Origin of the sequence: Aeromicrobium panaciterrae (assembly GCF_039537165.1) — a bacterium.
GTDB classification, from domain to species: Bacteria; Actinomycetota; Actinomycetes; order Propionibacteriales; family Nocardioidaceae; genus Aeromicrobium; species Aeromicrobium panaciterrae.
Map to the genome: position 1 here is coordinate 263,236 of NZ_BAAAZZ010000002.1, position 100,253 is coordinate 363,488.

A 100,253-nucleotide genomic window follows, 5' to 3' on the forward strand; every position below is an offset into this window, starting at 1 on the left:
TGGACCGAGTCGCCCGCGAGCGACTCACGCAGCGGACGCACGATCGGGATCGCGCCGGCGACAGCAGCCTCGAAGTAGAGGTCGCGCTCGGCCTTCTCGGCCGCCTCGAAGAGCGTCGCGCCGTCCTCGGCGAGCAGTGCCTTGTTGGCGGTGACGACGGACGCACCGTTCTCCAGCGCTGAGAGCATCAGCTCACGGGCGGGCTCGATGCCGCCGATCACCTCGATCACGACGTCGAGGTCGCCCCGGCTGACGAGTCCGGCGGCGTCGGTGGTGAACAGGTCAGGTGAGATGTCGAGGTCGCGCTCACGGCCGAGCCGGCGTACGGCGATGCCGACCAGCTCGAGCGGTGCCCCGACGCGTTGCGCCAGCTCCTCGGCGTCACGGGTCAGCAGGCGCGCGACCTCGGTGCCCACGACTCCGCACCCCAGCAGGGCAACGCGAAGCGGGCGACCGGAAGACCACGACGAGGCGCTCACCGGTCAAGGGTATCGGCGCGCGCCGCCAGCCGCGGCACTCCCCGGATAGATGGACACCCGACACACGACCGAGGCCGTGTTGGAACCGTCAAGGGCCGTTGGATAGCGTCGTCCCACACCCACGAGGAGGCTCCCAACGATGCGTCGGTCGACCCAACGAAAGCTGAACAACATCGGCCTTGTGGCGATGGTGGTCGGAGCCATCGTGGTCGGCGCGTTCGCACTGAAGCTGCTGCTCGACACGCGACCGGACGCTCCCAAGGCCAGCGAGACGCTGGGCCCCATCGAGTCCGAGGTCCTGCCGACCGACACGGCCGAGCCAGTCATCCCCACGCAGCCGACCTCCACCGCACTGGGCAGTGGCAAGCACGAGGTCAAGATCTCGGTGAAGTCCGACGGCGCCATCCGGATCGGCTACAAGTTCACCGGCGGCAAGGAAGGACTCAAGGACGCGACCAAGTCGTTCTCGGTCACCGACAACGTGCCCGGCTCGGCCGGACTGGCACAGGTCGGCGTCCAGCTCCTCGACGGTGCAACCAACGCGACCTGCACCATCACGGTCGACGGGATCGAGAAGTCCACCGGCAAGACGACCAACCAGGCCTCGGTTGCGGTGTGTGGAATCTGAACGTGTCTCAAATCGCATAACCCCTGACATTGGGGGCTCGTTGAACCGCTGAGGTCGACGCACCACGTCGGCACGCTCCGCGGAAGAGGAAACCATGCGCCGGTCCACCCGACGAAAGCTCGACAAGATCGGTCTGGCGACGATCGCGGTCGGAGTCGTCGTGATGGGCGCGTTCGGGCTCAAGACCCTCATGGACAGCGGCTCCGACCCAGCCGCGGGCACACCCGACGGACAGGCGTTCATCCCGTACGAGACCGATCTCGAACCCGAGACCACCATCACGCCGTCGACACCGGCGACCACCCCGATCCCGCTGACCGGCACCGTCGGCGACGAGGATCCCCTGGCGGGTGTGCGACGTTTCGGCATCGCCGGGGACGACAACACCCCCCACAAGGTCACGATCACCCTGCAGTCGGACGGCAGCATGTACTTCGGCTTCCGCTTCTACAAAGGCGATGAGGGCTACCGCTACGCCAGCCGCAAGATCTCCATCACCAACACCGTCCGCGGGTCCCGCACCCTCGTGCAGGTCGGTGTGAAGTACCAGCAGAACGCGACCTACGCGAAGTGCACGATCTCGGTCGACGGCGTGCCGATCGTGTCCCGCTCCACCAAGGGCACGAAGTACCAGGTCACGGTCTGCGTCGCCTGATCAGCGCGCCTCGAGACGGGTCGACACCACCACGGCAGTCGCCGCGGTGACGGCGGCCAGCACGAACACCAGCACGTAACCCGTCATGGCGTGACTGGTGAGCATGATCGCGAACACCACGCTGCCGATCGCGAGCACCAAGGACTGGACCACGGCGTCGCTGGTCTGCATCGCCGCGGAGTTGACACCCTGCTCCCCCGCCGGCGAGTGGTCGAGAAGCAGCACGCCAAGCGTCGATGCCGCCATGCCCATACCAAGTCCCCCCACGCTCCAGATCACGACGATCGCCACGACCGGGACGGTGTCGATGAGCGTCAGGGCGCCTGCGGTGGTGCCGACCAGCACGCAGAACGCCCCCAGCCGTACGCGGAGCAGCTTGGACTCGAGGGCCTTCAGGTTGGCGGCGATGATCGATCCGAGGGACCAGCTCACCGCGGCACTGGTGAGCAGCAGCCCGGCCTGCGACACGCTGAGGCCACGATGCTGCACGAGGGACAGCGGCACGTAGGTCTCGGCACCGAAGAATCCGGCACTCAGCAGGCTCCGCGTCGCGATGATGCTCGGCAACCCCCGCCGGCCGAGCCAGGTGCCACGGGGCAGCAGCCGCGGTCCGTACACGAACGTCACCGCGATGGCTGCCACGAGCAGCACGGGCCACCACGTCACGCCGCGCTGTCCCGCGACGCTGACACCCAGGATGCCGGCCGCCGTGAACGCCGCCCATCCAACCCGGCGACGGTCGCTCGTCACGTCCGGATCGCCGTCGAGCCGGCTCAGCGCCTGCCAGATCAGGCCTACCGAGGCGATCGCGATCAACGGGACGCCGAGGAACACCCACCGCCAGCCGACCAGGTCGGCGATGAACCCGGCGATGACGGGACCGACCAGGGCCGGGAGGACCCAGGCGCCGGTCATCACGGTCCACACGCGTGCCCGCAGGTGGTCCGGGAAGACCTTGCCGATCACGACGTACAGACCGACACCGATGAACCCGGAGCCGAGTCCCTGGACGCAGCGGCCGACGAGGAAGAGCTCCATGGTCGGCGCGAGACCCGCGATCACCAGGCCGGCCGCGAAGATCGCGACGCCGGCGCGCAGCGCACCGCCGGGACCCTGACGGTCCATCATCGGACCGGCGATCGTCATCGAGATGACGCCGATGGCGGACGTCGCCGCGAACGCGAGTGCGTAGAGGCCCAGTCCGTCGAGGTCGTCGGCGACAGCTGGCATGATCGTCGCCACCGCCATGGCCTCGAACGCGACGAGGAAGGCCAGCGAGAAGATACCGGCGACGACGCGTCCGTACGGTCCCAGCCAGAGGCGTTCGCGCGGCTGGGCGTCGACCGTCACAGCCGGGCGTCCGGTACGAGCACGACCTTGCCGTGAGTCCGGCGCTCGACCAGGTCGAGGTGGGCTGCCGCGGCGTCCGACAGCGCGTACTGCGAGCCGACGAGCGGCACCCGCGATCCGTCGCCCGCCTTGGCCAGCGCCTCCTCCTCGAGGGACCGGATGCCTCCGGGGCGGGCCATCATCTGCGGACCGAGCATCATGCTGACGGTCCGGTCGGGGTCGTCGTACGTGGTGGGCTCCTCGCCGTGCCACCCGTACTGCATCATCCGGCCGCCGGGCGCGAGCAAGCCGAACGCGGCATCGGCGGGAGCCCCACCCACGCCGTCGAACACCAGGGTCGCCAGGTTGCCACCCAGCTTGCGCCGAACGATCTCGTCCCAACCGTCGATGCGGTAGTCGACCGCCATGGCAGCGCCCTGTTCACGGGCGATGGCGACCTTGTCGGCGCCTCCGGCGAGGGCGACCGAGGTCGCACCTGCCTCGTTCACGGCCTGAATCAGCAGGACGCCGATCCCACCGGCGGCCGACGTGATCAGCACGATGTCGTCCGCACGGATCGGCGCCTGGTCGAGGATGCCCGCAGTCGTACGTCCGGTGCCGATCGAGGCCACGGCGGTGGCGTACGACATGCCCTGCGGGATCTCGTGGAGGCTGCCGACCGCGGCGAGTGCCTGCTCGGCATATCCGCCGCTCGCCATGCCGAGGTGGGCCACAACGCGTTCACCCAGCCATGACTCGTCGACACCCTTGCCGACGAAGTCGATGCGGCCGGCCACCTCGCGGCCAGGAGTCATCGGGAGCTCGAGCGGCTTGTGCACCGCACTGGTGAATCCGGCGCGCAGTGACGTGTCGATGAAGTGCACGCCGATCGCGTCCACAGCGATGCGGACCTGTCCCTCACCTGGCTCGAGGTCCTTGACCTCTTCGTAGCGGAGCACCTCGGGTCCGCCGAGCTCGTACTGTCTGATCGCGTGCATGGTTCTCCTCCGTCGTGGTGAGACCACTTGACAACCTCAAGCGCAGTTGAGGTCAAGCCCGGCGCGCAGGGCTCGGTGTGCCGAGTGGCACGCTGGGTCCGTGGCAAGCGCTCCCCTCCCCGATGGCGAAGATCCCCGCGCCGCATTCATGGCCGGCGCGCGAGCTGCCATCCCGTACGCCGCCGTCGGCCTGCTGCTGTCGGCATCGTTCGGCGTCGTCGCCCGTGACGCGGGGTTCCCGATCGTCGCGGCGATCGTCATGTCGGCGATCGTTTTCGCCGGCTCGGCCCAGTTCACGGCGGTCGCGATCCTGGTCGGTGGCGGCACTGCGGGCGCCGCGATCGCTGCGGCCGCCTTGATGAATTCACGCTTCCTGCCCATGGGCATCGCGCTCGGCCCTTCCCTGCCTGGCTCGGCTCCGCTTCGCGCCGCGCAGGGTCAGACCGTCGTCGACGCGTCGTGGGCCATGGCGAACCGAGGCGACGGCACGTTCGATCGCTGGTTCCTGTTCGGCTCGACCGCACCGCAGTACGTCTGCTGGGTGGCCGGCACGACACTCGGCGCGTTCGGCGGCGACCTGCTGGGCGACACGTCGCGGTTCGGTCTGGACGCGATGTACCCGATGTTCTTCCTCGCCCTCCTCATCGCCGAGATCAAGAGCCGGCGCGCAGCCGGAGTGGCGCTGGCCGGATCGGTGCTCGCACTGGCCCTGGTCGAGCTCGTACCCGCCGGAGTACCCGTGCTGGCCGCGAGCCTGGTCGCGCTCTGGGGCCTGCGCCGGCCGAAGCAGGCAGCATGACGAGCACGATCTGGTGGACCATCGTGGGCGCCACGATCGTGACGGCGGTGATCAAGGCGTTCGGCCCGGTCGTCATGGGCGGACGCGAGCTCCCGCCACGCATCAGCGGTGTCATCATGCTGATGGCTCCCGCGCTCCTGGCAGCCCTGGTGGTCACGAGTGTCCTCGCCGACGGCGACGAGCTGCACGTCGGCGCCGACTTCGTGGGCGTTGCCGTCGGAGGGTTGCTGATGGTGTTCGCCCGTGCCGGCATCCTCACGGCGGTCCTCGTCGCGGCCGCCCTCACGGCGGTGCTCCGGCTGATCGGATGACCTCAAGTATCGTTGAGGTATGAGCAACACCGAGATGCGCCACCGGGAGCTCACCCCCGGTGAGACGGCCGAGCGGGCGGGGGTCGCGGTCTCGGCGCTCCACTTCTACGAGCGCCAAGGCTTGATCACGAGCCGTCGCACGGCGGGCAACCAACGCCGCTACCACCGCGACGTGCTGCGCCGCGTCGCCTTCATCCGGGTCTCGCAGAGCCTCGGCATCTCGTTGGCACAGATCGAGGAGGCACTCTCGACCCTGCCGGAGGGTCGGACCCCGACCAAGGCCGACTGGGCCCGCCTGTCGGCCCGCTGGCGTCCCGAGCTCGATGCGCGCATCCAGCAGCTTCAAGGACTGCGCGACCAGCTCGACGGCTGCATCGGCTGCGGCTGCCTGTCACTCAAGAGCTGCTCGCTCTACAACGCCGAGGACGGCCTCAGCTCCAGCGGACCGGGTCCACGACGACTGCCGCACACCTGACGTCAACCCGCCTCAGCCGAGGTCGAGGGCGAGCAGGTCGTCCTCGGTCTCGCGTCGCACGATCACCCGGGCTTCGCCATCGCGTACGGCGACAACGGCGGCGCGTGGCACATGGTTGTAGTTGCTCGCGAGCGAGCGGCAGTAGGCACCCGTCCCGGGCACGGCGAGCAAGTCGCCGGCCTTGACGTCACCGGGCAGGAACTCGTCCTTGACCACGATGTCGCCAGACTCACAGTGCTTGCCGACGACGCGGCTGAGCACGGCGGGCGCGTCGGAGCCACGCGATGCCAGCGTGCAGGAGTAGTCGGCGCTGTAGAGCGCAGGGCGGATGTTGTCACTCATGCCACCGTCGACGGAGACGTACCGGCGTGATGCACCACCATCGAGCGCCACGGTCTTGGTCGTGCCCACCTCGTACAGGGTGAACGTCGAGGGCCCGGCGATGGCGCGGCCCGGCTCGATCGACAGCTGCGGCACCTCGATGCCCATCGCCGCGCACTCGTCGTCGACGATCTTGAGCATGCCGCGAGCGAGGTCCTCCGGCGTCGAGGGATCGTCCTGGGTCGTATAGGCGATGCCGAAACCGCCGCCGAGGTCGAACTCGGGCAGGACCACGCCGAGCTCCTTCTGGATCTGCGCGTGCAGGCGCAGGACGCGGCGGGCAGCGACCTCGAAGCCGTCCGTGACGAAGATCTGCGAGCCGATGTGGGAGTGCAGTCCGAGCAGCTCGAGACCGGGATCGGCGATCACCCGGCGTACGGCATCGAGCGCGTCGCCTCCGGAGATCGAGAAGCCGAACTTCTGGTCCTCGTGCGAGGTCGAGATGTATTCGTGCGTGTGCGCCTCGACTCCGGCCGTCACACGCACCATGACAGGCGCGGTGACCCCGAGCTCGGCAGTCAGCTGGGCGAGCCGCTCGATCTCCTCGACCGAGTCGATGATGATCCGGCCGACACCGACCTCGAGTGCACGGCGCAGCTCGGCGACCGACTTGTTGTTGCCGTGCAGGCCGATGCGCTCGGGCGGGAACTCAGCCTTGATCGCCACGGCGAGCTCACCACCCGTGCAGACATCGAGGTTGAGACCCTCCTCGGCGATCCACCGAGCAGCGGCGACGCAGAGGAACGCCTTGCCGGCGTAGAACACGTCGGCGTCGGGGAACGCCTCCTTGAAGCTGCGCGCACGACGGCGGAAGTCGTCCTCGTCGACGATGTAGACCGGCGTGCCGAACTCGGCGGCCAGCTCGGTCGCCGACTCGCCCGCGACCGTCAGTACGCCGTCGACCTTGGAGACGTTGGACGCCCACAGGTGCGCGACGAGCTCGTTGGGGTCCTCGGGCGTACGCAACCAGGCCGGTCCGCGATCGCCGGACTGACCGTGCAGGGCACCTGCCTCGTGGCTTCGCATCACATGCGCTCCGGGGCCGAGACGCCGAGCAGCCCGAGGCCGTTGGCGATGACCTGACGCGTCGCAGCGACCAGCATCAACCTGGCCGCATGCGATGCGTTGGGTGCCTCGTCAGCTTCGGGAAGAACGCGGAACTGCACACCCTGACGCCCTCGTCCGTCGTTGTAGAACTGATGGAACGCCGCCGCGGTGTCTTCGAGATAGCGCGCGACGCGGTGCGGCTCGCGAAGCTCAGCCGCCTGCGTCACGATCTTCGGGTAGCCAGCCAACGATCGCAGCAGCGCACCTTCATGCTCGGTCGCCAACAGCGCAGGATCGAACGAAGACTCGTCGATCTCCACCCCAAGTTTCGGTGCGTCTCGCAGCATTGCCGACAGCCGCGCGTGGGCGTACTGCACGTAATAGACCGGGTTGTCGCTGTCCTGCTTGGCCCACAGATCGAGGTCGAGGTCGATCGTGGAGTCCATCGAGTAGCGCGCCAGCGCGTAGCGGGCCGCGTCGACGCCGATCGACTCGACGAGGTCCTCCATCGTGATCACGGTGCCGGCGCGCTTGCTCATCCGCAGTGGCTCGCCGTCGCGTACGAGGTTGACCAGCTGGCCGATCAGGAGCTCGAGGTTGACCTTGGGGGTGTCACCGAACGCGGCGCACATCGCGAGCATCCGCGATACGTAGCCGTGGTGGTCGGCGCCGAGCATGATGATGCAACGGTCGAAGCCGCGCTCACGCTTGTTGAGGTAGTAGGCGAGGTCGCCGGAGATGTAGGCCGGCTGGCCGTCGGACTTGATGACGACGCGGTCCTTGTCATCGCCGAAGTCGGACGTGCGCAACCACGTCGCGTCGTCCTGCTCGTACATCATCCCGAGCTCCCGCAGCCGCGTGATCGCACGATCGACGGCACCGGACTCGTGCAGGTCGTTCTCGTGGAAGTAGACGTCGAAGTCGACGCCGAACTGGTGCAGGCTCTTCTTGATCTCGGTGAACATCAGCTCGACGCCCTCGGCGCGGAACGTCTCGAGTGCCTCGGCGTCGGGCAGCGCCGCCGCACCGGGGTGGCTGGCGAGCACGGTGTTGGCGATGTCTGCGATGTACTGCCCGCCGTACCCGTCCTCCGGCGCCTCTTCACCCCGTGCGTCAGCCAGCAGCGACCTGGCGAACCGGTCGATCTGCACGCCGTGGTCGTTGAAGTAGTACTCCCGCGTGACGTGGGCACCGATCGCGGTCAGGATGCGGCCGAGCGAGTCGCCGACCGCGGCCCACCGGACACCGCCGATGTGGATCGGGCCGGTCGGGTTGGCGCTGACGAACTCCAGGTTGACTCTCTGACCTGCGTAGAGGTCGCTCGTGCCGTAGGACGCACCGGCCGCGACGATCTGCGGCGCGAGGGCGCCCTGGGCACCTGCGGCGACGCGGATGTTGAGAAATCCGGGACCGGCGATCTCGGCGCTGGCGATGCCGTCAGCGCTGGCGAGCTCGTCGGCGAGCAGCTGGGCGAACTCACGCGGGTTCATGCCGGCGTTCTTGGCCAGACGGAGCGCGATGTTGGTCGCGTAGTCGCCGTGCTCGCGCACCTTGGGGCGCTCCACGAGGACTTCGCTCGGTACGCCATCGGGCAGCACGATCGTGCCCGCCCCGCTGAGCGAGGAGAGCGCGCCGACGATCACTGCTGAGAGCTGCTCGGGAGTCACCCACCAAGCCTATCGGCCCGGGTCACCGCCCCTGAAACGCGGACGACCCGCAGGGCTGCACTCGCCTCCGTGGAGGTAGGAGTGCGGACCGGGTGGACTACTCGGTCTCCCTGCGGGTCGGGTGGCTGCGGGATTTCGCCCGCCGCCGGCTGCAAGCCCTGCGGCTAGCGGACAGCCACCTCACATGTCCAAGAGCTACTCATTCCTGGGACCACCTCCTCTCCGTGTACGGCAACCGTACGTCGCCGAGGGGCGGTGCTCAAGGACTTACGAGAGTCGTTCCAGGACCGAGCTGACGGTCTCGACCATGTGGTCGGGATCGAACGGTTTGGTGATGTAGGCATCGACACCGGCGTCCATGCCACGCTGGATGTCGGCGGGATGGCCCTGCGTCGAGATCATGATGATCGCGATCTTCTCGGTACGCGGGTCGGCGCGGATCGCAGTGACCGTGGCGACGCCGTCCATCCGCGGCATCATCACGTCGACCGTGATGGCGTCCGGGAGCACCTCCGTACGGCTCAGGACCTCCAGGCAGTCGACGCCGTCGACCGCCTCGTGGACGTCGAATCCGGCGAGCTCGAGATTGGTCCGGATCAGAAAGCGGATCGAGGCGGTGTCATCGACGACGAGCACTCTGGGCACGGGACTCACGGTAGTCCCCGTGCGATAGGCTCACACGGCAGTTGGCCCCACCGACGGCAGTCGGTTTCTTGACTGTCTGGCGGGCCCCCGTAGCTCAGGGGATAGAGCGCCGCCCTCCGGAGGCGGAAGCGCAGGTTCGAATCCTGCCGGGGGCACAGGCGAGTTTGGCAAGACCTTGCAGCGTCGGCGCCTGATCAACCAGCGTTCACACGGTTGAAAGCACGCCGCCCGCCATTCCTTCGTCACCGAGCAGCGGACCCTGTCGAAACACCAACGGCAGGCCCCTCATGAGCCAGCTCGACCTGGGCGTCATCGCCCACACCTCCAAGGAGAACGAACGGCGTCTGCCGTTGCATCCTCGCCATCTCGAACGCCTCACCCAGGCGGCTCGGCCACACGTGTTCCTCGAAGAGGGGTACGGCGACAACTTCGGCTTCTCCGACGACGAGCTCCGGCCGTGGGTCGGCGGGGTCCTGTCCAGGAGCGAGCTGGTCGAGCGCTGCGACGTCATCCTGCTGACCAAGCCGCAGCCCTCCGACCTGCTCGGGCTGCGAGAGGGTCAGACGCTGTGGGGCTGGCCGCACTGCGTCCAGGACACCGAGCTCACCCAGGCCGCGATCGACCGCAAGCTGACCCTCATCGCGTGGGAGGCCATGAACCACTGGAGCGGCGACGGCAGCTTCCTGCTGCACGTGTTCCACAAGAACAACGAGCTGGCCGGATACGGCTCGGTGCTGCACGCGATGGAGATCGCGGGGCTGACGGGCAACTACGGCCGCCGGCTGAGCGCCGCCGTCATCGGGTTCGGCGCGACCGCACGTGGCGCCGTCACCGCACTCAGCGCCCACGGCATCCACGACGTCGACATCTTCACGCAACGCGGGGTTGCCGCGGTCAGCGCGCCGATCCACTCGGCGCGGATCGTGCACTTCGACCCGGCCGACTCACCGGCCGAGAGCCGCGCGTTCATCGACCAGAACTGGGTGCCGATGCCGGCGCTGCTCGCCGAGCACGACGTCATCGTCAACTGCGTGCTGCAGGATCCCAACTCACCCATGTCGTTCCTGATGAATGTCGACCTGCCGACCCTGGCCTCGGGCACGATCATCGTCGACGTCTCGTGTGACGAGGGCATGGGCTTTGAGTGGGCGAAGCCGACGACCTTTGACGAGCAGACGTTCACGGTCGGCAACGGAGTGACCTACTACGCGGTCGACCACAGCCCGTCGTACCTCTGGAACTCCGCGACCTGGGAGATCAGCCAGGCGCTGCTCCCGTACGTTCCGAAGGTCCTTGCGGGTGAGAAGTCGTGGGACGCCGACGAGACGATCAGGCGAGCCATCGAGATCCGCAACGGGGTCGTGCAGAACCCGGAGATCCTGGCCTTCCAGCACAGGACCCCCGAGTACCCGCACCCGATCTAGCCCGCTGCTGGACCGTTGGTGTGCTGACCGAGGAAGTCCTTGCTGATGATCTCCATCTCGACCGCCCGGTCACCCGCGTAGCAAGTCCAGTGCAGACCCGCCGCGTCCTGTCCGATGCAGCCGCCGGCGATGTTGTCGTCGGCGTCGTTGAACGTCTCCTTGGCGCCCGCGTAGTTGTCGAGCACCTCACGGCTCGGTGCCTTGGCGAGCGTGCAGTCGAACTCGACGTTGTTCGCGGTCGTGCAGGTCGGGTCGGTGTCGATGAAGATCACGCTGCTGCCCGGCATGCCCTGCTCGACGACGTCGGGAGACAGCAGGCTCACGGCAGCCGCGGCACCCGCGCCGAGGACCACAACGCCAACCGTGGCGAATGCCGCGATCGTGGTGCGCGACCGCTGCTTGCGTCGCCGCCTGCCCACGATGGTTCCAGCGATCTGGGCCGCGATCGCGTGCTCGAGATCGTCACCGAGGCGTGCGAGGTCGTTCTTCGACGTGATGCTCATGAGAGCTCCTTCTGGGTGGCAAGGGATGGGGTGGTCGTACGAAGCCGCGACAGGCCGCGCGACACCCGGATGCGGGCGGCGGTCGGCGAGCAGTCGAGCTCCTCGGCAAGCTCGTCATACGAGCGGTCGGACAGGACGCGCAGCTCGACGGCCCGGCGTTGCGCGTCCGGCAGCTCGGCGAGCGCCTGCTCGAGGTCTGCCTCCATGCCGTCGACCCACGAGGTGTCCGGCACGACCGACAACGGTTCACGACGCAGGCGGAGCGCCTCGCTGGCCTCTCGGATCAGGCGTTGTTCGCGCGCCGACCGGGCGAGCACATGGCCCGCGATCCCGAAGATCCAGGGACCGGCCGAACCGTCCCTCTGGTCCTCGAACGTGTGCCGGGATGTCCACACCTGGGCGAACGTCTCGGCCGTCAGGTCGAGGGCAGCGTCGCGATTGGACGTACGGCGGAACAGGAAGCCGTGGACCGGCTCGGCGTAGCGGTCGTACAGCTGTCGGAACGCGTCGGGATCGTGACCTGCCGACGCCAGGAGCTCGGCGTCGGACTTCACGTGGCGATCTCGGACATGGGGATCTTCACCTCCGGTGGGCTTGGACATGACACCACGTACATGCCGCGAGGCGCTGGTTTTGTTTCACTCCCGCGCAGATTCCTTTTGTACCGTCGTGGCCACGCAGTAGCGTCGTGAGCACACCCACGACGAGAGGCAACACGATGCCCACACGCACAGCCCGCACCGCCTGGGACGGCGGCCTGCAGGACGGATCCGGCCAGGTCGAGCTCACCAGCTCCGGACTCGGCACGTTCGACGTGTCGTTCCCCAAGCGTGCTTCCGACGACGGTGGCGGCGCCACCAACCCCGAGGAGCTCGTCGGCGCAGCCCATTCCGCGTGCTACGCCATGTCGCTGGCCGGCCAGCTCGGCGCTGCCGGAGCCACCCCGCAAGCCATGGAGATCAAGGCGGAGGTGACGCTCGGAGCCGATCCCGAGGGCGGGTTCAAGCTCACCGGCATCACCTTGACCGTGCGGGCCGAGGTCGAGGGCATCGATGAGGCCGGCTTCGCCGAGGCAGCCCAGGCAGCCAAGGTCGGCTGCCCCATCAGCAAGGCACTGACGGGCGTGGAGATCACCCTCGACGCCGCGCTCGTCACCGCCTGACGTGAGACCGTCAGTCGTCGGCCGCCTGCACGCGCAGGGGCTGGATGCCCCGCGCTTCGACACGGCGGTCGACGTCGTTCGTCACCTCGGCTGCGTCCAGTCCCAACTGCACGACATGGGGTTGTGGGCGGTGGCGCGGCGTACGTACGGATTGACCAAGGCCGACCTCGATGCGGCCTTCGCGCGCGGCGACTTCCTGCGCACCCACGTGCTGCGGCCGACGTGGCACTTCGTCGACCCGTCCGACCTCCACTGGCTGCTCGCGGTGACCGCGCCACGCATCAGCAAGATCTTGATGTCGGGGCTCAACACGATCGGCCTCAGTCGTGACCAGCTCGGCCGGGGCGCCGAGGTGATCGTCGACGCCCTTGCCGACGGTGTGGCCCGCACCCGGGCAGAGCTCGGCGAGGCTCTTGCCGGAGCGGGGTTGGCGCACGCGGGCCAGCACCTGGCTCACACCGTGATGCACGCCGAGATCGAGGCCCTCATCGTCAACGGTCCGATGCGGGGCAAGCAGCACACGTATGTGCTGCTCGACTCGGTCGTCACCCCTCCGCCCGCCCAGCCTCGCGACGAGCTCCTCGCGCTCATCGCCCGGCGCTACGCACGCGGTCACGGCCCCGTCCGAGACAAGGATCTTGCCTGGTGGACCAGCCTCACGCTGACCGAGAGCCGCAGGGCGATCGAGCTCGGCGAGCTGCGGCCCATCGACATCGGTGGCGAGACCTACTGGTCACCCGACGCGCCGGTCGAGTCAGCGCCCCCAGTTGCCACACTGCTGTCGAATTTCGACGAGTACATCTCGTACGCACGCGACACCGAGGACTACACACTCTTCAGCGGCGCACCCGAAGCCATGATGCGCAGCATGGGACTGCTGCTGGTCGGAGGTCGGCTGGCCGGCACCTGGACGCGAACGATCAAGTCCAAGACCGTCGACATCGTGGTCGACTCATCGCCTCGGGTCACGCCGCCGATCAGGCGCGCTCTCGAGGCAGAAGCTGCGGCGTTCGGGCAGTTCGTCGAGCGCCAACCGGAGCTGCAGATTCTCGGCTGATCTCGCCCGGGCACGCCACGGTCATGGCAATCTGAAATCGGGACCACGACGCGGACCAACCGCCGTACGACGGACTAGGCGTGCGCGTTACCCTTGCATCAGACGATTTCACATGCTTTTCAGCACCTAGCCGGAAGAGGCGATCGAGGCAGTGGCCGACTCCTCACCAGACCACACAACCCCTGATTTTGGAACGAATCAGTGGCTCGTAGAGGAAATGTACGAACGCTTTCAGGAGGATCCGGCCTCGGTCGATCCGACCTGGGCATCATTCTTCAAGGACGGCGCCCCGCCGTCGGCCAACGGCAGCACGCCGCAGGCCGTCGCCGCTGTGGCCACCGTGGCGCCTGAGGGTCCGCCTGCGCCACCCGTAGCGCCCGCCCCGGCAGCACCCGCCCCTGCCGCACCCGCCCCGGCCGCGCCCGCCGCTCCTGCCCCGACCCCGGCCGCCCCTGCCGCTCCGGCTGCGCCACCCGCTGCCGCGCCGGCTCCCGCCGCACCCAAGCCGGCCCCGGCGGCCCCCGTCTCGGTCCAGACGCCCGAGGGCGCCAAGGTCGGACCCGGCGAGGTCGGCAAGTCCGTCCTCAAGGGCGCCGCGGCGCGCACGGTCCAGAACATGGACGCCAGCCTCGCCGTACCGACCGCCACCAGCGTCCGTGCGATGCCCGTCAAGCTGCTGTTCGACAACCGCGTCGTCATCAACAACCACCTCGCCCGCGCCCGCGGCGGCAAGGTCTCGTTCACGCACCTGATCGGCTGGGCCATCGTCCAGGCCATCAAGTCGATGCCCGAGATGAACACCGGTTACGAGGTCGTCGACGGCAAGCCCAACCAGCTCAAGCCCGAGCACATCAACTTCGGCCTCGCGATCGACCTGCAGAAGCCCGACGGCAGCCGCACGCTCCTGGTCCCCTCGATCAAGGCCGCCGAGACGCTGACCTTCGCCGAGTTCTGGGCCGCCTACGAGACCATGGTCACCAAGGCGCGCAACAACAAGCTCGAGGTCGTCGACTTCCAGGGCACCACCGTCAGCCTGACCAACCCGGGCGGTATCGGCACCAACCACTCGATCCCCCGCCTCATGCAGGGCCAGGGCGTCATCGTCGGCGTCGGCTCGATGGAATACCCGCCCGAGTTCCAGGGTGCGTCGGATCACACGCTCGCGCAGATGGCGATCTCCAAGATGGTCACGCTGACGTCGACGTACGACCACCGCGTCATCCAGGGTGCGCAGTCGGGTGAGTTCCTCAAGAAGGTCCACGGACTGCTGCTCGGCGAGGACGAGTTCTATGACGGCATCTTCCGTGCGCTCAAGATCCCCTACGAGCCCATCCGCTGGGCCCAGGACATCGCCGTCAGCCACGACGACGAGGTGCACAAGCAGGCTCGCGTGCTGGAGCTCATCCATGCATTCCGGGTGCGCGGTCACCTCATGGCCGACACCAACCCGCTCGAGAACCACGCCCGCAGCCACCCCGACCTCGACACCGCGAGCCACGGCCTGACGCTGTGGGATCTCGACCGCGAGTTCGCCACCGGATCGTTCGGCAACGGCAAGCGCTTCATGAAGCTGCGCGAGATCCTCGGCATCCTGCGCGACTCCTACGCGCGCACCATCGGCCTGGAGTACATGCACATCCAGGACCCCGCCGAACGCGCCTGGTTCCAGGAACGCGTCGAGCGCCCGCACACCAAGCCGCCGCGCGAGGAGCAGCTGCGCATCCTGCAGAAGCTCAACCAGGCCGAGGCGTTCGAGACGTTCCTGCAGACCAAGTTCGTCGGCCAGAAGCGCTTCAGCCTCGAAGGCGGTGAGACCACGGTCCCCGTCCTCGACGAGATCTGTGAAGCCGCCGCAGCCGACGGTCTCGACGAGGTCTGCATCGGCATGGCCCACCGCGGTCGCCTCAACGTCCTCGTCAACATCGCCGGCAAGCACGCCAGCCAGGTGTTCCGCGAGTTCGAGGGCAACATCGATCCGCGCACGGTCCAGGGCTCCGGCGACGTGAAGTACCACCTCGGCGTCGAGGGTGAGTTCACGTCCGGCTCCGGCGACAAGATCAAGGTCTCGGTCGCGGCCAACCCGTCGCACCTCGAGGTGGTCGACCCGGTGCTCGAGGGCATCGCCCGCGCCAAGCAGGACCGCCTCAACCGGGGCGCCGACTACCCCGTGCTCCCCGTGCTGGTGCACGGTGACGCCGCGTTCGCCGGTCAGGGTGTCGTTGCCGAGACGCTCAACCTGTCGCTGCTGCGCGGCTACCGTACGGGCGGCACGATCCACCTGATCGTCAACAACCAGGTCGGCTTCACCACGTCTCCGTCCTCGTCGCGTTCGTCGCAGTACTGCACCGACGTCGCCCGGATGATCCAGGCGCCGATCTTCCACGTCAACGGCGACGACCCCGAGGCATGCATCCGGGTGGCCCAGCTGGCCTACGAGTACCGCCGCACGTTCAACAAGGACGTCGTGATCGACCTCGTCTGCTACCGCCGCCGCGGTCACAACGAGGGCGACGACCCGAGCTTCACCCAGCCGCTGATGTACGACACGATCGAGAACAAGAAGACGGTGCGCAAGCTCTACACCGAGGCTCTGGTCGGACGTGGTGACATCACGCTCGAGGAGGCGGAGGCAGCGCTCACCGACTACCAGGCCCAGCTCGAGCGCAACTTCGCCGAGGTCAAGGAAGCCGCCTCCGACCCGGGCTACACGCGTACTCCTGACTACCCCGAGAAGCCCGAGCACACCGGCGAGCTGGTCACGGCCGTCACGCCCGAGACACTCAAGGCGATCGCCGACTCCTACACCGCGGTCCCGGAAGGCTTCACGGTCCACCCCAAGGTGCTGCCGCAGCTGCAGCGACGTGCCGCATCCATCACGGCAGGGCCGATCGACTGGGGCACCGGCGAGATCATCGCGATGGGCTCGCTGCTCGCCGATGGCCGTCCCGTCCGCATCTCGGGTCAGGACACCCGTCGCGGCACGTTCGCCTCGCGGTTCGCCACGATCATCGACCGAGTCAACGGCGGCGAGTGGACTCCTCTGACAGGCGTCAGCGAAGATCAGGCCACCTTCTATGTCTACGACTCGCTGCTGAGCGAGTACGCCGCGCTCGGCTTCGAGTACGGCTACTCCGTCGCGCGCCCCGAGGCACTGACCATCTGGGAGGCACAGTTCGGCGACTTCATCAACGGCGCACAGTCGGTCGTCGACGAATACATCTCCTCCGGTGAGACCAAGTGGGGCCAGAAGTCCGGCGTCGTGCTGCTGCTGCCACACGGCTACGAAGGCCAAGGCCCCGACCACTCGTCGGCCCGGATCGAGCGCTTTCTCGAGCTCTGCGCCAACGACTCGATGACGGTCGCCCAGCCGTCGACGCCAGCGTCGTACTTCCACCTGCTGCGTCGCCAGAACCTCGAGAGCGAGCACCGTCCGCTGATCGTCTTCACGCCGAAGTCGATGCTGCGCAACAAGGCCGCCACCTCGCAGCCAGACGACTTCACCAGCGGCACGTTCCGTCCGGTCATCGGCGACGATTCCGTCACCGCCGACTCGGTCGAGCGGGTGCTGGTCTGCTCCGGCAAGATCGCCTGGGACCTCATCAACGAGCGCAGCAAGCGTGAGCCCGACGCATCGCGTACGGCCATCGTGCGAGTCGAGCAGCTCTACCCGCGTCCGACGGCAGAGCTCAACGCCGAGATCGCCCGGTTCCCCCATGCCCGCGAGATCCGTTGGGTGCAGGACGAGCCCGCCAACCAGGGTCCATGGCCGCACATCGCGCTGCACTTCATGGGCGAGTTCGACGGCCTGCCGCTGTCGCGGGTGTCGCGTCCGGAGTCGTCAGCACCGTCGGTCGGATCGCACGCCCGTCACGTCGAGGAGTTCGAGACGCTGATGGAGCAGGCGTTCGCCTGATCGGCTGATGTACTTCACCGATCGCGGGATCGAGGAGCTCCAGAGCCGGCGAGGTGACGAAGAGGTCACCTTCGCCTGGCTCGCCGAGCAGCTCAGCACATTCGTCGACCTCAACCCCGAGTTCGAGATCCCCGTCGAGCGCCTCGCCACCTGGCTGGCCCGGCTCGACGACGACGACTGACGCCCGCGATTTGTGACGTTTGAAGCGCCAAGCTCGAGGCTTGGCGCCTCCAAAGTCACAAATCGCGGTGGAGTTCAGAGGGTCAGGACGATCTTGCCGAAGACGCTGCCGTCGATGACGGCACCGAGGCCTTCGGCGGCATCTGCCATCGGGATCTCGCGGTCGATCAGCGGCTTGGTGCCGGTGACGTCCATGAACTGCGCCAAGGCGTGAAGCTCGTCGCGGGTGCCCATCGTCGAACCGTGCACGCGCATCTGCTGGAAGAAGATCCGGGTCAACTCGGCGTGCGACGGCGCATCGCCCGACGTCGCACCGGCGATCACGATGGTGCCACCGGGGCGCATCGACTTCACCGAGTGCGACCACGTTGCCGCTCCGACGGTCTCGATGACCGCGTCGACCTTCGACGGCAGCCGGGCACCGGACTCGAACGCCTCGTGGGCGCCGATCTCGACGGCCCGCTGACGCTTCTCCTCGTCGCGACTGGTCGCGTACACCCGGAATCCCGCAGCACGGGCCAGTGTGATGGCGGCCGTCGCGACACCGCCGCCGGCACCCTGGACCAGGACGGAGTCACCCTGCTTGAGGCCGGACTGCGTGAACAGCATCCGGTAGGCCGTGAGCCATGCCGTCGGCAGGCAGGCCGCCTCGGCGAAGGTCAGGCCGGCCGGCTTCGCGACGACGTTGCGCGTCGGCACCGTGACCCGCTCGGCGAACGTGCCTTGATGGCGCTCCGACAGCAACGATCTCTTGGGGTCGAGGGTCTCGTCGCCGCGCCAGGCCGGATCACTGATGACCGCGTGCACGACCACCTCGTTGCCGTCCTCGTCGAGACCAGCGGCGTCGCAGCCCAGGATCATGGGCAGCCGGTCCGCGGGCAGGCCGACGCCGCGCAGGCTCCAGACATCATGGTGATTGATCGATGCAGCCTTGACCGTGACTGTCGTCCACCCTTCCGGCGCCTGGGGTTCGGGCCGGTCGCCGACGACGAGCCCGTCCAGCGGTGATTCGGGGTTGATCTGGTCGGCGTAGACGGCGAACATCGAGCTCCTTGGAACGTTGGGTGTGGGTGGTTTTCGGGCGTCAGTATGGCCGACGCGCGAGACCCTCGCGGCGTGCGGTGTCGGTGACGGCCCGCGCCACGGCTGTGGCGACGCGGGGATCGAACGGCGACGGGATGACGTACGTCTCGGTCAGCTCGTCACCGACGAGGTCGGCGATGGCCTGTGCCGCAGCCAGCTTCATGCCCTCGGAGATCCGCGTGGCGCGCACGTCGAGTGCACCGCGGAAGATGCCGGGGAACACCAGGACGTTGTTGATCTGGTTGGCGAAGTCGGAGCGGCCGGTGGCCACGACTCGGGCGTACTTGTTGGCGACGTCGGGGTGGACCTCGGGATGCGGGTTGGCCAGCGCGAAGACGATCGCGTCGGGAGCCATCGTGGCAACCGCCTCCTCCGGAACCGTGCCGCCGGAGACGCCGATGAACACGTCGGCGCCCGAGAGCGCGTCCGAGACCGAGCCCGGCCTGGCCCAGGCGGCCGTCTCGTCGGCCAGCCACTGCTTGACGTCGTCGAGCGCACCGCGGCCGGAGTGGACGACGCCGCTTCGGTCGACGATCGCGATCTTGGTGACGCCGGCGGACTTGAGGATCTTGGTGATGGCGACGCCGGCCGCACCGGCGCCGGAGATGACGACCTTGATGTCCTCGATGTAGCGGTCGGTCACGCGCAGCGCGTTGTAGAGGGCGGCCAGGACGACGACGGCGGTGCCGTGCTGGTCGTCGTGGAACACCGGGATGTCGAGGCGGTCGATCAGCCGGCGTTCGATCTCGAAGCACCGAGGGCTCGAGATGTCCTCGAGGTTGATGCCACCGAACGACGGTGCCAGCCGCACGATCGTCTCGACGATCTCGTCGGGGTCGGTCGTGGCCAGCGCGATCGGGATCGCGTCGACGCCGCCGAACTGCTTGAACAACACCGCCTTGCCTTCCATGACCGGCATGGACGCGGCAGGGCCGATGTCGCCCAGGCCGAGGACGGCCGTCCCGTCCGTGACGACGGCGACCGTGTTGGAGACCCAGGTGTATTCGTGCGCGGCCTCGGGATCGGCGGCAATCGCCTCGCACACCTGGGCGACGCCAGGCGTGTAGGACTTCGAGAGATCGTCGGCGTTGTCGAGGGGTACCGTCGCCGCGATCGCCATCTTGCCGCCGCGGTGCAGCGCGAAGATGGGGTCTTCGGGGTCCGGTGCCGGAGTGTGCACGTCGATGTCGGTCGCAACCATGAAAAGCCTCGGGAAGTGTGCGCAGATGGGAAGACGGCACCGATCAGGTCGCCGATGCGGCAGTTGGCCGCTCATGGGCACCCGCAGCAAGGGGTGGCTGTGCAGGTCGTGCCCGGCTCTCAGTCTCTCACAGCCCCCATGTCACGTCCCAAGGCCCGGTTGACGGGCGGAGCCAGGAGGCACGCCAGCACGATGACGGCGCAGACGGCCATCAGGATCGCGAGCCACCGGGTGTCGCCGTCACGCAGGTTCCACGCGAGGAGCAGCTGGATCAGGTGGGTCACGATCAGGGGGCTGCGCGCCCATCCCTCACCGCGCGTCACCCGCCACGCCGCGTACAGCTGCCCGGCGCCGTAGACGCCCAGCAGGATGCCCGCACCGACGCCCAGACCGAGTCTCTCGCTCGACACGTCCGTCAGGTCCAGGACGGCGAGAACGACGTACGCCAGGGCCTCCACCGCGACGACCGCGCCTGCGACCGAGAGCAACGTTCGGGCGGCCTTGGGGAGAGGGTCGGGTGATGTCACCGCGCCAGCGTACGTGAGGGGTTAAGCCACGAGGGAGTGTCGCCTGACTCCGAAACTCTCCCAGTGTGACCCAACTCAACATTTCGCCGGGCTTCTTACCCTTGTAAAGCAGTTGAAACCTTGAAAACATGGAGTCTCAGCCTTGGTACGGGTCAGACCGGCCTGCCCACGGCGCAACACCGAACGGGAAGGAGTGTCCCCATGGATTGGCGTCATCGTTCAGCATGCCTAGATGAGGACCCTGAGCTCTTCTTCCCCATCGGCAACACGGGTCCCGCCATCTTGCAGATCGAAGAGGCGAAAGTCGTATGCCGCCGTTGTGATGTCCGCGAACTCTGCCTTCAGTGGGCACTTGAGAGCGGCCAGGACCACGGTGTGTGGGGAGGCTTGAGCGAAGACGAACGTCGTACGCTGAAGCGCCGCAATGCTCGGGCACGTATTCGTACTGCCTGACGTACACGTATCGGTGAACCCCGTGCTCCTTGGAGCGCGGGGTTCTTTGCGTCCCCGCTCGTTCAGACGAGCAGCTCGATCGCGACGGTCGTGCCGCCACCGCTGCGCCGTTCGAACGACAGCGTGCCGCCCAGCTCGCCCTCGACGAGGGTCGTGACGATCGAGAGACCCAGGCTCGTCGACGGGTCGAAGCCGTCAGGCAGTCCGACCCCGTCGTCGCTGACCCGCAGGCGGACGCGGTCACGGATGCGGTTGACCGCCAGGGTGAGGGTGCCTCCACCCGGCCCGTACGCGTGCTCGACGGCGTTCTGGACCAGCTCGGTCAGCACCATCGCGAGCGGGGTCGCCACGACACCCGGCAGCGAGCCGAAGCTGCCCACCCGATCGGTGCGAACTGTGCCGGCGTCGGACTCTCGCGACACGTCGAGGACGTTGTGGATCAGCCGATCGGCGATCTCGTCGAAGTCGACCTCGTCGCCGAACGACTGGCTGAGCGTCTCGTGCACGAGAGCGATCGACCCGACCCGGCGCACCGCGTCGTCGAGGGCGGCGCGAGCCTCCGGCAGCTCGACCCGTCGTCCCTGGAGGCGTAGCAGCGCAGCCACGGTCTGCAGGTTGTTCTTGACCCGGTGGTGGATCTCGCGGATCGTCGCCTCCTTCGAGACCAGCTCACGCTCGCGAAGACGCAGCTCGGTGACGTCGCGAAGCAGCATCAGCGCGCCGTTGCGACGCCCACCGGTCTTGAGCGGGATGACACGCAGGAGCAGCGATCCAGTCGAGTTCTCGATCTCGGCCTCACCGCCGGAGTCGCCGCGCAGCAGTCCCAGCGGTCCGCGGTCGGTCGGCCGGCGGTCGACCAGGCTCGTCGTCACCTCGCCGAGCTCGGCGCCGACCAGGTCGCCGGCCAGTCCGAGGCGGCGATAGGCCGACAGCGCGTTGGGGCTGGCGTACGAGACCCGGCCGCGGCCGTCGGTTCGGATGAGTCCGTCGCCGACTCGCAGCGAGTCGGCGAGGTCCGAGCGGATGCCCTCGAGGGGGAACTCCCCACGCTGGATCATGTCGATCAGCTCGTCGGCAGCCTCGAGGTAGGTCGCCTCGAGCTCGCTTGCAGTACGCGGCGCGCTGTCGCCGCGACGCGAGGAGATGACGGCGATCGTGACGCCGTCTCGCTTCACCGGGATCGTACGAGCGCGGATCAGCGAGCCGTCCGGCAGCTTCTCGATCTGCTCCACGATCGCCTCGCCGGTGGCGAACGCCTGGTCCAGGCGCCCGGTGTTGCCCGATGGCAGGAACGTGCCGGCGGCGTCCTCAAGCAGCGTCGTAGGACCGGTCGTCGGACGGATCTGGGCGCCGGCCCACATGCCCTTCGACTCCGCGTCGGGAACCCAGAGGACCAGGTCGGAGAACGACAGGTCGGCGATGATCTGCCAGTCCGTCACCAGGGCGTGCAGCCACGAGACGTCACCGGTCGACAGCGACGTCTGGAATCGGGCGATGTCATCCAGCGAGGGCACGAATCAAGGGTAGGGCGTGATTGGATGGCGGAGTGTCTTCTGAGGCGTACTGGCAGTCCGTGATGCAGGCCGGCATGGAGGTGCCGGCCGACCGGAGTCTCGACGAGTGCACCGTCGAGCTCGTCGAGATGCTCGGGCACCCCAACCCGCGCTGGCGCGAAGACCTCGCCTACCCGCTGCTGACCACCTGGATCACCAAGGGCGTCTACGACGACCTGCTCTCGGGACTGGGCGACGGGATCGTTCCCGGACTCCGCTACGGGCTCGGCCACGACGGCGACGTGTCGGTGCTCCGGCGCTCCTACAGCGCGCTGATGCTGGCCGAGATCATCGGCCGCGACAACAACGAGAACCTCATGACGTCCGACTCCGTGCTGCGCTGGGGAGACAGCGCCACCGCGTGGTACGTCCGCGAGCAGGACCACCGCGGCTGGGTGCCCGAGCAGGGCTGGGCCAATGCCATCGCGCACGGCGCCGACCTGCTGGCAGCCCTCGCCCGCTCCCGACACTTCGGCCGTCTCGAGCTGACGGTGCTGCTCGACGTGATTGCCGATCGAGTCCTGCAGCCGACCTCTTACATCTGGCGTCACGGCGAGGAGGACCGCCTCGCGTACGCGGTCATGACGCTGCTGCACCGCAACGCTCTCGACCCGGGCATCGTCGAGCCGTGGCTCGCACGCCTCGGCGCCGGCATCATGCTGCCGCGCACCCGCGGCCACATCGAGGCCGAGTGGCCGTCGCCGTCCGTACGCAACACGTCATCCCTGCTCAGGGCGCTGCACCTGCAGCTGGCGCTCGGCGTCCAGGGCCGCGCCGACCTGCGCGCCGACGCCGAGCTGTTTGCCGAGCAGCCGGCCCACCGGGCCGACCTGATCCTCGCCGTGCTTGACCAGATCAGGGCCGAGAGCCCGTGGCTCTACCGCCCCACCACGCGCGCCAAGCCCGTCACCTAGTCGCTCCCGCCTCCGGGCGCTCCACCCGTTTAGTAGCCTGCGTCGCATGACTGACGAACCTCAGCACGGCGGCATCCACGCGATCGACGTGGCACGCGCCCACGGTGTCGAGCACCTGTTCACCCTCTCGGGCGCCCACGTGTTCCCGATGTACGACGGTGCGGTCAAGGCCGACCCGCCGATGCCGATCATCGACGTGCGACACGAGCCGACCGCGGTGTTCGCCGCCGAGGCGATCGGCAAGCTGACTCGCAAGCCTGGCCTCGCCGTGCTGACCGCCGGACCAGGTGTCACCAACGGTGTCAGCGCCATCGCACAGGCCAGCTTCTCCGGGTCGCCGCTCGTAGTCGTCGGCGGCCGCGCTCCCAACAACCGTTGGGGATCGGGCAGCCTCCAGGAGCTCGACCAGCCGCCGATCGTCGAGAGCATCTCGAAGTCTGCCGTCACGGCGCACAAGGTCGACGACATCGCACCCGTCCTCGACGAGGCGTTCACCCTTGCCAGCTCCTCACACCGCGGACCGACGTTCGTCGACGTCCCGATGGACGAGTTCTTCAACGCCACCACGGTCGCCCCGTCGAAGGGCACCACGTCCGCGCCGATCGAGCCGGACGCCGAGGCACTCGGCAGAATCGCCGGCCTGCTCCGGGAGGCGGCGCGCCCCGTGCTCGTCATCGGCACCGACGTCTGGGCCGATCACGCCGAGGCTGCCGCCTTGCGGTTCGTCGAGGAGACCGGCATCGCCGTCATCTCCAACGGCATGGGACGTGGCATCATCCCCGGCGGCCACCCCAATCTCGTCACCAAGGCACGTTCGACGGCGTTCAACCAGGCCGACCTCGTGATCGTCGTCGGCACCCCACTCGACTTCCGCCTCGGCTACGGCATCTTCGGCGGCAAGGACGGTGCGACACCGGCCAGGACGGTGCACATCGCCGACTCCCCCGGCCAGGTCTCCAGCCACGCAGAGATGGCGGCATCCGCCAGCGGCGACCTGACCAAGGTGTTCGACGGCGTGCTGGCGGCCCTGCAGTCCGGCGCCGGCAGCAAACCCGACTGGACGCCGTGGCTCAGCACGCTGCAGGACGAGGTCGCGGCCGCGACGGCCCGCGACAGCGAGCTGCTCACGGCGTCGGCCGATCCGATCCATCCCGCCCGCATCTACGGCGAGCTGCTCCCGCGCCTCGGCGACGACGCCGTCGTGATCGGCGACGGTGGTGACTTCGTGTCGTTCGCCGGCAAGTTCGTCGAGCCCAAGCTCCCCGGTGGCTGGCTCGACCCGGGACCGTACGGCTGCCTCGGCGCCGGCATGGGCGCCGCGATGGCTGCGCGTATCGCCAAGCCGTCGAGCCAGGTCGTGCTGCTGTACGGCGACGGCGCCGCCGGCATGTCGCTCATGGACGTCGACACCCTCGTACGCCACAACCTGCCCGTCGTCATGATCGTCGGCAACAACTCCGCGTGGGGCCTGGAGAAGGGCCCCATGCAGTGGCTCTACGGCTACGACGTGGCCGCCGACCTGGCACCGCAGACCCGCTACGACCAGGTCGTGACGGCCCTGGGTGGTGGCGGCGAGATGGTGACCGACCCCACGGAGATCGGGCCGGCGCTCGACCGGGCGTTCGCCTCCGGCGTCCCCTATCTCGTCAACGTCATGACCGACGTCAACGCGGCCTACCCCAGGGCCACGACCGGCATCTGAGCGCGTGGAGATCCGCGAAGCCCGCTGGTCGCCGAGTGCTTCGACCGGGCGCGATCTGCCGGGCTGTCGGAGATCGTGCTGAGCTCGTTGCCGGAGATGACACCCGCACACCGGCTCTATGAGTCCTTCGGTTTCGTACGACGCCCCGAGCTGGACCGGCAACCGGAGCCCGGCGTGCACCTCTGGTCGTTCTCGGCGCCCGTAGCCTGAGCCCATGGACACCGCATCGGTCACTCACACGGTCAACGAATCCGACACCGCGGTCGCGGTCGGCAGCGGCGACCTGCCCGTGCTCGGCACACCTGTCGTGCTCGCCTGGTGCGAGGAGGCCACGTGTGCCGCGCTCGAGCTCGGACCTGGGCAGACCAGCGTCGGAACCCGCGTCGACCTCGAGCACCTGGCCGCCAGCCCGATCGGCACGGAGGTCACGGCCACGGCGACCGTGATCCACACCGATGGTCGCCTCGTACGCTTCCAGGTCGCTGCCCTCGACGCCGCCGGCACGCTGCTCGCCAGCGGCGAGATCCGTCGGGTCATCGTGGACCGGGAGCGATTCATGAGTCGGATCAGCCCTGTGGGAGACTAGGTCTTCCAGCTTTCGAGGAGGACCGCATGAGCAAACGAGGCCGCAAACGCCGCGCTCGTAAGAAGAAGGGCGCAAACCACGGCAAGCGTCCCAACGCCTGACCGTGACACCCAACGTGAGAAATCCCCGTCCATCGGACGGGGATTTCTTGATTGAGGGTCAGCTCGACGTGTCCTCGGTGACCTGCACCGTGCGGATCGAGACCAGCACCTTCTGCCGGAGCACCTCGGGGGCGACCTCAGAGCATGATCGCGAGACAAGCGACTTCACGACCCGCTCGAGCTCGTACTCACCGAGACACGGTGTGCACTCGTCGATGTGGCTCTGGATCTCGGCGCAGCTGGCGTTGTCGATCTCGTGATCGATGAAGAGATAAAGGTTTTCGAGGGCCTTCTCGCAGTCCGGCCCGTCGCACTCGTTCATTTGGTGTCACCTCCACCCGTGACGGCCATGCCGCGATCGCGGGCGTAGTCGCTGAGCATGTCGCGAAGCAGACGACGACCACGGTGCAGACGGCTCATGACCGTGCCGATCGGTGTCTCCATGATGTCGGCGATCTCCTTGTAAGGGAATCCCTCGACGTCGGCGAGGTAGACCGCCATGCGGAAGTCCTCGGGAAGGGCCTGCAGGGCGTCCTTGACGTCGCTGTCGGGGAGGTGCTCCAGCGCCTCCATCTCGGCGGACTTGAGCCCGCTCGATCCGTGGGACTCCGCCCGGGCGATCTGCCAGTCCTCGATCTCGTCCGTGACCTGCTGCGGCTGGCGCTGCTTCTTGCGGTAGGAGTTGATGTAGGTGTTGGTCAGGATGCGGTAGAGCCACGCCTTGAGGTTGGTGCCCGGCGTGAACTGGTGGAACGCCGTGAACGCCTTGGCGAACGTCTCCTGGACGAGGTCTTCGGCGTCGTGCGGGCTGCGCGTCATGCGCAGCGCGGCGGAGTAGAGCTGGTCGAGGAAGGGCAGCGCGTCAGCCTCGAAGCGAGCCTGCCGCTGCTCCGGGGTCTCTGTGCTGCGCGGATCGGCGTCAGCGGGGCTTGCGGGAGTGACTGTCATTGCATCCCAGCCTACTCCGGGGGTCGGACGCTCGCGCAGTGGCGTGATGGTCGCCACGCTGCGTTCGGCACATGTCTGCATGCCAGTTGAAACGTCCACGTGGCAGTGCCTATTCCGACAGCGGACCTTCCGGAGGCAGCGGGACGATCAGCTCGGGTCCGTTGTTCTTGACGTTGTTGACCTCCGTCGACACGGGGAACGCGTCGAGGCGGCCGGGCGCAGCGGGTGTGAGGAGCTCCATCAGCTGCCCCGTCGGGTGGGGCGCCGGGTCGAGCCAGGCGTCATAGCCGTCGGGCTCGACGAACAGCGGCATGCGGTCGTGCACGTGTCCGAGCTCGTCCTCGGCGGTCGTCGTGATGATCGTGTAGCTGATCACCCACTCGTCGTCGTCCCGGTTCTTCCAGAACTCGTAGAGGCCCGCCATCGCCAGCACGGAACCGTCCTTGGGGGTGATGTAGAAAGGCTGCTTCGGAGCCTTCCTGCCGTCGACGGGCTCGCGGGCGTACCACTCGAAGTAGCCGTCAGCGGGGATCAGCGCCCGGCGCTTGCCGAAGGCCTTCTTGAACGCCGGCTTCTCGGCGAGCGTCTCCGAGCGCGCGTTGATCATGCGGTTGCCGATCGACTCGTCCTTGGCCCAGCTCGGGATCAGCCCCCACTTGGCGGTGATCAGCTCTCGCAGCGGGCGGTCGGCGCTGGACTCGGGTGCGCGGCCGATGAGGATCGGCGCCAACTTGGTCGGCGCCATGTTGTAATCGGCCTCCAGCTCGACGAACGAGTTGGCCAGGTCGATCTCGAACGCCGCGTTGAGGGATGCCGAGGTCTGGGTCGTCGCGTAGCGGCCGCACATGCTTCAAGCGTGCCACGCCGTACTGACATTCAGCCCGTCAGACCCGCGAGCATCGCCGTGACTCCCGCGGCGGAGCCCGGCAGGTGCTCGACCCACAGGCGTACCTGCGCCTCGTCTCCCAGCACCTGCTCGAGCATCAACGCCAACAACCTCACCGTCACCGCATCAGTGCGCTCGATCCCGGCGAGGGCGCAGAAGCGACGAGGCGACAGCTGCGCGATGGTCTCGTCTCCCACGTAGACCATCCGCATCGCCTCGGCGACCTCGAGGGATCGCAGCTCCTGCTCCAGCTCGTTGCCGTGGTCGAGATGAGGCAGCTCGACCACCACCAGCGCATACTCGTCCGCCGCTCGTACGCCGTCCCGCTCGGCCCCCCGATAGACATCGCCGAGCCGGGAGCGCACATGCGGAACCGTCGACAGCGCCGTCAACGGGTGCTCGCACGACGCATCCACCTGGTGCACGAGAGCCTCCTCGACCCATGCCAGTGCTGCAGCACGGACCGTCGCGAACGGCGGCTCCCCGGGGGCGTGTGCGCGCTCCACGTGGTCCATGACCTCGTGGAGCGGCACGCCCATCTGCGCTGCACGCGCTCCCACCCCGCGTGCAACGACAGCGATGTCCGAGCGACCGTCGCGGACGGCATGCTCCAGAGGCACGAAGCTCATACCCGAGTTGAACACCGTGCCTCCTTCCGCTCGTTCAGACACCCATGAGACGACCCGCCCGGCGAACCATGACGCCGTTTGCCACGAATGTTTCGTGACCGGGGAAGTTCTCCCTCGTTGTCATTTCCGGAGGTCACTCGTCGTGTCAGAGATGCTCAGCACCACAGCGGAGTCATCCGACGCCGACCTGATCGCAGCCGTGCGCGGAGGCGACACCGAGGCGTACGGTCTGCTCTTCGAGCGCCACCGTCAGGCAGCGACGCGCCTTGCTGGCCATCTGGTACCCGGTCCCGATGCGGACGACCTCGTCTCGGAGTCGTTCGCACGCGTCCTCGCCGTGCTGCAGGACGGCAAGGGTCCCGACGAGTTCTTCCGCGCCTACCTCCTGAGCGCGATTCGCCGCCTGCACCTCGATCGCATCCGTGGCACCAAGCGCGTCAGGACCACGGGCGACGAGTCGGAGCTCGACCGTGCCGTCGAGTTCGTCGACCCGACGACGATGCAGTTCGAGCACGGCGCCGCAGCCGCCGCGTTCGCGTCGCTGCCCGAGCGCTGGCAGCTCGTCCTCTGGCACCTCGACGTCGAGGGGCAAAAGCCCGCTGCGATCGCGCCGCTGCTCGGCATGAGCGCCAACAGCGTGTCGGCCCTGGCATATCGCGCCCGCGAGGGGCTGCGCCAGGCCTACCTCCAAGGCCACCTCGCGCCGACGCTGCACGAGGGCTGCCGCAGGACCACGGGCCAGCTCGGGGCCTACGTACGCAAGGGTCTCTCCAACCGCGACGTGCATGCCGTCGAGGCACATCTCGACGATTGCAGCCGCTGCACCGGCCTCTACCTCGAGCTGTCCGAGGTCAACTCCAATCTCTCCGGCATCCTCGGTCCAGCAGTACTCGGCACCGCGGCAACCGGCTATCTCGCCGCTGCGAGTGCCGCCGCCGGCATCGGCACGGCCGTCGGCATCACCGGTGCTGCGTCCCAGGTCGCGCGCGTCGTGGCGCTGCCCGTCAAGGCCGTCACGGCCGGCGCCGCCGGAGTGGCGGGTGCCGGAGCCCAGGGCGTGGTGGCGGTGACCGTCGTCGCCGGCCTGGCCACGGCGGGCACTGTCGCCGTGGCAACAGACTTCGGGGGCGTGACCGACTCGACGCGACCCGCCGCCGTCAGCCCGCAGACCTCACCCGTCCCGGTGACGCCGACCGAGACGCCCGGACTCACCGGGCTCGAGCCCGGTCTCGAGCCGACCGTCGAGCCGACGCCCGAGCCGACCGTCGTGCCCACGCCCGAGCCGACCGAGACCGCCGTGACCGAGGTCCAGCCGACGGTGTCCGGGCCCTCACCCGATCCCGAGGTCACCGAGCAACCACCTCCGCCACCCCCGCCCCCCGCTCCCACGGACTACGGCATCGGAGCCGTCGCCATCACCAGCGATGACACGCTGCTCCAGCACCGCTACACGATCGGCATCACGGCAGCCACCGACGGTCCCGCCAAGGCGCGCGCCGTGACGGTGACGATGGCATTCCGTTACAGCACGGTGTTTCGCGGCGTCGTCAGCGAAGGCTGGAGCTGCGGCAGCGCCGTACGCAACCGTCGCCTCACGACACTGACCTGCACCAAGACCCTGGGCGCGGGCGAGGGCGCGACCTTCATCGCGAAGGCACTCGGACTGGCCCAGTCCGGGACCGTGACGGTCACCGAGGCCGACGACCCCAACCCGGCCAACAACTCCCAGCCGTTCCGCGCCGGGCTGTGGCTTCCGCTCTGAATATGTTGTGACCGGTCGGGTATGAATGGGACATGACCCTCCTGCGTATCGCTGCCCGCCCCATGCTCGCGTCGATGTTCGTCTACGGCGGAGCCATGGCGCTCAAGGATCCCGGCCCTCGCGCAGCCAAGGCGCAACCGGTCGCTGACGCGATCAAGCGCCTCGCCCCGGATCTGCCGGTCAACGGGTCCAACCTGACCCGCTTCAGCGGCGGCGTGCAGCTCATCGCCGGCACGGCACTGGCCACCGGTCGGCTGCAGCGGCTCTCGGCACTGGTTCTCGCTGCCACGATGCCACCCACGACGTACGTCGGTCACCCCTACTGGAACGAGACCGATCCGGCCGTCAGGGCCAACCAACGCATCCACTTCTTCAAGAACATCTCGATGATCGGCGGACTGCTGATGGCCACGCTCGATCCCGATCCGCACAAGAAGTTCATCGCCCGGCGCGCCAAGGACAAGGTCGTCGGGACCGCATCGTCCGTCGCCGACCACATCCCCTCGGTGCACCGCTAGCGCTCTGCCCGCCGATAGGCTGGGGGTGATGAACGCACCCCTGCCCTGGCTCGCGCCCTACCGCGCCACGCCTGTCGTCGGCGAGGTCCTGGTGCCCGGCTCGAAGTCGCAGACCAATCGCGCGCTGATCCTCGCCGCCCTGGGCGACGGCCCGTCCCGGCTCACACGCCCGCTCAAGTCGCGCGACACGATGCTGATGGCCGACGCCCTGACGGCGCTCGGTGCCACGATCGATCGCGACGGCATCATCTGGACCATCACCCCTGCCGGTCTCGACCACACCGGCACGGTGTCGATCGACTGCGGCCTCGCCGGCACGGTGATGCGCTTCGTGCCAGCCGTTGCCGCCCTCACCAGCGCCGACGTCACGTTCGACGGCGACGAGCACGCCCGCGTACGGCCCATGTCGACCACGATCTCCGCGCTCCGCGACCTGGGTGTGACGATCGAGGACGGCGGCCGCGGCGCGCTGCCGTTCGTCGTGCAGGGATCCGGGCGGGTTGCCGGGGGCTCCCTCGAGATCGACGCCTCGTCCTCGAGCCAGTTCGTGTCGGCTCTGCTGCTCTCGGGTGCGCGGTTCGACAAGGGGCTCGAGCTCCGGCACGTCGGTGCGGCCCTGCCATCGATGCCGCACATCGAGATGACCGTCAACGAGCTCCGCAAGCGTGGAGTCGAGGTCGACGACAGCCGGCCCAACCGGTGGACCGTGTCCCCCGGCCCGATCGCCGCGCTCAATGACGAGATAGAGCCCGACCTGTCCAACGCCGGAGTGTTCATCGCCGGTGCGCTCGTCACGGGTGGCAGCATCCGCATCCGCAACTGGCCCGAGCAGACCGACCAGGCCGGCGATGCCTGGCGCTCGATCGTCGAGGCCTTCGGCGCGACCGCCGTACGCGACGGCGCTGATCTGGTGTTCGCCGCCGACGGACCCCTGCGCGGGGTCGAGCTCGACCTGCACGACGTCGGCGAGCTGACCCCGGTCGTGGCGGCGATGGCGGCGCTCGCACAGGGCCCGTCCCGGCTCACCGGCGTCGCACATCTGCGCGGTCACGAGACCGATCGACTCGCCGCGCTCGTGACCGAGATCAACCGGCTCGGCGGAGACGCCGAGGAGCTCGAGGACGGCATCGCCGTACGACCCCGCCCCCTGCACGCCGAGACCTTCCGGACGTACGACGACCACCGCATGGCCCACGCCGCCGTCGTGCTCGGACTCCGGGTCGAGGGCCTGCTGGTCGAGAACGTGGTCACGACCGTCAAGACCTATCCCAACTTCGCTCCGGTCTGGGAAAGGCTCATGACGCCGTGAGCGAGCGAACCATGGGCACAGGTGCAACGGCGGCACGACCGCACGTGGACCACCGCCTCGCGATCTCCGACCCTGCGGTCGTGACGCCGTGAGCCCCAGGGAGCGCGATGACGAGCACACCCCGTTCGAGCGACCCAAACGCCGGACGAAGCCTCGTACGAAGGACCGCCCCAACTACGACGACGCCGCTGTCGCGCGTGTCGTGACAATCGACCGCGGCCGCTACACCGTCACGCTCGACGGCCACACGATCACCGCGATGAAGTCGCGCAACCTGGGCCGCAAGGGCGTCGTGGTCGGCGACGAGGCACGGGTGGTCGGCGACATCAGCGGCGACGAGGGCTCGCTGGCACGCATCGTCGAGGTGCTCCCCCGCCGTACCGTGCTCCGTCGCTCCGCAGACGACGATGACCCGATCGAACGCATCATCGTCGCCAACGCCGACCAGCTCGTCATCGTCGCCGCGCTCGCCGATCCGCCGCCGCGCGCCGGCCTGATCGATCGCTGCCTGGTTGCCGCATTCGATGCCGGCATGGAGCCGCTGGTCTGCCTGACCAAGGCTGACCTCGGCCCGCCCGACGAAATCCTCGCCCTGTTCGAACCACTCGGCGTACGGGTGGTCGTGACGCAGCAGGGCGGTGACCTCGATGCCGTGCGAGACGTGCTGCGCGACCGCACGAGCGTCCTGGTCGGCCACTCCGGCGTCGGGAAGTCGACCCTGGTCAACGCCCTGGTCCCCGACGCCCATCGATCGGTCAGCTACGTCAACGCCGTGACCGGGAGAGGTCGGCATACCTCGACCTCGGCGATCTCGTTGGAGCTGCCATTCGGCGGATGGATCATCGACACCCCCGGCATTCGCTCCTTCGGTCTGGCGCACGTCGAGATCGACCAGCTGATCAAGGCGTTCCCGGATCTGCAGGATGCGGCCCGCGACTGTCCGCGGGGATGTCTGCACTCGGCAGCTGAGCCCGAATGCGCGCTCGACATCGCCGTTGGCAGCGGTGCCATCCCGGCTGAACGCCTCGTCTCGTTCCGGCGCATTCTGGCGAGCATGAGCTCGAAGGACGACTACTGACCTTGCGCGGCCTCCGGCAATTCCCCGCGAGAAAGCCGTACCCTGATGGCCATGGCTCACTCGTACAACGACGACCTGCGCCTCGCCCACGTACTCGCCGACAACGCTGACAACTTGTCGATGGATCGGTTCGGCTCGATCGACCTCCAGGTCTCGACCAAGCCCGACATGACGTACGTGACCGAGTCCGACGAAGCCGTCGAGGCGACGATCCGTCGCACCCTCAAGTCCGCCCGCACGCGCGACATCGTGCTCGGCGAGGAGCAGGGCGAGGAGGAAGGCACATCCGGTCCCGGCGGACGCCGCTGGATCATCGACCCGATCGACGGCACCGCCAACTTCGTCCGCGGCGTGCCCGTGTGGGCGACGCTGATCGCGCTGGAGGAGGACGGCGAGATCGTCGCGGGCTGCGTCTCGGCACCCGCCCTCGGCCGACGCTGGTGGGCGAGCAAGGGCACCGGCGCCTACACCGGCAAGTCGTTGATGTCGTCGCGCGAGATCCGGGTCTCGCGGGTCACCGAGCTCGAGAACGCGTCGCTGTCGTACGCGTCCCTCGGCGGCTGGGACGCGATCGGCAAGGCCGAGGCATTCGCCGCCCTGCTGCGTCGCTGCTGGCGCACCCGCGCGTACGGCGACTTCTTCTCCTACATGCTGCTTGCCGAGGGTGCGGTCGACATCGCCGCCGAGCCGGAGCTCAAGGTGTGGGACATGGCAGCGCTCGACATCATCGTGCGTGAGGCCGGCGGCACCTTCACCAGCCTCGCCGGCCAGCCCGGCCCGTGGGGCGACAACGCGCTGGCGACCAACTCGCGTCTGCACGATGCCGCGATGGCGTACGTCGGTCACTTTCCTGATCCGGCTCCGCGCGAGATGTCTCCCGCGGAGCCGTCGTGGGAGGTCGAGCCAACCCCGGCCGCCCCCGACAACGTACGGAGCTTCGACTTCACCCGCGAGCCCAGCGAGGACTTGCCGTAGCTCCGGAGTCCTCGCCGCCGCGCCCCCTCGGCGTTACAGTGCCTGAACGACGACATGAGGAGATCCGTATGCGCGTGAGCGACGTTCTGGCGTCCAAGGGAAGCGATGCCATCTTCACGATCCGCCCCGAGGCCTCGATCCGAGAGCTGCTCGACGCGCTGGCCGAGCGCAATGTCGGCGCCATGGTCGTCAGCGATGACGGTGAGTCGATGATCGGGATCGTGTCGGAGCGTGATGTGGTCCGCAAGCTCCGCGACGTCGACAACGCCCGTGACGTGACGGTCGCCAGCATCATGACCACCGACGTGCAGGTCGCCGCTCCGGACGACTCGTTCCGCTCGCTCATGGAGGCGATGACCGAGCATCGCGTACGCCACATCCCGGTGCTCGACGACGGGCGGCTGGTCGGCGTGCTGAGCATCGGTGACGCCGTCAAGCACCGCATGGAGCAGCTGGAGTTCGAGCGCGACCAGCTCAACAAGTACGTCTCCGGCGGCTGAACGACGACCGGCGCAGACCAGACCGCGACTGGTGCAGATTCGGGGAAATGAGACGGAGCGTCTCCCGGATCCGCACCACTCGCGGTCCTGTTCGCGCCACCGAGGAAGGAACCTCGTACGTCGAGGACAACCGCGAGCAGCTCGGCACCCTGTGGGAGGCCGCCGCAGGCGACCCGACCGACGAGATGCGCGAGTTCGCCGGCAGCCTCAAGGGCATGATCGGCGCCTGGAAGCAGGTCGCGCAGGCCGGCAACGCCACCCAGCGCGAGCAGGCCACCAAGGTCATGGATGACGCCCGAAAGGCCATGTACCGCATACTTGCGGACGATGAGTCATAACGGACGACTGTCCCTGCCCGAGAGCGAGATGACCTGGCGGTTCTCTCGCTCTTCGGGCGCCGGCGGCCAGCACGTCAACACGACCGACACCCGCGTCGAGCTGATCTGGTCGCTGACCGACACCACCGCGCTCTCCCCCGCCCAGAAGGAGCTCGCCTCGCAGAGGCTGAGCAACCGGCTGGTCGGCGGGACGATCACGGTGGTGTCGTCGCAGTACCGCTCGCAGCACCGCAACCGCGAGGCGGCCCGCGTACGGCTCGAGGACCTCGTGTCCCACGCCATCATCCCGCCGAAACCTCGCCGTGCCACCAAGCCGAGCCGCGCTTCGAAAGAACGCCGACTCGACTCCAAGAAGAAGCGCAGCGTCGTCAAGCAGGGCCGCTCCGGGTCGTGGGAATAGCCGCCACCTGACAATCGTTCTCATGTATGCGTGATTCACACGCACGGAAGGACGATCATGAAGGTCCGCAACTCGCTCCGCTCGCTCAAGAACCAGCCCGGCTCGCAGGTGGTACGCCGCCACGGCCGCACGTTCGTGATCAACAAGAACAACCCCCGCGTGAAGGCCCGCCAGGGCTAATCTCGCCAGCATGAGCGTTCGAGCTGTCCGGATCATGCTGGTCATCGCGATCGTCATCGACGTCGCCTACTGGTCGGTCTGGTTCACCCAACGCTCGTGGGTCGAGAGCGACACGACGCAGGCGTACGTCGCGTTCGAGAACGCGTTCCCGCTCGCTGACGCCTGGCTCGGAGTCACCTGCGTGCTCGCGTTCATCGCCCTCGGCCGACGCTCTCCCACCGCGCTGCTGTGGCTGATCGCCGCCGACTCCGCCGGCATGTACCTGTTCTGCATGGACGTGTTGTACGACCTGCAGAACGGGATCTACGGCAAGGGTTCCGGAGGCGTCATCGAGGCCGGGATCAACCTGATCACGCTGGCGTTCTCGCTCGCCGCGCTGCGCTGGGCGTGGGCTCGGCGTGACGAGCTCCTCACCCGTACCGCCTCGTAGTCGATTTCCTGTACGACGGGATGGCCGGTTAATCTTGGGGGACGCTGCTGGCCCACTCCCATCTGCCGAGGCGTATGAGGAGCTCTTTCCCGTGTCCAAGAAGCCGTTGCCCCGGATTGTCACCGGTGCCGTGATCACGACGATTGCGGTCGCCGCGCTGCTGACGTTCACCCGGGGCGAGACCCCTGCGACCGACACCGCCTCGGCGTCGCTCCCCAGCGTGAGCGGCACGAACGAGCCGGTCGTCGAAGGTGCGACACCCGAGCCCAGCTCGTCCCCCTCCGCCGACACCGCCGAGCGCGAGGCCAGCTCAAGGCCCACGACCACGGCCAGCAAGCCCGTCCGCACGCCCACCTCGGCGCCGCCCAAGCCGCGGCCGTCGAAGCCGGATCCGACTCAAGCGCCGTCACCGAGCCCGTCGCCCTCTCCCAACAACTGCGGACTGCTCATCCTTCTCGGCTGCAAGTAGACGAGGTTGATCCTGGTCGGTGACGGGTACTCCCCCTTCATGACCGAGACCCCGAGCGAGCCTGACGTACCCGACCCCCTCGAGCCGCCCTCGCGGCCCACGGCGCCCGATCTGCCCGATCCGGCGTTCCCCGAGGTGCTGCCCGGAGGCGACGACGCGCCGGACCAGCCCGCCTCGCCGGACGACCCGAGCTGAGCGCCTGAGCCGGTCAGTTCTGGAGAAGCCCGGCGTCGGTGCCCGTCGATAGGGTGAGCGTGACGAGCCACCACGACCGACGGAGAACCGATGAGCAGGACCACCGGCCACGTAGCTGACACGCACGACCTGATCCGGGTGGTGGGGGCACGCGAAAACAACCTCAAGGACGTCAGCGTCGAGCTGCCCAAGCGACGCCTGACGGTTTTCACCGGGGTCTCCGGATCCGGCAAGAGCTCGCTGGTGTTCGCCACGATCGCCGCCGAGTCGCAGCGCATGATCAACGAGACCTACAGCGCGTTCGTGCAGGGTTTCATGCCGTCGATGCCTCGGCCCGACGTCGACGTCCTCGACGGGCTCACCACCGCGATCATCGTCGACCAGGAGCGGATGGGATCCGACCCCCGCTCGACGGTCGGTACGGCGACCGACGTCAACGCGATGCTGCGTCGTCTCTTCAGCCGGCTCGGCGAGCCCCACATCGGCGGGCCCCAGGCGTTCTCGTTCAACGTCGCCTCGGCCAGCGGCCAGGGCGCCAAGACCACGACCAAGGACGGTCGCCAGGTCAAGGAGCTCGCCTCGTTCAGCATCACCGGAGGCATGTGCCTGCGCTGCGAGGGCCGCGGCGCAGTCAACGACTTCGACCTGACGGCGCTCTACGACGACACCAAGAGCATCAACGACGGTGCGCTCACGGTGCCGGGCTGGAGCATGGACGGCTGGCAGGGTCGCATCCTGCGCGGTGTCGGGCTGTTCGACTGCGACAAGCCGATCTCGAAGTTCACCAAGAAGGAGCTCGACGGCCTGCTCTACCAGGACGCCATGAAGATCAAGGTCGAGGGCATCAACCTCACCTACATGGGCATCATCCCGCAGATCCGCAAGTCGTTCCTGTCCAAGGACGTCGACGCGATGCAGCCGCACATCCGGGCCTTCGTCGAGCGGGCGATCACCTTCACGACCTGCCCGGAGTGCGAAGGCACCCGCCTGAGCGAGGAAGCACGCTCGTCCACGATCAACGGCAAGAGCATCGCCGACCTGTGCGCGATCCAGATCAGCGACCTCGCGGCATGGATCCGTGACCTGCACGACCCGGGAGCCGCGCCGCTCCTCACGGCGCTCACCGAGACGCTCGACTCGTTCGTCGAGATCGGTCTCGGCTACCTCTCACTCGATCGCCCCTCGGGAACCCTGTCGGGAGGTGAGGCTCAGCGCACCAAGATGATCCGCCACCTCGGCTCGGCACTGACCGACATCACGTACGTCTTCGACGAGCCGACGATCGGCCTGCACCCGCACGACATCCAGCGCATGAACGAGCTGTTGCTGCAGCTGCGCGACAAGGGCAACACGGTCCTGGTCGTCGAGCACAAGCCCGAGGCCATTGCGATCGCCGATCACGTCGTCGACCTCGGTCCGCGCGCAGGCACGGCGGGCGGCGAGATCGTCTTCGAGGGCACCGTCGAGGAGCTCCGCAAGAGCGACACGCTGACGGGCCAGCATCTCGACGACCGGGCCAGGCTCAAGGAGTCCGTCCGTACGTCGACCGGCGCCCTGGAGATCCGTGGCGCCGGCACCCACAACCTCAAGGACGTCGACGTCGACATCCCCCTCGGCGTGCTGGTCGTGGTCACCGGCGTCGCCGGCTCGGGCAAGAGCTCGCTGATCCACGGCTCTGTCGCCGGCCGTGACGGCGTGGTCGCGATCGACCAGGGCGCCATCAAGGGATCGCGCCGCAGCAACCCGGCGACCTACACCGGACTGCTCGAGCCGATCCGCAAGGCGTTCGCCAAGGAGAACGGCGTGAAGCCCGCGCTGTTCAGTGCCAACTCCGAGGGCGCCTGTGTCACCTGCAAGGGAGCCGGTGTCATCTACGCCGACCTCGGCATCATGGCGGGCGTCTCGACCCCGTGCGAGGACTGTGAGGGCAAGCGCTTCGCTCCGGCCGTGCTCGACTACACGTTCGGCGGCAAGAACATCAGCGAGGTCCTCGCGATGCCGGTCGCCGAGGCCACCGAGTTCTTCGGCTCCGATGATGCCAAGATCCCGGCGGCCCACAAGATCCTCCAACGCCTCGATGACGTCGGCCTCGGCTACGTCAGCCTCGGCCAGCCGCTGACGACGCTGTCAGGTGGCGAGCGTCAGCGTCTCAAGCTGGCGACCAACATGGGCAGCGAGGGCGGCGTCTACATCCTCGACGAGCCGACGACCGGCCTGCACCTCGCCGACGTCGAGCACCTGCTCGGCCTGCTCGACCGGCTGGTCGACTCCGGCAAGTCGGTCATCGTCATCGAGCACCATCAGGCCGTGATGGCGCACGCCGACTGGATCATCGACATCGGCCCGGGCGCCGGACACGACGGTGGCACGGTGGTGTTCGAAGGCACCCCCGCCGACCTGGTCGCCGACAGCACGACGTTGACCGGCCAGCACCTTGCCGACTACGTCGGCTAGGCGATCAGAAGGGATCGGGCAGGGCGACGCCGTCGGTGACGAGGCTGCGCAGGCTGCCGTTGACGTAGTGCATCCAGGCCACGGAGCAGGCACCGAAGCACTCAACGTCCGGCATCAGGCCGACGTGGGTGAATCTCAGCTCGGTTCCGCCCGGTACGGCCACGATGTCGAAGATGATCTCGCTGCCGGTCCACTCGGCGGGCTCGGAGATGAACGACAAGTGGCTGTCGGTCACCTGCCACACCACTCGGCGCGCCGGTTCGAGCTCGACCACGCGCTGCCGGCTGTAGTGCTGGGCGCCGTGCCGGTAGCTGAACTCCGCACCGACCTCATCCGCGCTGCCCTCGACCTCACCGGTCCACCAGGTGCCGACGTCGAGGATCGCGGCGTACACCTCGTGGGGTGACTGCTGCACCGTGAATGCCGTCGAGTAGCCGCGGCTGGTCGTGTCTGTTGTCGTCATGGATCTGTCCTTGTCGTGTCGGACGGTCAGCTCTCGGCGAGCTTCTTGAGGGCGGCCAGTCGGGTGTCCCAGGCAGCGGCGAGCTCGGCCATGCGTCTCGCTGTCGCCTCGAGCCGCTCGGCGCGCGGTGAGTAGAGCACTTCGCGCCCCACCTTGCGCGATCCGACCAGGCCGACGCGATCGAGCACCTGGAGGTGCTTGAGCACTGCCGGCCGGCTGACCGGCAGGTCGCGGGCGATGACCGTGGCGGAGCCCTCACCGCGCTCGGCGAGCGAGGTGAGGACCTGCCAGCGGGTCGCGTCGCCGAGGGCGCTGAACACCTCGGTGTCGGTGGCGAGCATCAGGCCGCGACACCTGCGGCGTGCGCCTGCAGGTGGCCGAGCTCCACCGGCCAGCCGCCACTGTGGTCGGCGTGCATCTCAACCCGCTCGTTCTCGGGCAGCGCGAGCGATCCGAAGCCGCTCTCGACGACGCGTACGTGAGTCGTGTCGCCCTCGCTCGTCAACGAGAACTCGACCAGCGTGGAGTTCTGCTCCGTCAGGTCGGCGCCGGCCGGCGTGTCGAGCTGGTGCCAGCGGAAGGCGAATCGGCTGGTCGGCTCGACGGCATCCACCGTCCCGACCAGCGTGTGGTCACCCTCCTGCCAGTGGACCTGCAGGGCGCCGCCCGGGCGCAGGTCGATCTCGGCGCCGGCGTCGCCGAACCACGTGCCGAGGTGCTCGGCCTGGGTGATCAGCGACCAGACGCGCTCGATGGGCGCCTCGATGGCGACTTCGCGTTCGATGATGTTGGTGTCCATGGGTCCTCCGAAGGTCTTTATGTGTAACCCAGACCTTACACATACATCCCGCCGATGTGCAACCCTTTGGTTTCACATCGCGGCGCCGCCCACCGGCGCCCAGCGCACCAATAGGCTCACTGCATGGCAACGGTGATCCTGGTACGGCACGGACGTACGACCGCCAACGCGAGTGGCGTGCTGGCAGGCCGCACGCCCGGCGTGCTGCTCGACGACGTGGGGCACGAACAGGTGGCACGGACCGGTGAACGACTCGGTGTCGTCCCGCTCGCCGGCATCGTGACGAGCCCGCTCGAGCGGTGCCGCGAGACGTCCAGGGCGATTGCCATGCACCAGGCCGGCAAGCCCAGGACCGTGAGCGACAAGGCCATCACCGAGTGCGACTACGGCGACTGGCAGGGCCGCTCGCTCAAGGACCTCGCCAAGGAGGACCTCTGGTCCGTGGTGCAGAACCATCCGTCGGCCGCGGCCTTCCCGGGCGGCGAGTCGATGGCGATGATGCAGTCCCGCGCGGTCGCCGCGATACGCAAGCACGACGCGACGTACGAGGCTGAGCACGGGCCCGGAGCCGTCTGGGCCGCCGTGAGCCACGGTGACATCATCAAGGCGATCCTCGCCGACGCGCTCGGCATGCACCTCGACCTGTTCCAGCGCATCAACGTCGACCCGGCCTCCGTGTCGATCATCCGCTACACCTCGGCGCGCCCGTACGTCGTCGCCAGCAACACCCACGCCGGCGACCTGTCGTGGCTGCGCGCCACACCCGCCGAGGACGACGCCCCGGTCGGTGGCGGAGCGGGTCACGCAGCAGACGTTGACGCCGACTCATAGGCTGAGAACATGGCACCCATCGTCCACGGATTCGACTGGCCCGACCGTCTGGTCATCGGCACGGTCGGCCAGCCCGGTGAACGGACGTTCTACATCCAGGCCCGCGCCGGCAAGCAGCTCGTCAGCGTCTCGATGGAGAAGCAGCAGTCTGCTGCTCTCGCCGAACGGATCGAGGAGATCCTCGACGAGCTGATGGCCGAGGACGGCAACCCGTTCAGCGTTCCCGCACTGACTCCCGAAGGCCTGGTCGACAACGATCCGCTCGAGCAACCCGTCGAGGACCAGTTCCGCGCCGGCGCGCTGGGGCTGGGCTGGGACCCGACGACCGCGCAGCTGGTCATCGAGGCCTTTCCGATCATCGAGGTCGATGCCGAGGAGCTCGAGGTGATCGACCTGGAGGAGATCGAGCCGGAGGAGGTCCTCGTGATCCGCATCCCGGTCGGCACCGCGCGGGCGTTCGCCAAGCGCACCCGCGAGGTCGTCGGCGCGGGTCGTCCGCTCTGCCCGCTGTGCAGCCTGCCGATGGACGATGACGACCACATCTGTGAGCTGCCCGAAGGGTTCCGGTGACCGACCTCGTCACCGACGAGCTGGTCCTCACGAGCCGGATCATGCCGGCCTCGAACGCCACCTTCGTCGGTCACATCGGCGACACCCAGATCGTCTACAAGCCGGTTGCGGGCGAACGCCCGCTGTGGGACTTCCCCGACGGCAACCTCGCGAGGCGAGAGGCCGCGGCGTACGTCGTGTCCGAGGCGTTCGGGTGGGACATCGTCCCCCGCACGTGGCTGCGTGAGGGCCCGATGGGCGTGGGCATGGTCCAGCTTTGGCGGGACGTCGACCAGACGCAGAATGCCGTCGACCTCGTCCCCGCCGATGCCATGCGGGACGGGTGGCACCACGTCCTGGACGGGCTCGACGTGCACGACAAGCCGGTCTCGCTGATCCACGAGGACTCCCCCGCGCTGCGGCGGATGGCGGTGTTCGACATCGTCGTCAACAACGCCGACCGCAAGGGCGGCCACGTGCTGGAGATGATCGACGGGCATCGGCACGGCATCGACCACGGGCTCACGTTCCACGCCGACCACAAGCTGCGCACCGTGCTGTGGGGCTGGATCGACGACTCGCTCGACGCCGACGAGCTGGCGGGGGTCGAACGCGTACGCACTGCCCTCGACGCAGAGCTCGGCAGCGAGCTCGCCGAGCTGATCACGGCTGACGAGCTCGCCGCGCTCAGCGCACGGTGCGACCGGCTGCTCACGGCGCAGACGTTCCCCGCACCGTCCGGCGACATGCCAGCCGTCCCGTGGCCGCCGTTCTGACCGTCAGCGGCTCTGCGCGAAGTCGATGATCCACTCGAGCGCCGGGAGGTCATCCACCGCGCCCTTGCTCAGCACCTTGTCGGGGTCGCCACCGAGCAGCAGACGCTTGACCGGGACCTCGAGCTTCTTGCCCGTACGGGTGTGGGGCAGCGCCGGGGCGATGATGATCTCGTCGGGGACGTGGCGGGGCGAGGTCTGCGTACGGATGCGGGTCTTGATGCGGTCAGCCAGCCCATCGAGCTCGCAGTCCTCCGCCGGCACGACGAACATCGGCATCCAGTAGCCGCCGTCCGGCTGCTCGACGCCGACCACGAGCGAGTCGTGCACGTCGGGGAGCGACTCTGCTGCGGCATAGATCTCGGCGCTGCCGAGCCGGATGCCCTGGCGGTTGAGCGTCGAGTCGGAGCGGCCGTGGATGATGACGGTGCCGCGTTCCGTGACCGTGATCGAGTCGCCGTGGCGCCACACACCCGGGAACGTCTCGAAGTAGGCACCTTCGTACGCCACCCGTTCGGGATCGTTCCAGAACATCACGGGCATCGACGGCATCGGCCGGGTGATCACCATCTCGCCCGCCGTGCCGGGCGCCACCCGCCGGCCGTCGTCGTCCCACACCTCGAGGGACACCCCGAGCGCGATCGCGCTGATCTCGCCGTCGTACACGGGGGTTGTCGGCGCACTGGCCACGAAGATTCCGACGATGTCGGTGCCGCCACTCAGCGACGCCACCTGGACCTTCGGGCTGACGTGCTCGCGGATCCACCGGTTGCCGGTGGGAGGCAGGACGGACCCGGTGATGCCGATGACGCGCATCCGCGACAGGTCGAGGTCCTTGCCCGGCTCGACGCCCTCGCGCTCGCACAGCTGCAGGTAGCCGGGGCTGGTGCCGAACGCCGTGACCCCGAGCTCGGCTGCGACATGCCAGAGCGCATCCGTCGTCGGGATCGCGGGGCTGCCGTCGTACAGCACGATCGTCGCTCCGAGGAGCAGGCCACCGATCTGGGCGTTCCACATCATCCAGTTGGGTGAGGTGAACCAGAAGTAGACATCACCTTCGCGCAGTCCGACGTGGAACCCGTTGAGCACGAGCTGTTCGAGGAGCGCGCCGCCGTGACCGTGCACGATCCCCTTGGGCTTGCCGGTCGTGCCGGAGCTGAAGAGCACCCACAGCGGATGGTCGAACGGCACGGGTACGGGGGCCCATGAGTCGGTGCCGGAGATGAGCTCGGCCCAGGTCGACGCGCCCGGCATGTCCGGCTCGAGTCCGCAGGTCGGCACCGTGATGACGTGGCTGACCGACGGGAGAAGCGCTCGCAGGGCGGCGGCTTCTTCACGACGGTCGACCACCTGTCCCTTGAACGTGTATGCCGTGCCGACGACGAGCACGGTCGGCTCGAGCTGGGCAAGGCGGTCGGCAGCCGCAGGCGCGGCGTAGTCCATGGCGGTCTGCGCCCAGGTGGCCCCGACCGAGGCTGTGGCCAGGAACGCGATGACGCCCTCGATGCTGCTGGGGAGGTACGCGGCAACCCGTTGCCCGGGCCCGACTCCCAGTGCAGCAAGTCCCGCGGCAGCGACTCCCACCTGGCGGCGCAGCTCGCCGAACGTGATGGAGTCACGCGAGCCGTCATCGCGTACGAGATGGATCGCGACGGCGTCATCCGCACCACCGCGCAGGAACTGGTCCGCGATGTTGAGGGTGGCGCCGGGAAACCACACGGCACCGGGCATCGAGTCGTCCGCCAGCGCTGTTGTCGGTGGCGTCGTGAACGCGACGTCGAAGAACGCCGCAACAGCTCCCCAGAACTCGCCGGGATGTGCGCCCGACCACGACTGGAGCTCGCGGAAGTCGGTCGTGTCCAGGAACGCCGCAGTGCCCGAGGACTCGAGCCACCGGGCAAACTCCACCACCCGGGCCTGCTCGATGGCGTCCTTCGACGGCTTCCACGACGGAGAGGGTGCAGGGGAGATCGCGTCTGGCATGTATGCAGACTAGAAGACGCCGATCGTCGATCGGTTCACCTGTCGACCCGTGTTTGACAAACCGCCAGGTCTGTAACACTCTCAGGACATGACGCAGATACTGTCCCACGAGCCTGTCTACGTGCCGCGTTCTGCCGAGACGTGGCGTGAGCCGTGGCCGATGTACGCAGCGCTCCGCGATCACGACCCCGTGCACCATGTCGTGCCCGAGCGTGCGCCCGACAACGACTACTGGGTGCTGACGCGGCACGCGCAGGTGCACGAGGCGGCCCGCGACTTCACCACGTTCTCGTCCGCGAACGGCCTCACGATCGAGTACGACGAGCTCGAGAAGACCGGCATGGCCGACAACCCACCGATGGTGATGCAGGACCCGCCGACCCACACCGAGTTCCGCCGCCTGGTCTCTCGCGGTTTCACCCCACGCCAGGTCGAGGCGGTCGAGCCGGCCGTGCGGGAGTTCGTACGCGAGCGCCTGCAGCGACTCGCCGACGCCGGTGAGGGCGACATCGTCGAAGAGCTGTTCAAGCCGCTGCCGAGCATGGTCGTGGCGCACTACCTCGGCGTCCCCGAGGAGGACCGCGGTCAGTTCGACGTCTGGACGGACGCGATCTTCGAGGCTTCCGCAGGCCAGGGATTCGCCGCCGGCGGCGAGGCCATCGCCGACCTGATGGCCTACTTCACCGACCTCATCGCCCGGCGTCGCGTCGAGCCGGGCGACGACACGATCTCGCACCTCGTCTCCGCCGGCATGGGTGCCGAAGGTGACGACGCCGGGCTGTTGTCGATCCTCGGCTTCGCGTTCACCATGGTGGCCGGCGGCAACGACACGACGACCGGCATGCTCGGCGGCGCCGTCCAGCTGCTCACCCAGAACCCCCGCCAACGTGCACTCCTCCTGGAGGACCGCACCCGGATCCCCGACAGCGTCGACGAGTTCCTGCGCCTGACCTCACCCGTGCAGGCGCTGGCCCGTACGACCACCACCGAGGTCGACCTGGCCGACACGGTCATCCCCGCCGGGCGCAAGGTCCTGCTGCTGTACGGCGCGGCCAACCGCGACGAACGCATGTACGGCCCCGACGCCGCCGAGCTGGACGTCCTGCGCCGGCCCCAGCAGATCATGACGTTCTCGCACGGCGCGCATCACTGTCTGGGCGCCGCCGCGGCACGCATGCAGGCGCGTGTCGCGCTCGAGGAGCTGCTGGCGCGGTGCCCGACGTTCGAGGTCGACGTCGATGCCGTGACCTGGGCACCCGGCAGCTACGTACGGCGACCAACCTCCGTACCGTTCCGGAGCGCCTCATGACGTGGCTCCGGGAGCAACGCTCCACACTCGCCGCCGAGAACATCCTCGACGCCGCGACCCAACTGTTCGTCGATCGCGGAGTGAGCGCGGTCGGCATGGGCGACGTGGCCAGGGCGGCCGGCTGCTCGCGCCAGACGCTCTACCGCTACTTCGACAGTCGCCAGGACCTCCACCTCGCGTTCGCACACCGCGAGGCAGTACGGCTGGTCTCGCTCGTCTCCCAGGAGGTGACCTCGATCAGCGATCCCGGCGAGCGCCTGGTCGCCACGATCGTGGCACTGCTGCGTGAGGTGCGCTCGGCCGACCACCTCGCAGCGTGGTTCCGCGACGGCGAGTCGTCCCTCACCGCCAAGATCGCGAACTCTTCGCCCATGATCGAGTCGCTGGCACTCTCGTTCTTCGCCGGACCGCCGAGCGAGCGCGCGATCCAGCTGACCCGTTGGTGCATCCGCGTCACGATGTCGCTGCTGATCACGCCGGGTGCCGACGTCGAGGACGAGCGGCGATCGCTCCAGCTCTTCGTCGCACCACTGGTCAAGGCGGGTGCCGTCGCGTGACCGCGACCGACGAGGAGCGCATCGCCGTCGCTGACTCCTACCTGCAGGCACTGCTCTCCCGCGACGGCGCATCCGTGCCGTTCCATCCGAAGGCGACGCGCAAGGAGGGCGGCGTGCGTACCGGCTTCTCCGGCGCTCATCTGACTCGAAGCCTGACGTCAGGGCCGCAGTACAGGCTGGTCAAGGCCATCCACGACAAGGAGTGGTCCGTCGATGGCGACAACGTGGTCGTGGAGTTCCTGCTCGACGTCAAGACATTCCGCAAACCACTGCGGATCCACGAGACGTTCCTGATCCCCGCCGACGACCCACGCATCCGCCGAATCGACGTGACGTTCAAACGCCGCTAGTGGGCGCCGGCCATCCTGGCAGTCGAGTAGCAAGGCCGTCCGCGGCCGAAGGGTCGAGACCTCGCGACCGGAGATGCTCAAGAGAGCATCAAAGAGCGCAAAGAAGATGGGAGTGGGCCCGGTTTCGGCCGGATTCTTCTGTCTTCGAAATCCACATCTCGATGCGTGTTTTTCGCTGTCCACAGAGGGATTTTCGCCAGCCTTTCTGTCGGTGGTTTCGTCTAGATTTGTCGTATGAGCACAGCAACCGACACCGGGCAGGCGATCCTCGACAGGATCGCCGCACGTCAGGTTGTCCGGGCTCAGTTGGAGGCCCAAGATGCGGCCGACATGCTTGCGTTCCAAGATCTCCGTCGGGTTGAAGCCGAACGCCACGCTGACCCGCGGGTGCGTGAGATGGAGACCAGCTTCGCCGCCGACGAGATCAGTGTCATCACTCACGAACCACCCCGCACCGTCCAGATGCGTCTCGCTGACGCGCGCCGGGTGCGCAACAAACTGCCCCAGACCTGGGCCGCATTCTGCGAGGGCCGCATCGACGCCTTCCGGATCCGGCTGATCGCCTCAGCAACCGCCAAGGTGACGACCATCGAGAACCACATCCATCTCGACGCGATCATCGGCGACTACGCCGCCACCCACACCACCGCACAGCTCAAAGCCAAGCTCAACCGGTTCATCGCCCGCTGGGAGACATCGGATGCAGCGGTGGAGGAAGAACGATCCAAGCGATCGGTATGGGTCAACCACCAGGACGACGGCATGTCGTTCCTGACTGCCTACGTCCCCACACCGGATGCCTTGTTCATCGACGCACTGCTCACCGAACGAGCCAAGGCCATCTCCGACGACCGTACCCTCGACCAGCGCCGTGCCGACCTGCTCATCGAGCAAATGCGCGGCACCACCGACGGCCACACCACCAGCTCGCGTGCGGTCATCGGGATCACCGTCCCCGTCACCTCACTCGCCGGACTCGACAACCTCCCCGGTGAATCGTTCGACGGGACGTTCGCGCTGCCCGCGCAGATGGTCCGCGACATGACCGCCGAGCCGGGCACCCTGTGGTTCCGGATCCTCACCGACCCAACCGGCAAGATCCTCGACACCACCGAACCCCGCCCCTTCCCATCCGACGCACTCCGCACCACCATCCAAGCCAGAGACGGCACCTGCCGATTCCCCACCTGCACCAGACCAGCCATGGAATCAGACCTCGACCACCAGATCCCCAGACCACACGGCCCAACAAACGGCCACAACCTCCGCGCACTCTGCCGTAGACACCACAACATCAAAACCATGCAAATCGCCGAACCCACCAACTACAAAATGCGCGACGGCCGCGACGCCAGCTAGAGGGAAGAGAACGTGGCTCGCCTACGCCACTAGTGATTGGAGGCGATAGCCGAAATCAGCGCCCGCTCCGCCGAGCTCGCCGTGCTGTAGTCCCAGAGCATTATTGGACGAGAAGCGACTCGTCCTGTGTCGTTGAAGAACGTGACTCTCGGAAAGAGTCCGTCGCCGATACTCAAAGGCGTCACCAAATCCATCCAATCTGGTGGGGATTCCAGGCGCACGGCACGTATGTCCGACAGCTCCCATGAAGCGACGACCTTGCGGCCCACACGTACCTGGAATTTGCCTGCACTGACCACATACTTTGTCCTGCCGGCAGCCCAAAGCCAGTAGGGCACAGTGATTAGGATCAGAACGCCGCCGAGAAACACCGCGAGGAGTAGGAAATCCCCAATCGCTTCTCTGGCGGACTCCGCAAGATCGAGACTTGTGAAGACTGCGCAACCGCTCAACGCGGCTCCGAAGGCCATGTAGAGGACAATCGGCCTCCACACGACGCTCGGATTGGCGCGCAGCTCGAACGCGCTCGGTTCTTCGGTTGCCACGCGACCATTGTCCCAGCGTTCGGAGCAACGAGGCGGTGCATTAGGAGTTCTTCGGCTTGGCAGCGAATTCCTCACTGCACAGCGCTAGAACGCATTCGGGCCGAACCGGCAGATCGCCACGACCAGCGCCAACGCGACCACAACGACGTTGAGCGTCAGCTCAGGCCACTCCCGCTTGCGAGCGTGGAAGACTGCAGCCAGCGCCATCAGCAGGGCCAGGCCCGACGCGGCGAGCGGAGTCAACCACGGTGCGACGTCGAGCGCCGCCGGCAGGATCAGGCCCACCGCTGCAGCAAGCTCTGCCACGCCCACGAAGCGCACGACGGGGGTCGAGAAGTCCTTGACCCACGGCATGATCTCCTCGAGCTTGGCGTGAGTCTGGGTCAGCTTGAGGGTTCCCGCCACCAGGAACATCGCAGCCAGCAGGCCCTGCAAGATCCACAAGAACGTGTTCACACCGCGTCCTCCAAGACGGTGCAGCGCGTGCCGCTGTAGATCGTGGGCATGCACTGGTTGCAATGGATGCAGACACCCTTGGTGGTCTCGCCGGCCTGCATGCGGTTGACCAGGTCGGGCTCTCGGAGCAGCGCCCGGCCCATCGCCACGAACTCGAAGCCCTCCACCATCGCCCGGTCCATCGTCGACTTGTCGTTGATGCCACCCAGCATGATCAGCGGCATCGTGAGTCCCGCCCGGAACTGCAACGCCTTCTCGCGGAGGAACGCCTCCTCGAACGGATAGGCCTTGAAGAAGCTCTTGCCCATCGGCGTCTTGAGCCCGAGCCGTACGAATGCCGGCATGGTGGCGGCGAACTCCTTGAGCGGTACGTCGCCGCGGAACAGGTACATCGGGTTGAGCAGCGAGCTGCCGGCGCTCAGCTCGAGCGCGTCGAGATGACCGTCGGCCTCCAGCATCTGCGCGAACTCCAGCGTCTCCGGCATCGAGAATCCCCCTCGCGCACCTTCGGTCATGCCGATCTTGGCGGTGACGGCCACCGCGTCGCCGACCTCCTCGCGCACGACCCGTGCGACGTCGCGCGCGAACTTCGCCCGGTTGTCCAGCGACCCGCCCCAGCCGTCCTTGCGACGGTTCTGGCCCTTGGCGAGGAACGAGCTCAGCAGGTAGCCGTGCGCCATGTGGATCTCGAGCACGTCGAAACCGGTGTCGGCCATGATGCGAGCCGTACGTACGTAGTCCTTCGTCACCCGCACGATGTCGGCAGCCGTGGCGGACTTGATCATCTGCATGCTCAGCGGTGACGGCATCCGCGACGCAGCAAGTGCGTGCACGCCGTTCGACCGGCCGTTCGCGACAGGACCGGCATGGCCGAGCTGGCCGGCGATCTTGGCCCCCGTCTCATGAATCGCGTCCGTCAGCCGCTGCAGCCCGGGCGCCGACCTGTCGTTGACGACAATGACTTCCTTCTGCGTACGCCCTTCAGGCGCAACGGCGAGGTATGCCACCGTGGTCAGGCCGACACCACCGCGGGCCGGAGCAAGGTGATAGTCGATCAGCTCGTCCGTGACGAGGCTGTCGGGCGTACGTCCCTCGAACGTCGCCGCCTTGACCGTACGGTTGCGTAGCTGGACCGGGCCGAGCATCGCGGGCTCGAAGACATTGTTGACCATGGGCTGACCTAGGTCCTCTCGCGCAGTGCCGGGGCGACCCAGCGACGCAGGTAGGCCCGGAGGTCGTCGCCGGTACGCGGCGGGTCACCGGGATCGAGGAAGAACGACTGCAGGGTCCGCAGCAGGTGCTCGACGAGCTCAAGCTGCTCGTCCTGGGTCAGGCCGATCCCTGACCAGTCGATGTCGATGTCGGTGAGCAGCTTGCCGCCCAGGGCGATCGACGACGGTGCCGTGAGCTCGGCGATCGTGGTGCTGATCTGGCCCGGGGCGACGAGCCGCTTGAGGGCCGGATCGTCACGGAGGTGCTCGTAGACGTACGCGACGACCTCGACGACCGCTTCGGCAGGGTCACCCTTCGACGCGGCCGCGACGTGGCCCACCAGATTTTCCTGGAGCTCGTTCACCGCGTACATCGCCGCGGCGTTGAGCAGGTCGTTGGTCGTCGGGAAGTAGCGGTAGACGGTCTGCCGGGTGACCCCGAGCAGGTCGGCGATCTCGGCGGTGCTGGTGGAGCCAGACTCTGCGAGCCTCTCGCAGGTGGCGGTCAGGATCCGGGCGCGCGCCTCGTCGGCATCGAGCGGCGGGCGACCTCCCCAACCATGTGACCTCACTTGACCACCATACACATTCGTGATTCTGTTCATCCACAATCTCTGATCTGTATGGCCACCGCGCCGAGGAGCCCCCATGACGATCGACACCCTCCCCACCGGCTTCGACTTCACCGATCCCGACCTCAACCTCGAGCGCGTGCCCCACGAGGAGTTCACGCTCCTGCGTCAGACGGCTCCCATCCACTGGGTCGAGCAGACCGAGGTCGCCCGGGCAGGCATGCACCCCGACGCCGGCACCGGCTACTGGGCCGTGACCAAGCACGCCGACATCGCCGAGGTGTCCAAGAACAGCAAGGTCTTCTCCAGCCGCGAGAACGGCGTGATCATCCGCCTCCCCGAGACGTCCACCCGCGAGTCGGTGGAGATGACCCAGGTCGTCATCATCAACCAGGACGCGCCCGACCACACCGCGCTGCGCTCGATCATCAGCCGCGGATTCACGCCTCGTGCGATCGGCGCCCTCGACGACGCACTCGAGGAGCGCGCCCGCCGCATCGTGACCAACGCCGTCGCGGCAGGTTCCGGCAACTTCGTCGACCAGGTGGCCTCGCAGTTCCCCCTCGAGGTCATCGGCGACATGCTCGGCATCCCGGCCGAGGACCGCCAGAAGATCTTCGACTGGACCAACCAGATGACCGGCGCCGAGGACGCCGACCTGGCGCGCGAGGACAACGACCCAGCGGCAGCGGCGACCGAGGTGCTGATGTATTCGATGGGCCTGGCTGCCGACCGCAAGGCCAACCCGCGCGACGACATCGTCACCAAGCTGGTGCAGTCCGGCGAGGACGGTGGCCGCGGCCTGACCGACGACGAGTTCGGCTTCTTCGTCATCGCACTTGCCGTGGCAGGCAACGAGACCACCCGCAACGCCACGACCCACGGGATGCTGGCGTTCTTCAACAACCCCGATCAGTGGGACCTGTGGGTACGCGAGCGGCCCGCCACGATGATCGACGAGGTCATCCGCTGGGCGACACCGGTCACGTCCTTCCAGCGCACCGCCCTGGAGGACGTCGAGCTCGGCGGCGTGCAGATCAAGGCCGGCCAGCGGGTCGCTCTGTTCTACGCCAGCGCCAATCACGACGAGGACGTGTTCACCGACGCCTTCACGTTCGACATCACGCGTGATCCGAACCCGCACCTCGCGTTCGGCGGACACGGCGCCCACTACTGCATCGGCGCCAACCTCGCCCGCGCCGAGATCAAGCTGATCTTCGACGCGCTCGCCGATCTCGCTCCCAACATCACCCAGACCGGCGAGATTTCGCGCCTCCGCTCGGGCTGGCTCAACGGCATCAAGACGCTCCCGGTCTCCTACAACGGGTGATCCCTTAGGGCGGGTCAGGGTTCGGCTGGGGGTCACTCCGGCGTTGTCCCCGATGTGGCGATATCCCCGTTGCCGCGAGGCTTCGGGACATGATCACAGTCGATTCCCTCACGAAGAAGTACGCCGGCTTCACCGCCGTCGATGACGTCTCGTTCACCGCACGCTCGGGGCGAGTCACCGGATTCCTGGGCCCCAACGGCGCCGGAAAGTCCACCACCATGCGGGTCATGGTCGGTCTCACCGTGCCAACCTCGGGCCACGCGCTGATCGACGGTCAGCCGTTCGCCGAGCTGCCCAACCCCGGGCTGAAGGTCGGCGTCCTCCTGGACGCCTCGGCCCAGCACGCCGGTCGTACGGGCCGCGAGATCCTGACCCTCGCCCAGCGCACCATGGGCCTGCCGAAGCTCAGCGTCGAGCACATGCTGCACACCGTGAGCCTGACCGACACCGAGGCAGACCGCCGCGTACGCAACTACTCCCTCGGCATGCGCCAGCGGCTCGGCATCGCCACCGCACTGATCGGCGACCCCGAGGTACTGATCCTTGACGAGCCGGCCAACGGTCTCGACCCGGCCGGTATCCGCTGGATGCGCGACCTCCTCCGCGACTACGCCAACAAGGGCGGCACCGTACTGCTCTCGTCACACCTGCTCCACGAGATCGAGGTCATCGCCGACGACATCGTGGTGATCGGCAACGGCAAGATCGTCGCCCAGGGAACCAAGGCCGAGCTGCTCAACGCCGCCGGCACCGTCGCCCGGGCCGACTCGGCCTCCGAGCTGGCCCGCGCCCTGCTGGCCGAGGGCATCGTGAGCACCCCCACCTCCGACGGAGCCATCCGTACGGACGCCGAGCCCGCGCAGGTCGGCAAGGTCGCACTCGCGGCCGGTGTCGCCCTCACCGAGCTCAAGTCGGCCGACAACGCCGGCCTCGAGGAGATGTTCCTCGAGCTCACCGCAGAGACCCAGCGAGAAGGAGCAGCAGCATGAGCACCGCAACCCTCGAGGCGCCGGCACAGTCCGCCGCGCGTCAGGCCGCCCAGGCCCAGCCGATCCCGACGACACGACTCGTCAGCGTCGAGCTGCAGAAGATGTTCGACACCCGTTCGGGGTTCTGGCTGATGATGAGCATCGCCATCGCCGCCGTGCTGGCGACGACGGCGACGATCTTGTTTGCCCCGGACGACGAGCTGACCCAGGAGGCCTTCGCCGCGGCGATCGGCTTCCCGATGGCGGTGATCCTGCCAATGGTCGCGATCCTCTCGGTGACCAGCGAATGGACGCAGCGCAGCGGGCTCACGACGTTCACGCTGGTGCCGAACCGTGCGAGGGTGATCGGCTCGAAGGTCCTCGCGACCCTGACCGTCGCGGTCGGCTCGATGGTGCTCGCTCTCGTGGTGGGCGCCCTCGGCAATGTCCTCGGCTCGGCCATCGCGGGCGTCGACACCACGTGGGACGTGAGCCTGCAGGAGTTCCTCCTGATCATCCTGGCGAACGTGCTCGGGATGCTGATCGGCTTCATGCTCGGCCTCGTGATCCGCAACTCCCCCGGCGCGATCGTCGGCTACTTCGTGATCTCGTTCGTCCTGCCCGGCCTGTTCATGGCGTTGGCGAACTTCCAGGACTGGTTCGAGGACGTCTGGCCGTGGATCGACTTCAACTACGCCCAGGGTGCGCTGTTCAACGGTCACCTGACCGGCGAGGAGTGGGCCAACCTCGGGGTCACTGGAATCATCTGGCTCGTCATCCCGACGGCGATCGGCCTGCGGATGGTGATGCGGTCCGAGGTGAAGTAGCCCGGGCCTGACGAGGGCCCCTGACCGGCAGCTGCTGGTCAGGGGCTCTCGTCGTATCTCAATCGTTGTCGACCTTCGTGACGTCGAATCCGGTGCTGAGGTCGATCTCGGGCTCCGAGCCGTTGCTGGTGAGCACCTGCACCGAGTAGGCCTCGGCCGGGTCGTCGTCGAGGTCGATCCCGATGATGGTTCCCTGCTCCTCTCGCAGCGCGGCCTTTACGGCATCGGCGATGGTCTGCGCGGTCAGCGTGCCCGCCGGTGCCGGGTCGTTCGCGTCGTCGCCGTCGGCGACGTCAGTCCGTACGATCGACGCGCTGCCGTCCGCCGCGACCAGGACCGTGGTCTCGTCTCGGTTCGAGGCTTCGAAGTCAACGCTCCAGGACCCGTCGCGGTTCGCCTCCATGGAGGTCGGCGTGCCGTTCGAAGCCTTCGCAGCCGAGGCAAGGATGCCAGCAATGTCCGAGGCATCGGTGGCTCCGTAGGTGGAGCCGCCGCCTACCGGCACGGGTGAGTCGTCGTCGGCGTCGTTGTTCACGGGCTGGGTGGCGACGGGGCGGTCATCGTCGTCGCCGTCAGCCACGGCAGTGCCGAGGCCGACGCCGCCGGCGAGAAGGGCCGCAGCGGCGAGTCCTCCGCCGACCCACAGCGTGGGCTTGCGGTGCCAGAAGGACGTAGTCGTCGGGTTGGTGGGAGTGGTCTGGGTTTCGTCTGTGTTGGTCATGACTCCAGCCTGCGGCGGTGCCGCTGAACCCATCCTGAAGCAGCCTGAAGCGCCCTTCAGGAAGACGTCGGGAACGCGACGGTGACGCGCGCGCCGCCAAGTGACGACGTCTCGATGGTCACGTCTCCGCCGTGGGCACGAGCGATCGCTCGTACGATCGCGAGACCCAGTCCGCTGCCACCCGCCTCGCGAGCCCTTGCTTCGTCGAGTCGCACGAAACGCTTGAAGACCCGCTCGCGCTCGGCCTCAGGGATCCCGGCGCCATCGTCGTCGACGCTGACGACCGCGTTTCCGTTCACCTCGGCCACACCGAGCTCGATGCGACTGGATGCGTGGCGTGCCGCGTTGTCAGCGAGATTGCGTACGAGCTGGCCGAGCAGCCGGGCATCACCAGAGACGCGGGCCGCGCCGATTGCCGATCCGTCCACCGTCTTGTCGCGTGCAACGGTTGATCGCAACCGCGTCACCTCCGCGAGCACGAGGTCGTCGAGATCGACCTGGGTGAACCCATCCGGCGCTCCTTCGTCGAGCTTGGCGAGCAACAGCATCGACTCGACGATGGACTGCAAGCGCGCGCCCTCCCCGAGCACCACGTCGGCGAGCTCGGATGTGCTGGTCATGGCGGGATGAGCGTGTGCGAGCTCGGCGTGCTGCCGGAGCGTAGCCAAGGGAGACCGCAGCTCATGGGACGCGTCAGAGACGAACCGCCGCTGCGCCTGCTGCGACTCGTCCAGCCTGGCCAGCATCCGGTTCATCGTGCTGGCCAGTCGGGCGATCTCGTCGCCCGAGTCTGGCTCGACCACACGGCTGTCGAGCCGATCAGCCCCGATCTGATCAACTTCCTGACGAATTCGACTGACTGGAGCGAGCGCCCGGCCGACCACGAACCACACCGTCGCGGCGACCAGCGCCAGCAGCGCCGGAATGGCGAGCAGCAGCAGCCTTCTCACCGTGCCGCCGACCTGATCGTCGACCTCCAGCGAATGAGCCAGTACGACGATGCGACCGTCCTCGAGGTCCTCACTCACCACGAGCGCGGGTTCGTCGTCGATCGTCATCTCGAACGGCTCATCACGAACTGGAAGGGTGGCGCCCTCCACCTCCTCGGACCTGGCCAGGACTGACCCGTCCCTCGCGACCAGAACCGCAGCCTCATCGTCGAGCCTCGTGATCGCATCCACCCCGTCGGTCTCGACTTCCGCTGCGAGTGCCTCCACCCGCAGCTCGGCCGCGTTCTCGGCATCGGCACGGAGGCTGTGCGACAACGCGGCGCTGAACGCGTACGCACCGGCTCCGAGAGCCAGCGCGACGATGACGACGGCACCGAGCGTGACGCGTGCCCGCAGCGATCGCGGCCGCAAACGGTCAGCCACCGTCGGCCGCCAGCCGATAACCAGCACCACGTACGGTCTCGATCGCCGTCCGCCCGAACGGGCGATCGATCTTGCGGCGCAGGTGTCCGACATACACCTCGACGATATTGGGATCACCGTCGAAGTCGTCGTCCCAGACGTTGCCGATCACCTGACTCTTTGACCGGACCTGCCCGGCATGCCTCAAGAGGTATTCCAGCACCGCGAACTCACGGCTTGTCAGGTCGATCTCCGCCTCGGCACGGACCACTCGCCGCGTCCCGGGATCCAGGCTCAGGTCGCCAGCTGTGAGTACGGCCGGCCGCTCCGGTGCGCCTCGCCGGATCAGTGCGTGCAGACGAGCGACGAGGACCGAGAACGCGAAGGGCTTGGTCACGTAGTCATCTGCTCCGCCCTTGAACGACTCGACCTGGTCCTGGTCGCCGTCACGTGCCGTCAGCATCAGGATCGGTGTCCAGTCACCCTCGTCCCGCAGGGCAGCGCAGACCTTCCATCCGCTCATACCCGGCATCATCAGGTCGAGGACGATCGCGTCGTACGTGTTCTCGCGCGCGAGCCAGAGCCCGTCGATCCCGTCGTGGGCGACGTCGACGGCGAATCCTTCAGCCACCAGGCCCCGTCGAACACCTTCGGCGAGGGAGACCTCGTCGTCGACGATCAGGATGCGCACCCGACCAGTCTGACCGATGGTCGCTGAAGGCACGCTGAAGAGAGCCGCGCCCAGCAGTCTCCTAGACCTCGCGGGCGGCGTATCGGGGCTTGACGGTGAGGTTGACGTACCGGCCGATCGAGCCGCTCTGGAGCAGTTCTTGATGGACGGACGGAGGGACCAGGGAGTACGCGTACGTCGAGCCACCCTCGAACTCGATCCACAACTCGTTCGTCGCCGAGTCGTATCCGACCGCGACAACACTCGATGACTCGACAGACTCCATCCTCGGCGACATGCGTTCCCTCTCTCACTAGGCTGAGCCCGTGCACAGAGTCTTCACGATCCCCGTCAGCTCGGTCTATCCGCATTACGTGGCCAAGGCTGAGAAGAAGGGCCGCACCAAGCGCGAAGTCGACCAGATCATCCGCTGGCTCACGAGCTTCGACCAGGCCGCCCTGCGTCGTCACCTCAAGAACGAGACGACCTTCGAGGAGTTCTTCGCCAAGGCCACGATCAACCCCAAGGCCTCGCAGATCACCGGCGTCGTGTGCGGCATCCGGGTCGAGGAGATCGAGGACCCGCTGATGCAAAAGCTCCGCTACCTCGACAAGCTGATCGACGAGCTCGCCAAGGGCAAGCCGATGGAAAAGATCCTCAGGGACGGATGATCGTCACGCCACCGACTCCGGCTCCCGGCTCGCCGAGTGCGGCAAGACGTACGGGTGCCTCGTCGAGGGTGATCAGGTCACGTACGAGCAGCTGCGGATTCAGCAGCCCATCGGTGATCTCGGCCATCATCGCCGGGTACGACCACGCCGACATTCCGTGACTGCCCAACACCTGCAGCTCTGAGCCAATCACCAGATCCATCGGCACCGGCGCTGACGAGTCCTTGCCAGCCAGCAGACCGACCTGGACGTGGCGACCTCGCCTACGTAGCGAGCGCAGCGAGTTGACCATCGTGTCGGCGCTCCCCAGAGCGTCGAGGGAGAGATCGGCTCCACCTCCCGTGACGTCCCAGACCTGCGAAACCACGTCCTCGTTCGCGTTGATGGTGGCAACCGCTCCGAGCTTGGTCGCGAGCTCGAGTGACTCCGGTGCGAGGTCGATGGCGACCACCCTGGCACCGCGGGCCACAGCGATCATGACGGCTGACAGCCCGACGCCGCCGCAGCCGTGCACCGCGACCCATTCGCCGGACTCGACCAGTCCGACCTGAGTTACGACTCGGTACGCCGTGCTGAACCGGCAGCCGAGGCTCGCCGCCACCTCCATGCTCATCGAGCCGGGCACGGAGACGACGTTCGCGTCGGAGCGATCGATGGCGACGTACTCGGCAAACGAGCCCCACTGGGTGAACCCGGGCTGCTGCTGATCCTCACAGACCTGCTGGTCACCGCGCTTGCACGTGGCGCACCGACCGCAGGCGATCACGAAAGGCGTCGTGACCCGGTCGCCCGAGCTCAGGCCTCGGGCGTTCGGCCCGACCTCCACGATCGTCCCAGCGAGCTCGTGCCCAGGCACGTGTGGCAGACGGATGTCGGAGTCATGACCCATCCAGCCGTGCCAGTCGCTGCGGCACAGACCAGTCGCCTCGACCCGGATGACCACACCGCTCTGGGGGCATGCGGGGTCGTCGACGGTGACGACCTCGGGGAGCTGCTGGAACGACTCGTACATCACGGCGCGCATGCGTGAATCCTAGGAGTCACCGAGTCGCGTACGAATTGGCCTGCGCAAGCACGCTGCGTACGTACTCCTCCGAGTGGTTGTACGAGTGCACCGCGCGACTCCACCCCTGTCCCGTGCGCAGGTCAACGCCCGACGCACACAGGTAGCGCCCGGCCGTGTAGGCCGCGTCGAACATGTTGTTGGGGTCGCTGACGCCGTCGCCGTTGCCGTCCGACCCCCAGCGACGCCAGGTCGACGGGATGAACTGGAGCGGGCCGACGGCGTGGTCCCACGTGGAGTCACCGTGCCATGACGCGGACTCGGCGTCGGAACGTATCGCGGCAAGCCCGCCCGCACCGCTCAGCGCAGGTCCGAGGATCCGATGCGTCGTCGTCCCATCGGCTCGCAGCGCGGCGCCGCCATGCGTACCGTGACCTGTCTCGACCCAGCCGAGGGCGGCCAGGGTCGTCCACCCGAGGTGGCAGGACGGCCGCTCGGCCGCGAGGCGAAGAGTTGCCCGGGCGTACGCGTCAACGGCAACCGAGCCGATGCCGGTCCTGGCGACCTGGTCGGCCAGCCACGTCGGCGACACCGGACTGCCTGTGCCGGCAGCGGGAGGGGCGACCGCGACCGAGCCAGCCGGGGCAGGCAGATAGCCCGGCTGCGCCGTGGAGCCGCGCGAGACCAGCACCAGGCAGCCTGCAACGACCGCGACCAGGAACACGACCGCGCCGATCGAGGCCGTCAGCGCGCCTCGGGTCATCTCGTCATCCTAGGTCGGCGGGTGAGTGATCTCACGAGGTGCGCTCCTTCATAGCGGGGCCATCGGTTGATAGCGTCTCAGGACGTTAGTACTTCGCACTCACAGGAGCTCACCGTGCCAGCCGACGAGACCACCCCGCGGGTCGTACCGCCGTTCGAGCTGCACGACGCCGTGAAGGCGACGCTGCCCGACGTCAACCAGGACGTCGCCCTGATCCACCTGACGCTGCTGCACCTGGGCCGCCTGGTCGAGTCGTCGATCCAGGGTGTGATCGCACCCGAGGGGCTGGAGATCTCGGAGCACTCGGTCCTGACCGCCCTGGTGTTTGCGGGGCCGCCATACACGATGTCGCCGACGCAGCTGAGCAACGTGATCCTGCAGACGACCAGCGGCATGTCCAAGACGTTGAGGCGCATCGAGCGCCTCGGCCTGATCGAGCGGGTCGACGACCCCAACGACGGCCGGTCACGGTTGGTCGTGCTGACCGACAAGGGGCGCGAGATGTCCGAGCGTCCCCTTCGCCAGCTCGTCACGCAGTGGAGCGAGCAGCTCGAGGGCGTCAGCGCCGCCGAGCTCAGCAACGCCGCCAACACCCTGTGGTCACTCGTCCCCCACATGGATCCGCGTTTCGAGGGCCCGGCCACCTAGTCGCGGAACTCCTTGTCGACCGCGGGAGCGCTCTTGGCAGCGCGCTCCTCGTACGCCTTGCGCTGCGGGTCGTCGAGCGCGTCGAGCGCCGCCCGCTCGCCGCCCAGCACCTTGTTGAGCCACTCGCCCGTACGACGCGGGATCAGCGCGCCCGACCGCACCGATGGGCCGAGGCTCCTGGGCACGTAGATGTTGGGGCGCGGCTTGCGGATCGCCGAGAGGATCCCCTCGGCGACCAGCTCGGGCGTGACGGGCTTGGCCGGCCCCTTGTTGGCCCGGAAACCGGTGGCAAGCTCGGTGTGCACCATCGCGGGGTGCACGACCGAGATCTGGATCGGCGTCTTGTCGGCCTTGAACTCGATGTGCAGCGAGTTGGAGAACCCGCTGACGGCGTGCTTGCTGGCGACGTACGTCGACGCGCCCGCGATCGGGATGCGACCCGCGGCGCTGGAGACGTTGATGATCTGCCCACCCGTCCCCCGCTTCTTCATGCGGGTGACCATCTCCTTCGTGGCATAGATGACGGCCATCAGGTTGAGGCCGATGATGTCGTGGGTCGCTCGATCCGTCTCGTCCTCGATGCGGTTGAGCGGCATGATGCCGGCGTTGTTGATCAGCACGTCGACCGGACCCAGCTCGGCCTCGACCTCGTCGAGGAACGCCTTGAACGCGGCGCGATCGGTCACGTCGACCACCCGGCCGAACACGCCGGACTCCCTGATCGACGCCTCGTCGAGGTCGCAGATCGCCATCGTCGCGCCGGCGCTGGTCAACAGCTTGGTCGTCGAGGCGCCGATGCCACGGCCGCCACCGGTGAGGACGACGACCTTGCCCTCGAGATCGCGCTTCACGGTGCCACCGACATGTAGTCGGCGAAACCGGTCGGGTCGTGTCGACCGACACTGGCATGCTCGAAGAGGCCGTGGCCGACCTGGCCGTTGCACGTCGCGCGGGCCGAGTGGTCGATCACGCCCCACGGGAACCGCCCGATCACGTCGGGTTGGGTGAGGTCGTACGTCGCAGTGCTCATCCAGTCCTTGCCCTTCCACAGTCCGTGGGTCCATTCGGGGTCGCCGCCATAGCCGCAGCCGATGTGGAGCGGCACGAATGACAGCGACTCCACCTCGATCAGCAGCTCCTCGCCCCGCTGCGTCGTCAGGTGGATGCGTGCTCCGGTCGGGATGCGGGTGCCCGACGCGTAGTCGATCTCGATGCGCGGCCAGCCGAGCTGCTCGACCCGGCCGTCAGGGAACACCCGCACGGCGTCGTTCAGCGTACGGAAGCCGTCCGGCTGCTCCTGGATGATCACGATCACCGCGAAGTCGTCGAACTGCAGCGGTGCGTAGAGCCACCAGAAACCCTCGAGTGCCTGCTCCGCAGCACGGCCAGGGGGCTCGGGCTCACCGATCGGCCTGATCCCCCACGAACGGTCACGGGTGCCGGTCCAGTCGCTGACGTCGTACGACTCGCCGCCCACCTGCAACGAGCCCGCCCAGGTGCCGACCTGCGCGAAGCGCTGCGCATCGAGCGTCGGCCGGTCGTTCGCGTCGAGCATGATGTGGCGCTGCTCGAGCACGGCGGGGAACGATCCCGTCCAGGTCAGGTCGATGCCGATGTGCTCGTTCTCGCAGGTCAGCCGCAGCGAGTTGAGCGGGTCGAGCACGTCGAGCTTCAACGGACCGACCTGCTGCTCCAGGCTGCGAGCGTCGAGGGCATCGGAGAGGTTGAGCGAGAACAGCTGGTCCTCGACGCGTACGGCTGCGAACGCGTCCTTCACGCCGAGATTGGGGTACGTGCCGACACCGGCGATCAGGAAGACCTCGCCGAGCTTGTCGTGCGCGTTGAGGTAGCAGCGGTCATAGAAGTTGCGGTCGCTGCTGTCCGGCCTGGCGATCGGCAGTGGCGCCTGATGGATCGGGTACTCGTCCATCGCGGTCGGCATCAGGCCCATGTGTACGTCCCTTCCAGCAGCTTCTTCATCAGCGCGGCATGCATGACGTAACCGTCCGGTTCCTCAGGCTGCAGCTCCTCGCCGAAGTGGATCATCCGCCGCTTGACCTGGCTCATCACCACGGCGTGGCGCAGCGACGAGTAGACGATGTACCAGTCGAAGTCGCGCACCGTGTGCCCGCTGAGCTCCTCGTACGTCGCCACGACGTCGTCACGGCGGAAGAAGTCGGGGATGCCGGGCATCTCGAAGACGTTGGCGATGTCCTGGAAGAAGACGTGGAGGAACACCGACCATGCGAGGTCGACCTCACGCGGGGCGATGGCGGCCATCTCCCAGTCGATCACGGCAGCCGGCGTGAGCTCGTCGAAGATGATGTTGCCGGGGCGCGCGTCCCCCCAGCTGAGCACTCCGGGGCCCGGATCGGCCGGCCAGTGAGCCTCGAGCCACTCGAAGGCCTGCTCGATGACCGGGATGCGGAGGCCGTCGGTGGAGCGGGTCCACTCGTAGTAGGCACGCAGCGCGTCGACGTGCGCCCGCAGCGGCTCACCCTCGGGCGCCAGGGTCGAGAACACCGTCGGCGCATCGGCGATGCCGTGGATGCCAGCGAGCGCCTTGACGGTGCCGTCCTGGAGCGTCCGTCGCTCCTCGGCAGTGGCCTCCATCAGCCAGCCGCCGAAGACGTACGGCGGGTTGTCCGTCGGGGTCCGTCCGCGGACAGACCGCATGACCCCGAACGGGGCGCCGACGACGTCGCCGGTCTCCTCCACACCGACGATGTCGGGCACGGGAACGTCGCTGTGCTCGGCGACGAGCTTCATGACCTCGAACTGCTGGACGATGTCGTACGACGGGAACACCGGGAACGATGTGTCCTCCGGTGGCATCCGGGCGACCAGCGGCTCACCGTCGGCGTCGAACAGCAGAGTCACGCTCGACATGCCACCGCCCTGCGGTGCGTGCAGGTTCGCGATCGTCACGGGCGCGTCGTCCGGGGACGTTGCGGAGAGCCAGGCGGCGATCGGCTCGGCGAGCGTGGCGAAGTCGCGCTCGTGCACGGTCATCTTGGTCTCGGCATGCACGTCGTGATCTGACGCGGTCATGTAGTCTCCCTGAAAAGTAGCGTCCTAGGACGTGAAGTAGACCAGTTGAGCAATCAATGGTCAAGGAGTTCCGGCAAAGCGTCGTGCTGCGTTGGACACTTGTCCAGTCACTCTTCCAGATATGTGGAACATGTTCTACCCTCGGCTCATGTCTCATGGGCTCTCACGAAAGCAGGCCGCCGATGACCACCACGCAGCGTGAATCGACTCCCGTCACCGCAGACACGTTCGACGTCGTCAATCCCGGCACGGGAGCCGTGGTCGGCAGCTATCCGATCCACACGTCCGGTGACATCGCCGAGCTCCTCGACCAGGCTCGCGAGGCGCAGGTCTGGTGGGCAGCACAGGGATTCGGCGGTCGCCAGCGCATCATGACCCGCTGGGTGCGCTGGCTCGCGGCCCACGCCGAAGAGATCTACGCGCTGGGCAACTCCGAGACGGCTCGCCCCATCGGTGACGTGCAGATGGAGTTCATCGCCGGGCTCGAGGACATCCGCTGGACCGCCGCGAACGCCGAGCGGGTGCTCAGGCGCCGCAAGGTCGCACCTGGCATCGCCTTCACCAACTTCGCCGCCGATGTCGTGCACGAGCCTCTCGGCGTCGTCGGCATCATCACGCCGTGGAACGTCCCGATCTACACCGTGTTGAGCGGCGCAGCCTGCGCCCTGGCCGCCGGCAACACCGTGATCGTCAAGCCCAGCGAGCTCAGCGCTGGTGCCGGCGCCTTCGTGATCGACGGGTTCCACAAGGCCAATCCCGACGCTCCCGCCGGTGTCCTCAGCTACGTGCACGGACTCGGCGAGACGGGCGCTGCCCTCTGCAAGTCAGGCGTGGACAAGCTGGCGTTCACCGGATCGGTCCCGACGGGACGCCGAGTCATGGCGGCCTGTGCCGAGAACCTCACGCCCGTCGTGCTGGAGCTCGGCGGCAAGGACGCCACGATCATCGCCGAGGACGCCGACCTCGAGGCAGCATCGACTGCCGTCGTCTGGGGGGCGTTCTTCAACGGCGGCCAGGCGTGCGTCGGCGTCGAGCGTGTCTACGTCGTACGCGCCGTACGCGACGAGTTCCTCGAGCTGGTGCGCACGAAGGCCGAGAAGGTCACCGCCGGGCTCGACGACGGCGTCAGCTACGGCCCGATGATCACCCCCGGGCAGGTCGAGATCGTGCGACGCCACATCGACGCGGCTGTTGCCGGTGGCGCCACGGCTCTCGTCGGCGGACCCGAGTCGGTCAAGCCGCCCTTCGTACATCCCGTCGTGCTGGTCGACGTGCCCGAGGACAACCCCGCAGTCTGCGAGGAGACGTTCGGGCCGGTCGTGGTCATCAACACCGCCACGGACGTCGACGACGCGATCCGCCAGGCCAACAGCACGTCGTTCGGCCTCGGCGCCTCGGTGTTCTCCAGGAAGCGCGGAGCCGAGATCGCCGGCCGCATGCGCGCCGGCGGTGTCACGGTCAACGCCGTGCTGTCGTTCGTCGGCATGCCGTCCGTGCCGTTCGGCGGGGTCGGCGACTCCGGCTTCGGCCGCTTCCACGGCGATGCGGGACTGCGTGAGTTCACGTACGCCAAGAGCACCGTGCGCAAGAAGTTCAGCATGGGGCCCAACGTGCAGGAGTTCCCCCGCACGGCTGAACACTACGACGTGATCCGCAAGACGATCAGGATGAGGTACGAGCGCAAGTTCCGCGGCTAGGCCCCCTGCAGGAGCGGTGGATCCTCAACCGAAAGGCCCTCGTACGGCAGCATCGGTGACTCTTCAACCCAAACAGCGCCCATTCGGTTGAGAACTCACCGTTCACCTGGAACAGCGCCCATTCGGTTGAGAACTCACCGCTCACGGGTTAGAACGCCATGAAGAGGATCATGTCGCGGTCGTACTCACGTCCCGGGTGATCGGCTGCCAGGTGTTCTTGGACCTTGGCCACGAGGTCGTCCTCGTCGGTGCCGACGATCTGCACCGAGCACGGGCAGTTCAGCCGCGTCTTCATGCGCCGACCTGCGCCGATGCGGCGTGCTTGCCGGCGCGGCGGCCGAAGAACGAGCCCTCGCCGAGCTGCGTGCCGGAGCAGTAGCCGTTGCCGTCCTGCGCGATGTTGGAGGCGCAGGCGCCGGCGGCGTACAAGCCCGGTATGACCGAGCCGTCGCTCCTTCGAGCTTGTCCATCGACGGTCGTGGCGATGCCGCCGATCGTGAACCCGGCATACAGCGCGACACCCAGGGTGAGGTCGAGCACGGCCCACGGTGCCGTCGTCTGCGGTGCCAGCCAGTCGGGGTGCTTGTGGAAGTCGGGGTCCTCGCCCTCGGCGGCGTTGGCGTTGTAGGTGTCGAGCGTCTCGCGCAGGACCTCGACGGGGATGTCGAGCCCCTCGGCCATCTCCTCGACCGTCTCGTAGCCGTCCTTGAGCGGCACCAGTGGCATCAGCTGCTCGGCGTAGTGCTCGGCGTCGACGATGAGGTACGCAGCCGAATCGGGCTGCTTCATCACGTGATAGCTGCTGCGGGCGTGATAGCTGTCCTCGGCGACGAAGCGCTTGCCGAGCTTGTTGATCACGAGGCCCTTGACGAGCTGTGACGGCGGATAGAACGGCGCCGTGATGAACGGCTCCTCCATGTGCTCCAGGGCCGCGCCGACCGACTGGCCGAGACGAATACCCAGGCCGTCGTCGTACGTCGAGCCGAGCGTGAACAGCTTCTCGCCGAGTGCCGGCGTGTACTTCTGCACCATGTCGGGATTCATCACGAACCCGCCGGCCGCGATGACGACCGACGACGCCGCGACGACACCCGTCCGGTCGAACGACTTCCACGCGACGCCGACCACGACGTCCCCATCGATGACGAGGTTGGTCACGCCGGTCTCGTAGCGGACGTCGACACCTGCCTCCTCGACCTTGGTGCGCAGCAGGTCCATCACGATCCTGGTGCCCTCGGTGTCACCCGGCACCGGGACCTTGTGGCCACGCGGCGCGGGCTGGATCTCGTCGCGGTAGGGCCAGACCTTCTCGTTGCCCGTGAACATGAGCCCCTGGGTGCCGGGCTGGATGACGGCCTTCTCGGGATAGAAGGAGCGCTCGAACTCGAAGCCGAGTGCCTCCAGCCAATCGAACTGTTCGACGGAGCCTTCGCAGTACGCGCGGATCTTGTCCTCGTCGGGATCCTTCGTGCTCGCCATGAGGTAGGCGAACATCGCCTCGACCGAGTCCTCGTGACCCGTGGCCTTCTGTACGGCGGTGCCGCCGCCGAGATAGAAGTGGCCGCCGGACATCGACGAGGTGCCACCGTGGACGGCGGACTTCTCGAGCAGCAGCACTCGCGCGCCGGCACGGGCGGCCTCGAGGGCAGCGCAGCCGCCAGCGATGCCGAATCCCGCGACGACTACGTCGAAGGTCTCGTCAGCGGGCGTGCTGGAGGCGGGCAGGGCTTCGGGGACGACGAGACCGGAGGGTGTGGACATGGTTCCTCGTTCAGAGCTTGGTGGGGATGAGTGAGACGGTGCCGCCATCCATGACGAACTCGGCACCGGTGGAGAACGACGACTCGTCGCTGGCCAGGAACAGCACGAACGTCGCCACCTCCTCGGGCTTGCCGGGTCGTCCCAGCGGGATCGGGATCATGTCGTCGGGCATCGCGTCGGTCGCCGGCGTGCTGATGCGTCCCGGGTGGATCGAGTTGACCCTGATGCCGTGCGGGGCCAGCTCGAGCGCGACCGACTTGGTAAGACCGCGAAGGCCCCACTTCGAGGCGACGTATCCGTGTGCCCACGGGGTGCCGCGCAGACCCTCGATCGATGACGTGTTGATGATCGAGCCACCACCGGCGGCGATCATCGCGTCGCTGGCCGCGCGCATGCCGAGGAACGCGCCTGTGAGGTTGACGTCGAGCATCTGGTGCCAGAGGTCGGCCTTGTAGCGGTTGATCGGTCCGCCGTTGAAGATCCCGGCGTTGTTGAACAGCACGTCGAGCTTGCCGAACTCCGAGACCGTGAACTCCACCGCTGCGCGCCAGTCCTCGTCCTTGGTCACATCGAGGTGCACGTAGCGGGCCGCGTCGCCCAGCTCTGCCGCGAGTGCCTCGCCCTCCTCGTCGAGCAGGTCGCCGATGACGACCTTGGCGCCTTCGGCGACCAGCAGTCGGGCGCTGGCGCCGCCGATGTTGCGCGCTCCTCCGCTGATCAGGGCGACCTTGCCGTCAACGCGTCCCATGGTGAACCTTTCGCATCTGTGGAGTCAGCCGGCCAGTGTCGTGGCGAACACGCCACGGGCCGTGCCGAAGGGCAGGTCGAGCATCGTCTTGAAGCCGGGGTCGGCGGCGATGACGTCGGGGATCGCGTTGACCAGGCGTCCCGCAGCAGTGGCGATGGCGGCGTAGTTGTGGTCGCCACGCGCACTGGTCGGGCAGATGTCGACGACGTACGAGGGCTCGCCGACGATCTCGACGCGATAGGAGCCACCTTCCTGGGCCGGCTGCGGCCAGTCGGGACGGATGCCCTCCATGATGCGTGTCGTGTGCTCGATGACGAGGACCTCCTTGCCGTTGACCACGCCGGCGATCTCGAAATGCACCGCCGCGACGGTGCCCTTCTCGATGTGGCCCACTGCGATGTCGAGCGCCTCAGGCGCAGGCTCCTGCTCGAAGCGCTCAACGATCTCGTCGAGCTCGAAGCCGAATCCCTTGGCCATCAGGCGCAGGCTGACGCCCCACGCGGCCGTGAGCATGCCCGGCTGGAACAGCATCGGCAGGTCACCGATCTCCTTGCCGAAACCCATGACGTCGAACATGACGGGAGCGCCGTCGTACGTCGCGTAGTCCGCGATCTCCGAGCAGCGGACCTGCTCGACCTTCTGACACGTGGAGGCGATGGCGAACGGCAGCAGGTCGTTGGCCCAGCCGGGGTCGACACCCGTGACGAACAGGCTGACACTCCCTGCGTGGCACGCATCCTCGAGCGGGTCGATCATGCTGTCGGGCAGCAGCCCGTACGGGTAGACCAGCGTCGCCGGTGACGTGCTGACGACGTTGATGCCGGCCGCGAGCAGCTTCTGGAGGTCGGCGAGTGACTCGAAGAACCGGGTCTCGGCCAGCGCGCAGTAGACGGCGCAGTCGGGGTCCAGGGCGATCGCGGCGTCGAGGTCGTCGATCGCGGTGATCCCGGTGACGACGTCGAGGCGGGCGAGCGTACCGGCGTCCTCTCCGACCTTGTCCGGATCGGACACCACCAGGCCGACGAGCTCGAAGCGCGGGTCCTCGATCAGCTGCGACAGCGCGATCCGGCCGACGTTGCCGGTGGCGACATGGACGACTCGGATGGGCACGGCGGCCTCCTGGGTGGTCACTGCTCGGCCCCGATGCGGATCTGCTCGGCACGATCGGAGATCTTGAGCCGCGGTCGGCCGATGGCCTTGCCCTCGGCCCGTTCGTGGCTGTCGAGCCGCTTCCACGCGACCAGGTCGACGATCGCGACCCCGCGCTCGGTCAGCAGTGCGTCGAAGGCGTCCTTGTCGCCGACCGTGTCGGCGAGCCGGCCCTCGTAGTAGTCGTCGACGACCGCGGTCGCGGTCTCGACGGCGCAGGTGCGGTTGGTGCCGATCACGCCCGACGGGCCACGCTTGGCCCAGCCGGTCGTGTAGACGCGGGCCACCAGCTCGCCGGACTCCGGATCGGTGACCCGGCCACCGTCATTGGCGAACCGGCCGGACTCCTCGTCGAACGGCACCCCGTCGACCGCGGTCGACCGGTAGCCGGTCGCGCGGAGGATCAAGCCTGCGTCGATCGTCTCTACGTCGGACGGATCGTTCGTACGGGCGAGAGCAATCGCTGTTGCCCGCTCCTCCCCCACGATCTCCTGGGGCGTGAGGCCGAACCTCAGCACCAGCCGCTTGGCCCCGGTGGGCGCGGTCTCGGCGACACGGCGGAGCAGTGCGACCTTCTGGCTGGCGGCGTACGTCGCAGCGGTCCGCTCCGAGTCATCGATGTCTGCCAGGCTCGTGAGCTCGGCCGGATCGACGATGACGTCGATGTCGGGGTTGTTTATCAGCGCGAGCAGCTCCGGCGTGGTGAACGCCGCGTGCTCGGGACCGCGGCGGCCCACCAGCACGACCTCCCGGATGGCGGACTCGCGGAGCCCGTCGATCGCGTACGGTGCCATGTCGGACGACTCGTGCAGGTGGTCGGGACTGAGCAGGAGCAGCCTGGCCATGTCGAGTGCGACGTTGCCGTTGCCGATGATCACGGCCCGCTCATGGTCGAGCGCCGGCGCGAGGTCGACATGATCGGGCTCGCCGTTGTACCAGGTCACGAACTCCGCAGCGGAGTAGCTGCCGGGGAGGTCCTCGCCCGGGACGCCGAGCGTACGACCGACTGCCGCGCCGGTGGCATAGACCACCGCGTGGTGGTGCTGAAGCAGGTCGTCGTGCGTGATGTCCTTGCCGACCTCGACGTTGAGGCGGACCGTCGTGCTCTTGTGGCGGGCGATCGTGTCGAACATGACCGAGGCGTCCTTGGTGCCCAGGTGATCGGGCGCGACACCGTGACGTACGAGCCCGTGCGGTGTGGCGAGCCGGTCGATGACGGTGATCTCGACGTCCGCACGCCTCGTCGCGGCGAGCTCCTCAGTGACGAACCAGCCCGCCGGACCGGAACCGACCACGGCGACCCGCAGCGGCGCCTCCTGGTCCTGGACCTTCGGGCCGGCCGGCGGCGGTGCCGCGGGGAACGGGATGTCGCCGACCCAGGTGAAGTAGTCGGCGTTGATCTGGGCGTAGTCGCTGAGGTGCTCGGGCAGCTCGGAGTCGGCGTGGACGGCACTCACCGGGCAGGCGGGCACGCAGGCTCCGCAGTCGATGCACTCGTCGGGATTGATGTAGAGCATCTCCGCCGTGGCGAAGTCGGGATCGTCAGGCGCGGGGTGGATGCAGTCGACCGGGCAGACAGCCACGCACGAGGCATCGTTGCAGCACGACTGGGTGATGATGAAGGTCAACGACCAGAATCCTTCTCTTGCTGTGCACGGGCGGCCTTGGCGATCGTCTCCTCCACGATGGAGTTGAGTCGGGCACCCTGGGGCCAGCCGGCGTAATGACTGAGGAACACCACAATCTCACGAAGCGCCGCGTCATCGAGGTCGCCTGCAGAATGTGCCGCCGGGACCTGGATCCCGAGTACGTCCGCCGCACCCTGCCCGGCCAGCATCCCGATCAGCAGGAGCCGCCGGTCACGGTCGGTCAGACCGGGTCGCGACCAGATGTCGGCGAACAGGTGGTCGGCGGTGTAGGCGAAGAAGTCGCCACCACCGTCGGTCATGTCGAACCCGTAGACCTGCTCCATCTTGCGCAGGCCCTTGGCGCGCTGCTCGGGCAGCTCGTCGAACTTGTCAGGCATCGTGATCTCCTTGCAGGCCCAACGCGAGACCGAGCCGGTCGGCTGCCATCCGGGCGAGGGGTACGTCGACGTCGAGCTTGTCGGCGAGCGCGATCGCGAAGCCGAGATCCTTCTCGCCGAGGGCGCGCACGTGGGTGAAGACGCCTTCCCAGAAGTCACCGTCCGGTATGGGCGCGGTGGTGTTGCGGTGCATGATCGCGCCGGGGCCGCCGGTGATCGCGTCGGTGTGGCGTACGACGTCACCGAGCGCCACGATGTCGAGCCCGGCGGCCTCGGCGAGGCGAGCAGCCTCGGCGGTCGCCGTGAACGAGACGAAGTGGAGCAGGTTGCGGGCCAGCTTGAACCTGGTGCCCGCGCCGAGCTCACCGGCGTGGACGATCTTCGATCCCATGACCGAGAGCACGGGTTCGACCGCCTTGAAGCCCTCGGGGCTGGAGCCGACCATGATCGCCAGCGATCCGTCGGCGGCACCCATCGGACCGCCCGAGACCGGCGCATCGACGACCTCCACGGCGAACCCGCAGACGCCCATGACCTGGTGGGTCAGCTCCGCGGGAGTCTCCGGCGCCACGGTGGAGTGGATGACGAACGAGACGGCGATGTTGTCGTTGCGGGTCTTGAGATCGGCAAGGACCTCACCGAGCACGCTGCGTACCTGGTCGTCGTCGCGAACCATGACGCAGATGACGTCGGCCCAGTTGCCCATCGCGCCGATCGACTCGGCGGCGGTGGCACCGGCCGCGACGAGCTCGGCGACGGGCTCGGGCGCGACGTCGAAGACCTGCAGGTCGATCGACTCGTCGGCCGCGAGACGCAGCGCCATCGGCTTGCCGATGTTGCCCAGGCCGATGAAGCCGGTACGCCTCGGCTTCACGACCGCCACGTCTGACCGCCGTCCACCGCGAGGATCTGTCCGGTCACCCAGGACGACTCGTCCGACAGCAGGAACAGCGTCGCGCCGACCATGTCCTCAGGCTGACCCATGCGCTTGAGCGCCATCGTCTTGATGATGTCCTTGGTCGCGTCGCCTGCCTGCGTACGAGTGGCCTCGGTGTCGACCGGTCCCGGAGCGACCGCGTTGACCCGGATGTTCATGCCACCGACCTCGTGGGCCAGCTGCTGGGTGAGGCCGTTGACGCCGACCTTCGCGAGCCCGTAGAAGCCGGAGTAGAGGTAGGCAGCCGTGCTCGACTGGTTGACGATCGAGCCGCCGCCGCGCTTCTGCATCGACGCGAACACCGCACGCGTCATGATCAGCGCGCCGTCCATGTTGACGCTCATGAACTTGCGGTAGTAGTCCCAGTCGACCGTGATCAGCAGGTCGAACTCCATGGCGCCGTAGATCGCGGCGTTGTTGATGAGCCCGTCGATCCCGCCCCACTCGCCCTCGACGGCTGCCACCAGCGCAGAGGCCGATTCAGCCGATGAGACGTCACAGGTCACGAACATCGCGTGGCCGCCGTCGGCCTCGATCTGCTTGACGACCTGCGTGCCGGCGTCAGCGTTGATGTCGGCGACGACGACCTTGGCACCCTCAGCGGCCAGCGCCTTGGCGTATGCCTCGCCGATGCCCTGTGCCGCCCCGGTGACGACGACGACCTTGTCCGTGAAACGCATGCTTCTCCCTGTGGTTGTGGTCATGCCGGTTCGGCGATCGTCTTGGTCTCGAGGTACTCCTCGAAGCCTGCGACGCCCATCTCGCGTCCCAGACCCGACTGCTTGTAGCCACCGAACGGTGCGTCGGGGCTGAACCACACGCCGCCGTTGACGGCCATCGTGCCCGTACGAATCCGCCGCGCCACGGCCTTGGCGCGCTCCAGGTCACCGGACTCGATCGAGCCGGAGAGTCCGAAGTCGGAGTCGTTGGCGATGCGTACGGCGTCGTCGTCGCCGTCGTGCGGGATGACGACCAGGACGGGACCGAAGATCTCCTCCTGCGCCAGCCGCGAGTCGTTGTCGAGGTCGGCGACCACGGTCGGCTCGATCCAGTAGCCCGGCTGGTCGATGACCTTGCCGCCCGTCACGATGCGGCCGCCTTCCTCCTCGGCGATCTTGAAGTAGCTCTCGACGCGGTCGCGCTGGACCTGGGAGATGACGGGGCCGCAGATCGCACCCGGATCGTTCGGGTCCTTGGCGCCGATCGACTCCATCACGGATGCCGCGGTCGCCACGGCCTCGTCGTACTTCTCCCGCGGGACGATGAGCCGTGTCGTGAGGGCACAGCCCTGACCCGCATGGATTGTCGCGGCGAACGCCGTGGCACCGGCGGCGGCTGACACGTCGGCATCGTCGAGGACGATCGCTGCGGACTTGCCGCCGAGCTCGAGGAAAACCTTCTTGAGCGTTGGTGCGGCTGCGGCCATGATCGCCCGGCCCGTCGCAGTCGAGCCGGTGAACGACACCATGTCGATGCGCGGATCACTGGTGAGCTGCGAGGCAACGTCGTTCGACAGCGGCGTGACGACGTTGAAGACGCCCGCCGGGATGTCGGTGTGCTCGGCCACGATGCGCCCCAGCTCGCACGCCACCCACGGAGTGTCCGGCGCAGGCTTGAGGACCACGGTGCAGCCAGCGGCCAGTGCCGGGCCGATCTTGGCGAGGTTGATCTGCGTCGGCACGTTCCACGGCGTGATCGCCGCGACGACGCCAATCGGCTCGCGTACGACCGTGCGCCTCGACGTGATGCCCATCGGCGCTGCGACGCCCAGGTCGGACTCCCACTCGTACGACTCGAGCAGGTCCGTGACCCACTTGAGTCCCTCGACGGGGACGTCGAAGCCGGCCGCACCCATCATGAAGCCGGGCATGCCGACTTCTGCCGTCGTCAACGCTCGGAACTCGTCGGCGTGGTCGATCAGTGCCTGATGGAGCTGGCGGAGCCCGCGAAGACGCAGCTCCACGTTGGTCGACCAGTCGGTCTCGTCGAACGCCCGGCGCGCTGCGGCGATCGCCGAGTCGACGTCGGCCGCCGAGCTGTCGGGCGCATCGCCGATCCGTTCCCCGGTTGCCGGGTTGAGGATCGGGTAGGTCGCGCCGCTGGAGGCGGGGCCCAGCTTGCCGTCGACCAGCTGTTGAGCCGGTGCGGAGGTGAGAGTCATCAGATGGCTTCCTGTTCGATGAAGTCTCCGCGCTCGACCGGGGGCGGCCAGACGGACGAGGGGATGTCCTTGTAGTGGTAGTGCCCGGGTACGCCATGTCCCGCCACCGACATGCGCTTGAGGAGGGTCTCGGGTGCCTTGTTGGCCTTGAGGATCTCCATGAAGGTGTGAGCGGTCGACGGCATGTCGAACCAGTCGCGCTGCCAGGCGATCATGACCTCGCCATGTGCCTGTCGCTCAACACCGAACCATGAGCCGCCGAGGCCGAGGATCTCGAACTCCTGCCCGTCGTCGTCGAGGATGCCGGACTTCTGCTTCCAGAAGCCGACGATCATCGCCTTCTGCTCGTCGATGACGGACGCCTGGTAGTCGTAGCGCCAGCCGTCGAGGCCATCCATCTCGATGCCGATCGCCCAGTCGCGGATCTGGTCGCGGCCCACGGCCATGAAGTGCTCATCGGGTGAATACATCCAGCCGTACGTCGCGTCCTCGGCGTAGTGGTCGGCCAGCGTCCGCCAGTCACCGGAGCGCTCGGCCTCGCGGTTGGTCGCGAGCCAGGCGTCCCAGAACTCCTGGATCTCGGCGCGGGTCAGGTCAGGCATCGCCACTCTCTTTCATTGACGGGTCCTCTTCGATCGACAGGGCAAACGCGGGGCAGTACTTCACGGCCGTCGTCACGTCGGCGCGACGCGACTCGTCGGGTTGTTCGTCGAGGAGCACGACGACGTCGGCCTCCTCGTCGAAGCCGAAGACATCGGGAGCCTCGCCCTGGCACAGCTGGTGCCCCTGGCAGACGGTCGTGTCAGCGACGACCCTCATCGCACTCGCCGCTTGTACGTCACGCGACACGGCTGCTCGAGCTGGATCACCATCTTGGTGAAGTCGTCCTTGTAGCTGTCGACGGGCTGTGCCGGGGTGAACTCGAAGTCGCGCAGGATGACCGAGAAGATCGCCTTCATCTGCATCATCGCGAACGCGTTGCCGACGCAGCGGTGCTTGCCGGCACCGAACGGGATCCAGGTCCACTTGTTCTGCAGGTCTTCCTGGTTGGGGTCGATGTAACGGCTCGGGTCGAAGGACTCCGCGTTGGGGAAGTCCTCCTCGATCCGGTTGGAGACCCTCGGCGAGGCGGCGATCAGGGTGCCGGCCGGGATCGTGTGGCCGAGCAGCTCGAAGTCCTGCTGGACCAGGCGCATCAGGATGATCAGCGGCGGGTGCAGGCGCAGCGTCTCCTTGAGCGCCGACTCCAGGATCGGGATCTCGCGAAGTGCCTGGAACGACACCTCGGACCCGTCGGCGTACAGCTCGTCGAGCTCGGCGACGACCGACTCCATCACCTCGGGGTGACGCATCAGCTCGATCATGGCCCACGACGCCGTACCGCTGCTGGTGTGGTGCCCGGCGAACATCATCGAGATGAAGATGCCGGTGACCAGGTCGGCGGTGAACTGGTCGGTGCCGTCCTCGTTCTTGAGGCTGATCAGCACGTCGAGCAGGTCGCGGTCCTCGCGGGCGACCTTGCCCCGAAGGACTCTCTTGTCGATGATCTGCTGCACCAGGTCGACGAGCTTCAGCCGTGCGGCGTCGCGCATCTTGAAGTTGTCGATGTCGGCATAGGGATCGACGTACGCGATGGCGTCCGTCCCGTGCTCGAGCTCGTGATAGTGGTGCGCGAACGAGGCGTCGAGCTCCTCGCGGAACGGCTTGCCGATCAGGCACGAGCTCGTCGTGTAGATCGTGAGCTCGGCGAAGAAGTCGAGCAGGTCGATCTCGCCCTCATCACCCCAGTCGGCGACCATCCGGCGGATCTCGGCCTCGATGGTCTGCGCGTGGCCCCGCATCATGTCGCCGCGCAGCGCCTGGTTCTTGAGCATCTGCTGGCGCTCCTCGGGGCTGGCGTCGAACACCACGCCCTTGCCGAAGATCGGCGTCATGAACGGATAGGCCGCCGCCTGGTCGAGCACCTCTTCGGGCGCCCGGAAGAACTCCTCGTTGGCCTCGGCGCCGGTGACCATCACGACGTCCTTGTCGGCCAGCCGGAAGCGACCGACGTCGCCGCACTCCTCGCGCACGCGGGTGAACAGTCCGATCGGGTCGACGCGCATCTCCGGCAGGTGGCCCGTGCCGCGGATGATCTCGGGGACGGACGGATCTTGGTCATCCAGGCGCGTCGAGACCTCGGGCACGTCCGCCAGAAGGTCTGTGGTGGTCAGGGTCATTCGGCTGGCTCCTGGGTCTTCACGGGCGCTTCGGGATTGACTTCGATCAGGTTGAGGTGGACGCCTCGGGGCGCCGTCACCACGGTGGCGATCGCGTCGGCCTGTGCCTTGGCCTTGAGGAAGTGCGGGTGGCGGGCGAGACCGAACCGCACCCACTCGTTGAGCACGAACGCGGCCTCCTCGGGGTCCCAGTCCATGCCCATCTCGGACCACGTCGGGCCCGGCCGGACGATCGACGCGCGTACGCCGGTGCCTTCAAGCTCCATCTGCAGGGCTCCGACCATGCCCTCGAGCCCCCACTTGCCGGCGGAGTAGCCGGCCATGAAGGGCCGAGGGCGTACCGCGACGTCGGACGAGACGAAGACGATGTCGCCGCGCTGGCGCTGGATCATCGCGGGCACGAACGTCCGGATCAGGCGATGCGCGCCGACCAGGTTGAGGTCGAGCTCGCGGGTCAGTCGCTCGGAGCTGATCTCGGCCAGGTGCCCGGGCGCGACAGCACCGGCGTTGCTGACCACCACCTCGATGTCGCCGAGCTCGGCCGCGACCTTGGCGCCGAACTCCTCGACCGAGGTGTCATCCGTCATGTCGAGCGGGTGCGCGACAGCCTCACCGCCATCGCCCCGGATCTCGGCGGCGAGCTCCTCGCAGACCGCGAGCCGACGTGCGCCCAGGGCGACGGGGTGTCCTGCTGCGGCGAGAGCCTTGGCCGTCTCGGCGCCGATGCCCGACGAGGCACCCGTGACGACCGCGGCCCGGCGTTCGGGGTGGGCGTACTTCGGCATCAGGCGCTCGCCTCGGTGAACGTGACCGGCAGGTGGCGGAACCCGCGCACGCTGGTGGAGTGCACGCGTATGGCGCGATCGGCGTGCACGGCGAACGTCGACGTACGGCGCACCAGCTCGTCGAGGACCACCTTGGCCTCCAGCCGGGCGAGGTGGGCGCCGAGGCAGAAGTGACGGCCCGTGCCGAAGCTGAGGCTCTGGCCGAGCTCGTCCTTGGCTCGATGGATGTCGAAGACATCGGGATGGCTGAACACCTCTTCGTCACGGTTGGCCGAGCCGAGCAGCACGAGCAGCTTGGAGCCGGCTGGCACCTTCTGGCCGCTGAGCTCGACGTCGTCGTTGACGTAGCGGGCCAGCATCTGGCTGGAGGTGTCGTGGCGCAGCGTCTCCTCGATCCAGTCGGAGACGAGGTCCTCGGGTTCGGCGTAGACCTCCTTCTGCTGGTCCGGGTTGGCCGCAAGGTGGAACAGGGCATTGCCGAGCAGCTTGGTGGTGGTCTCGTTGCCCGCCACCACCATGAGGAAGAGGAACGCGTTGATCTCCTCGTCGGAGAGCCGGTCACCGTCGTTCTCGATCTGGGTGAGTGCCGAGGTCAGGTCGTCCGCGGGGGTCTTGCGACGCTCCTTGACCAGGGCCGAGAAGTACTCGATCAGCTCGAATGCAGCCGTCATGCCGTCAACGGGTACGTCACGCACGGCGTCCTCGCGGTGCACCGTCAGGTCGGCGAGGCGACGAGCCTCGTCACGATCAGCTTCGGGCACTCCGAGCAGCTCGGAGATGACGTCCATGGGCAGTCGTCCGGCAAAGTCGGTGATCCAGTCGACCTCGCCGTCCCTGGTGTTGGCCGCGAAGGTGCGATCGAGGTAGTGCTCCGTCAGGCGCTGGATCTGTGGCTCGAGCTCGCGCACCCTCCGCGGTGTGAAGGCGCCAGACACCAGCTTGCGCAGCCGCGTCTGCTCGTCACCGTCGAGCGCGAGGAAGGACATCACGCGGTGCGCATCCTCGGTCCAGGCGCTGGCATCCAAGGACACCCCCATGCGGTTGGAGAACGTCCGGTCGTCACGCAGGACCTCGCGTACGTCGGCGTGGCTGGCCACGACCCACAGGTCGTCGGCCGGCGCGTGGAAGACCGGCGACTCCGCACGGAGCCGGGCATAGAGCGGATAGGGGTCCTCATGGAACGCGTAGTCGTACGGATCGAACAGCAACGGCGACTCAGTCACACTCATTGATTCGCTTGCAAGCTCGCTCATAGGTTCCCCCGCATGATCACGGCGACGGCCGAATCGAGCCGATCAGCCATCTCGTCGTACGTCATCACGCCCATCCCGGCTTGAAGGAGGGCGCCAGAGAGCGTCAGCACGAGGACTTCCAGCACAAGCGGGTCGACGGGACCGTCCTCGCCGGGCTCGCGCAGAGCTGCTTCGAAGCGAGTCACGAACTCCGCGCCGATCTTGAGCCGAAGTCTGGCCACATCGGGGTCGCTGCCCAGCAGTGCTGGGGTGACCGCCGCGGCGAGCTCGGGCTCGACGACGAGTCTGTTCACGACCCCCCGAGCAGCGTTCTGAACCCGCTCGGTCACGTCGCTCCCCACGACCTCGGCGTCAGGATCGTCGGCGATGTGGCGCAAGAAGAGCTCGGCGAAGAGGTGATGCTTCGATGCCAGGTAGGTGTAGGCCGTCGCCGGCGAGACACCCGCGCGCAGGGCGACCGTACGGATCGTCAGCGCTTCGTGGCCGACCTCGCGGAGCTCCTCCTGGCCGGCGATCAGCAACTTCTCGACGGTGCCGAGCTGGCGGGCGTTGAGACCTCGCCGGAGGGACTGACTGGTCAACTGACTAGACATGTGTCCAGCCTAGCCGCAATGCGGCCGCATCAGCAAGGGTGGCTTCACCTGTGGACAGACCCATCTGATTGTCAGAGCCGTCGCCCAGCCTGAGATTTCGTCCCCGATGAATCGAGAACTCATGTGCTGGAAGTGCGACAACCCCAATGCAACCGACGCGGACTACCTGGAGCTGATCCGCGAGAAGATCTCCACCTACGGGTGGTTCATTCAGTACGTGGAGAGGGACCGCCGGCGCCCGTCCTTTGCCTACACAGTCGGCCTCACTCCGATGGGGCACCCGGAGCTCCTCGTCACTGGGCTGACGCCCAGGAGAGCTGGGAATCTGCTCAACCCGATCGCTCACGGACTCATGTCTCACGATGACCCCGCGTATGTCGCTGGAGAGCGGCACACGTGGCCTGACCGCCTCACCGTCGAAGTCGTCGACGTCGCCGAGCCGACCGTGCACCTGGTCATGGCGAATGCGATCTACGGGCCGCTCTTGCGAGCCGTCCAACTCGTCTATGCCGACGACCGCGGTAGATGGCCGTGGCAGGTCGGCTTCCGCGGCACTCAACCGGTCCTTGGCCGCCGCGCAGACTTCCGAGCAACCACGTAGCCCAAGTCGACAACCGACTTCCTCGCGTTCGCCGTGACCACTTATCTGGAACTAGATGCGTCTACGCAGCTGGCAAGCCCGCTTGTGTTCACCCGCAACTCGCGGTTGCGTGCCGGTGGGCCGCCGGACTTGGGGGTCAGGCGGCTCGGCGGTAGATGTTTCTTCGTCGTCGGATCGGTCGACGGTGGCGGTTGGTGAACTCGAATCCGTCGACGGCGTTGCCCGTGATGTTGAGTAGTCCTCGGTGGAGCAGGTGGTGGCACCGAACGCAGAGTCCAACTAGTAGGTCGAGGTCGGTTCGGCCGCCCATCGACCAGAAGATGACGTGGTGGATTTCCAGGTGGGTGTGGTTGCAGCCTGGTGTGGCGCACACACCGCGTTGGCGGGCGATGACTGACCGGCGTTGCAGGAGGGTGGGTTGGTACGTGCTGGTGCCGGCGTTCAGGATCTGTGCCTGACGTTGACCGCCACCTTGTTTCATCAGGAACGCGGTGAAGTCAGACACGCACAGGAAGTACATGAGCAGATTCGGGCCGATCGCACCGTGACCGGCGAGGGTGGCTGGTTCAACAGTCGCGGGCATGGGGTCGGGGATCAGATACGGCTGCTCGGTTTTGGCCTGCACATGGTCGGCAGCTGCTTGCAAGGTGTCGGCGTCCACGAACACTGACATGTGGGGTCGTACACCTTTGTCGGACGGCAGGCCGTTGGCGAGCACGTCAGTGAGCAGGTCGTCGAGTCCTTGGACCCGGCGTTGTGAACCGGTGCGGACATCGTCCTTGTCGCGGGGTGCTGAGACCGAGTCGAGGACCTTCTTGAGTTTTGCACCGGTGACGGTGTTGAGGAAACCCGACACATGCCAACCGTCGGGGACGGCATCAACACAGAAGTCCTCTTTGTCCATGCCGCGTTCCCACGCAGCATCAAGGTCCTCAGGATGGATCTTGTCTTTGAGGTGCTTGACGGCTTCGAACAACTCACCGGGTTCGTGATCGCGGGCGACTTCGACGAAGACGTCCTCGAATTGGCGCATTGGCTCCAAACCGACATGCGCCAACCCGTAGACAAACACCCGCACATGAGCGGAACTGACCTGCCCCGTCAACGCGGCTTCGGCCAGCAACGGCAGGTCGCGTAGTGCGGCAACGTTCTTGACCAGGGTGGTGGCTTGTCCGGCGTTCATCCGCAACTGGGTGCGCACCCACGCATTCAGAGTCGACGCACCGTCGAGCTCGAAGTCTTTCGACGACTCCAGCTCCGCCAACAGCACAGCCTTTGTCGCGTCCAGAGAGTCCTGTGCCGCCTGCACTGCTTGCAATTTCGCCCGCACATCACCGGAACGCAGCGTCTGCGCGGCAATACGCATCGCGTCGATTGTCGGCTGCGGATCCATATCAAAACGCTACCCGAACAAGTGTTCGACGGCCAGTGGAAAACCCTGTGAATTCAGGAAAAATCGAAGATTCTTGTCCACAAAGTCAGCCGCCATTGCAGGCTGTCCACAGACCGAACCCGCGCCCTTGTATTTGCGCTCTTGAACTCCACAACAGCGCCACACCCGCCAGTGACGGCTGAGTCGCGCCGGTCACCAACCCGCTGGGAGGTTGGTGAAGTCGGGGGCACGGCCTTCGGCGAATGCGGTGAGCGCTTCGGTGTTGGCCGGTCCTCCCATGAGGTCGGCGAAGCACTGGTTCTCGCGCCGACGCGCATCGGCAATGCCCTCGCGCAGAGGCTCGATCATCGTCCGCTTGATGGCACGCAAGCTCGAGATCGGCAGGGCGGCAAGACGTACGGCGTGGTCCCGCGCTTCCGCCATCAGCAACTCCGGCTCACACGTACGCCAGATCAGACCCATCTCCAATGCCTCGGGAGCCGTGATCCACTCCGACGACATGAGGATCCAGGCCGCGTTCTGCCGACCGACGAGGTGCGGCAAGAGGTAGCTCGACGCCGCCTCGGGGGCGACTGCGAGACTGGCGAACGGGCACTTGAGCCTGGCCTCGGTCGACATGAAGGCCAGGTCGGCGAATCCGATGATCGTCAGGCCGATGCCCAGGCCGAGCCCGTTGATCGCGAGGATCAACGGCTTGTCGAGCTCTTCGAGCGCGTCGACCAGCCCGGTGAAACCGTGCGTGCCGGGGACGAAGCCGGGATCGCTGACGCGAGCCGCCATCTCGGCCAGATCCGTGCCGGCGCTGAACGCCCGACCCGAGCCGGTCAGCAGCACGACCGCCACGGCGTCATCTGCAGCCGCAGCACGTAACGCCTCGGTCAGCTCGTCGTACAAGGCTTCGTTGAACGCGTTGAGCGCGTCGGGGCGATTGAGCGTCAGCGTGCGTACGCGGTCGCGGTCCTCGGCCTGCAGGATCGTCATGACTGCTCCCCCACCGCGATGGCGTGCGCCCAGCGATAGTCGGCCTTGCCGGACGGCGATCGCTGGATCTGCGGTACGTAGACCCACGCCTTCGGGATCTTGTAGCGCGCAACACGCTCCCCTGCGTGCTCGGCGAGCTCGGCGTCGGAGATCACGGCACCTTCCTCGAGCTGGATCACCGCCACGACCTCCTTGCCCCACCGCTGGTGAGGGCGGCCGACGACCAGGACGTCGCGCACGGATGGATGGCTCGTGATGGCCGACTCGACCTCCTCCGCGAACACCTTTTCGCCGCCGGTATTGATCGTCGCCGACTCACGACCCAGCACCTCGACGTCACCGTTCTCGAGCAGTCGTGCGCGATCGCCCGGCACGGCGTACCGCGTGCCGTTGATCGTCGGGAACGTCTTGGCGGTCTTCTCGGCGTCTCCGAGGTAGCCCAACGGCACCCACCCGGACTGTCCGAGCCAGCCGATCCCGTCGTGGCCGGGCTCGAGCAGGGCCGTCATGTCCTCGTTCACCACGACAGCTCCGGGGCCGGTGCTGAACTTGCCCGTGGAGACATTGCCCTTGGCCGACAGGTGGCTCGCCTGGGCGCCCGTCTCGGATGCACCCATCGAGTCGTTGATGAAGATGTTGGGCAGCTCTTCGAGCAGCTGCTCCTTGAGCTCGGGAGTCAGGGCCGCACTGCCGTTGCCGACGATCACCAGCGACGAGAGGTCGTAGCGCCCGGTCTTGATCTCGTCGAGCAGGGGGCGCACGACCGCGTCTCCGACGACCGTGATGGTTGCCGCGCCCTCACGGTCGATCGTCCGCAGGATGTCGGCGGCGTCCATGTGGGTGTTCTCGTCGGGGATCACGATCTTCGTGCCGCCGGCCATCATGATGAACGACGACCACTGTGCGGCGCCGTGCATGAACGGCGGGACCATCACCATCGTGCCGTCCGAGGCCGCGCCGGCAACGGCTCGCTCGACGAACTCGTCGTACGTCGAGATCGCGTCCCACACACCCGGCACCTGGCCCCCCATCGCCGACATGAAGATGTCGTGCTGACGCCACAGGACGCCCTTGGGCATTCCGGTCGTGCCACCGGTGTAGAGGATGAACAGATCGTCCGGCGAGTGACCGACATCCGGCAGCTCGTCGGGCACGGATGCCAGTGCCGCTTCGTAGTCGACGGCGCCCGGAAGCAGCTCGTTGCCCGATCCGTCGTCGACCTGGAGCAGCACCTCCAGGTCGGGCAGCGCGTCGCGAACCGCGGCGAGCTTGGGGGCGAACGCGCCGTGATAGATCACCGCCCTGGCGTCGGCGTTGCCGAACAGGTAGCGCAGCTCCTCACCGGTGTACCGGTAGTTGACGTTGATCGAGGCGCACCGGCTCTTGAAGCAGCCCAGCATCCCCTCGAGATACTCCGTGCCGTTGTGGAGGTAGAGCGCGACGTGGTCCTGGCCCGACTCGTGGTTGGCGAGGTCGGCCCGCTCGGTGTGCGCTCCGAGTCCTGCCCGGTGGAGGTACGTCGCGAGCCGGCGGCTCCGTTCGCCCAGCTCGCGGTAGGTCAGGCGGCGATCACGCCAGACGAGGACCTCCTTGTCCGCAAGCGACTCCGCGAGCAGCTCGTGCGCGAGGCCGATGTTGAACTCGGTGGCTGTGGTCATCTGAGCGCTCCCGTCGAAAACCGGACAAGTGTCCAGCCAAGTGTTCCGAGATACTAGAACACGTTCTACAGTGAGTCCATGCGCAACGGAATCGTGCTCTTCACCTCAGACCGCGGCATCAGGCCGGCCGACCTCGCCAAGGCCGCCGAGGAGCGCGGCTTCGACACGATCTACGTGCCCGAGCACACCCACATCCCGGTGAAGCGCGAGGCGCTGCACCCGACGGGCGGCGAGGAGCTCCCGGACGACCGCTACATGCGCACGCTCGATCCCTGGACGACGCTCGCGACCTGCGCCGCCATGACCACCACGATCGGCCTGTCGACCGCGGTCGCGCTCCCCGTCGAGTCCGACCCGATCACCCTCGCCAAGACGCTGGCAACCCTCGACTTCCTGTCGGACGGCCGCCTCACGATCGGCGCCGGCTTCGGCTGGAACACCGACGAGCTGACGGACCACCACGTACCCGCCACCAAGCGGCGCACCGTGCTCAAGGAGTACCTCGAGGCCATGCGGGCGCTGTGGACCGAGGAGGAGGCCTCGTACGACGGCGAGTTCGTCTCGTTCGGCAAGAGCTGGGCCTACCCCAAGCCACCGCAGGGCCGCATCCCGGTGATCATCGGCGCCGGAGGTGGCCCCAAGACGATGAAGTGGATCGCCCAGAACGCCGACGGCTGGATGACCACGCCGATCGAGACCGACACCGCCGCGAAGGCCGACCTGCTCCGCAAGGAGTGGTCAGACGCCGGCCGTGAGGGCGAGCCCGACGTCCGCATCCTGGTCGCCAAGAAGCCCGAGCCCCAGGACTTCGCCGACTGGATGGCTGCCGGCGCGACCGAGCTGATCTGGGGCGTGCCCGACTCTGACGAGGACAAGGTGCTGGCCTACCTCGACAAGCTGTCGTCGCGCATGGGCCTGACGGCGTGACCGAGCGCCAGCGAGAGCACGACGGCACGGCGCTGCCGACCAGCCGCTACGCCGCCCTGACGCGTGGGCAGCTCGCGATCCTGGTCCCCGAGCTCCTGCTGGCCGGCCACCTGATCGACCGCTCCGGCATGGCGTGGTGCATCAGCGCCTTCGGCCGCGACGAGATGCTGCAGATCGCGATCGAGGAGTGGGCCGGCGCGAGTCCGATCTACACCCGTCGCATGCAGCGGGCACTGGGATTCGCGCCCGCCGTCGAGGGACAGGGCGACGTGGTCACGATCTTCAAGGGCATCCAGCTCGAGATCGGCGCACCCCCACAGTTCCTCGACTTCCGTTACACCGTCCACGACCCCCATCACGGCGAGTTCCACCTCGACCACTGCGGTGCGCTGATGGACGTCGAGCCGATGGGCGAGGAGTACGTCCAGGGCATGTGCCACGACATCGAGGACCCCACGTTCGACGCCACGGCGGTCGCCTCGAACCCGAAGGCCCAGGTACGCCCGATCCATCGGCCGCCTCGCGTGCCGGCAGGCCGTACGCCGGCGTGCGCATGGACCGTCATCATCGACGACTCCCACCCCGCGGCCGAGCCGATCCCGGCTGTCGCGGTCAACTCCGCGTCGCGGGCCGCGAAGGTCGAGCTGGCACCGATCGACCAGTCCGACCAGGGCGTCGGCGACTACTCCGGACCTCTGCTGTCCGACCTCGACTTCGCCGCGTTCTCACGATCGGCCCTGATCCGTATCGCCGACGAGGTGTGCCTGCAGATGGCCCTCCTGGACAACAGCTTCGTCCTCGCCCTCGAGGCACGTGCCGCGACGCCCGAGCAGGCCCTCGACATCCGCCGCAAGCAGACCACCGGCTCGGCGGCGATGTCGGCCTACCGGATCGCCCGGGCGCTCGACGTGCCGAAGGACGAGCAGGGCGCGCTCCAGCTGCTCGCCCTGCACCCGATGCTCAACCCGAGTGCCTACGTGACGGCAGAGCTCGACGACACGCTCGTCGTACGGCCGTCACCGGCGCACGACGACGACGCATGGATCTCGCTCTGCGGGCCCGGCTGGTACGAACCGCTGCAGGCCGTCGTACGCGTGCTCGACCCGCATCTCGACGTCGAGGTCGAACCCCTCGCCGACGACGAGTGGGTGCTGACCGTCGTACGACGTGACGAGCCGGCTCCCGAGGCGCAAGAGCTGGTCATTGCCAAGTTCAGCACCGGCACCGACTTCGCGTTCGAGGGCCGCCGGGCCATCCCCATCACCCCGGTCCAGGAGTTCTGACGTGACCAGCCTTTCATCGATGTCGTTCTCCGAGTCACCGCTGTCGACCGCCGCGGTCGAGGCAGCGGAGGCGTTGTACGGCGAACTGACCCACGACATCCGCGGCGTCCTCGATGTCGCGATCCGCACCCGCGTCGAGGAGTCCCGTGTCGCCCAGGCGCGCCAGCTGATCCAGCAGGCGACGCAGATCCTGGCCGAGGACGCTCCCCCGGAGCCCGCCGGGATCCACTACAACGCGGACGGGCGCTCCTGGAACTGGGGCAATGCGGTCGTCGGAGTGCGCAACGCCATCGCGCCGCCCGTCGTCCTGTCATGGAGCGACGACGACCTGGTCAGCTCCGACGTCGACCTCGGTGTCGCGTACGAAGGTCCTCCCGGCTGCGTCCACGGCGGTGTCTCCTCGCTCCTGCTGGACCACCTGATGGGCGAGACCGCGAGCAATCGGCACACCCAGCTGATCGTCACCGGCACGCTCACCCTGCGCTACGTGCACCCGCTGCCACTCGGCCGCGTGCACATGGAGGGACGGATCACCGCCATGTCGGGTCGCAAGGTCACCGTGGCGGCGCACATCCGACCTGCCGACAGCGACGTCCCCGCCGTCGAGGCGAACGGACTGTTCATCATCCCGCGCTGGGCCGACGCCGAGTCCGTCACGGGCTCTCTGGACTGATCGCCACCAGGCATTGGTTCTGGGCACCCAGATGATTTGGCCGAAACCATTGACCCGTGTCTGAACGGGTGTCAGGATGCCAGTCACGCGTGACCCAGGTCACGTTCCGGCTTGAGGGAGTCGGAGACCGGTTCGAGGGGACCGGAGGGAGCCCGATTGCCAGACGGCAGTCGGTGAAACATGAGGGAGACCATGAAACTCACGACACGCTATGGCCGTATGGCCGTGCTCACGATCGGAGTCAGCGTCGCGCTGACGCTCGCTGGCTGTGGGGGCAGCTCGGATGCAGGCGACTCGGGTACCGCAGATGTGGACCTCGGCACCGTCAACAAGGCCACCGGCGCGCCTGTCAAGGTGGGCTTCATCGGTGACGCCGAAGCCGGATCCGGCGCGCTCGGCAACGCCATCGCCGCCGCTGAGGCGTCGACCGAGTACGCCAACGAGTACCTCGGCGGACTCGGCGGCAACAAGATCGAGCTCGTCACCTGCTCCACCGAGGCGACCCCGGCCACCGCCACGGCGTGCGCCGTCAAGCTCGCCAAGGCGGGGGTCGTCGCCGTCACGACCGGTGTCACCGGGCAGGACCACGCGATCTTCGAGGCGCTCAAGGGCACCGGGGTCCCGTTCATCGTCTCCCTGACGGCTGACGCAGAGATCATGGGAAGCCCGACCGGCTTCGTGTTCCAGAACCCGCTCGCCATCGCCACCGCCAGCGCAGCACTGATCAAGAAGAACGGCGCCAAGACGGGCGGCTTCATCGTCGTCGACGCACCTGCTGCCACCGGCCCGGTGGAAGCGCTGACCAAGCCCCTCTTCAAGGCACAGGGACTCGGCTTCGAGATGGTCCCGCTGTCGCTGCAGGTCGCCGACCCGACGTCTGCGATCCAGCAGTCGATCAACAACGGCTCGGATGCCTTCACGATCCTGGGCGACAACGCCTTCGTCACCCGGGCCATCAAGTCGCTCAACCAGCTGGGATTCACGGGCCCGATGATCACGAACATCTCGGCGTTCCAGAAGGACCAGATCGACAGCCTCCCCAACGGGCTCAAGGGCGTGACCACGATGTCGTCGATCACCCGCATCCCCGAGCGTGAGGGCCTGTCGGAGTTCGCCACGATCATGAAGAAGTTCGGCAAGGACATCGACACCGGCGCCGACAGCGGGCAGGTGGCGTACCAGACGTTCCTCGGCTTCGTGGAGTCCGTGAACCTCACGCCCGGCGCAGGCACGTCCGCCAAGGACGTGATCGCGGCGATGAAGCACATGCCGAAGGCCGTTCCGATGCGTCTCGCGCCGGGTCTGACCCTGAACTGTGACGGCAAGGCCGTCGCGGTCCTGCAGGGAGTGTGCAACGCGCGCACCATCGCCGCGACGCTCAACGCCAAGGGCTTCGCCACCACGGAGGCCTTGCTCTGATGCGGCGGGCGGGTCGGACCTCGGTCCGGCCCGCCCAAGCTCTGGAGGGAGTCTCATGGACCAGCACATCGTCTTCTTGTTGTTCGGCCTGGCCAACGGCGCGATCTATGCCGCCCTGGCCATGACCCTGGTGGTGACCTACCGCTCCAGCGGGGTCATCAACTTCAGCTCCGGAACCCTGGCACTGCTCGGCGCCTACACGTACGCGTTCCTGCGTCGCGGAGAGCTCCTGGTGCCGATTCCCGGCCTGCCCAAGACCGTGGACATCGGCACCGAGCTCGGCTTCCTGCCTGCCGCTGCGATCTCGGTCGCGATCTGTGCCGTGACCGGGTTGCTGATCCATCTGCTCGTGTTCCGGCCGCTGCGAGCCGTGCCGCCCGTCGGCAAGGCCGTGGCGTCGATCGGCGTCATGCTCGTCCTGTCCGGCCTCTTCACGATCCGCATCGGCGTCGACGGCGTACAGACCATGCCGATCCTCCCGGTCGACAGCTGGAAGATCGGCGGCGTCAACGTCACCAGCGACCGGGTCTGGTTCGCGCTCATCATCCTCGCGATAGCGGCCGCACTGGCAGCCGCCTACACGTTCACCCGCTTCGGACTGCTCACCCGTGCAGCCGCCAACAGCGAGAAGGGTGCATACGTCAGCGGCATCAAGCCTGACCGCATCGCGGCGGCCAACTGGATGATCTCGGGCGCCGTCGCGGCGATCGCCGGCATCCTCATCGCGCCGATCCTGCCGCTGACACCCAACTCGTTCACGTTGCTGATCGTGCCGGCGCTGGCTGCCGCGGTCGTCGCCGGGTTCGACCGCATCCTGCCGGCAGTCGTCGCCGGCATCGCCATCGGCATGATCCAGTCCGACCTGACCTACCTCGCAGGCACCTGGACGTGGCTGCCCACCTCGGGGCGCAGCGAGCTCGTCGTGCTGCTGCTCATCTTGTTCGTGCTGGTCGCTCGCGCGAAGCCGCTTCCCAGCCGCGGCCTCAACCTGCGACCGTCCCTCGGTCGCGCTCCGCGACCGCAGTCGATCGCCCTGCCCACCCTCATCAGCTCCGCCGCCGGCGTCGCTGCGGTGTTCGTGTTCAGCGGCGACTGGCTGGTCGCGTTGATCACCAGCCTGATCTTCGCGATCATCGCGCTCTCGCTCGTGGTGGTCACCGGCTACGCCGGCCAGGTCTCGTTCGCGCAGCTGACCCTGGCGGGGGTCGCCGGGTTCTCGCTGGCGACACTCACCGACAGCTGGGGAGTGCCGTTCCCGCTCGCACCGCTCGCAGCCGCGCTCATCGCGTCGGTGGTCGGCGTGGTCGTCGGCCTGCCGGCACTTCGCGTACGCGGCCTGCCCGTCGCAATCGTCACCCTCGCCACGGCTGTGGCCCTCGAGGCGTTCTGGTTCGCCAACTCCGACTACGTCGGCAGCTCGGGCAAGGACGTCGTCGGACCTGAGCTCTTCGGACTCGACCTGAGGTCGCGTGTCGGCCTCGACTACCCACGCGTCCAGTTCGCGCTGCTGGTGCTGACGATCCTCGTGCTGGTCGGCGTGGGCGTCGCCAAGCTGCGCATGTCGCGGCTCGGCTCGCAGATGCTGGCGGTGCGCGCCAACGAACGCTCGGCGGCGGGTGCTGGTGTGGCCGTCGTCCGAGTCAAGCTCATCGCGTTCGCGATCGGCTCGTTCATCGCCGGCCTCGGTGGATCGATGCTGGCGTACTTCCAGGGCAATGTGACCTTCGTCAGCTTCTCGACGTTCATCGGGCTGACCCTGTTCGCCACGGCCTACCTCGCGGGCATCACGAGCATCTCCGGCGGTGTCGCGGCGGGCCTGATCGGCGTGGGCGGAATGGTCCCGCTCGTGCTCAACGAGGTCGGCGGGCTCGGCGGCGAGTGGTTCGCCGTCATCGCCGGTCTCGGCCTGATCCTCACCCTGATCGGCAATCCCGAGGGCGTCGTCGGTCCCATCCACGAACGACTCCAGAAACGGCGCCGCGACAAGGCACCTGTCGTCGCTGCGCCCGCGCCTCTCGACGGCGATGGGGGTCCCCCCGACAACAAGGGCGTAGCCGTTGGGGGACTGACCGCGCGCGAACCTGTGGTCGGCGGCGACGTCGTCCTCGAGGCGCGCGATCTCGTTGTCCGTTACGGCGGAGTCGTCGCGGTCGACGGTGTCGACCTCGACGTACGGGCCGGCACCATCGTCGGGCTGATCGGCCCCAACGGCGCCGGCAAGACGACCCTGTTGGACGCGCTGTCCGGCTTCGCCCCGAGCACCGGCTCAGTCCGCCTCGACGGGAACGACCTCACGGGCCGGGCCCCACACCAACGAGTCCGCCATGCCCTGGGACGCACCTTCCAGCACGCCGAGCTGTACGAGGACCTCTCCGTCACGGAGAACGTTGTCGTCGGCGCCGCCGCAGCCGTGGGTCGCTCACCGCGTACCGTCACAGAGACCTTGGAGCTGCTGGGTCTCGCCGACGTCGCCGACCTGCCCGTCGCGGAGCTGTCTCAGGGACGACGCCAGGTCGTCTCGGTGGCGCGCGCCCTGATCGGCAACCCGCGGGTGCTCCTGCTCGACGAGCCCGCCGGCGGCCTCGACAGCCGGGAGAGCCAATGGCTGGGTGAGCGACTTCGTGACATCCGCGACAGCGGCGTGACGATCCTGCTGATCGACCACGACATGCACCTGGTCCTCAACCTGTGCGACGACATCTATGTGCTCAACTTCGGCGAGGTCATCGCGCACGGCACACCGTCTGCGATCCGCGCCGACTCCCGTGTCGCCGAGGCCTACCTCGGTTCAGCCCACGCCGAGCAGGAGGTCGTCTCATGACGGTCACGGAAGATCGCACGATTTCGGTCCAGGGCCCCGCCGACGACATGTTCGTCTGCTCCGGTCTCGGGGCCGGCTACGGAAGCATCGAGGTCGTCCGCCGGTTCGACCTCACCGCGGCCGGCGGATCCGTCGTCGCAATACTCGGCCCGAACGGCGCCGGCAAGACGACGCTGCTCAACACGCTGGCTGGACTCCTGCCCGCGCTCCACGGCAGCGTGAGCGTCGCGGGTCAGACCGTGAAGAACGGACGCCCTGCCGACGCCTCCGATGCCGGCATCGTCCTCGTACCCGATGACCGTGCATTGTTCACCGCGCTGACGGTCGAGGACAACCTGCTCGCCGCCCGCGGACGTCACGGCACGACGGTGGACAGCGCGTTCGACCGGTTCCCGGCGCTGGCCACCCGGCGCAAGCTCACGGCAGGCAACCTCTCGGGCGGTGAACAGCAGATGCTCGCGGTGGCACGCGCTCTCATGCAGGAACCGCGCGTGCTGCTCCTGGACGAGATGACGATGGGCCTCGCGCCGATCATCGTCGAGGAGCTCATGCCGACGGTCCGACGGGTCGCCGAGGACACCGGCGCCGTCGTCGTCCTGGTCGAGCAGCACGTACACCTGGCGCTCGAGGTGGCTGACCGGGCCCTCGTGCTGGTGCACGGCGAGGTCGTCCTCGACCGCACGGCAGCCGAGCTCGCGGCAGACCCGACACTTCTCGAGTCGGCCTATCTGGGCGGTTCCGTCGCATGAGGGGCCCAGACCTCGGATGAATCGTCCCGTCTCGGTTCCACGTCGCGGCCTGAACGACAAGCAGGCTGCCACCGTCGAGCGCCTGTATGCCGAGGCCATGACCCTGCTCAAGGAGGTCGGGCACGAGGACCTCGCGATGCGTGCCGTCGGCCAACGCGCCGGGGTCTCCCCCGCCACGGTCTACACCTACTTCTCGTCCAAGGATCACCTCTTCGCCGAGCTCTTCTGGCGGGTCATTGAGCAGCAGGGTGAGATCGAGCTGACGGCACCGACCCCGATGAGCCGCCTGCAGGAGCTCGTACGCCACCTGGCCGACGTCGTCGCCAGCGTTCCCGAGCTCACGTCCGCCGTGCACAAGGCCCTGCTCGCAGGGGATCCCGAGGTGCACCGCGTACGCGCCGACATCGGCATGTGGTGCACCGTGCAGTTCCGCCAAGCCGTCGGACCCGAGGCTCGCCTGCCACCACAGATCGTCATGACGCTGTCGTTCGCACTCACGGGCGCGCTGCTGCAGTCGGGCATGGGCGCATTCGGCTACGACGAGCTCGGCGACCACCTCGTCGACGCCGTCGCGGTCATCATGCGCGAGGTCGCGTAGTCAGGTCTGGTTGAGGGCGACGGCGCTCTTGACGAGGTCTCCGAATGCGGCCTCGTCGAGCTCGTCCGTCTCGGCGATGTCGATGGCCCGTCGCGTACCCGCATCCATGCTGGCGTTGAACAGGCCTGCCGGGTCAGGCAGCGACGCACCCTGGGCGAACGTCACCTTGACCTTGTCCTTGTAGGTCTCGACGGTGCACACGAGTCCAGACAGCGAGAACGTCGGCACGCCGTCGGGGTTGGAGGCCTTGACCCACTTGACCTCCTCCGTGATGCCCGGGGCCGCCTGGTGGATCAGGTGTCGCAGGGATTCGACGGTCGTGCTGCGCCAGTCACTCATGGCTCGAGCCTAGGCCTAGCCTCCGAGAGCTGCGAGCATCTTCTTGCCGATGTCGCTCAGGGTGCCGTGCGCATCGGCGACGCGGCACCAGTCTCGGGTCATGTCGGCGAACTTCTGCGGGTTGTAGATGTCTTCCTCGCGGACGAGGTTACCCTCGTCGTCAAATGTCAGGATCGTGATGTTGGAGGCCTCGTGGACCGAGCCGTCGCCCGGGTCACGCATGATGTTGCGGATGTCGCAGATGACGCGGTTGGTCGGCACGTCGAGCACCGACCAGGCCGGCGGGAAGCCGGTCATCTCGCTGCCCGGGAACGTCGTCATCGTCTTGATGATCCACGGCCGGATCTCCTCGCGGCCCGAGAACTCGCCATATGCGTGCTCGCTGTAGGTCGCGTCCTCGGTGAACATGTCGGCGAATGCCGACCAGTCCTTGGTCTCGCAGATCTCCTCGACCTTGGCGAGGTAGCGGTCGAACGCAGACTGCAACGTGTTCTCATTCACGTCGACAGCCAACCACATCCGACGCTCAGTGCGCTTCCTCGGTGGAGCGCGAGCTGGTGAGCGAGAGCGAGCCGAACGCGGCGATCGCACCGACCAGCACGGCGAGCACGGCGTACGTGATGCGCTCTCCGTGGAAGAAGGACTGCACGAGCTCGTTGCTCCACGTGCCGGGAGGCAGCTGCGTCGTGACGAGCGCGGCGATCATGGTGCCGACGACCGCGGTCCCGACGCTCGAGCCGACCTCCTGCGCCGTGTCGTTGAGCGCCGTGCCGATCGACGTACGGTTGGCGGGCATCGCATCGACGAGGGCGACCGCGCAGATCGTCATGACCGTGCGGAGGCCGACCGTCATCATCACCATCGACACCGCAATGGCGGCGTAGCCGTGCTCGACGCCCCACGACATGCCCGCAAGGGCGCCGGCAAGGAGCACCGCGCCGACCAGGCAGGCGATCCGGTGGCCGAACCGCTTGGCAAGCCACTCCGACACCGGCGTCGCGGCAATCATCGTGACGATCATCGGGAGGTTGGCGAGGCCGGCACGCACCGGGCTCCAGCCGTACGCGTACTGGAAGTGCAGGATCAGGCCGAACATCACGCTGGCCATTGCGATCGCCGTGCCCAGCTGGGCGATGGTGGCGCCGCGGACCGTACCGTTGGAGAACAACCCGAGGTCCAGCATGGGCGAGTCCGTACGACGCTCGTGCCGGACGAACGCCACGCCCGCTGCGAGTGCGCCGAAGATCGACGCGAGCGTGATCACGGAGAGCCAGCCGTGCTCGACTCCACTGGTCAGCGAGAAGCACGCGAGACCGATCGCGACGATGCTCAGCACGGCACCCGGCACGTCCAGCGTGTCGTCGGTGAGGTCCTCGGGACGATCGGCCGGTACGCCCTTGCGTACTCCGAACCACGCGATCAGCGCGATCGGGGCGTTGACCACCAGCAGCCACTCCCAGCGCACGTGCGCCAGGGCGGTGCCGCCGAGGACCGGTCCGAGGATGAAGCCCGACATGCCGACGATGATCATCAGCGTCATGGCCCGCATCCGGAGGGCCTGCTCGTCGAACAGCCGGAAGACGAGGGAGTTGGTGATCGGCGCCATCATGGCTGCGGCGATGCCGAGCGCGGCGCGCAGGGCGATGAGCTCGCCGGCACTGGTGACTGCGACGACGCAGAGGCTGATCAGGCCGAACACGGCGAGGCCGACCAGCAGGACGCGTCGGCGTCCCAGCCGGTCGGCCATCGAGCCGGCGGTGAGCAGCAGCCCACCGAATGTGAGGGAGTACGCACCCGTGACCCACTGAAGGGCGGTCGTGCCGCTGCCCAGGTCACGGCCGATGGTCGGCAGCGCGATCGTCAGCAGGGTGTTGTCGACCATCTCGACGAAGAACGCAAGGCAGAGGGCGGCAAGCGGGATCCACGCGGCGCGAAGCGACGTGTAGGTGCGGGGCTGGGAGACTGTGGCGGTACTGGTCATGGATCCACAGTGATCCCCGCGCCTTGCAGGCCGCTGTCATCGCGCTGCCACGCCTGACAACCGCTGACAGGTCAGTGCCGGTGCTCGCCGGCGTGGCGCCACACGAGCGCCAGCATGAACACCACCATCAGCACGTGGCCGATGACCATCAGCGCCATCTCGTCGAGCACACCGACCCACACGAACGGCATCGGCAGCGCGAACGCCGCGTACATCGCCGCGCCCATCTCGACCGACGACGCACGACTGTGACCGCGGTGGAGCATCCACGCGACCATCGGGATCGTCATCGCGGTGGCCATCGCGATCATGCGCACCTCGATGCCGTCGAGCCAGGTCAGGTCGAACGTCCCCACGACGGCGAGCCAGGCCGGATAGAGCGTGACCATGCCCAGGAACATCGCGACCAGCATCTCGCCCAAGTGCTTCGCACTCACGACGAGGCGTGACTGCCGCTTCGTCTCGACGGCGACCATCGACTGCTGCGTACTCATGCTTTCCTCCTAAGTCGAACACCTATGTATGGTTTAGTCGTACCACAAGCCATACACGCGTGTATAGTTTCAGGCGTGACCACGTCAGCCGAGACGACGCAAAGAGCCGATGCCCGGCGCAACCGCGCCGCGATCATCGAGGCGGCCACCCGCTGTCTCGCCGTCGACCCGGCCGCGACGCTGGGCGAGATCGCCGAGAAGGCCGGGGTCGGCCGAGTCACGCTGTATGCGCACTTCGGCTCCCGGGTCGACCTGATCCGCGAGGTCGTGACCGACGCGCTCGCCACGAGCAACACCGCGTTGGAGTCGGTCGATCTCACGGGCGACCCGGCCGAGGCCATGTCCCGCCTGCTCGAGGCGTCGTGGCACGTGACACACCAGTTCGGCGGACTGGTCGTCGCGGCCGAGTCAGCGCTCGCGCCGGCCGAGCTGCGCGACGCGCACGAGCAGCCGGCACAACGCGTTCAGGCACTGCTGAGGCGCGGGCGCAAGGACGGGAGCTTCCGGACCGACGTGCCGGTCCCGTGGCAGCTCGACACGATCCAGGCCGTCATCCACGCGGCGTCCGGCGCGGTGCACCGAGGCGCCATCCGCGAGGGCGACGCGACAGGGCTGATCCAGAAGACGGTCCTGGCTGCGCTCAAGCCGTGAAGGCCGCCCAGACTGCCGCAAACGCCGGTGGGCCTGGCCGAGGCTCATTCTCCTCGAAGTCCTCCCGATAGATGGGGAGTCGCTCCGATGTCCGGTCGGCACCTCGACTTCTAACGTCAAGACATGACTTCGACCAGCCTTCCGGTGCTCGCAGGGGTCGTCTCGACGGCGATCTTTGCGGGCAGCACGCTGCCCATGCTCGCCAAGGCGCTGCGCACGCGCGACCTTGGTTCGTACAGCCTCGGCAACCTGGTGCTCGCGAACGCGGGCAACGTCGTCTACTCGATCTACGTGCTCAGCCTTCCGCTCGGGCCGGTCTGGTTCCTGCACGCCTTCAACCAGATGAGCACGGCGTTCATGCTGATCTGGTTTCTCCGCTACGGGCGTCCGGCCTCAGACGAGGCCGAGCTCAGCCGCCTGGACGACCACCGCGCGCCGGGTCGGCAAACCGATCTTCGCGAGGATCGCCGAGACGTGGTGGTCGGCAGTCTTGGGTGAGATGTAGAGCCTCGAGGCAATCTCGGCGTTCGAAAGACCGCGAGCAACGAGCTTGGCCACCTCGAGCTGTCGGTTGGTGAGCCCGGCAGGGTTTGCCCGGGTGCTCTCGCGTGGACGCTGCGGAACCGCTGCATGACCCTCGGCCCTCAGGACCACCCGATGCCGGTCAGCCGTGCCGATGGCACCGAGGCCGTCGAGCAGCTTGATCCCGCGGACTCGGTCGCCGGTGTCGGTGGAATCGGACCACGACATCGCCTCGGCGAACGGGTCGCCGGCCATGTTCCACCAGCGAGCGGCATCGGCGTGACGACCCTCGAGGGTGAGCTGGAACGGCTCGGCCAGCTGGTGGTTGGCGTCCACCGGAAGACCCAGCCGGCGCAGCCATACGGCCAGCTGTCCGGCACCCCAGCTCGCACCGGGTCGTGACGACAGCTCAGCAAGCTGGTCGACCGCGAAGCCCGTCACGCGCTCGTCGGACTTCTCGGCCATCCAAGACACCTCAGCCAGGGCCGTCAGCACCCCGAGTCGACGCAGTGGCTCGTCGATGCGATCGGCCAGCGCCCAGACCTCGTCCAGCGCTGCAAGGTCGGCCTCGTCGCCCCGACGCAGGGGAACGAGCACCTTGATCAGGTAAGGCCAGAGCTTGGCCAGGGGCATGCCCTCACTGCCCAGAACGTCTGCAGCATCCTCGAGTGCGGCGTTCCAGTGCCCCTGGTGCAAGTGGAGCCGCGAGCGCACCGCGGTCTGCCAGTGCCGGCAGATCGGGATGTCGCGCTCGACCGTGAACGGGATCGAGAGCTGGAGCAGGTTCTCTGCGGCCCTGAATCGTCCGTGCTCGACGTCCAGATTCGCGATCTGCGAGTAGCCGGTCGAGGCCAGCTCGTCCCACCCGCCGTCCCGGGCGGCGTCGATGTGGTCCAACAGGCTCGTACGGGCACCGTCCTCCTCGAAGACCAGCTCGGTGGTGGCGCGGAACAACCCGCTCTTCAGCGAGAGCAGACCGTCGTCGTGCTCGGCGGCGACCTCCGTGGCCTCGGCGAAGAACTGTCGAGCCTCGTCGATCTCAGACCGCATCATCGCCAGGTAGCCCTGGAGTGCGCGCGCGGTTCCGAAGGCCAGTCCGGCCGTGGGCGCCGATGCGATCTCAGCCGCACGGCCTGAATGTGTCTCTGCCTGATGGCGCCGTGCGCTGTAGTACTCGTAGAGCGCCACTGCTTCGTGCGCCGCCGCGAGGCCCGTCGCATCGCCGACCTTCTCCCAGAGTGGGAAGGTCGCCCGGACGTTGTCGATCGCCTCGACCAGTCGACTGGTCATGTATTGCTGGTAGGACAGCTCCAGCAACAACCCGGCCCGTTCGCGCGGGTCCTCGAAGTCGAGGTGCTCAAGCGCTGTCGCGAAGAATGCCGCAGCCTCGGTGTGGGCACCCGCTCGGGCGGCGTCCTCACCAGCCAGACGTGCGTAGCGCCTCGAACGTTCGGCATCTCGTGCACCGACAGCGTGGTGGCTGAGCACGGCGGGATCGCGGGAGTCGACCTGCTCGAGGGCGTCGAGCAGCAGAGCATGCAGACGAGGACCGCCGCCGGGCGGGATGGTGCTCTCGATCGCCTGCCGGGCGAGCTCGTGCCGGAAGACGATGCCGTCCTCGATGCGGTTGAGCAACGCCGTGGCGTCGAGTCGACGCAGCGTTGGCAGGTCGACACCGAGCAGGGGAAGGGCACGGTCGTCCAGCCGATCCGGGGCGGTGGCGACGAGCTGCAGCACCTCGAAGTCGTGCGAGGTGACGTCGGCCGTGTGCGCCAGCACGGCGTCGCGAACGGAGGTCGGCAACGGAAGGTCGGGCTCCTTGGCGACCTCGGCGGCGAAGAACGGGTTGCCTCCGGTGATGGCGTGCACGCGTTCGGCCTCGAGGCTCGTGCCCTCGAGCAACAGGCGGACGCTGGCGACCGAGAGCGGCTTCAGAACCAGCTGGCTCATTCCGTCGAGGGCGGCGATGTCGCCGAGCAGCCGTCGCGCAGAGTGTCGTGGCCCGATCTCCCTGTCGCGATAGCTCACGATCAGGACCACCGGCATCGACTCGATGCGGCGCGCGAGGAATCGCAGCACGTCGATCGAGGCGGCGTCGACCCAGTGCAGGTCCTCGACGATCAGCACGGTTGGCTCTGCGGCGAGCGCGGCGTACACCTGCTCGCAGAAGTCGGCGAGCAGCAGGTCCTCTCCGCGGCCCAGACCCAGGAGGCCCAGCTCGCGCAGGTCCCGGAACGGGCCGAGCGGGCGAGGAGTGTCCAGCGGGTCGCAGTGGGTACGAAGGACCCTGACCCCGGCGATCTCACGGCACAGCGCCTCGATCAGCGTGGACTTGCCGAACCCGCTGTCTCCGGCAAGGGCGATCCCGGAGCCCTGTCCTTGCACGGCCCCGTCGAGCGCGGCCCGGAGAACCGCCAGCTCGTTCTCACGTTCGAGCAGCTGCACTGCTTCAGTGTAGGGACGCCCATCGAGACTGCCAATCGGTTGACGCACGGTCAATTCTTGCTGCAAGGACAGCCAGGAACCGGCACGGACCCGAAGGTCCGGCCGGGTTCCCGTCGCGCCGCCGCGGTGGTCGGACGGCTCACGATGCCGCCGACTGAGCGGACTGGGGTCCGAACTCGTTGGCAACCTCGGTCACCTTGTTGGCCGGGAAGCCACCGCGACGGGCATGCTCGAGGATCGTCTCGGCGTCTTCTGCCTCGTGCACGCAGTAGATCTTGTCGCCCGCGACATAGCTGTTGACCCAGGTGTAGGGCACACCAAGCGACGCGACGGCTTCGTTCGAGGTCTGCGCGATGCCAGCCAGCTGGTCAACGGTGAGGTCGCCTGCGTTCTCGATCTCACGCTCGATGATGAATCGCTTCATGGTGTTGCTCCTTGTGTCGAAGTGTCAGCGACGTCGTGCCGCCGTGCTCCAACACTCGCGAAGAGCAAGAGACGCGACATCGGGAGGAGCTCCCCATATTCCCGTCGGTCCGTGTGATGAGCATTACGATACGAACCCGTTCCGTATCGTGCTACGTTCGTACACATGTCCACCACCGACACCGCGATCGCGGAAGAGCCGAGCCGAGGTCGCCCCCGCGACCCGAGCCGCGACGAGGCGATCATCGACGCCGCGATCGACGTACTCGTACGTGACGGCTACGACCGCCTCTCGATGGAGGGCGTCGCCACTGCCGCGGGTGTCGGCAAGGCCACGGTCTACCGGCGCTGGAGCAGCAAGGCCGAGCTGGTCATCGATGCGATGGCCACGCTCAAGCCCGCCGTCGACACGATCGACACCGGCTCCCTCGACGGCGACGTCGAGGAGCTGATCGCCGCGTCGTGCAGCCCGAAGTCACAGCGGCTGCAACAGGTCATGTTGAGCATCTGCTCGGCACTCCCCCGCGAGCCCGAGCTGCTCGACGCATTCAAGACGCGCTTCACCGAACCGCGCATCGCCCTCATCTCGGAGATGCTCGAACGCGCCCAGCGGCGCGGTGACCTCGGCCCCGAGATCGACGTGGCCATGGCCGCGAGTCTCGTGCCCTCGCTGATGCTGCAGCGCGCCCTGATGACCGGCAAACCAGCCGGCCGGACGTACGCCGAACAGGTCGCCGGCAGCGTCCTGCTCCCCGTGCTCGGCCGGCCCCCACGACCCATCTCGACCACAGACTGACGGAGACTCCCCATGACCGAAACACCACCCGCCCAGGCAAGCCGCAACGGCGGCCTCGCCCTCGCCGTGATCTGCGTCGCGCAGCTCATGGTCATCCTCGACGCGACTGTCGTGAACGTCGCGCTGCCCAGCATCCGCGACGACCTCGACTTCTCGCTGGACAACCTCACCTGGGTCGTCACGGCCTACTCGCTCGCCTTCGGCGGGCTCCTGCTGTTCGGCGGTCGTACCGGTGACCTCTTCGGCCGCCGCCGCATGTTCATGATCGGCATCGGCCTGTTTGCCGGCGCCTCCCTCGTCGGCGGATTCGCCAACAGCGAGACCATGCTGATCATCGCCCGTGCGGCGCAGGGTGCAGGCGGCGCGATCGCCGCACCCACCGCCCTCGCGCTGCTCGCGACGACCTTCACGGAGCCGGGGGCCCGATCCCGCGCCTTCGGCGTGTTCGCGGCAATGGGTGCGTCAGGTGGCGCCCTCGGACTCCTGCTCGGCGGCGTGCTCACCGACTACGCCAGCTGGCGCTGGGCGTTGTTCATCAGCGCCCCGATCGGCGCACTCGTCCTGTTTCTCACCCCGCGGGTCCTCAACGAGTCGCAGGGCTCCGGCAAGAAGCTGGACCTCCCGGGAGCCCTCACGGTGACGGCCGGCATGTCGACCCTGGTGTATGGCCTGACGAAGGCCTCGAGCGACGGCTGGGGTTCGACCACGACGGTCGTGACACTGGCGATCGCGGCAGCACTGCTGGTCGCGTTCGGACTCATCGAGCACTTCTCGACCCATCCGCTCATGCCGTTCCGGATCTTCTCCAACCGCAATCGCACCGGCGCCTACCTGATCATGCTGTTCCTTGCAGCAGCCATGTTCACGACGTTCTACTTCATGGCGCAGTTCCAGCAGAACGTGCACGGTTGGAGCCCGTTCCACACCGGACTCGGATTCCTCCCGATGCCCGTGACCATCATGTTCATGTCGATCGTGGTCGTACGCAGGCTGATCCCGACCCTGGGCATCCGCCCGTTCCTGACGGCCGGACCGATCCTCGCGATCGCAGCGATGGTCGCGATGTCCCACCTCGATGCCAGCAGCAGCTACTGGCCCTTCCTGGGCTCCCTCCTGCTGCTCGGCGTCGGCATGGGATGCAGCTTCGTTCCGCTGACCATGACCGCGGTCAACGGTGTGGCGCCGCACGAGACCGGCCTGGCGTCCGCCCTGCTCAACACGGGTCAGCAGGTCGGCGGGGCGATCGGTCTCGCGGCGTTCGGCACGGTCTTCGCCCACGCGTCGGCCGACCGCGCCACCGAGCTCGGAGCACGCGCTGCGACCGCGGCGGGACAGGCGGACGTCTTCGTGACCGGACAGCAGCACGCCTTCCAGGCGGCAATCGTCGCGGCAGCTCTGGCACTCATCGCGTCCATCGCGCTCATCCGCGTCAACAAGGTGGCACCCCCGGCTGCTGCGGCACCGGCTACCGCCCCCGTGATGGCCGAGTGACACCCGCACGCACATGACGGAGCCCCCGGACCAGCTGGTCCGGGGGCTCCGTCATGGCACGCTCGACGTCACGG

General features: G+C 67.6%; 110 protein-coding genes and 1 tRNA gene (1 of these 111 running past the window's edge). 54 read left to right on the forward strand and 57 right to left on the reverse strand.

Annotation, left to right across the window (positions count from 1 at the left end; genetic code table 11):
- Positions 1-479, reverse strand: partial view of a homoserine dehydrogenase gene (locus ABD683_RS01725; RefSeq protein WP_344766757.1) — the 5' end (the start) only. It extends 841 nt beyond the left edge of the window; 479 of the gene's 1,320 nt are visible here — the first part of the coding sequence; it begins with the start codon at positions 477-479; the stop codon falls past the left edge of the window.
- A gap of 139 nt (positions 480-618) precedes the next feature.
- On the opposite strand from ABD683_RS01725, the gene ABD683_RS01730 reads away from it, so the two are divergent.
- Together ABD683_RS01730 and ABD683_RS01735 are read left to right on the forward strand one after the other, a co-directional pair.
- On the forward strand, positions 619-1,107 hold the full coding sequence (locus ABD683_RS01730) for a hypothetical protein (RefSeq protein ID WP_344766758.1): 489 nt from the start codon (positions 619-621) through the stop codon (positions 1,105-1,107).
- Between the two features lie 94 nt (positions 1,108-1,201).
- Positions 1,202-1,762 (forward strand): hypothetical protein, encoded by a 561-nt coding sequence (locus ABD683_RS01735; protein WP_344766759.1) that lies wholly within the window; start codon positions 1,202-1,204, stop codon positions 1,760-1,762.
- Here ABD683_RS01735 and ABD683_RS01740 read toward each other — a convergent pair whose 3' ends face one another.
- Both ABD683_RS01740 and ABD683_RS01745 read right to left on the reverse strand, forming a co-directional pair.
- On the reverse strand, positions 1,763-3,112 hold the full coding sequence (locus tag ABD683_RS01740) for an MFS transporter (protein ID WP_344766760.1): 1,350 nt from the start codon (positions 3,110-3,112) through the stop codon (positions 1,763-1,765).
- Positions 3,109-4,089, reverse strand: coding sequence for a zinc-binding dehydrogenase (locus tag ABD683_RS01745; RefSeq protein ID WP_344766762.1), 981 nt, complete (start codon positions 4,087-4,089; stop codon positions 3,109-3,111). Before ABD683_RS01745 ends, ABD683_RS01740 begins: the two co-directional genes overlap by 4 nt.
- Before the next feature lie 100 nt (positions 4,090-4,189).
- Here ABD683_RS01745 and ABD683_RS01750 point away from each other — a divergent pair, with 100 nt between their 5' ends.
- Genes ABD683_RS01750 through soxR form a run of 3 tightly spaced genes read left to right on the forward strand, consistent with a single transcriptional unit; the run spans position 4,190 to position 5,674 of the window.
- Positions 4,190-4,888, forward strand: a complete 699-nt coding sequence (locus tag ABD683_RS01750) for an AzlC family ABC transporter permease (RefSeq protein ID WP_344766764.1) — start codon at positions 4,190-4,192, stop codon at positions 4,886-4,888.
- Positions 4,885-5,199 (forward strand): AzlD domain-containing protein, encoded by a 315-nt coding sequence (locus ABD683_RS01755; protein ID WP_344766766.1) that lies wholly within the window; start codon positions 4,885-4,887, stop codon positions 5,197-5,199. The genes ABD683_RS01750 and ABD683_RS01755 overlap by 4 nt, the downstream gene beginning before the upstream one ends.
- A gap of 19 nt (positions 5,200-5,218) precedes the next feature.
- Positions 5,219-5,674, forward strand: coding sequence for a redox-sensitive transcriptional activator SoxR (gene soxR / locus ABD683_RS01760; RefSeq protein ID WP_344766768.1), 456 nt, complete (start codon positions 5,219-5,221; stop codon positions 5,672-5,674).
- A 12-nt stretch (positions 5,675-5,686) separates the two neighbouring features.
- Here the strand turns inward: soxR and lysA are convergent, their stop codons facing one another.
- The 3 genes from lysA to ABD683_RS01775 form a co-directional block, all read right to left on the reverse strand.
- The gene (gene lysA, locus ABD683_RS01765; protein WP_425548474.1) at positions 5,687-7,084 is read right to left on the reverse strand and encodes a diaminopimelate decarboxylase; all 1,398 of its coding nucleotides are present in this window, start codon (positions 7,082-7,084) and stop codon (positions 5,687-5,689) included.
- Positions 7,081-8,769, reverse strand: a complete 1,689-nt coding sequence (gene argS / locus ABD683_RS01770) for an arginine--tRNA ligase (protein ID WP_344766772.1) — start codon at positions 8,767-8,769, stop codon at positions 7,081-7,083. The genes lysA and argS overlap by 4 nt, the downstream gene beginning before the upstream one ends.
- A gap of 267 nt (positions 8,770-9,036) precedes the next feature.
- Positions 9,037-9,414 carry a response regulator transcription factor gene (locus tag ABD683_RS01775; protein ID WP_344766773.1) on the reverse strand — a complete coding sequence of 126 codons (378 nt, stop codon included), beginning with the start codon at positions 9,412-9,414 and terminating at the stop codon, positions 9,037-9,039.
- 83 nt (positions 9,415-9,497) lie between these two features.
- Between ABD683_RS01775 and ABD683_RS01780 the strand changes: the two genes are divergently transcribed.
- Both ABD683_RS01780 and ABD683_RS01785 read left to right on the forward strand, forming a co-directional pair.
- A tRNA-Arg gene (locus tag ABD683_RS01780) sits at positions 9,498-9,569 on the forward strand.
- Positions 9,570-9,701: 132 nt separating this feature from the next.
- Positions 9,702-10,838: a N(5)-(carboxyethyl)ornithine synthase gene (locus tag ABD683_RS01785; RefSeq protein WP_344766775.1), complete on the forward strand. Its 1,137-nt coding sequence runs from the start codon at positions 9,702-9,704 to the stop codon at positions 10,836-10,838.
- Here ABD683_RS01785 and ABD683_RS01790 read toward each other — a convergent pair.
- Together ABD683_RS01790 and ABD683_RS01795 are read right to left on the reverse strand one after the other, a co-directional pair.
- Complete coding sequence (locus ABD683_RS01790; RefSeq protein WP_344766777.1) at positions 10,835-11,341, reverse strand: hypothetical protein; 507 nt, start codon at positions 11,339-11,341, stop codon at positions 10,835-10,837. The two genes, ABD683_RS01785 and ABD683_RS01790, sit on opposite strands and share 4 nt — an antisense overlap.
- Positions 11,338-11,943 carry an RNA polymerase sigma factor gene (locus tag ABD683_RS01795; RefSeq protein WP_344766779.1) on the reverse strand — a complete coding sequence of 202 codons (606 nt, stop codon included), beginning with the start codon at positions 11,941-11,943 and terminating at the stop codon, positions 11,338-11,340. Before ABD683_RS01795 ends, ABD683_RS01790 begins: the two co-directional genes overlap by 4 nt.
- A gap of 116 nt (positions 11,944-12,059) precedes the next feature.
- On the opposite strand from ABD683_RS01795, the gene ABD683_RS01800 reads away from it, so the two are divergent.
- From ABD683_RS01800 to ABD683_RS01815, 4 genes are all read left to right on the forward strand, one after another.
- Positions 12,060-12,503 (forward strand): OsmC family peroxiredoxin, encoded by a 444-nt coding sequence (locus ABD683_RS01800; RefSeq protein ID WP_344766781.1) that lies wholly within the window; start codon positions 12,060-12,062, stop codon positions 12,501-12,503.
- 1 nt (position 12,504) lies between these two features.
- Complete coding sequence (locus ABD683_RS01805; RefSeq protein ID WP_344766783.1) at positions 12,505-13,560, forward strand: winged helix DNA-binding domain-containing protein; 1,056 nt, start codon at positions 12,505-12,507, stop codon at positions 13,558-13,560.
- 151 nt (positions 13,561-13,711) lie between these two features.
- Positions 13,712-17,473, forward strand: coding sequence for a multifunctional oxoglutarate decarboxylase/oxoglutarate dehydrogenase thiamine pyrophosphate-binding subunit/dihydrolipoyllysine-residue succinyltransferase subunit (locus tag ABD683_RS01810; protein WP_344766785.1), 3,762 nt, complete (start codon positions 13,712-13,714; stop codon positions 17,471-17,473).
- A gap of 7 nt (positions 17,474-17,480) precedes the next feature.
- Entirely contained in the window at positions 17,481-17,654 is a 174-nt protein-coding gene (locus tag ABD683_RS01815; protein WP_344766787.1) for a DUF6104 family protein, read from the forward strand.
- 74 nt (positions 17,655-17,728) lie between these two features.
- Here ABD683_RS01815 and ABD683_RS01820 read toward each other — a convergent pair whose 3' ends face one another.
- The 3 genes from ABD683_RS01820 to ABD683_RS01830 form a co-directional block, all read right to left on the reverse strand.
- Complete coding sequence (locus tag ABD683_RS01820; protein ID WP_344766788.1) at positions 17,729-18,697, reverse strand: zinc-binding dehydrogenase; 969 nt, start codon at positions 18,695-18,697, stop codon at positions 17,729-17,731.
- A 40-nt stretch (positions 18,698-18,737) separates the two neighbouring features.
- On the reverse strand, positions 18,738-19,937 hold the full coding sequence (locus ABD683_RS01825) for an NAD(P)-dependent malic enzyme (protein WP_344766789.1): 1,200 nt from the start codon (positions 19,935-19,937) through the stop codon (positions 18,738-18,740).
- 119 nt (positions 19,938-20,056) lie between these two features.
- Entirely contained in the window at positions 20,057-20,464 is a 408-nt protein-coding gene (locus ABD683_RS01830) for a hypothetical protein (RefSeq protein ID WP_344766790.1), read from the reverse strand.
- A gap of 201 nt (positions 20,465-20,665) precedes the next feature.
- Between ABD683_RS01830 and ABD683_RS01835 the strand changes: the two genes are divergently transcribed.
- Positions 20,666-20,917 (forward strand): WhiB family transcriptional regulator, encoded by a 252-nt coding sequence (locus ABD683_RS01835; RefSeq protein ID WP_309968128.1) that lies wholly within the window; start codon positions 20,666-20,668, stop codon positions 20,915-20,917.
- 62 nt (positions 20,918-20,979) lie between these two features.
- On the opposite strand, the gene ABD683_RS01840 is transcribed toward ABD683_RS01835, so the two are convergent.
- Positions 20,980-22,431, reverse strand: coding sequence for a sensor histidine kinase (locus ABD683_RS01840; protein WP_344766793.1), 1,452 nt, complete (start codon positions 22,429-22,431; stop codon positions 20,980-20,982).
- Between the two features lie 32 nt (positions 22,432-22,463).
- Here ABD683_RS01840 and ABD683_RS01845 point away from each other — a divergent pair, with 32 nt between their 5' ends.
- The 4 genes from ABD683_RS01845 (at position 22,464) to ABD683_RS18525 (ending at position 25,773) form a co-directional block, all read left to right on the forward strand.
- Complete coding sequence (locus ABD683_RS01845) at positions 22,464-23,384, forward strand: DUF2785 domain-containing protein (RefSeq protein WP_344766794.1); 921 nt, start codon at positions 22,464-22,466, stop codon at positions 23,382-23,384.
- A gap of 46 nt (positions 23,385-23,430) precedes the next feature.
- Positions 23,431-25,086, forward strand: coding sequence for an acetolactate synthase (locus ABD683_RS01850; protein WP_344766795.1), 1,656 nt, complete (start codon positions 23,431-23,433; stop codon positions 25,084-25,086).
- 214 nt (positions 25,087-25,300) lie between these two features.
- Positions 25,301-25,672 (forward strand): thioesterase family protein, encoded by a 372-nt coding sequence (locus ABD683_RS01855; protein WP_344766797.1) that lies wholly within the window; start codon positions 25,301-25,303, stop codon positions 25,670-25,672.
- A 26-nt stretch (positions 25,673-25,698) separates the two neighbouring features.
- Positions 25,699-25,773 (forward strand): 50S ribosomal protein bL37, encoded by a 75-nt coding sequence (locus ABD683_RS18525; RefSeq protein ID WP_425548526.1) that lies wholly within the window; start codon positions 25,699-25,701, stop codon positions 25,771-25,773.
- A gap of 58 nt (positions 25,774-25,831) precedes the next feature.
- Here the strand turns inward: ABD683_RS18525 and rsrA are convergent, their stop codons facing one another.
- The 4 genes from rsrA to ABD683_RS01875 form a co-directional block, all read right to left on the reverse strand.
- Positions 25,832-26,095 (reverse strand): mycothiol system anti-sigma-R factor, encoded by a 264-nt coding sequence (gene rsrA / locus ABD683_RS01860; protein ID WP_344766798.1) that lies wholly within the window; start codon positions 26,093-26,095, stop codon positions 25,832-25,834.
- The gene (locus ABD683_RS01865) at positions 26,092-26,721 is read right to left on the reverse strand and encodes a sigma-70 family RNA polymerase sigma factor (RefSeq protein WP_344766800.1); all 630 of its coding nucleotides are present in this window, start codon (positions 26,719-26,721) and stop codon (positions 26,092-26,094) included. Before ABD683_RS01865 ends, rsrA begins: the two co-directional genes overlap by 4 nt.
- Before the next feature lie 109 nt (positions 26,722-26,830).
- Positions 26,831-27,568: an SOS response-associated peptidase gene (locus ABD683_RS01870; protein ID WP_344766802.1), complete on the reverse strand. Its 738-nt coding sequence runs from the start codon at positions 27,566-27,568 to the stop codon at positions 26,831-26,833.
- Positions 27,569-27,597: 29 nt separating this feature from the next.
- Positions 27,598-28,251: a hypothetical protein gene (locus ABD683_RS01875; RefSeq protein ID WP_344766804.1), complete on the reverse strand. Its 654-nt coding sequence runs from the start codon at positions 28,249-28,251 to the stop codon at positions 27,598-27,600.
- A 136-nt stretch (positions 28,252-28,387) separates the two neighbouring features.
- On the opposite strand from ABD683_RS01875, the gene ABD683_RS01880 reads away from it, so the two are divergent.
- The 13 genes from ABD683_RS01880 to ABD683_RS01940 all read left to right on the forward strand — a co-directional run bounded on the left by ABD683_RS01880 (position 28,388) and on the right by ABD683_RS01940 (position 38,844).
- On the forward strand, positions 28,388-29,998 hold the full coding sequence (locus tag ABD683_RS01880) for a sigma-70 family RNA polymerase sigma factor (RefSeq protein WP_344771557.1): 1,611 nt from the start codon (positions 28,388-28,390) through the stop codon (positions 29,996-29,998).
- Positions 29,999-30,030: 32 nt separating this feature from the next.
- The gene (locus tag ABD683_RS01885) at positions 30,031-30,516 is read left to right on the forward strand and encodes a DoxX family protein (protein ID WP_344766806.1); all 486 of its coding nucleotides are present in this window, start codon (positions 30,031-30,033) and stop codon (positions 30,514-30,516) included.
- Positions 30,517-30,544: 28 nt separating this feature from the next.
- Positions 30,545-31,825: a 3-phosphoshikimate 1-carboxyvinyltransferase gene (gene aroA / locus ABD683_RS01890; RefSeq protein WP_344766808.1), complete on the forward strand. Its 1,281-nt coding sequence runs from the start codon at positions 30,545-30,547 to the stop codon at positions 31,823-31,825.
- A gap of 88 nt (positions 31,826-31,913) precedes the next feature.
- Positions 31,914-32,903 (forward strand): ribosome small subunit-dependent GTPase A, encoded by a 990-nt coding sequence (rsgA, locus tag ABD683_RS01895; protein WP_344766810.1) that lies wholly within the window; start codon positions 31,914-31,916, stop codon positions 32,901-32,903.
- Positions 32,904-32,954: 51 nt separating this feature from the next.
- Positions 32,955-33,878, forward strand: coding sequence for an inositol monophosphatase family protein (locus tag ABD683_RS01900; protein ID WP_344766812.1), 924 nt, complete (start codon positions 32,955-32,957; stop codon positions 33,876-33,878).
- Positions 33,879-33,946: 68 nt separating this feature from the next.
- Positions 33,947-34,378 carry a CBS domain-containing protein gene (locus tag ABD683_RS01905; RefSeq protein ID WP_344766814.1) on the forward strand — a complete coding sequence of 144 codons (432 nt, stop codon included), beginning with the start codon at positions 33,947-33,949 and terminating at the stop codon, positions 34,376-34,378.
- 47 nt (positions 34,379-34,425) lie between these two features.
- A complete protein-coding gene (locus ABD683_RS01910) occupies positions 34,426-34,716 on the forward strand; it encodes a hypothetical protein (RefSeq protein ID WP_344766816.1) in 291 nt (96 codons plus the stop codon).
- Positions 34,706-35,116, forward strand: a complete 411-nt coding sequence (arfB, locus tag ABD683_RS01915) for an alternative ribosome rescue aminoacyl-tRNA hydrolase ArfB (protein ID WP_344766818.1) — start codon at positions 34,706-34,708, stop codon at positions 35,114-35,116. The genes ABD683_RS01910 and arfB overlap by 11 nt, the downstream gene beginning before the upstream one ends.
- A 57-nt stretch (positions 35,117-35,173) precedes the next feature.
- Positions 35,174-35,296, forward strand: coding sequence for a type B 50S ribosomal protein L36 (gene ykgO / locus ABD683_RS01920; RefSeq protein WP_344766820.1), 123 nt, complete (start codon positions 35,174-35,176; stop codon positions 35,294-35,296).
- A gap of 10 nt (positions 35,297-35,306) precedes the next feature.
- The gene (locus ABD683_RS01925) at positions 35,307-35,726 is read left to right on the forward strand and encodes a hypothetical protein (protein ID WP_344766822.1); all 420 of its coding nucleotides are present in this window, start codon (positions 35,307-35,309) and stop codon (positions 35,724-35,726) included.
- 91 nt (positions 35,727-35,817) lie between these two features.
- The gene (locus ABD683_RS01930; RefSeq protein ID WP_344766824.1) at positions 35,818-36,195 is read left to right on the forward strand and encodes a hypothetical protein; all 378 of its coding nucleotides are present in this window, start codon (positions 35,818-35,820) and stop codon (positions 36,193-36,195) included.
- Between the two features lie 39 nt (positions 36,196-36,234).
- Positions 36,235-36,390: a hypothetical protein gene (locus ABD683_RS01935; RefSeq protein ID WP_344766825.1), complete on the forward strand. Its 156-nt coding sequence runs from the start codon at positions 36,235-36,237 to the stop codon at positions 36,388-36,390.
- A 90-nt stretch (positions 36,391-36,480) separates the two neighbouring features.
- The gene (locus ABD683_RS01940; RefSeq protein ID WP_344766826.1) at positions 36,481-38,844 is read left to right on the forward strand and encodes an ATP-binding cassette domain-containing protein; all 2,364 of its coding nucleotides are present in this window, start codon (positions 36,481-36,483) and stop codon (positions 38,842-38,844) included.
- 4 nt (positions 38,845-38,848) lie between these two features.
- Here ABD683_RS01940 and ABD683_RS01945 read toward each other — a convergent pair whose 3' ends face one another.
- From ABD683_RS01945 to ABD683_RS01955, 3 genes are read right to left on the reverse strand one after another with little or no spacing between them, the layout of a single operon-like run.
- The gene (locus ABD683_RS01945) at positions 38,849-39,307 is read right to left on the reverse strand and encodes an SRPBCC family protein (RefSeq protein ID WP_344766828.1); all 459 of its coding nucleotides are present in this window, start codon (positions 39,305-39,307) and stop codon (positions 38,849-38,851) included.
- Between the two features lie 26 nt (positions 39,308-39,333).
- On the reverse strand, positions 39,334-39,648 hold the full coding sequence (locus tag ABD683_RS01950; RefSeq protein ID WP_344766830.1) for an ArsR/SmtB family transcription factor: 315 nt from the start codon (positions 39,646-39,648) through the stop codon (positions 39,334-39,336).
- Positions 39,648-40,106, reverse strand: coding sequence for an SRPBCC family protein (locus ABD683_RS01955; RefSeq protein WP_344766832.1), 459 nt, complete (start codon positions 40,104-40,106; stop codon positions 39,648-39,650). The genes ABD683_RS01950 and ABD683_RS01955 overlap by 1 nt, the downstream gene beginning before the upstream one ends.
- Before the next feature lie 123 nt (positions 40,107-40,229).
- On the opposite strand from ABD683_RS01955, the gene ABD683_RS01960 reads away from it, so the two are divergent.
- The 3 genes from ABD683_RS01960 to ABD683_RS01970 are packed head-to-tail and all read left to right on the forward strand — an operon-like array spanning position 40,230 to position 42,262.
- Complete coding sequence (locus ABD683_RS01960) at positions 40,230-40,937, forward strand: histidine phosphatase family protein (protein WP_344766834.1); 708 nt, start codon at positions 40,230-40,232, stop codon at positions 40,935-40,937.
- A 9-nt stretch (positions 40,938-40,946) separates the two neighbouring features.
- The gene (locus tag ABD683_RS01965) at positions 40,947-41,507 is read left to right on the forward strand and encodes a DUF3090 domain-containing protein (RefSeq protein WP_344766836.1); all 561 of its coding nucleotides are present in this window, start codon (positions 40,947-40,949) and stop codon (positions 41,505-41,507) included.
- The gene (locus ABD683_RS01970; RefSeq protein WP_344766838.1) at positions 41,504-42,262 is read left to right on the forward strand and encodes an SCO1664 family protein; all 759 of its coding nucleotides are present in this window, start codon (positions 41,504-41,506) and stop codon (positions 42,260-42,262) included. Before ABD683_RS01965 ends, ABD683_RS01970 begins: the two co-directional genes overlap by 4 nt.
- Positions 42,263-42,265: 3 nt before the next feature.
- Here ABD683_RS01970 and ABD683_RS01975 read toward each other — a convergent pair whose 3' ends face one another.
- A complete protein-coding gene (locus tag ABD683_RS01975; protein WP_344766839.1) occupies positions 42,266-44,242 on the reverse strand; it encodes an acetoacetate--CoA ligase in 1,977 nt (658 codons plus the stop codon).
- 88 nt (positions 44,243-44,330) lie between these two features.
- Here ABD683_RS01975 and ABD683_RS01980 point away from each other — a divergent pair, with 88 nt between their 5' ends.
- The 4 genes from ABD683_RS01980 to ABD683_RS01995 all read left to right on the forward strand — a co-directional run bounded on the left by ABD683_RS01980 (position 44,331) and on the right by ABD683_RS01995 (position 47,817).
- Complete coding sequence (locus ABD683_RS01980) at positions 44,331-45,551, forward strand: cytochrome P450 (protein ID WP_344766841.1); 1,221 nt, start codon at positions 44,331-44,333, stop codon at positions 45,549-45,551.
- Complete coding sequence (locus tag ABD683_RS01985; RefSeq protein ID WP_344766843.1) at positions 45,548-46,108, forward strand: TetR/AcrR family transcriptional regulator; 561 nt, start codon at positions 45,548-45,550, stop codon at positions 46,106-46,108. Before ABD683_RS01980 ends, ABD683_RS01985 begins: the two co-directional genes overlap by 4 nt.
- Complete coding sequence (locus tag ABD683_RS01990) at positions 46,105-46,458, forward strand: DUF8021 domain-containing protein (RefSeq protein ID WP_344766844.1); 354 nt, start codon at positions 46,105-46,107, stop codon at positions 46,456-46,458. Before ABD683_RS01985 ends, ABD683_RS01990 begins: the two co-directional genes overlap by 4 nt.
- Positions 46,459-46,692: 234 nt before the next feature.
- The gene (locus tag ABD683_RS01995) at positions 46,693-47,817 is read left to right on the forward strand and encodes an HNH endonuclease signature motif containing protein (RefSeq protein WP_344766846.1); all 1,125 of its coding nucleotides are present in this window, start codon (positions 46,693-46,695) and stop codon (positions 47,815-47,817) included.
- A gap of 29 nt (positions 47,818-47,846) precedes the next feature.
- On the opposite strand, the gene ABD683_RS02000 is transcribed toward ABD683_RS01995, so the two are convergent.
- The 4 genes from ABD683_RS02000 to ABD683_RS02015 form a co-directional block, all read right to left on the reverse strand.
- Complete coding sequence (locus ABD683_RS02000) at positions 47,847-48,362, reverse strand: hypothetical protein (RefSeq protein ID WP_344766848.1); 516 nt, start codon at positions 48,360-48,362, stop codon at positions 47,847-47,849.
- Between the two features lie 84 nt (positions 48,363-48,446).
- A complete protein-coding gene (locus ABD683_RS02005; protein ID WP_344766850.1) occupies positions 48,447-48,818 on the reverse strand; it encodes a DoxX family protein in 372 nt (123 codons plus the stop codon).
- The gene (locus ABD683_RS02010; RefSeq protein WP_344766852.1) at positions 48,815-49,990 is read right to left on the reverse strand and encodes an oxidoreductase; all 1,176 of its coding nucleotides are present in this window, start codon (positions 49,988-49,990) and stop codon (positions 48,815-48,817) included. The genes ABD683_RS02005 and ABD683_RS02010 overlap by 4 nt, the downstream gene beginning before the upstream one ends.
- Before the next feature lie 8 nt (positions 49,991-49,998).
- Complete coding sequence (locus ABD683_RS02015; protein WP_344766854.1) at positions 49,999-50,601, reverse strand: TetR/AcrR family transcriptional regulator; 603 nt, start codon at positions 50,599-50,601, stop codon at positions 49,999-50,001.
- A gap of 76 nt (positions 50,602-50,677) precedes the next feature.
- On the opposite strand from ABD683_RS02015, the gene ABD683_RS02020 reads away from it, so the two are divergent.
- The 3 genes from ABD683_RS02020 (at position 50,678) to ABD683_RS02030 (ending at position 53,726) form a co-directional block, all read left to right on the forward strand.
- Complete coding sequence (locus tag ABD683_RS02020; RefSeq protein WP_344766856.1) at positions 50,678-51,931, forward strand: cytochrome P450; 1,254 nt, start codon at positions 50,678-50,680, stop codon at positions 51,929-51,931.
- Positions 51,932-52,020: 89 nt separating this feature from the next.
- Entirely contained in the window at positions 52,021-52,920 is a 900-nt protein-coding gene (locus ABD683_RS02025; protein ID WP_344766858.1) for an ABC transporter ATP-binding protein, read from the forward strand.
- Complete coding sequence (locus tag ABD683_RS02030) at positions 52,917-53,726, forward strand: ABC transporter permease (RefSeq protein ID WP_344766860.1); 810 nt, start codon at positions 52,917-52,919, stop codon at positions 53,724-53,726. The genes ABD683_RS02025 and ABD683_RS02030 overlap by 4 nt, the downstream gene beginning before the upstream one ends.
- 58 nt (positions 53,727-53,784) lie before the next feature.
- Here the strand turns inward: ABD683_RS02030 and ABD683_RS02035 are convergent, their stop codons facing one another.
- From ABD683_RS02035 to ABD683_RS02050, 4 genes are all read right to left on the reverse strand, one after another.
- Positions 53,785-54,447 carry a PepSY domain-containing protein gene (locus ABD683_RS02035; RefSeq protein WP_344766861.1) on the reverse strand — a complete coding sequence of 221 codons (663 nt, stop codon included), beginning with the start codon at positions 54,445-54,447 and terminating at the stop codon, positions 53,785-53,787.
- Positions 54,448-54,503: 56 nt separating this feature from the next.
- The gene (locus tag ABD683_RS02040; protein WP_344766862.1) at positions 54,504-55,820 is read right to left on the reverse strand and encodes a sensor histidine kinase; all 1,317 of its coding nucleotides are present in this window, start codon (positions 55,818-55,820) and stop codon (positions 54,504-54,506) included.
- A complete protein-coding gene (locus tag ABD683_RS02045; RefSeq protein ID WP_344766864.1) occupies positions 55,813-56,490 on the reverse strand; it encodes a response regulator transcription factor in 678 nt (225 codons plus the stop codon). Before ABD683_RS02045 ends, ABD683_RS02040 begins: the two co-directional genes overlap by 8 nt.
- 61 nt (positions 56,491-56,551) lie before the next feature.
- Positions 56,552-56,767, reverse strand: a complete 216-nt coding sequence (locus ABD683_RS02050) for a KTSC domain-containing protein (protein ID WP_344766865.1) — start codon at positions 56,765-56,767, stop codon at positions 56,552-56,554.
- A gap of 28 nt (positions 56,768-56,795) precedes the next feature.
- On the opposite strand from ABD683_RS02050, the gene ABD683_RS02055 reads away from it, so the two are divergent.
- The gene (locus ABD683_RS02055) at positions 56,796-57,140 is read left to right on the forward strand and encodes a DUF2200 domain-containing protein (protein ID WP_344766867.1); all 345 of its coding nucleotides are present in this window, start codon (positions 56,796-56,798) and stop codon (positions 57,138-57,140) included.
- Here ABD683_RS02055 and ABD683_RS02060 read toward each other — a convergent pair.
- Both ABD683_RS02060 and ABD683_RS02065 read right to left on the reverse strand, forming a co-directional pair.
- Positions 57,127-58,164 carry a zinc-dependent alcohol dehydrogenase family protein gene (locus tag ABD683_RS02060; RefSeq protein ID WP_344766868.1) on the reverse strand — a complete coding sequence of 346 codons (1,038 nt, stop codon included), beginning with the start codon at positions 58,162-58,164 and terminating at the stop codon, positions 57,127-57,129. The two genes, ABD683_RS02055 and ABD683_RS02060, sit on opposite strands and share 14 nt — an antisense overlap.
- Positions 58,165-58,180: 16 nt before the next feature.
- Positions 58,181-58,906, reverse strand: coding sequence for a lytic transglycosylase domain-containing protein (locus ABD683_RS02065; protein WP_344766870.1), 726 nt, complete (start codon positions 58,904-58,906; stop codon positions 58,181-58,183).
- A gap of 114 nt (positions 58,907-59,020) precedes the next feature.
- Between ABD683_RS02065 and ABD683_RS02070 the strand changes: the two genes are divergently transcribed.
- Positions 59,021-59,554, forward strand: coding sequence for a MarR family winged helix-turn-helix transcriptional regulator (locus ABD683_RS02070; RefSeq protein WP_344766871.1), 534 nt, complete (start codon positions 59,021-59,023; stop codon positions 59,552-59,554).
- On the opposite strand, the gene ABD683_RS02075 is transcribed toward ABD683_RS02070, so the two are convergent.
- The 3 genes from ABD683_RS02075 to ABD683_RS02085 are packed head-to-tail and all read right to left on the reverse strand — an operon-like array spanning position 59,551 to position 62,605.
- Positions 59,551-60,405, reverse strand: coding sequence for an SDR family NAD(P)-dependent oxidoreductase (locus ABD683_RS02075; protein WP_344766873.1), 855 nt, complete (start codon positions 60,403-60,405; stop codon positions 59,551-59,553). The two genes, ABD683_RS02070 and ABD683_RS02075, sit on opposite strands and share 4 nt — an antisense overlap.
- The gene (locus ABD683_RS02080) at positions 60,402-61,505 is read right to left on the reverse strand and encodes an Rv3169 family protein (RefSeq protein ID WP_344766874.1); all 1,104 of its coding nucleotides are present in this window, start codon (positions 61,503-61,505) and stop codon (positions 60,402-60,404) included. The genes ABD683_RS02075 and ABD683_RS02080 overlap by 4 nt, the downstream gene beginning before the upstream one ends.
- Complete coding sequence (locus ABD683_RS02085) at positions 61,496-62,605, reverse strand: phosphotransferase family protein (protein ID WP_344766875.1); 1,110 nt, start codon at positions 62,603-62,605, stop codon at positions 61,496-61,498. Before ABD683_RS02085 ends, ABD683_RS02080 begins: the two co-directional genes overlap by 10 nt.
- Before the next feature lie 182 nt (positions 62,606-62,787).
- Here ABD683_RS02085 and ABD683_RS02090 point away from each other — a divergent pair, with 182 nt between their 5' ends.
- Entirely contained in the window at positions 62,788-64,302 is a 1,515-nt protein-coding gene (locus tag ABD683_RS02090; RefSeq protein ID WP_344766876.1) for an aldehyde dehydrogenase family protein, read from the forward strand.
- A gap of 148 nt (positions 64,303-64,450) precedes the next feature.
- On the opposite strand, the gene ABD683_RS02095 is transcribed toward ABD683_RS02090, so the two are convergent.
- From ABD683_RS02095 to ABD683_RS02165, 15 genes are read right to left on the reverse strand one after another with little or no spacing between them, the layout of a single operon-like run.
- A complete protein-coding gene (locus ABD683_RS02095) occupies positions 64,451-64,597 on the reverse strand; it encodes a DUF1059 domain-containing protein (protein ID WP_344766877.1) in 147 nt (48 codons plus the stop codon).
- Positions 64,594-66,063: an FAD-binding protein gene (locus ABD683_RS02100; protein ID WP_344766879.1), complete on the reverse strand. Its 1,470-nt coding sequence runs from the start codon at positions 66,061-66,063 to the stop codon at positions 64,594-64,596. Before ABD683_RS02100 ends, ABD683_RS02095 begins: the two co-directional genes overlap by 4 nt.
- 10 nt (positions 66,064-66,073) lie before the next feature.
- A complete protein-coding gene (locus ABD683_RS02105) occupies positions 66,074-66,811 on the reverse strand; it encodes a glucose 1-dehydrogenase (protein WP_344766881.1) in 738 nt (245 codons plus the stop codon).
- A 24-nt stretch (positions 66,812-66,835) separates the two neighbouring features.
- A complete protein-coding gene (locus ABD683_RS02110) occupies positions 66,836-67,921 on the reverse strand; it encodes an NAD(P)H-dependent amine dehydrogenase family protein (RefSeq protein WP_344766883.1) in 1,086 nt (361 codons plus the stop codon).
- Between the two features lie 17 nt (positions 67,922-67,938).
- Positions 67,939-69,588, reverse strand: a complete 1,650-nt coding sequence (locus tag ABD683_RS02115; RefSeq protein ID WP_344766885.1) for an FAD-dependent oxidoreductase — start codon at positions 69,586-69,588, stop codon at positions 67,939-67,941.
- Positions 69,585-69,986 carry a carboxymuconolactone decarboxylase family protein gene (locus ABD683_RS02120; RefSeq protein WP_344766887.1) on the reverse strand — a complete coding sequence of 134 codons (402 nt, stop codon included), beginning with the start codon at positions 69,984-69,986 and terminating at the stop codon, positions 69,585-69,587. Before ABD683_RS02120 ends, ABD683_RS02115 begins: the two co-directional genes overlap by 4 nt.
- Entirely contained in the window at positions 69,979-70,860 is an 882-nt protein-coding gene (locus ABD683_RS02125) for an NAD(P)-dependent oxidoreductase (RefSeq protein ID WP_344766888.1), read from the reverse strand. The genes ABD683_RS02120 and ABD683_RS02125 overlap by 8 nt, the downstream gene beginning before the upstream one ends.
- Positions 70,857-71,603 (reverse strand): SDR family oxidoreductase, encoded by a 747-nt coding sequence (locus ABD683_RS02130; RefSeq protein WP_344766889.1) that lies wholly within the window; start codon positions 71,601-71,603, stop codon positions 70,857-70,859. The genes ABD683_RS02125 and ABD683_RS02130 overlap by 4 nt, the downstream gene beginning before the upstream one ends.
- Before the next feature lie 20 nt (positions 71,604-71,623).
- Entirely contained in the window at positions 71,624-73,084 is a 1,461-nt protein-coding gene (locus ABD683_RS02135; protein ID WP_344766890.1) for an aldehyde dehydrogenase, read from the reverse strand.
- Entirely contained in the window at positions 73,084-73,686 is a 603-nt protein-coding gene (locus ABD683_RS02140) for a nuclear transport factor 2-like protein (protein ID WP_344766892.1), read from the reverse strand. Before ABD683_RS02140 ends, ABD683_RS02135 begins: the two co-directional genes overlap by 1 nt.
- Positions 73,679-73,903: a ferredoxin gene (locus tag ABD683_RS02145; RefSeq protein WP_344766893.1), complete on the reverse strand. Its 225-nt coding sequence runs from the start codon at positions 73,901-73,903 to the stop codon at positions 73,679-73,681. Before ABD683_RS02145 ends, ABD683_RS02140 begins: the two co-directional genes overlap by 8 nt.
- Entirely contained in the window at positions 73,900-75,303 is a 1,404-nt protein-coding gene (locus tag ABD683_RS02150; protein ID WP_344766895.1) for a cytochrome P450, read from the reverse strand. Before ABD683_RS02150 ends, ABD683_RS02145 begins: the two co-directional genes overlap by 4 nt.
- Entirely contained in the window at positions 75,300-76,088 is a 789-nt protein-coding gene (locus ABD683_RS02155) for an SDR family oxidoreductase (protein ID WP_344766897.1), read from the reverse strand. The genes ABD683_RS02150 and ABD683_RS02155 overlap by 4 nt, the downstream gene beginning before the upstream one ends.
- Entirely contained in the window at positions 76,088-77,341 is a 1,254-nt protein-coding gene (locus ABD683_RS02160) for a cytochrome P450 (protein WP_344766899.1), read from the reverse strand. Before ABD683_RS02160 ends, ABD683_RS02155 begins: the two co-directional genes overlap by 1 nt.
- A complete protein-coding gene (locus ABD683_RS02165) occupies positions 77,338-77,934 on the reverse strand; it encodes a TetR/AcrR family transcriptional regulator (RefSeq protein ID WP_344766901.1) in 597 nt (198 codons plus the stop codon). The genes ABD683_RS02160 and ABD683_RS02165 overlap by 4 nt, the downstream gene beginning before the upstream one ends.
- A gap of 106 nt (positions 77,935-78,040) precedes the next feature.
- Between ABD683_RS02165 and ABD683_RS02170 the strand changes: the two genes are divergently transcribed.
- The gene (locus tag ABD683_RS02170) at positions 78,041-78,535 is read left to right on the forward strand and encodes a DUF4262 domain-containing protein (protein ID WP_344766902.1); all 495 of its coding nucleotides are present in this window, start codon (positions 78,041-78,043) and stop codon (positions 78,533-78,535) included.
- Positions 78,536-78,671: 136 nt separating this feature from the next.
- Here the strand turns inward: ABD683_RS02170 and ABD683_RS02175 are convergent, their stop codons facing one another.
- The 3 genes from ABD683_RS02175 to ABD683_RS02185 all read right to left on the reverse strand — a co-directional run bounded on the left by ABD683_RS02175 (position 78,672) and on the right by ABD683_RS02185 (position 82,567).
- A complete protein-coding gene (locus ABD683_RS02175; RefSeq protein WP_344766903.1) occupies positions 78,672-79,928 on the reverse strand; it encodes an HNH endonuclease in 1,257 nt (418 codons plus the stop codon).
- 192 nt (positions 79,929-80,120) lie between these two features.
- The gene (locus ABD683_RS02180) at positions 80,121-80,909 is read right to left on the reverse strand and encodes an enoyl-CoA hydratase/isomerase family protein (protein WP_344766905.1); all 789 of its coding nucleotides are present in this window, start codon (positions 80,907-80,909) and stop codon (positions 80,121-80,123) included.
- Positions 80,906-82,567: an acyl-CoA synthetase gene (locus tag ABD683_RS02185; protein ID WP_344766907.1), complete on the reverse strand. Its 1,662-nt coding sequence runs from the start codon at positions 82,565-82,567 to the stop codon at positions 80,906-80,908. Before ABD683_RS02185 ends, ABD683_RS02180 begins: the two co-directional genes overlap by 4 nt.
- Positions 82,568-82,645: 78 nt before the next feature.
- Between ABD683_RS02185 and ABD683_RS02190 the strand changes: the two genes are divergently transcribed.
- From ABD683_RS02190 to ABD683_RS02220, 7 genes are all read left to right on the forward strand, one after another.
- Positions 82,646-83,494, forward strand: a complete 849-nt coding sequence (locus tag ABD683_RS02190; RefSeq protein WP_344766909.1) for an LLM class F420-dependent oxidoreductase — start codon at positions 82,646-82,648, stop codon at positions 83,492-83,494.
- The gene (locus ABD683_RS02195) at positions 83,491-84,777 is read left to right on the forward strand and encodes a hypothetical protein (RefSeq protein WP_344766910.1); all 1,287 of its coding nucleotides are present in this window, start codon (positions 83,491-83,493) and stop codon (positions 84,775-84,777) included. Before ABD683_RS02190 ends, ABD683_RS02195 begins: the two co-directional genes overlap by 4 nt.
- 1 nt (position 84,778) lies before the next feature.
- The gene (locus ABD683_RS02200; RefSeq protein WP_344766911.1) at positions 84,779-85,450 is read left to right on the forward strand and encodes a PaaI family thioesterase; all 672 of its coding nucleotides are present in this window, start codon (positions 84,779-84,781) and stop codon (positions 85,448-85,450) included.
- A 192-nt stretch (positions 85,451-85,642) separates the two neighbouring features.
- On the forward strand, positions 85,643-86,869 hold the full coding sequence (locus ABD683_RS02205) for an ABC transporter substrate-binding protein (RefSeq protein WP_344766912.1): 1,227 nt from the start codon (positions 85,643-85,645) through the stop codon (positions 86,867-86,869).
- A gap of 55 nt (positions 86,870-86,924) precedes the next feature.
- The gene (locus ABD683_RS02210) at positions 86,925-89,690 is read left to right on the forward strand and encodes an ABC transporter permease subunit (RefSeq protein WP_344766914.1); all 2,766 of its coding nucleotides are present in this window, start codon (positions 86,925-86,927) and stop codon (positions 89,688-89,690) included.
- Positions 89,687-90,439 (forward strand): ABC transporter ATP-binding protein, encoded by a 753-nt coding sequence (locus ABD683_RS02215; protein ID WP_344766915.1) that lies wholly within the window; start codon positions 89,687-89,689, stop codon positions 90,437-90,439. The genes ABD683_RS02210 and ABD683_RS02215 overlap by 4 nt, the downstream gene beginning before the upstream one ends.
- Before the next feature lie 16 nt (positions 90,440-90,455).
- Complete coding sequence (locus ABD683_RS02220; protein ID WP_344766917.1) at positions 90,456-91,037, forward strand: TetR/AcrR family transcriptional regulator; 582 nt, start codon at positions 90,456-90,458, stop codon at positions 91,035-91,037.
- Here ABD683_RS02220 and ABD683_RS02225 read toward each other — a convergent pair whose 3' ends face one another.
- The 4 genes from ABD683_RS02225 to ABD683_RS02240 form a co-directional block, all read right to left on the reverse strand.
- A complete protein-coding gene (locus ABD683_RS02225; RefSeq protein WP_344766919.1) occupies positions 91,038-91,376 on the reverse strand; it encodes a DUF1801 domain-containing protein in 339 nt (112 codons plus the stop codon). It abuts the gene before it with no gap.
- A gap of 15 nt (positions 91,377-91,391) precedes the next feature.
- On the reverse strand, positions 91,392-91,877 hold the full coding sequence (locus ABD683_RS02230; RefSeq protein WP_344766921.1) for a nuclear transport factor 2 family protein: 486 nt from the start codon (positions 91,875-91,877) through the stop codon (positions 91,392-91,394).
- Positions 91,878-91,902: 25 nt separating this feature from the next.
- The gene (locus tag ABD683_RS02235; protein ID WP_344766922.1) at positions 91,903-93,357 is read right to left on the reverse strand and encodes an MFS transporter; all 1,455 of its coding nucleotides are present in this window, start codon (positions 93,355-93,357) and stop codon (positions 91,903-91,905) included.
- A 71-nt stretch (positions 93,358-93,428) separates the two neighbouring features.
- On the reverse strand, positions 93,429-93,851 hold the full coding sequence (locus tag ABD683_RS02240) for a hypothetical protein (protein WP_344766924.1): 423 nt from the start codon (positions 93,849-93,851) through the stop codon (positions 93,429-93,431).
- A gap of 75 nt (positions 93,852-93,926) precedes the next feature.
- On the opposite strand from ABD683_RS02240, the gene ABD683_RS02245 reads away from it, so the two are divergent.
- Together ABD683_RS02245 and ABD683_RS02250 are read left to right on the forward strand one after the other, a co-directional pair.
- Positions 93,927-94,502, forward strand: coding sequence for a TetR/AcrR family transcriptional regulator (locus ABD683_RS02245; RefSeq protein ID WP_344766925.1), 576 nt, complete (start codon positions 93,927-93,929; stop codon positions 94,500-94,502).
- Between the two features lie 123 nt (positions 94,503-94,625).
- Positions 94,626-95,000: a hypothetical protein gene (locus ABD683_RS02250; protein WP_344766927.1), complete on the forward strand. Its 375-nt coding sequence runs from the start codon at positions 94,626-94,628 to the stop codon at positions 94,998-95,000.
- Here the strand turns inward: ABD683_RS02250 and ABD683_RS02255 are convergent.
- Positions 94,896-97,469 carry an ATP-binding protein gene (locus ABD683_RS02255; protein WP_344766929.1) on the reverse strand — a complete coding sequence of 858 codons (2,574 nt, stop codon included), beginning with the start codon at positions 97,467-97,469 and terminating at the stop codon, positions 94,896-94,898. The genes ABD683_RS02250 and ABD683_RS02255 overlap by 105 nt on opposite strands.
- Before the next feature lie 139 nt (positions 97,470-97,608).
- Positions 97,609-97,893: a DUF4242 domain-containing protein gene (locus ABD683_RS02260; protein ID WP_344766931.1), complete on the reverse strand. Its 285-nt coding sequence runs from the start codon at positions 97,891-97,893 to the stop codon at positions 97,609-97,611.
- Positions 97,894-98,058: 165 nt separating this feature from the next.
- Between ABD683_RS02260 and ABD683_RS02265 the strand changes: the two genes are divergently transcribed.
- Together ABD683_RS02265 and ABD683_RS02270 are read left to right on the forward strand one after the other, a co-directional pair.
- On the forward strand, positions 98,059-98,688 hold the full coding sequence (locus ABD683_RS02265; protein WP_344766932.1) for a TetR/AcrR family transcriptional regulator: 630 nt from the start codon (positions 98,059-98,061) through the stop codon (positions 98,686-98,688).
- A gap of 12 nt (positions 98,689-98,700) precedes the next feature.
- On the forward strand, positions 98,701-100,179 hold the full coding sequence (locus ABD683_RS02270; RefSeq protein ID WP_344766933.1) for an MFS transporter: 1,479 nt from the start codon (positions 98,701-98,703) through the stop codon (positions 100,177-100,179).
- Positions 100,180-100,253: the final 74 nt, after the last annotated feature.

What these genes read in the sequence shown, in the direction of transcription:
- ABD683_RS01870 (WP_344766802.1), bottom strand. Translation starts at nt 27,568, where the DNA reads ATGTGCGGCCGCTACGCGACGACCCAGACCTCGGCATCCCTCAACGCG.
- ABD683_RS02240 (WP_344766924.1), bottom strand. Translation starts at nt 93,851, where the DNA reads ATGAGTACGCAGCAGTCGATGGTCGCCGTCGAGACGAAGCGGCAGTCA.
- ABD683_RS02170 (WP_344766902.1), top strand. Translation starts at nt 78,041, where the DNA reads ATGAATCGAGAACTCATGTGCTGGAAGTGCGACAACCCCAATGCAACC.
- aroA (WP_344766808.1), top strand. Translation starts at nt 30,545, where the DNA reads ATGAACGCACCCCTGCCCTGGCTCGCGCCCTACCGCGCCACGCCTGTC.
- ABD683_RS02140 (WP_344766892.1), bottom strand. Translation starts at nt 73,686, where the DNA reads ATGCCTGACCTGACCCGCGCCGAGATCCAGGAGTTCTGGGACGCCTGG.
- ABD683_RS01820 (WP_344766788.1), bottom strand. Translation starts at nt 18,697, where the DNA reads ATGTTCGCCGTCTACGCCGACCAGATCAACCCCGAATCACCGCTGGAC.
- ABD683_RS02020 (WP_344766856.1), top strand. Translation starts at nt 50,678, where the DNA reads ATGACGATCGACACCCTCCCCACCGGCTTCGACTTCACCGATCCCGAC.
- ABD683_RS02210 (WP_344766914.1), top strand. Translation starts at nt 86,925, where the DNA reads ATGGACCAGCACATCGTCTTCTTGTTGTTCGGCCTGGCCAACGGCGCG.
- ABD683_RS02160 (WP_344766899.1), bottom strand. Translation starts at nt 77,341, where the DNA reads ATGAGCGAGCTTGCAAGCGAATCAATGAGTGTGACTGAGTCGCCGTTG.
- ABD683_RS02250 (WP_344766927.1), top strand. Translation starts at nt 94,626, where the DNA reads ATGACTTCGACCAGCCTTCCGGTGCTCGCAGGGGTCGTCTCGACGGCG.
- ABD683_RS02010 (WP_344766852.1), bottom strand. Translation starts at nt 49,990, where the DNA reads ATGGTCAACAATGTCTTCGAGCCCGCGATGCTCGGCCCGGTCCAGCTA.
- ABD683_RS02190 (WP_344766909.1), top strand. Translation starts at nt 82,646, where the DNA reads ATGCGCAACGGAATCGTGCTCTTCACCTCAGACCGCGGCATCAGGCCG.
- ABD683_RS01745 (WP_344766762.1), bottom strand. Translation starts at nt 4,089, where the DNA reads ATGCACGCGATCAGACAGTACGAGCTCGGCGGACCCGAGGTGCTCCGC.
- ABD683_RS01755 (WP_344766766.1), top strand. Translation starts at nt 4,885, where the DNA reads ATGACGAGCACGATCTGGTGGACCATCGTGGGCGCCACGATCGTGACG.
- ABD683_RS02060 (WP_344766868.1), bottom strand. Translation starts at nt 58,164, where the DNA reads ATGCGCGCCGTGATGTACGAGTCGTTCCAGCAGCTCCCCGAGGTCGTC.
- ABD683_RS02260 (WP_344766931.1), bottom strand. Translation starts at nt 97,893, where the DNA reads ATGAAGCGATTCATCATCGAGCGTGAGATCGAGAACGCAGGCGACCTC.
- rsrA (WP_344766798.1), bottom strand. Translation starts at nt 26,095, where the DNA reads ATGAACGAGTGCGACGGGCCGGACTGCGAGAAGGCCCTCGAAAACCTT.
- ABD683_RS02050 (WP_344766865.1), bottom strand. Translation starts at nt 56,767, where the DNA reads ATGTCGCCGAGGATGGAGTCTGTCGAGTCATCGAGTGTTGTCGCGGTC.
- ABD683_RS02185 (WP_344766907.1), bottom strand. Translation starts at nt 82,567, where the DNA reads ATGACCACAGCCACCGAGTTCAACATCGGCCTCGCGCACGAGCTGCTC.
- ABD683_RS02270 (WP_344766933.1), top strand. Translation starts at nt 98,701, where the DNA reads ATGACCGAAACACCACCCGCCCAGGCAAGCCGCAACGGCGGCCTCGCC.
- ABD683_RS02035 (WP_344766861.1), bottom strand. Translation starts at nt 54,447, where the DNA reads ATGACCAACACAGACGAAACCCAGACCACTCCCACCAACCCGACGACT.
- ABD683_RS01865 (WP_344766800.1), bottom strand. Translation starts at nt 26,721, where the DNA reads ATGACAGTCACTCCCGCAAGCCCCGCTGACGCCGATCCGCGCAGCACA.
- ABD683_RS01975 (WP_344766839.1), bottom strand. Translation starts at nt 44,242, where the DNA reads ATGCCAGACGCGATCTCCCCTGCACCCTCTCCGTCGTGGAAGCCGTCG.
- ABD683_RS02090 (WP_344766876.1), top strand. Translation starts at nt 62,788, where the DNA reads ATGACCACCACGCAGCGTGAATCGACTCCCGTCACCGCAGACACGTTC.
- ABD683_RS02105 (WP_344766881.1), bottom strand. Translation starts at nt 66,811, where the DNA reads ATGGGACGCGTTGACGGCAAGGTCGCCCTGATCAGCGGAGGAGCGCGC.
- ABD683_RS02120 (WP_344766887.1), bottom strand. Translation starts at nt 69,986, where the DNA reads ATGCCTGACAAGTTCGACGAGCTGCCCGAGCAGCGCGCCAAGGGCCTG.
- ABD683_RS02135 (WP_344766890.1), bottom strand. Translation starts at nt 73,084, where the DNA reads ATGACTCTCACCTCCGCACCGGCTCAACAGCTGGTCGACGGCAAGCTG.
- ABD683_RS02225 (WP_344766919.1), bottom strand. Translation starts at nt 91,376, where the DNA reads ATGAGTGACTGGCGCAGCACGACCGTCGAATCCCTGCGACACCTGATC.
- ABD683_RS02155 (WP_344766897.1), bottom strand. Translation starts at nt 76,088, where the DNA reads ATGCCGAAGTACGCCCACCCCGAACGCCGGGCCGCGGTCGTCACGGGT.
- ABD683_RS01815 (WP_344766787.1), top strand. Translation starts at nt 17,481, where the DNA reads ATGTACTTCACCGATCGCGGGATCGAGGAGCTCCAGAGCCGGCGAGGT.
- ABD683_RS01900 (WP_344766812.1), top strand. Translation starts at nt 32,955, where the DNA reads ATGGCTCACTCGTACAACGACGACCTGCGCCTCGCCCACGTACTCGCC.
- ABD683_RS01935 (WP_344766825.1), top strand. Translation starts at nt 36,235, where the DNA reads ATGACCGAGACCCCGAGCGAGCCTGACGTACCCGACCCCCTCGAGCCG.
- ykgO (WP_344766820.1), top strand. Translation starts at nt 35,174, where the DNA reads ATGAAGGTCCGCAACTCGCTCCGCTCGCTCAAGAACCAGCCCGGCTCG.
- ABD683_RS02220 (WP_344766917.1), top strand. Translation starts at nt 90,456, where the DNA reads ATGAATCGTCCCGTCTCGGTTCCACGTCGCGGCCTGAACGACAAGCAG.
- ABD683_RS01960 (WP_344766834.1), top strand. Translation starts at nt 40,230, where the DNA reads ATGGCAACGGTGATCCTGGTACGGCACGGACGTACGACCGCCAACGCG.
- ABD683_RS01940 (WP_344766826.1), top strand. Translation starts at nt 36,481, where the DNA reads ATGAGCAGGACCACCGGCCACGTAGCTGACACGCACGACCTGATCCGG.
- ABD683_RS01785 (WP_344766775.1), top strand. Translation starts at nt 9,702, where the DNA reads ATGAGCCAGCTCGACCTGGGCGTCATCGCCCACACCTCCAAGGAGAAC.
- ABD683_RS01855 (WP_344766797.1), top strand. Translation starts at nt 25,301, where the DNA reads ATGGACACCGCATCGGTCACTCACACGGTCAACGAATCCGACACCGCG.
- ABD683_RS01995 (WP_344766846.1), top strand. Translation starts at nt 46,693, where the DNA reads ATGAGCACAGCAACCGACACCGGGCAGGCGATCCTCGACAGGATCGCC.
- soxR (WP_344766768.1), top strand. Translation starts at nt 5,219, where the DNA reads ATGAGCAACACCGAGATGCGCCACCGGGAGCTCACCCCCGGTGAGACG.
- ABD683_RS01950 (WP_344766830.1), bottom strand. Translation starts at nt 39,648, where the DNA reads ATGCTCGCCACCGACACCGAGGTGTTCAGCGCCCTCGGCGACGCGACC.
- ABD683_RS02165 (WP_344766901.1), bottom strand. Translation starts at nt 77,934, where the DNA reads ATGTCTAGTCAGTTGACCAGTCAGTCCCTCCGGCGAGGTCTCAACGCC.
- ABD683_RS02080 (WP_344766874.1), bottom strand. Translation starts at nt 61,505, where the DNA reads ATGGGCCTGATGCCGACCGCGATGGACGAGTACCCGATCCATCAGGCG.
- ABD683_RS01880 (WP_344771557.1), top strand. Translation starts at nt 28,388, where the DNA reads ATGCTCAGCACCACAGCGGAGTCATCCGACGCCGACCTGATCGCAGCC.
- ABD683_RS01965 (WP_344766836.1), top strand. Translation starts at nt 40,947, where the DNA reads ATGGCACCCATCGTCCACGGATTCGACTGGCCCGACCGTCTGGTCATC.
- ABD683_RS01980 (WP_344766841.1), top strand. Translation starts at nt 44,331, where the DNA reads ATGACGCAGATACTGTCCCACGAGCCTGTCTACGTGCCGCGTTCTGCC.
- ABD683_RS02145 (WP_344766893.1), bottom strand. Translation starts at nt 73,903, where the DNA reads ATGAGGGTCGTCGCTGACACGACCGTCTGCCAGGGGCACCAGCTGTGC.
- ABD683_RS01850 (WP_344766795.1), top strand. Translation starts at nt 23,431, where the DNA reads ATGACTGACGAACCTCAGCACGGCGGCATCCACGCGATCGACGTGGCA.
- ABD683_RS02100 (WP_344766879.1), bottom strand. Translation starts at nt 66,063, where the DNA reads ATGTCCACACCCTCCGGTCTCGTCGTCCCCGAAGCCCTGCCCGCCTCC.
- ABD683_RS02175 (WP_344766903.1), bottom strand. Translation starts at nt 79,928, where the DNA reads ATGGATCCGCAGCCGACAATCGACGCGATGCGTATTGCCGCGCAGACG.
- ABD683_RS01735 (WP_344766759.1), top strand. Translation starts at nt 1,202, where the DNA reads ATGCGCCGGTCCACCCGACGAAAGCTCGACAAGATCGGTCTGGCGACG.
- ABD683_RS02150 (WP_344766895.1), bottom strand. Translation starts at nt 75,303, where the DNA reads ATGACCCTGACCACCACAGACCTTCTGGCGGACGTGCCCGAGGTCTCG.
- ABD683_RS01800 (WP_344766781.1), top strand. Translation starts at nt 12,060, where the DNA reads ATGCCCACACGCACAGCCCGCACCGCCTGGGACGGCGGCCTGCAGGAC.
- ABD683_RS01885 (WP_344766806.1), top strand. Translation starts at nt 30,031, where the DNA reads ATGACCCTCCTGCGTATCGCTGCCCGCCCCATGCTCGCGTCGATGTTC.
- ABD683_RS02180 (WP_344766905.1), bottom strand. Translation starts at nt 80,909, where the DNA reads ATGACGATCCTGCAGGCCGAGGACCGCGACCGCGTACGCACGCTGACG.
- ABD683_RS01730 (WP_344766758.1), top strand. Translation starts at nt 619, where the DNA reads ATGCGTCGGTCGACCCAACGAAAGCTGAACAACATCGGCCTTGTGGCG.
- ABD683_RS01910 (WP_344766816.1), top strand. Translation starts at nt 34,426, where the DNA reads ATGAGACGGAGCGTCTCCCGGATCCGCACCACTCGCGGTCCTGTTCGC.
- ABD683_RS02235 (WP_344766922.1), bottom strand. Translation starts at nt 93,357, where the DNA reads ATGACCAGTACCGCCACAGTCTCCCAGCCCCGCACCTACACGTCGCTT.
- ABD683_RS01825 (WP_344766789.1), bottom strand. Translation starts at nt 19,937, where the DNA reads ATGGTTGCGACCGACATCGACGTGCACACTCCGGCACCGGACCCCGAA.
- ABD683_RS02215 (WP_344766915.1), top strand. Translation starts at nt 89,687, where the DNA reads ATGACGGTCACGGAAGATCGCACGATTTCGGTCCAGGGCCCCGCCGAC.
- ABD683_RS01955 (WP_344766832.1), bottom strand. Translation starts at nt 40,106, where the DNA reads ATGGACACCAACATCATCGAACGCGAAGTCGCCATCGAGGCGCCCATC.
- ABD683_RS01925 (WP_344766822.1), top strand. Translation starts at nt 35,307, where the DNA reads ATGAGCGTTCGAGCTGTCCGGATCATGCTGGTCATCGCGATCGTCATC.
- ABD683_RS01985 (WP_344766843.1), top strand. Translation starts at nt 45,548, where the DNA reads ATGACGTGGCTCCGGGAGCAACGCTCCACACTCGCCGCCGAGAACATC.
- ABD683_RS01795 (WP_344766779.1), bottom strand. Translation starts at nt 11,943, where the DNA reads ATGTCCAAGCCCACCGGAGGTGAAGATCCCCATGTCCGAGATCGCCAC.
- arfB (WP_344766818.1), top strand. Translation starts at nt 34,706, where the DNA reads ATGAGTCATAACGGACGACTGTCCCTGCCCGAGAGCGAGATGACCTGG.
- ABD683_RS02030 (WP_344766860.1), top strand. Translation starts at nt 52,917, where the DNA reads ATGAGCACCGCAACCCTCGAGGCGCCGGCACAGTCCGCCGCGCGTCAG.
- ABD683_RS02205 (WP_344766912.1), top strand. Translation starts at nt 85,643, where the DNA reads ATGAAACTCACGACACGCTATGGCCGTATGGCCGTGCTCACGATCGGA.
- ABD683_RS02025 (WP_344766858.1), top strand. Translation starts at nt 52,021, where the DNA reads ATGATCACAGTCGATTCCCTCACGAAGAAGTACGCCGGCTTCACCGCC.
- ABD683_RS02130 (WP_344766889.1), bottom strand. Translation starts at nt 71,603, where the DNA reads ATGCGTTTCACGGACAAGGTCGTCGTCGTCACCGGGGCGGCACAGGGC.
- ABD683_RS02085 (WP_344766875.1), bottom strand. Translation starts at nt 62,605, where the DNA reads ATGACCGCGTCAGATCACGACGTGCATGCCGAGACCAAGATGACCGTG.
- ABD683_RS02065 (WP_344766870.1), bottom strand. Translation starts at nt 58,906, where the DNA reads ATGACCCGAGGCGCGCTGACGGCCTCGATCGGCGCGGTCGTGTTCCTG.
- ABD683_RS01790 (WP_344766777.1), bottom strand. Translation starts at nt 11,341, where the DNA reads ATGAGCATCACGTCGAAGAACGACCTCGCACGCCTCGGTGACGATCTC.
- ABD683_RS02095 (WP_344766877.1), bottom strand. Translation starts at nt 64,597, where the DNA reads ATGAAGACGCGGCTGAACTGCCCGTGCTCGGTGCAGATCGTCGGCACC.
- ABD683_RS01945 (WP_344766828.1), bottom strand. Translation starts at nt 39,307, where the DNA reads ATGACGACAACAGACACGACCAGCCGCGGCTACTCGACGGCATTCACG.
- ABD683_RS02265 (WP_344766932.1), top strand. Translation starts at nt 98,059, where the DNA reads ATGTCCACCACCGACACCGCGATCGCGGAAGAGCCGAGCCGAGGTCGC.
- ABD683_RS01905 (WP_344766814.1), top strand. Translation starts at nt 33,947, where the DNA reads ATGCGCGTGAGCGACGTTCTGGCGTCCAAGGGAAGCGATGCCATCTTC.
- ABD683_RS01835 (WP_309968128.1), top strand. Translation starts at nt 20,666, where the DNA reads ATGGATTGGCGTCATCGTTCAGCATGCCTAGATGAGGACCCTGAGCTC.